Annotated in this window: 107 protein-coding genes, 4 tRNA genes and 2 pseudogenes (2 of these 113 only partly in view); 50 read left to right on the top strand and 63 right to left on the bottom strand. The window is 63.6% G+C overall.

What is annotated here, in order from left to right:
• The 6 genes from purB to ACW9UL_RS10360 all read right to left on the bottom strand — a co-directional run.
• Positions 1-157: the start of an adenylosuccinate lyase gene (gene purB / locus ACW9UL_RS10335; protein WP_457790592.1), read on the bottom strand. Its footprint begins 1,214 nt before the window's first position; only the first 157 of its 1,371 coding nucleotides appear in the window; the start codon lies at positions 155-157; its stop codon lies beyond the left edge, outside the window.
• A 147-nt stretch (positions 158-304) separates the two neighbouring features.
• Entirely contained in the window at positions 305-1,168 is an 864-nt protein-coding gene (locus tag ACW9UL_RS10340; protein WP_021445851.1) for a DMT family transporter, read from the bottom strand.
• Positions 1,169-1,173: 5 nt separating this feature from the next.
• Entirely contained in the window at positions 1,174-1,794 is a 621-nt protein-coding gene (hflD, locus tag ACW9UL_RS10345) for a high frequency lysogenization protein HflD (RefSeq protein WP_021445852.1), read from the bottom strand.
• Complete coding sequence (mnmA, locus tag ACW9UL_RS10350) at positions 1,791-2,903, bottom strand: tRNA 2-thiouridine(34) synthase MnmA (RefSeq protein WP_457790595.1); 1,113 nt, start codon at positions 2,901-2,903, stop codon at positions 1,791-1,793. The genes hflD and mnmA overlap by 4 nt, the downstream gene beginning before the upstream one ends.
• Before the next feature lie 106 nt (positions 2,904-3,009).
• Positions 3,010-3,450, bottom strand: a complete 441-nt coding sequence (locus ACW9UL_RS10355) for an NUDIX hydrolase (protein WP_457790597.1) — start codon at positions 3,448-3,450, stop codon at positions 3,010-3,012.
• Between the two features lie 78 nt (positions 3,451-3,528).
• Positions 3,529-5,757: an NADP-dependent isocitrate dehydrogenase gene (locus ACW9UL_RS10360; protein WP_457790599.1), complete on the bottom strand. Its 2,229-nt coding sequence runs from the start codon at positions 5,755-5,757 to the stop codon at positions 3,529-3,531.
• Positions 5,758-6,123: 366 nt separating this feature from the next.
• Here ACW9UL_RS10360 and icd point away from each other — a divergent pair, with 366 nt between their 5' ends.
• Positions 6,124-7,380 (top strand): NADP-dependent isocitrate dehydrogenase, encoded by a 1,257-nt coding sequence (gene icd / locus ACW9UL_RS10365; RefSeq protein ID WP_021445856.1) that lies wholly within the window; start codon positions 6,124-6,126, stop codon positions 7,378-7,380.
• A 69-nt stretch (positions 7,381-7,449) separates the two neighbouring features.
• On the opposite strand, the gene cspD is transcribed toward icd, so the two are convergent.
• Positions 7,450-7,713, bottom strand: a complete 264-nt coding sequence (gene cspD, locus ACW9UL_RS10370; RefSeq protein ID WP_457790601.1) for a cold shock domain-containing protein CspD — start codon at positions 7,711-7,713, stop codon at positions 7,450-7,452.
• A 231-nt stretch (positions 7,714-7,944) separates the two neighbouring features.
• Here cspD and clpS point away from each other — a divergent pair, with 231 nt between their 5' ends.
• On the top strand, positions 7,945-8,307 hold the full coding sequence (gene clpS, locus ACW9UL_RS10375) for an ATP-dependent Clp protease adapter ClpS (protein ID WP_031303861.1): 363 nt from the start codon (positions 7,945-7,947) through the stop codon (positions 8,305-8,307).
• A 29-nt stretch (positions 8,308-8,336) separates the two neighbouring features.
• A complete protein-coding gene (gene clpA / locus ACW9UL_RS10380) occupies positions 8,337-10,607 on the top strand; it encodes an ATP-dependent Clp protease ATP-binding subunit ClpA (RefSeq protein ID WP_457790603.1) in 2,271 nt (756 codons plus the stop codon).
• Between the two features lie 62 nt (positions 10,608-10,669).
• Here the strand turns inward: clpA and infA are convergent, their stop codons facing one another.
• From infA to trxB, 4 genes are all read right to left on the bottom strand, one after another.
• Entirely contained in the window at positions 10,670-10,888 is a 219-nt protein-coding gene (infA, locus tag ACW9UL_RS10385) for a translation initiation factor IF-1 (RefSeq protein WP_002553999.1), read from the bottom strand.
• A 138-nt stretch (positions 10,889-11,026) separates the two neighbouring features.
• Entirely contained in the window at positions 11,027-11,734 is a 708-nt protein-coding gene (locus tag ACW9UL_RS10390; protein WP_457790651.1) for an arginyltransferase, read from the bottom strand.
• A gap of 197 nt (positions 11,735-11,931) precedes the next feature.
• A complete protein-coding gene (gene aat, locus ACW9UL_RS10395; RefSeq protein ID WP_457790653.1) occupies positions 11,932-12,612 on the bottom strand; it encodes a leucyl/phenylalanyl-tRNA--protein transferase in 681 nt (226 codons plus the stop codon).
• Between the two features lie 61 nt (positions 12,613-12,673).
• A complete protein-coding gene (gene trxB / locus ACW9UL_RS10400; RefSeq protein WP_122107819.1) occupies positions 12,674-13,624 on the bottom strand; it encodes a thioredoxin-disulfide reductase in 951 nt (316 codons plus the stop codon).
• A 204-nt stretch (positions 13,625-13,828) separates the two neighbouring features.
• Between trxB and ftsK the strand changes: the two genes are divergently transcribed.
• The 6 genes from ftsK to cysG all read left to right on the top strand — a co-directional run bounded on the left by ftsK (position 13,829) and on the right by cysG (position 21,645).
• Positions 13,829-16,240 carry a DNA translocase FtsK gene (ftsK, locus tag ACW9UL_RS10405; RefSeq protein ID WP_457790655.1) on the top strand — a complete coding sequence of 804 codons (2,412 nt, stop codon included), beginning with the start codon at positions 13,829-13,831 and terminating at the stop codon, positions 16,238-16,240.
• 193 nt (positions 16,241-16,433) lie between these two features.
• Positions 16,434-17,060 (top strand): outer membrane lipoprotein periplasmic chaperone LolA, encoded by a 627-nt coding sequence (gene lolA / locus ACW9UL_RS10410; protein ID WP_397484787.1) that lies wholly within the window; start codon positions 16,434-16,436, stop codon positions 17,058-17,060.
• Between the two features lie 3 nt (positions 17,061-17,063).
• Entirely contained in the window at positions 17,064-18,386 is a 1,323-nt protein-coding gene (locus ACW9UL_RS10415; RefSeq protein WP_457790657.1) for a replication-associated recombination protein A, read from the top strand.
• Entirely contained in the window at positions 18,386-18,766 is a 381-nt protein-coding gene (gene crcB / locus ACW9UL_RS10420; RefSeq protein ID WP_031302765.1) for a fluoride efflux transporter CrcB, read from the top strand. The genes ACW9UL_RS10415 and crcB overlap by 1 nt, the downstream gene beginning before the upstream one ends.
• Positions 18,767-18,844: 78 nt before the next feature.
• Complete coding sequence (gene serS, locus ACW9UL_RS10425; RefSeq protein ID WP_397497119.1) at positions 18,845-20,125, top strand: serine--tRNA ligase; 1,281 nt, start codon at positions 18,845-18,847, stop codon at positions 20,123-20,125.
• A 131-nt stretch (positions 20,126-20,256) separates the two neighbouring features.
• Positions 20,257-21,645: a siroheme synthase CysG gene (gene cysG / locus ACW9UL_RS10430; protein ID WP_021442558.1), complete on the top strand. Its 1,389-nt coding sequence runs from the start codon at positions 20,257-20,259 to the stop codon at positions 21,643-21,645.
• Between the two features lie 148 nt (positions 21,646-21,793).
• Here cysG and ACW9UL_RS10435 read toward each other — a convergent pair whose 3' ends face one another.
• The 7 genes from ACW9UL_RS10435 to ACW9UL_RS10465 form a co-directional block, all read right to left on the bottom strand.
• Complete coding sequence (locus tag ACW9UL_RS10435) at positions 21,794-22,792, bottom strand: glutathione S-transferase family protein (protein WP_397497117.1); 999 nt, start codon at positions 22,790-22,792, stop codon at positions 21,794-21,796.
• Between the two features lie 85 nt (positions 22,793-22,877).
• Complete coding sequence (locus ACW9UL_RS10440; RefSeq protein ID WP_457790660.1) at positions 22,878-23,861, bottom strand: glycosyl transferase family protein; 984 nt, start codon at positions 23,859-23,861, stop codon at positions 22,878-22,880.
• A complete protein-coding gene (locus ACW9UL_RS10445; RefSeq protein ID WP_021442555.1) occupies positions 23,858-24,193 on the bottom strand; it encodes a TusE/DsrC/DsvC family sulfur relay protein in 336 nt (111 codons plus the stop codon). The genes ACW9UL_RS10440 and ACW9UL_RS10445 overlap by 4 nt, the downstream gene beginning before the upstream one ends.
• Positions 24,190-24,489, bottom strand: a complete 300-nt coding sequence (tusB, locus tag ACW9UL_RS10450) for a sulfurtransferase complex subunit TusB (RefSeq protein WP_021442554.1) — start codon at positions 24,487-24,489, stop codon at positions 24,190-24,192. Before tusB ends, ACW9UL_RS10445 begins: the two co-directional genes overlap by 4 nt.
• Positions 24,489-24,848 carry a sulfurtransferase complex subunit TusC gene (gene tusC / locus ACW9UL_RS10455; protein ID WP_021442553.1) on the bottom strand — a complete coding sequence of 120 codons (360 nt, stop codon included), beginning with the start codon at positions 24,846-24,848 and terminating at the stop codon, positions 24,489-24,491. The genes tusB and tusC overlap by 1 nt, the downstream gene beginning before the upstream one ends.
• On the bottom strand, positions 24,848-25,240 hold the full coding sequence (gene tusD / locus ACW9UL_RS10460) for a sulfurtransferase complex subunit TusD (protein WP_021442552.1): 393 nt from the start codon (positions 25,238-25,240) through the stop codon (positions 24,848-24,850). Before tusD ends, tusC begins: the two co-directional genes overlap by 1 nt.
• Positions 25,241-25,395: 155 nt before the next feature.
• Positions 25,396-26,064, bottom strand: a complete 669-nt coding sequence (locus ACW9UL_RS10465) for a Bax inhibitor-1/YccA family protein (RefSeq protein ID WP_021442551.1) — start codon at positions 26,062-26,064, stop codon at positions 25,396-25,398.
• Between the two features lie 130 nt (positions 26,065-26,194).
• On the opposite strand from ACW9UL_RS10465, the gene ACW9UL_RS10470 reads away from it, so the two are divergent.
• The 7 genes from ACW9UL_RS10470 (at position 26,195) to ACW9UL_RS10500 (ending at position 29,970) form a co-directional block, all read left to right on the top strand.
• Positions 26,195-26,282, top strand: a tRNA-Ser gene (locus tag ACW9UL_RS10470).
• 159 nt (positions 26,283-26,441) lie between these two features.
• A complete protein-coding gene (gacA, locus tag ACW9UL_RS10475) occupies positions 26,442-27,086 on the top strand; it encodes a response regulator transcription factor GacA (protein ID WP_031302763.1) in 645 nt (214 codons plus the stop codon).
• A gap of 2 nt (positions 27,087-27,088) precedes the next feature.
• Positions 27,089-28,912 carry an excinuclease ABC subunit UvrC gene (gene uvrC, locus ACW9UL_RS10480; protein ID WP_457790663.1) on the top strand — a complete coding sequence of 608 codons (1,824 nt, stop codon included), beginning with the start codon at positions 27,089-27,091 and terminating at the stop codon, positions 28,910-28,912.
• A gap of 33 nt (positions 28,913-28,945) precedes the next feature.
• Positions 28,946-29,506: a CDP-diacylglycerol--glycerol-3-phosphate 3-phosphatidyltransferase gene (pgsA, locus tag ACW9UL_RS10485; RefSeq protein WP_021442548.1), complete on the top strand. Its 561-nt coding sequence runs from the start codon at positions 28,946-28,948 to the stop codon at positions 29,504-29,506.
• Between the two features lie 67 nt (positions 29,507-29,573).
• Positions 29,574-29,649: transfer RNA gene (locus tag ACW9UL_RS10490), tRNA-Gly, on the top strand.
• A gap of 38 nt (positions 29,650-29,687) precedes the next feature.
• A tRNA-Cys gene (locus ACW9UL_RS10495) sits at positions 29,688-29,761 on the top strand.
• Between the two features lie 122 nt (positions 29,762-29,883).
• Positions 29,884-29,970: transfer RNA gene (locus tag ACW9UL_RS10500), tRNA-Leu, on the top strand.
• Between the two features lie 2 nt (positions 29,971-29,972).
• Here ACW9UL_RS10500 and ACW9UL_RS10505 read toward each other — a convergent pair.
• From ACW9UL_RS10505 to ACW9UL_RS10595, 19 genes and pseudogenes are all read right to left on the bottom strand, one after another.
• Positions 29,973-30,209, bottom strand: a pseudogene (locus tag ACW9UL_RS10505) (MutS N-terminal domain-containing protein); the annotation flags it as partial.
• Between the two features lie 824 nt (positions 30,210-31,033).
• Entirely contained in the window at positions 31,034-32,275 is a 1,242-nt protein-coding gene (locus tag ACW9UL_RS10510) for a site-specific integrase (RefSeq protein ID WP_122109795.1), read from the bottom strand.
• A 181-nt stretch (positions 32,276-32,456) separates the two neighbouring features.
• Positions 32,457-32,660: an excisionase family protein gene (gene xisR, locus ACW9UL_RS10515; RefSeq protein ID WP_457790666.1), complete on the bottom strand. Its 204-nt coding sequence runs from the start codon at positions 32,658-32,660 to the stop codon at positions 32,457-32,459.
• A gap of 265 nt (positions 32,661-32,925) precedes the next feature.
• Positions 32,926-33,285: a histone-like nucleoid-structuring protein, MvaT/MvaU family gene (locus ACW9UL_RS10520; RefSeq protein ID WP_457790668.1), complete on the bottom strand. Its 360-nt coding sequence runs from the start codon at positions 33,283-33,285 to the stop codon at positions 32,926-32,928.
• 95 nt (positions 33,286-33,380) lie between these two features.
• Positions 33,381-34,682, bottom strand: coding sequence for a HipA domain-containing protein (locus ACW9UL_RS10525; protein WP_457790670.1), 1,302 nt, complete (start codon positions 34,680-34,682; stop codon positions 33,381-33,383).
• 9 nt (positions 34,683-34,691) lie between these two features.
• Positions 34,692-34,985 carry a helix-turn-helix domain-containing protein gene (locus ACW9UL_RS10530; protein ID WP_457790672.1) on the bottom strand — a complete coding sequence of 98 codons (294 nt, stop codon included), beginning with the start codon at positions 34,983-34,985 and terminating at the stop codon, positions 34,692-34,694.
• A gap of 172 nt (positions 34,986-35,157) precedes the next feature.
• Entirely contained in the window at positions 35,158-35,412 is a 255-nt protein-coding gene (locus ACW9UL_RS10535) for a DUF2274 domain-containing protein (protein ID WP_457790674.1), read from the bottom strand.
• Entirely contained in the window at positions 35,409-36,674 is a 1,266-nt protein-coding gene (locus ACW9UL_RS10540) for a TraB/TrbI/VirB10 family type IV secretion system protein (RefSeq protein WP_457790676.1), read from the bottom strand. Before ACW9UL_RS10540 ends, ACW9UL_RS10535 begins: the two co-directional genes overlap by 4 nt.
• 2 nt (positions 36,675-36,676) lie before the next feature.
• Positions 36,677-37,663: a P-type conjugative transfer protein TrbG gene (trbG, locus tag ACW9UL_RS10545; RefSeq protein ID WP_457790678.1), complete on the bottom strand. Its 987-nt coding sequence runs from the start codon at positions 37,661-37,663 to the stop codon at positions 36,677-36,679.
• Entirely contained in the window at positions 37,660-38,367 is a 708-nt protein-coding gene (trbF, locus tag ACW9UL_RS10550) for a conjugal transfer protein TrbF (RefSeq protein ID WP_457790680.1), read from the bottom strand. The genes trbG and trbF overlap by 4 nt, the downstream gene beginning before the upstream one ends.
• Before the next feature lie 12 nt (positions 38,368-38,379).
• Positions 38,380-39,540, bottom strand: coding sequence for a P-type conjugative transfer protein TrbL (trbL, locus tag ACW9UL_RS10555; RefSeq protein ID WP_457790682.1), 1,161 nt, complete (start codon positions 39,538-39,540; stop codon positions 38,380-38,382).
• Entirely contained in the window at positions 39,537-39,722 is a 186-nt protein-coding gene (locus ACW9UL_RS10560; protein ID WP_457790684.1) for a hypothetical protein, read from the bottom strand. Before ACW9UL_RS10560 ends, trbL begins: the two co-directional genes overlap by 4 nt.
• A 12-nt stretch (positions 39,723-39,734) precedes the next feature.
• Positions 39,735-40,469, bottom strand: coding sequence for a P-type conjugative transfer protein TrbJ (gene trbJ / locus ACW9UL_RS10565; RefSeq protein WP_457790686.1), 735 nt, complete (start codon positions 40,467-40,469; stop codon positions 39,735-39,737).
• On the bottom strand, positions 40,466-42,895 hold the full coding sequence (trbE, locus tag ACW9UL_RS10570) for a conjugal transfer protein TrbE (RefSeq protein WP_457790688.1): 2,430 nt from the start codon (positions 42,893-42,895) through the stop codon (positions 40,466-40,468). The genes trbJ and trbE overlap by 4 nt, the downstream gene beginning before the upstream one ends.
• A gap of 11 nt (positions 42,896-42,906) precedes the next feature.
• Positions 42,907-43,179 (bottom strand): VirB3 family type IV secretion system protein, encoded by a 273-nt coding sequence (locus tag ACW9UL_RS10575; protein ID WP_457790689.1) that lies wholly within the window; start codon positions 43,177-43,179, stop codon positions 42,907-42,909.
• Positions 43,176-43,517 carry a TrbC/VirB2 family type IV secretion system protein gene (locus ACW9UL_RS10580; RefSeq protein WP_457790691.1) on the bottom strand — a complete coding sequence of 114 codons (342 nt, stop codon included), beginning with the start codon at positions 43,515-43,517 and terminating at the stop codon, positions 43,176-43,178. Before ACW9UL_RS10580 ends, ACW9UL_RS10575 begins: the two co-directional genes overlap by 4 nt.
• Entirely contained in the window at positions 43,514-44,521 is a 1,008-nt protein-coding gene (trbB, locus tag ACW9UL_RS10585) for a P-type conjugative transfer ATPase TrbB (protein ID WP_457790693.1), read from the bottom strand. Before trbB ends, ACW9UL_RS10580 begins: the two co-directional genes overlap by 4 nt.
• Positions 44,518-44,952: a CopG family transcriptional regulator gene (locus ACW9UL_RS10590; RefSeq protein ID WP_457790695.1), complete on the bottom strand. Its 435-nt coding sequence runs from the start codon at positions 44,950-44,952 to the stop codon at positions 44,518-44,520. Before ACW9UL_RS10590 ends, trbB begins: the two co-directional genes overlap by 4 nt.
• Complete coding sequence (locus ACW9UL_RS10595; protein ID WP_457790697.1) at positions 44,949-46,940, bottom strand: conjugal transfer protein TraG; 1,992 nt, start codon at positions 46,938-46,940, stop codon at positions 44,949-44,951. Before ACW9UL_RS10595 ends, ACW9UL_RS10590 begins: the two co-directional genes overlap by 4 nt.
• A 679-nt stretch (positions 46,941-47,619) precedes the next feature.
• Here ACW9UL_RS10595 and ACW9UL_RS10600 point away from each other — a divergent pair.
• From ACW9UL_RS10600 to ACW9UL_RS10610, 3 genes are read left to right on the top strand one after another with little or no spacing between them, the layout of a single operon-like run.
• Positions 47,620-48,192 (top strand): ABC-three component system protein, encoded by a 573-nt coding sequence (locus ACW9UL_RS10600; RefSeq protein WP_457790699.1) that lies wholly within the window; start codon positions 47,620-47,622, stop codon positions 48,190-48,192.
• Positions 48,189-48,710, top strand: a complete 522-nt coding sequence (locus tag ACW9UL_RS10605) for an ABC-three component system middle component 5 (RefSeq protein WP_457790700.1) — start codon at positions 48,189-48,191, stop codon at positions 48,708-48,710. Before ACW9UL_RS10600 ends, ACW9UL_RS10605 begins: the two co-directional genes overlap by 4 nt.
• Complete coding sequence (locus ACW9UL_RS10610) at positions 48,697-50,616, top strand: AAA family ATPase (protein ID WP_457790702.1); 1,920 nt, start codon at positions 48,697-48,699, stop codon at positions 50,614-50,616. The genes ACW9UL_RS10605 and ACW9UL_RS10610 overlap by 14 nt, the downstream gene beginning before the upstream one ends.
• 129 nt (positions 50,617-50,745) lie before the next feature.
• Here the strand turns inward: ACW9UL_RS10610 and ACW9UL_RS10615 are convergent, their stop codons facing one another.
• From ACW9UL_RS10615 to ACW9UL_RS10640, 6 genes are all read right to left on the bottom strand, one after another.
• A complete protein-coding gene (locus ACW9UL_RS10615; protein WP_457790703.1) occupies positions 50,746-51,858 on the bottom strand; it encodes a DUF3800 domain-containing protein in 1,113 nt (370 codons plus the stop codon).
• Between the two features lie 379 nt (positions 51,859-52,237).
• Positions 52,238-53,452, bottom strand: coding sequence for a DUF3422 domain-containing protein (locus ACW9UL_RS10620; RefSeq protein WP_457790705.1), 1,215 nt, complete (start codon positions 53,450-53,452; stop codon positions 52,238-52,240).
• 143 nt (positions 53,453-53,595) lie between these two features.
• The gene (gene hglS, locus ACW9UL_RS10625) at positions 53,596-54,999 is read right to left on the bottom strand and encodes a 2-oxoadipate dioxygenase/decarboxylase HglS (protein ID WP_457790707.1); all 1,404 of its coding nucleotides are present in this window, start codon (positions 54,997-54,999) and stop codon (positions 53,596-53,598) included.
• 260 nt (positions 55,000-55,259) lie between these two features.
• Positions 55,260-58,307 (bottom strand): D-2-hydroxyglutarate dehydrogenase YdiJ, encoded by a 3,048-nt coding sequence (ydiJ, locus tag ACW9UL_RS10630; protein WP_457790709.1) that lies wholly within the window; start codon positions 58,305-58,307, stop codon positions 55,260-55,262.
• 4 nt (positions 58,308-58,311) lie between these two features.
• Entirely contained in the window at positions 58,312-59,562 is a 1,251-nt protein-coding gene (locus ACW9UL_RS10635; RefSeq protein WP_457790711.1) for a 2-aminoadipate transaminase, read from the bottom strand.
• Positions 59,563-59,683: 121 nt separating this feature from the next.
• Entirely contained in the window at positions 59,684-60,610 is a 927-nt protein-coding gene (locus ACW9UL_RS10640; protein WP_457790712.1) for a LysR family transcriptional regulator, read from the bottom strand.
• Between the two features lie 145 nt (positions 60,611-60,755).
• On the opposite strand from ACW9UL_RS10640, the gene amaB reads away from it, so the two are divergent.
• The 3 genes from amaB to amaA all read left to right on the top strand — a co-directional run bounded on the left by amaB (position 60,756) and on the right by amaA (position 65,285).
• Positions 60,756-62,246 carry an L-piperidine-6-carboxylate dehydrogenase gene (gene amaB / locus ACW9UL_RS10645; protein WP_457790713.1) on the top strand — a complete coding sequence of 497 codons (1,491 nt, stop codon included), beginning with the start codon at positions 60,756-60,758 and terminating at the stop codon, positions 62,244-62,246.
• A 263-nt stretch (positions 62,247-62,509) separates the two neighbouring features.
• Complete coding sequence (nhaC, locus tag ACW9UL_RS10650) at positions 62,510-63,916, top strand: Na+/H+ antiporter NhaC (RefSeq protein WP_457790715.1); 1,407 nt, start codon at positions 62,510-62,512, stop codon at positions 63,914-63,916.
• A gap of 82 nt (positions 63,917-63,998) precedes the next feature.
• A complete protein-coding gene (gene amaA / locus ACW9UL_RS10655; protein WP_457790717.1) occupies positions 63,999-65,285 on the top strand; it encodes an L-pipecolate oxidase in 1,287 nt (428 codons plus the stop codon).
• A gap of 162 nt (positions 65,286-65,447) precedes the next feature.
• On the opposite strand, the gene ACW9UL_RS10660 is transcribed toward amaA, so the two are convergent.
• Positions 65,448-66,323 (bottom strand): LysR substrate-binding domain-containing protein, encoded by an 876-nt coding sequence (locus ACW9UL_RS10660; RefSeq protein ID WP_457790719.1) that lies wholly within the window; start codon positions 66,321-66,323, stop codon positions 65,448-65,450.
• A 106-nt stretch (positions 66,324-66,429) separates the two neighbouring features.
• Between ACW9UL_RS10660 and ACW9UL_RS10665 the strand changes: the two genes are divergently transcribed.
• The 3 genes from ACW9UL_RS10665 (at position 66,430) to ACW9UL_RS10675 (ending at position 69,371) form a co-directional block, all read left to right on the top strand.
• Positions 66,430-67,134: an SDR family oxidoreductase gene (locus tag ACW9UL_RS10665; protein ID WP_457790721.1), complete on the top strand. Its 705-nt coding sequence runs from the start codon at positions 66,430-66,432 to the stop codon at positions 67,132-67,134.
• 21 nt (positions 67,135-67,155) lie between these two features.
• Positions 67,156-68,406 (top strand): NAD(P)/FAD-dependent oxidoreductase, encoded by a 1,251-nt coding sequence (locus tag ACW9UL_RS10670; protein ID WP_457790723.1) that lies wholly within the window; start codon positions 67,156-67,158, stop codon positions 68,404-68,406.
• Between the two features lie 65 nt (positions 68,407-68,471).
• Positions 68,472-69,371, top strand: coding sequence for a DUF1330 domain-containing protein (locus tag ACW9UL_RS10675; protein WP_457790725.1), 900 nt, complete (start codon positions 68,472-68,474; stop codon positions 69,369-69,371).
• A gap of 60 nt (positions 69,372-69,431) precedes the next feature.
• Here ACW9UL_RS10675 and ACW9UL_RS10680 read toward each other — a convergent pair whose 3' ends face one another.
• Entirely contained in the window at positions 69,432-69,899 is a 468-nt protein-coding gene (locus ACW9UL_RS10680) for an Lrp/AsnC family transcriptional regulator (protein ID WP_457790727.1), read from the bottom strand.
• A gap of 148 nt (positions 69,900-70,047) precedes the next feature.
• On the opposite strand from ACW9UL_RS10680, the gene ACW9UL_RS10685 reads away from it, so the two are divergent.
• The 4 genes from ACW9UL_RS10685 to ACW9UL_RS10700 all read left to right on the top strand — a co-directional run bounded on the left by ACW9UL_RS10685 (position 70,048) and on the right by ACW9UL_RS10700 (position 75,397).
• Positions 70,048-71,301 (top strand): Zn-dependent hydrolase, encoded by a 1,254-nt coding sequence (locus ACW9UL_RS10685; protein WP_457790729.1) that lies wholly within the window; start codon positions 70,048-70,050, stop codon positions 71,299-71,301.
• Positions 71,302-71,379: 78 nt separating this feature from the next.
• Complete coding sequence (locus ACW9UL_RS10690) at positions 71,380-72,594, top strand: diaminopropionate ammonia-lyase (protein ID WP_457790731.1); 1,215 nt, start codon at positions 71,380-71,382, stop codon at positions 72,592-72,594.
• Between the two features lie 121 nt (positions 72,595-72,715).
• Positions 72,716-74,161, top strand: coding sequence for an alanine/glycine:cation symporter family protein (locus ACW9UL_RS10695; protein WP_457790733.1), 1,446 nt, complete (start codon positions 72,716-72,718; stop codon positions 74,159-74,161).
• Positions 74,162-74,230: 69 nt separating this feature from the next.
• Positions 74,231-75,397 carry a M20 aminoacylase family protein gene (locus ACW9UL_RS10700; protein WP_457790735.1) on the top strand — a complete coding sequence of 389 codons (1,167 nt, stop codon included), beginning with the start codon at positions 74,231-74,233 and terminating at the stop codon, positions 75,395-75,397.
• A 51-nt stretch (positions 75,398-75,448) separates the two neighbouring features.
• On the opposite strand, the gene ACW9UL_RS10705 is transcribed toward ACW9UL_RS10700, so the two are convergent.
• The 5 genes from ACW9UL_RS10705 to aptA all read right to left on the bottom strand — a co-directional run bounded on the left by ACW9UL_RS10705 (position 75,449) and on the right by aptA (position 81,800).
• A complete protein-coding gene (locus tag ACW9UL_RS10705; RefSeq protein ID WP_457790737.1) occupies positions 75,449-76,297 on the bottom strand; it encodes a pyrroline-5-carboxylate reductase in 849 nt (282 codons plus the stop codon).
• A 14-nt stretch (positions 76,298-76,311) separates the two neighbouring features.
• Positions 76,312-77,016 (bottom strand): SDR family oxidoreductase, encoded by a 705-nt coding sequence (locus ACW9UL_RS10710; protein WP_457790738.1) that lies wholly within the window; start codon positions 77,014-77,016, stop codon positions 76,312-76,314.
• Between the two features lie 65 nt (positions 77,017-77,081).
• A complete protein-coding gene (locus ACW9UL_RS10715) occupies positions 77,082-78,581 on the bottom strand; it encodes an alanine/glycine:cation symporter family protein (protein ID WP_457790740.1) in 1,500 nt (499 codons plus the stop codon).
• Positions 78,582-78,909: 328 nt separating this feature from the next.
• Complete coding sequence (locus tag ACW9UL_RS10720) at positions 78,910-80,406, bottom strand: CoA-acylating methylmalonate-semialdehyde dehydrogenase (protein WP_457790742.1); 1,497 nt, start codon at positions 80,404-80,406, stop codon at positions 78,910-78,912.
• Positions 80,407-80,453: 47 nt separating this feature from the next.
• Positions 80,454-81,800: an omega-aminotransferase AptA gene (gene aptA, locus ACW9UL_RS10725; RefSeq protein WP_457790744.1), complete on the bottom strand. Its 1,347-nt coding sequence runs from the start codon at positions 81,798-81,800 to the stop codon at positions 80,454-80,456.
• Between the two features lie 100 nt (positions 81,801-81,900).
• Here aptA and ACW9UL_RS10730 point away from each other — a divergent pair, with 100 nt between their 5' ends.
• The 18 genes and pseudogenes from ACW9UL_RS10730 (at position 81,901) to ACW9UL_RS10815 (ending at position 98,923) form a co-directional block, all read left to right on the top strand.
• Positions 81,901-82,812 carry a LysR family transcriptional regulator gene (locus ACW9UL_RS10730; RefSeq protein WP_457790745.1) on the top strand — a complete coding sequence of 304 codons (912 nt, stop codon included), beginning with the start codon at positions 81,901-81,903 and terminating at the stop codon, positions 82,810-82,812.
• 233 nt (positions 82,813-83,045) lie between these two features.
• On the top strand, positions 83,046-83,891 hold the full coding sequence (locus ACW9UL_RS10735; protein WP_457790747.1) for a transporter substrate-binding domain-containing protein: 846 nt from the start codon (positions 83,046-83,048) through the stop codon (positions 83,889-83,891).
• 55 nt (positions 83,892-83,946) lie between these two features.
• Positions 83,947-84,768 (top strand): amino acid ABC transporter ATP-binding protein, encoded by an 822-nt coding sequence (locus ACW9UL_RS10740; RefSeq protein ID WP_457790748.1) that lies wholly within the window; start codon positions 83,947-83,949, stop codon positions 84,766-84,768.
• Positions 84,769-84,779: 11 nt separating this feature from the next.
• Positions 84,780-85,451 (top strand): amino acid ABC transporter permease, encoded by a 672-nt coding sequence (locus ACW9UL_RS10745; RefSeq protein ID WP_457790750.1) that lies wholly within the window; start codon positions 84,780-84,782, stop codon positions 85,449-85,451.
• A gap of 10 nt (positions 85,452-85,461) precedes the next feature.
• Entirely contained in the window at positions 85,462-86,127 is a 666-nt protein-coding gene (locus ACW9UL_RS10750; protein ID WP_457790752.1) for an amino acid ABC transporter permease, read from the top strand.
• A gap of 42 nt (positions 86,128-86,169) precedes the next feature.
• Positions 86,170-87,048: a 4-hydroxy-tetrahydrodipicolinate synthase gene (gene dapA / locus ACW9UL_RS10755; RefSeq protein WP_457790753.1), complete on the top strand. Its 879-nt coding sequence runs from the start codon at positions 86,170-86,172 to the stop codon at positions 87,046-87,048.
• Between the two features lie 56 nt (positions 87,049-87,104).
• Positions 87,105-88,136 (top strand): 4-hydroxyproline epimerase, encoded by a 1,032-nt coding sequence (locus ACW9UL_RS10760; protein ID WP_457790755.1) that lies wholly within the window; start codon positions 87,105-87,107, stop codon positions 88,134-88,136.
• Entirely contained in the window at positions 88,133-89,416 is a 1,284-nt protein-coding gene (locus ACW9UL_RS10765; protein ID WP_457790757.1) for an NAD(P)/FAD-dependent oxidoreductase, read from the top strand. Before ACW9UL_RS10760 ends, ACW9UL_RS10765 begins: the two co-directional genes overlap by 4 nt.
• Entirely contained in the window at positions 89,413-90,894 is a 1,482-nt protein-coding gene (locus tag ACW9UL_RS10770) for an aldehyde dehydrogenase family protein (protein WP_457790759.1), read from the top strand. Before ACW9UL_RS10765 ends, ACW9UL_RS10770 begins: the two co-directional genes overlap by 4 nt.
• A 10-nt stretch (positions 90,895-90,904) precedes the next feature.
• The gene (locus ACW9UL_RS10775) at positions 90,905-91,933 is read left to right on the top strand and encodes a proline racemase family protein (protein ID WP_457790761.1); all 1,029 of its coding nucleotides are present in this window, start codon (positions 90,905-90,907) and stop codon (positions 91,931-91,933) included.
• A gap of 55 nt (positions 91,934-91,988) precedes the next feature.
• Positions 91,989-92,696 carry a GntR family transcriptional regulator gene (locus ACW9UL_RS10780; RefSeq protein ID WP_457790763.1) on the top strand — a complete coding sequence of 236 codons (708 nt, stop codon included), beginning with the start codon at positions 91,989-91,991 and terminating at the stop codon, positions 92,694-92,696.
• 873 nt (positions 92,697-93,569) lie between these two features.
• A pseudogene (locus ACW9UL_RS10785) lies at positions 93,570-93,863 on the top strand (HAMP domain-containing protein); the annotation flags it as partial.
• 144 nt (positions 93,864-94,007) lie between these two features.
• A complete protein-coding gene (locus ACW9UL_RS10790) occupies positions 94,008-94,721 on the top strand; it encodes a methyl-accepting chemotaxis protein (protein WP_457790941.1) in 714 nt (237 codons plus the stop codon).
• A gap of 117 nt (positions 94,722-94,838) precedes the next feature.
• The gene (locus tag ACW9UL_RS10795; protein WP_457790764.1) at positions 94,839-95,546 is read left to right on the top strand and encodes a GntR family transcriptional regulator; all 708 of its coding nucleotides are present in this window, start codon (positions 94,839-94,841) and stop codon (positions 95,544-95,546) included.
• A gap of 220 nt (positions 95,547-95,766) precedes the next feature.
• The gene (locus ACW9UL_RS10800; protein ID WP_457790766.1) at positions 95,767-96,711 is read left to right on the top strand and encodes a chromate resistance protein ChrB domain-containing protein; all 945 of its coding nucleotides are present in this window, start codon (positions 95,767-95,769) and stop codon (positions 96,709-96,711) included.
• Entirely contained in the window at positions 96,704-98,065 is a 1,362-nt protein-coding gene (gene chrA, locus ACW9UL_RS10805) for a chromate efflux transporter (RefSeq protein ID WP_457790768.1), read from the top strand. The genes ACW9UL_RS10800 and chrA overlap by 8 nt, the downstream gene beginning before the upstream one ends.
• An 11-nt stretch (positions 98,066-98,076) precedes the next feature.
• A complete protein-coding gene (locus tag ACW9UL_RS10810) occupies positions 98,077-98,400 on the top strand; it encodes a rhodanese-like domain-containing protein (protein WP_457790771.1) in 324 nt (107 codons plus the stop codon).
• 13 nt (positions 98,401-98,413) lie between these two features.
• Positions 98,414-98,923: a chromate resistance protein ChrB domain-containing protein gene (locus tag ACW9UL_RS10815; protein ID WP_457790773.1), complete on the top strand. Its 510-nt coding sequence runs from the start codon at positions 98,414-98,416 to the stop codon at positions 98,921-98,923.
• Here ACW9UL_RS10815 and ACW9UL_RS10820 read toward each other — a convergent pair.
• From ACW9UL_RS10820 to ACW9UL_RS10835, 4 genes are read right to left on the bottom strand one after another with little or no spacing between them, the layout of a single operon-like run.
• A complete protein-coding gene (locus tag ACW9UL_RS10820; protein ID WP_457790775.1) occupies positions 98,872-99,579 on the bottom strand; it encodes a TraX family protein in 708 nt (235 codons plus the stop codon). The two genes, ACW9UL_RS10815 and ACW9UL_RS10820, sit on opposite strands and share 52 nt — an antisense overlap.
• The gene (locus ACW9UL_RS10825; RefSeq protein ID WP_457790777.1) at positions 99,576-100,016 is read right to left on the bottom strand and encodes a YqaA family protein; all 441 of its coding nucleotides are present in this window, start codon (positions 100,014-100,016) and stop codon (positions 99,576-99,578) included. The genes ACW9UL_RS10820 and ACW9UL_RS10825 overlap by 4 nt, the downstream gene beginning before the upstream one ends.
• A gap of 1 nt (position 100,017) precedes the next feature.
• Positions 100,018-101,121, bottom strand: a complete 1,104-nt coding sequence (locus ACW9UL_RS10830) for a nickel/cobalt efflux transporter (protein ID WP_457790779.1) — start codon at positions 101,119-101,121, stop codon at positions 100,018-100,020.
• Between the two features lie 9 nt (positions 101,122-101,130).
• Positions 101,131-101,418, bottom strand: a complete 288-nt coding sequence (locus ACW9UL_RS10835) for a metal-sensing transcriptional repressor (RefSeq protein ID WP_457790781.1) — start codon at positions 101,416-101,418, stop codon at positions 101,131-101,133.
• Between the two features lie 114 nt (positions 101,419-101,532).
• On the opposite strand from ACW9UL_RS10835, the gene ACW9UL_RS10840 reads away from it, so the two are divergent.
• From ACW9UL_RS10840 to ACW9UL_RS10850, 3 genes are read left to right on the top strand one after another with little or no spacing between them, the layout of a single operon-like run.
• Positions 101,533-101,892 (top strand): hypothetical protein, encoded by a 360-nt coding sequence (locus ACW9UL_RS10840; protein ID WP_457790783.1) that lies wholly within the window; start codon positions 101,533-101,535, stop codon positions 101,890-101,892.
• Positions 101,893-101,938: 46 nt separating this feature from the next.
• Positions 101,939-102,676, top strand: a complete 738-nt coding sequence (locus ACW9UL_RS10845; RefSeq protein ID WP_457790785.1) for a HupE/UreJ family protein — start codon at positions 101,939-101,941, stop codon at positions 102,674-102,676.
• An 11-nt stretch (positions 102,677-102,687) separates the two neighbouring features.
• The gene (locus ACW9UL_RS10850; RefSeq protein WP_457790787.1) at positions 102,688-103,362 is read left to right on the top strand and encodes a transmembrane anchor protein; all 675 of its coding nucleotides are present in this window, start codon (positions 102,688-102,690) and stop codon (positions 103,360-103,362) included.
• A gap of 456 nt (positions 103,363-103,818) precedes the next feature.
• Here the strand turns inward: ACW9UL_RS10850 and ACW9UL_RS10855 are convergent, their stop codons facing one another.
• The 9 genes from ACW9UL_RS10855 to hemA all read right to left on the bottom strand — a co-directional run.
• The gene (locus ACW9UL_RS10855) at positions 103,819-104,514 is read right to left on the bottom strand and encodes an RES family NAD+ phosphorylase (RefSeq protein WP_457790943.1); all 696 of its coding nucleotides are present in this window, start codon (positions 104,512-104,514) and stop codon (positions 103,819-103,821) included.
• Positions 104,514-104,921 carry an antitoxin Xre-like helix-turn-helix domain-containing protein gene (locus ACW9UL_RS10860; RefSeq protein ID WP_457790789.1) on the bottom strand — a complete coding sequence of 136 codons (408 nt, stop codon included), beginning with the start codon at positions 104,919-104,921 and terminating at the stop codon, positions 104,514-104,516. Before ACW9UL_RS10860 ends, ACW9UL_RS10855 begins: the two co-directional genes overlap by 1 nt.
• Before the next feature lie 84 nt (positions 104,922-105,005).
• Positions 105,006-105,272 (bottom strand): EexN family lipoprotein, encoded by a 267-nt coding sequence (locus ACW9UL_RS10865; protein WP_457790791.1) that lies wholly within the window; start codon positions 105,270-105,272, stop codon positions 105,006-105,008.
• Positions 105,272-106,198, bottom strand: a complete 927-nt coding sequence (locus tag ACW9UL_RS10870; RefSeq protein ID WP_457790793.1) for a LysR family transcriptional regulator — start codon at positions 106,196-106,198, stop codon at positions 105,272-105,274. The genes ACW9UL_RS10865 and ACW9UL_RS10870 overlap by 1 nt, the downstream gene beginning before the upstream one ends.
• Before the next feature lie 13 nt (positions 106,199-106,211).
• A complete protein-coding gene (locus tag ACW9UL_RS10875) occupies positions 106,212-107,411 on the bottom strand; it encodes an MFS transporter (RefSeq protein WP_457790795.1) in 1,200 nt (399 codons plus the stop codon).
• An 85-nt stretch (positions 107,412-107,496) separates the two neighbouring features.
• The gene (asnB, locus tag ACW9UL_RS10880; RefSeq protein WP_457790796.1) at positions 107,497-109,350 is read right to left on the bottom strand and encodes an asparagine synthase (glutamine-hydrolyzing); all 1,854 of its coding nucleotides are present in this window, start codon (positions 109,348-109,350) and stop codon (positions 107,497-107,499) included.
• Between the two features lie 22 nt (positions 109,351-109,372).
• The gene (locus ACW9UL_RS10885; RefSeq protein ID WP_457790798.1) at positions 109,373-110,443 is read right to left on the bottom strand and encodes a Gfo/Idh/MocA family oxidoreductase; all 1,071 of its coding nucleotides are present in this window, start codon (positions 110,441-110,443) and stop codon (positions 109,373-109,375) included.
• Positions 110,440-110,943: a GNAT family N-acetyltransferase gene (locus ACW9UL_RS10890; protein WP_457790800.1), complete on the bottom strand. Its 504-nt coding sequence runs from the start codon at positions 110,941-110,943 to the stop codon at positions 110,440-110,442. The genes ACW9UL_RS10885 and ACW9UL_RS10890 overlap by 4 nt, the downstream gene beginning before the upstream one ends.
• Position 110,944: 1 nt before the next feature.
• Positions 110,945-111,197 carry the 3' end of a 5-aminolevulinate synthase gene (gene hemA, locus ACW9UL_RS10895; RefSeq protein WP_457790802.1) on the bottom strand. It continues 980 nt past the right edge of the window, so 253 of the gene's 1,233 nt are visible here — the last part of the coding sequence; the start codon falls outside the window, past its right edge; its stop codon occupies positions 110,945-110,947.

Here is a 111,197-nt window from a genome sequence, read left to right on the forward strand (position 1 = left end):
TGCCTTCGTGGGCGGCCAGGCGCTGCAGCCAGCGCACTTCGACCAGCACGCGGCTACGGATCAGGCCGTATTCGCTGAAGATGGGGCGCAGGGCGCTGGTTTTGCCGGCGTAGCGGCCGTCGACGGGGGAAACCGCGGTGAGCGAGGAAAGCTGCATATGGGCGTTCTCGAGCTGTCGGGCTGAAAAGCCATCCGGTTTGCTGCGCATCGTGCCTGCTCCGATGAAGCGGGCTCTAGCTCAGCTGCCTGGACGGCCTCTGACGAAAAGGGCGCATATCATACATGAAAACGTCCGACTGACCGCCTATGCGTTGCGCCGGGCGACCGACAGCAGGCTGGCGGCGAAGATCAGTGCGGCGCCGAGCAGCGACAGGCGATCGGGCATCTCGCCCCACAGCAGCCAGGCGATCAGCCCGGCGAAGACGATGGCCAGGTAGGCGATCGGGCCGATCAGCCCCGGCGGCGCCAGGCCGTAGGCGCGCGACATGATGATCTGGCTGGCGGTGGCCAGCAGGCCGATGCCCAGCAGCCAGCCGAGCTGGTTGGCGGCGAGCGGCTGCCAGCTCCAGCTCAGCGGAATGGCGGAGAACAGCGCACTGAACAGCGAGAAGTAGAAAACGATGCGCGTCGCCGGCTCGCTGTCGCTCATCTCGCGGATGGAGACGAAGGCGAAGGCGGCCAGCAGGCTGGCGGCCAGGCCGATCAGCGCCGGGCCCTCGAACAGCGCGGCGCTGGGCTTGGCCACCAGCAGCACGCCGAACAGGCCGATCAGGCTGGTGAGCAGCATGCGCCGGGTCAGCGGCTCCTTGAGCCAGAAGTGGGCGATCAGCGGGGTGAACACCGGCGCCGAGTAGGTGAACAGCATGGCGTCGGCCAGCGGCAGGTGGGCGATGGCGTAGAAGAAGCAGTACATCGCCGCCAGGCCGTAGGTGGTGCGCCACAGGTGCGATTTCAGCCGTGTCGTGCGCAGCGGGCGTACCCCGCGCACCAGCAGCAGCGGCAGGAAGAACAGCACCCCGACCAGGTTGCGGAAGAACACCACCGACTCGTTGTTGACGCTGGCCGAGATTTCCCGGATGCCGACGCCGGTAAGGGCGAACAGCAGGGCGGACAGGGCCAGCAGCAGGGCGCCCTGCAGCGGCTTGACGCTGCGGCTCGGCGCGCCCATGGCGGTCAGCTGCGCATCAGTTGGTAGAGTTCCTTGAGCAGCTTGCCGCGGCTGAACACCAGCTGCCAGCGGTGACCGCCGAGCTGGCGCCACAGCCGCGCCGAACGGATGCCGGCGAGCAGCAGGGCGCGGATCTTCGCCGCGTTGCTCGGCTGCTGCAGAAAACGCATGTCGCCGTGCACCTGGATGCGCTGGCGGAAGGTGCTGATGGTGTCCTGGTACAGCCCGCCGCAGGCGGCGATGACGTTGTCGTGGACCAGGCCGAAGTGCTCGACCTGCTGCTGGATCTGATCCAGGCGGCTGCCCATCACCTGCAGCATGTCGCCGCGCTTGTCCAGCTGGCGCTCCAGGCCGAGCAGGGCCAGGGCGTAGCGCAGCGGCTCGCGCTGCAGTGCCGCGGGGTTGCGCTCCAGCGAGCTGACCAGCGCGCGATAACCGTCGCGCAGGTTGAGGTCGTCGCCGCCGTAGACGTCGAGCGTACTCTTCGGGTCGCGCACCAGCAGGCTGCCGAGCATGCAGCTCATCGACGCCTCGCTGACCTGGCCGGTGCGGGCGATCTTGTCGGCCAGCACCGCGGCCTCGAACACGGCGCCGAGGGCGACCAGTTGTTCCTGCGTCGGGTTCATCGGGCGTCCTCGTACCAGGGCTCGGCGGTCTCGATCACGCCGCCGCCGAGGCACACCTCGCCGTCGTAGAACACCACGGACTGGCCGGGCGTCACGGCGCGCTGCGGCTCGTCGAACACGGCGCGGTAGCCGCTTGCGGTCTGCTCCAGGGTGCAGGCCTGGTCGCCCTGGCGGTAGCGCACCTTGGCGCTCAGGCGGCGCGGGCTGCTCAGGTCCACCGGGTTGACCCAGTAGATATCCGAGGCGAGCAGGGCGCGGGAGAACAGCCAGGGGTGTTCGTTGCCCTGGCCGACGACCAGCACGTTGCGCGTCAGGTCCTTGCGCAGCACGTACCAGGGATCGTCGCCGGCGTCCTTGAGGCCGCCGATACCGAGGCCCTGGCGCTGACCGATGGTGTGGTACATCAGGCCGTGATGGCGGCCGATGACCTGGCCCTCGGTGGTCTCGATATCACCCGGCTGGGCCGGCAGGTACTGCTTGAGGAAATCGCTGAAGCGGCGCTCGCCGATAAAGCAGATGCCGGTGGAATCCTTCTTCTTCGCCGTGGCCAACTCGTATTTCTCGGCGATGGAGCGCACCTGCGGCTTTTCCAGCTCGCCGACCGGGAACAGGGTCTTGGCGATCTGCTCGCCGCCGACGGCATGCAGGAAGTAGCTCTGGTCCTTGTTCGGATCCAGGCCCTTGAGCAGCTCGGTGCGGCCGTCGACGTCGCGGCGGCGCACATAGTGGCCGGTGGCGATCAGGTCGGCGCCGAGCGACAGGGCGTAGTCGAGGAAGGCTTTGAACTTGATCTCGCGGTTGCACAGGATGTCCGGGTTCGGCGTGCGCCCAGCCTGGTATTCGGCCAGGAAGTGCTCGAACACGTTGTCCCAGTATTCCGCGGCGAAGTTGGCGGTGTGCAGCTTGATGCCGATGCGCTCGCACACGGCCTGGGCGTCGGCCAGGTCGTCCATGGCGGTGCAGTATTCGGTGCCGTCGTCTTCGTCCCAGTTCTTCATGAACAGGCCTTCGACCTGATAACCCTGTTCCAGCAGCAGCAGGGCGGAAACGGACGAGTCGACGCCGCCGGACATGCCGACGATCACGCGTTGGGTGCTAGGTGCTTGCATGGGAGTCTGCGAGTGAAGCCTGAAAAACTGGCGAGTCTACCAGAAAGCCTGCACCCGACGTGTAGGGCGTACTCGCGAAGCAGTACGCCAAGCGCGGGCTACTGCTTCAATCGCGCACCAGCTTCAGCGACCCGCGGATGCCCGCCAGGTAATCGTCCACGCAGCGCAGCACCAGTTCGCTGCGCCAGCGCTCGGGTTGCGCGGCCAGTTCGTCGCGGCTCAACCAGGCGATGCCGTGGATGTCGCTGTCCAGTGCGCGGGCCGGATCGTGGCGCAGCGGGTGGGCGATAAAGCACACCCGTTGGTAGGTCACGCCATTGCTCGGCGCGGTATAGAGATAAATGCCGAGCAGGCCGCTCAGCGCCACCTCCCAGCCGGTTTCTTCGAGGGTTTCGCGCAGCGCGGCCTGGCGCAGCGATTCATTGGCCTCCAGGTGCCCGGCGGGCTGGTTGAGCACCAGGCGGCCAGCCTTGAACTCCTCGACGAACAGGAAGCGGCCCTGGTCCTCGATGACCGTGGCCACGGTGATATGGGGCTGCCACTCCATTTCTGCTTCTCCAGTGATCTCTATGCAAAAAAGAACCCCGGCACTATGGCCGGGGTTCTCCGTGTTGCCGAGCCCTTATCAGGCGTTCAGCGCGGCCAAAGCGGCGTTGAAGGTGGCGCTGGGGCGCATCACCTGGCTGGTCAGCTCGGGGTTGGAGCGGTAGTAGCCACCGATGTCCACAGGTTTGCCCTGCACAGCGGCCAGTTCGGCGACGATGGTCGCTTCCTGCTCGGTCAGGGTCCTGGCCAGCGGGGTGAAGCGTGCCTTCAGCTCGGCGTCTTCGTTCTGCGCGGCCAGGGCCTGGGCCCAGTACAGCGCCAGATAGAAGTGGCTGCCACGGTTGTCCAGCTCGCCGACCTTGCGCGCCGGGGACTTGTTGTTGTCCAGCAGTTTGCCGGTGGCTTCGTCCAGGGTCTTGCCGAGGATCTTGGCCTTGAGGTTATCGGTCTTGATCCCGGTTTCTTCCAGGGAGACGGCCAGGGCCAGGAACTCGCCGAGGGAATCCCAGCGCAGGTAGTTCTCTTCGACCAGCTGCTGCACGTGCTTGGGCGCCGAACCGCCGGCGCCGGTTTCGTACATGCCGCCGCCGGCCATCAGCGGCACGATGGACAGCATCTTGGCCGAGGTGCCCAGCTCCATGATCGGGAACAGGTCGGTCAGGTAGTCGCGCAGCACGTTGCCGGTCACCGAGATGGTGTCCAGGCCGCGGGTCATTCGCTCCATGGACACGCGGATGGCTTCGTTGTAGCCCATCATGCGGATGTCCAGGCCAGTCAGGTCGTGGTCCTTCAGGTACAGCTCGACCTTCTTCTGCAGCTCGCGGTCGTGCGCGCGCTCCGGGTCCAGCCAGAAGATCGCCGGGGTGTCGGACTGACGGGCGCGGGTGACGGCCAGCTTGACCCAGTCGCGAATCGGCGCGTCCTTGGTCTGGCAGGCGCGCCAGATGTCGCCGGCCTCGACCTGGTGCTGCATCAGCACGGTGCCGTCGGCAGCGACGACGCGCATGGTGCCGTCGGCGGTCATTTCGAAGGTCTTGTCGTGGGAGCCGTATTCCTCGGCCTTCTGCGCCATCAGGCCGACGTTCGGCACGCTACCCATGGTGGTCGGGTCGAACGCACCGTTGGTTTTGCAGAAGTTGATCATTTCCTGATAGATGCGCGCGTAGGTGCTCTCAGGCATGACGGCCTTGGTGTCTTTCTGCTTGCCGTCCTTGCCCCACATCTGGCCGGAGTTGCGGATCATCGCCGGCATCGAGGCGTCGACGATGACGTCGCTCGGGATGTGCAGGTTGGTGATGCCCTTGACCGAGTCGACCATGGCCATTTCCGGGCGATGGGCGTAGACCTCGTGGATATCGTGCAGGATCTCTTCCTGCTGCGAGGCGGGCAGGGCCTTGATCTTGTCGTAGACGCTGCTGATGCCGTTGTTCGGGTTGACGCCCAGCTCCTTGAACAGCTCGCCGTACTTGTCGAACACGTCCTTGTAGTAAACGCTGACGGCGTGGCCGAAGACGATCGGGTGGGAGACCTTCATCATGGTCGCCTTGACGTGCAGGGACCACATCACGCCGGTTTCCTTGCAGTCCTGCAGGGTCTTCTCGAAGAAGTCGCGCAGCTTGCGGCAGCTCATGAACATGCTGTCGAACACTTCGCCTTCCTGCAGGGCGAGCTGCTTCTTGACCTCGACCTTGCCATCCTTGCCGACGAACTCGATGCGCACGTCACCGGCCTTGGCCATGGTGATCGACTGCTCGCTGGAGAAGAAGTCGCCGCCGCGCATGTAGTCGGCGTGGGACTGCGAGGCCATGCTCCACTTGCCCATGCTGTGCGGGTGCTTGCGCGCATAGGCCTTGACCGCGGCCGGGGCACGGCGGTCGGAGTTGCCTTCGCGCAGCACCGGGTTCACCGCACTGCCGAGTACCTTGGCGTAACGGGCACGGACTTCCTTCTCGGCTTCGCTCTGCGGGTCTTCCGGGTAGTCGGGCAGGGCGTAGCCCTGGGCCTGCAGCTCGGCGATGGCGCCCTTGAGTTGCGGCACCGAGGCGCTGATGTTGGGCAGTTTGATGATATTGGCTTCGGGCTGGGTGGCCAGTTCGGCCAGCTTGGCGAGGTCGTCCTCGATGCGCTTGTCGGCGCCCAGTTGGTCGGCAAAGCTTGCCAGGATCCGTCCAGCAAGAGAGATGTCGCGAGTTTCGACGGAGATGTCAGCCGATGCGGCGAAAGCTTCTACAATGGGCAGAAGCGAATAGGTGGCGAGGGCTGGAGCTTCGTCGGTGAAGGTGTAGATGATCTTCGAAGGGGTGGACATTTAGAGTTAACTCTCTTCTTTGCTGAGCGTGCACAGAAACTCGACGTGCGCGGGTAGGCGCCTGAACCCGGTCATTGATCGGGCTGGAGTCGAGGACTCGCCGCGGTGATGTTGGATGCACCAGTAGAGTGTCGAGCATTTCGAGCCAGCCAGCGGTGATAGCCACTGGCCGGTTTCAAGAGGTTGCCGTCCGGTTCGGGATGGGCGCCCCTTATGACTCGTTAGTCACCTAAGCAGTATATCACTGCGACGCCGCGTCGCAGAATGCCCAGTTGTATAAGACCAACGAACATGTGGTTCCACCCGATTCAACTGCGCTACTCTCGGGGGATTGCGCACAGTTCTAACCACAAGATGGAGTCCAGCATGGGATACCAAAAGATCCAGGTGCCAGCCAGCGGTGACAAAATCACCGTCAATGCCGACATGTCGCTCAATGTGCCGAACAACCCGATCATCCCCTTCATCGAGGGTGATGGTATCGGCGTGGATATTTCCCCGGTGATGATCAAGGTGGTCGACGCCGCCGTCGCGAAAGCCTATGGCGGTGCGCGCAAGATCTCCTGGATGGAGGTCTACGCCGGCGAGAAAGCTACCCAGGTCTACGATCAGGACACCTGGCTGCCCAAGGAAACCCTCGAAGCGGTGCGCGACTACGTGGTGTCGATCAAGGGCCCGCTGACCACGCCGGTGGGTGGCGGTATCCGCTCGCTCAACGTGGCCCTGCGCCAGGAACTCGATCTGTACGTCTGCCAGCGTCCGGTGCGCTGGTTCGAAGGCGTGCCCAGCCCGGTGAAGAAGCCCGGTGACGTGGACATGGTGATCTTCCGCGAGAACTCCGAGGACATCTATGCCGGCGTCGAATGGAAGGCCGGCAGCCCCGAAGCCGAGAAGGTCATCAAGTTCCTCACCGAGGAAATGGGCGTCAAGAAGATCCGCTTCACCGACATGTGCGGCATCGGCATCAAGCCGGTTTCCGAGGCGGGCACCAAGCGTCTGGTGCGCAAGGCGCTGCAGTACGCCGTCGACAACGACCGCAGCTCGGTAACCCTGGTGCACAAGGGCAATATCATGAAATTCACCGAGGGCGCGTTCAAAGAGTGGGGCTATGAGATCGCCCGCGACGAATTTGGCGCCGAGCTGCTCGATGGTGGCCCGTGGATGCAGTTCAAGAACCCGCGCACCGGCAAGAACATCGTGGTCAAGGACGTGATCGCCGACGCCATGCTGCAGCAGATCCTGCTGCGTCCGGCCGAGTACGACGTGATCGCCACGCTCAACCTCAATGGCGACTACCTGTCCGACGCCCTGGCGGCGGAGGTCGGCGGTATCGGCATCGCGCCGGGCGCCAACCTGTCCGACTCGGTGGCCATGTTCGAGGCGACTCACGGCACCGCGCCGAAGTACGCCGGCCAGGACAAGGTCAATCCGGGCTCGGTGATCCTCTCCGCCGAGATGATGCTGCGGCATATGGGCTGGGTCGAGGCGGCCGACCTGATCATCAAGGGCACCAACGGCGCCATCGCCGCCAAGACCGTGACCTACGATTTCGAGCGCCTGATGGAAGGGGCGACCCTGCTGTCCTGCTCGGAGTTCGGTGACGCGATGATCGCGCACATGTAACGGCGGGTTGTCGCATAAAGAAAGGCCGGTCAATTGACCGGCCTTTTTCGCGGCGATTTGCCAGGGTACTCAGACTTCGACAGTGCTAGCGGTACTCTGCGCCTGGGGTACTGCCGCAGGGGTGTCCTGGGCGGCGGCACTGATATTGACGGCGTGTAGTCCTTTCGGGCCCTGCACGATCTCGAAGCGGACCGGCTGGCCGGCCTTGAGTGTTTTATAACCTTCCATCTGGATGGCCGAGTAGTGGGCGAACAGGTCCTCATCTCGGCCGTCGGCCAGGATGAATCCATAGCCTTTGGCGTTGTTGAACCACTTGACCTTACCGCTGAGCATGCTGATATCCCTCTGCAAAGGACTCCATCTCTGGAGTATCATCCACTTCGATTCCGCGCGAAAACCAACCAGGCTGGGCGAGGGCGCGGAACCCCTGATACCCACTAATGGGTATTTATTGTTTGTAACACCCTTTTGCCGATAGTCAAGGCTATGCGGCGGACGGCTGAGAAGTCAGTCAAACTCCCTCTAGCATCCCTGTTCGTCCGGCCCTGAACCTCTGATTTCAGCATGCATGCAAGTAGCCAGATTCGACTAACATTCAATCAGGATCACCCGGCAGAGCATGAGGACGATTCCTCCGGCGTTGCTGTTCAGGAATCCAAGCCAGCATTACAGGCACCACCGATGTACAAGGTGGTCTTATTCAATGACGACTACACCCCGATGGATTTTGTCGTCGAAGTGCTCGAAGTGTTTTTCGGCATGAACCGGGAGCTGGCGACCAAGATCATGCTGACCGTCCATACAGAGGGGCGGGCGGTATGCGGCGTGTTCACCCGTGATATCGCGGAGACCAAGGCCATGCAGGTCAATCAGTACGCTAGGGAAAGCCAGCATCCGCTACTCTGTGAGATCGAGAAGGACGGTTAATGCCGGCCACTTGGGTATGAGGTGAAGCTATGTTGAATCGAGAGCTCGAAGTAACCCTCAATCTGGCTTTCAAGGAGGCGCGCGCCAAGCGTCATGAGTTCATGACGGTCGAGCACCTGCTGCTGGCCTTGCTGGATAACGAGGCGGCGGCCAGCGTGTTGCGCGCCTGTGGAGCCAATCTCGACAAGCTGCGCCATGATTTGCAGGAGTTCATCGACTCCACCACGCCGTTGATTCCCCAGCACGACGAAGAGCGCGAAACCCAGCCAACCCTGGGCTTCCAGCGCGTGCTGCAGCGCGCGGTGTTCCATGTGCAGAGTTCGGGCAAGCGCGAAGTCACCGGCGCCAACGTGCTGGTGGCGATCTTCAGCGAACAGGAAAGCCAGGCCGTGTTCCTGCTCAAGCAGCAGAGCGTGGCGCGTATCGACGTGGTCAATTACATCGCTCACGGCATCTCCAAGGTGCCGGGGCACGGCGATCATCACGAGAACGACCAGGAGATGCAGGACGAAGAGGGAGGCGAGGCCTCGGCCTCCAGCAATCCGCTGGACGCCTACGCCAGCAACCTCAACGAACTGGCGCGTCAGGGGCGCATCGACCCGTTGGTCGGTCGCGAGCACGAGGTCGAGCGCGTGGCGCAGATCCTCGCCCGGCGGCGCAAGAACAACCCGCTGCTGGTCGGTGAGGCTGGCGTCGGCAAGACCGCCATCGCCGAGGGCCTGGCCAAGCGCATCGTCGACGAGCAGGTACCCGATCTGCTGGCCGATAGCGTGGTCTATTCCCTGGATCTCGGCGCGCTGCTGGCCGGTACCAAGTACCGTGGCGATTTCGAGAAGCGCTTCAAAGCGCTGCTCAACGAGCTGCGCAAGCGGCCGCACGCCATCCTGTTCATCGACGAGATCCATACCATCATCGGTGCCGGTGCGGCGTCCGGCGGGGTGATGGACGCGTCCAATCTGCTCAAGCCGATGCTGTCCTCCGGCGAGATCCGCTGCATCGGCTCCACCACCTTCCAGGAGTTCCGCGGTATTTTCGAGAAAGATCGCGCCCTGGCGCGACGCTTCCAGAAGGTCGACGTGGTCGAGCCGTCGGTCGACGATACCTACGGCATTCTCAAGGGGCTCAAGGCGCGTTTCGAGCAGCACCACCATATCGAGTACAGCGACGAGGCCCTGCGTGCGGCGGCCGAGTTGGCCGCGCGCTATATCAATGACCGCCATATGCCGGACAAGGCCATCGACGTGATCGACGAAGCCGGTGCCTACCAGCGCCTGCAGCCGGAAGACAAGCGCGTGCCGCGCATCGAGGTGGCGCAGGTCGAGGACATCGTCGCCAAGATCGCGCGGATTCCGCCCAAGCACGTGTCCAGCTCGGACAAGGAACTGCTGCGCAACCTCGAGCGCGACCTCAAGCTCACCGTATTCGGCCAGGATGCCGCCATCGACTCGCTGGCCACGGCGATCAAGCTGTCGCGCGCCGGGCTCAAGGCGCCGGACAAGCCGGTCGGCTCCTTCCTCTTCGCCGGCCCCACCGGCGTGGGCAAGACCGAGGCCGCCCGGCAGTTGGCCAAGGCCATGGGCATCGAGCTGGTGCGCTTCGACATGTCCGAGTACATGGAGCGGCATACCGTGTCACGGCTAATCGGCGCGCCGCCCGGCTACGTCGGTTTCGACCAGGGCGGTCTGTTGACCGAGGCGATCACCAAGCAGCCGCATTGCGTGCTGCTGCTCGACGAGATCGAGAAGGCCCATCCGGAAGTCTTCAATCTGCTGCTGCAGGTGATGGATCACGGCACCCTGACCGACAACAACGGGCGCAAGGCGGATTTCCGCAACGTGATCCTGATCATGACCACCAACGCCGGGGCGGAAACTGCGGCGCGGGCGTCGATCGGCTTCACCCAGCAGGATCACTCCACCGATGCCATGGAAGTGATCAAGAAGAGCTTCACTCCGGAGTTCCGCAACCGCCTGGACACCATCATCCAGTTCGGCCGCCTGAGCCACGAGACGATCAAGAGCATCGTCGACAAGTTCCTCACCGAACTGCAGGCGCAGCTGGAGGACAAGCGCGTCACCCTGGAGGTCAGCGATGCGGCGCGCGGCTGGCTGGCCGAGCGCGGTTACGACGTCATGATGGGCGCCAGGCCGATGGCGCGCCTGATCCAGGACAAGATCAAGCGTCCGTTGGCGGAGGAAATCCTCTTCGGCGAGCTGGCCGAGCATGGCGGTGTGGTGCACATCGACATCAAGGATGGCGAGCCGAGCTTCGAGTACGAGACGGCGGCAGAAGTCGCCTGATCGGCTGGAAAGACGAACGAAAACGCCCGGCATATGCCGGGCGTTTTCGTTTGGTGCTTGGCTTAACGGGCGCGGTAGGTGATGCGGCCCTTGCTCAAGTCATAAGGTGTCAGCTCGACGCGCACCTTGTCACCAGTGAGAATGCGGATGTAATTCTTGCGCATCTTGCCGGAGATGTGCGCGGTAACGACGTGCCCGTTTTCCAACTCCACGCGGAACATGGTGTTGGGCAGGGTGTCGACGACAGTGCCTTCCATTTCGAAGCTGTCTTCTTTCGACATGCAGTAAAGCCCTCGGTATCCAGGAAATGGCCCGGTGCAACTGGCGCCAGGCAAAAGCGGCGTGCATTGTGCCCGAAAACAGGAGGCTGCGCCAAGGGGCTTGGCGGGGAGAGCTTGCTCGGTGGTGCGCGCGAGGCTCTAGGTCAGGAGAGTCCAGCGCTGATTGACGAACAGCTCGATGGGGCGGTACTGGGTCTTGTAGTTCATCTTGCGGCAGTTCTTGATCCAGTAGCCGAGATAGACGGCCTGCAGTCCCAGGCGCGCGGTTTCGCCGATCTGCCAGAGTATGGCGAAGCGCCCCAGGCTGCGACGCTCCTCGGCCGGGTCGTAGAAGGTGTAGACCGCTGACAGCCCGTTGGGCAGCAGGTCGGTCACGGCTATGGCTACCAGGCGACCGCGCAGACGGAATTCGTAGAAACGCGAAAACGGCAGGTCGCGCACCAGGAAGGTGGAGAACTGGTCGCGACTCGGCGGATACATGTCGCCATCGGCGTGGCGCTGCTCGATGTAGCGCACGTAGAGCGCGTAGTACTCCTCGGTGAAGGCCGGGCGCACGGGGCGCACGCTGATGTCTTGGTTGCGCTTGAGGATACGCCGCTGCTGGCGATTAGGGGTGAACACCGAGGCCGGGATGCGCGCCGGAACGCAGGCGGTGCACTGCTGGCAATGCGGGCGATAGAGGTGGTCGCCGCTGCGGCGAAAGCCCATTTCCGAGAGTTCGGCGTAGACCAGCACGTCCATGGGCTGACTGGGGTCGAGAAACAGGGTGGTGGCCTGTTCTTCGGGCAGATAGCTGCACGGATGAGGCTGGGTGGCGTAGAACTTCAGGCGGGCCAGCTCGGTCATGGCGGTGTCTCGGTAAAGCCTTGCCTAAGAGTGTAAGCCAAGTTCGGCTGCAAGCTACAGGCCCTCAGGCTGCCAGTGGTGCGAGTGGATTCGGGGGTGTAGGGCGGCTCGGAACGCCGAGCGCTTGCAGCGCCGGCGGACAGTCCGTCGGGCCATGGGGCGTGCAGCTTCGCGCACGGATAGGTGCCCGCGACGCCCTAGGCGAGCCAGTTTGCCGTGTTGGGCAGGTCCAGATGGCGCTGCAGGTAGTCGGCGAAAGCCGTGCGGGGGATGGCGCGGGCGCCGAAGCTGTGCAGGTGCTGGGTGGGCATCTGGCAGTCGATCAGGACGAAGCCCCACTGGCGCAGCTTGTCGACCAGGGTGGCGAACCCCACCTTGGAGGCGTTGTCGGCGCGGCTGAACATGGATTCGCCGAAGAACAGCTGGCCGATGGCCAGGCCATAGAGGCCGCCGACCAGTTCCTCGCCCTGCCAGACCTCCACCGAATGGGCGATGCCGCGGCGGTGCAGCTCCAGGTAGGCGTCCTGCATGCTCGGGGTGATCCAGGTGCCGTCGGCGTAATCGCGCGGTGCGGCGCAGGCGCGGATCACCGCGGCGAAATCCCGGTCGAAGGTGACCCGATAACGCTGCTGGCGCAGTAGCTTGGCCAGGCTGCGGGAGAGATGCAGTTCGTCGGGAAACAACACGGTGCGTGGATCGGGCGACCACCAGAGAATCGGCTGGCCGTCCTGGAACCAGGGGAAGCAGCCGTGGCGGTAGGCGCCGATCAGGCGATCGGCGCTGAGGTCGCCGCCAGCCGCGAGCAAGCCGTTGGGCTCGCGCATGGCCTTGGCCAGTGGCGGGAATGCCAGGGAGTCGCGTTGCAGCCAGGTCAGCATGCGGGGTGTCCGGCGGAGCAGGGCAGGGGAGAGGGCGAGCGAAGCGGCTCGCCCGGGTGGATCAATGGCTGTCGAGGAACTTCTCGACGTCCAGTGCCGCCATGCAGCCTGCACCGGCGGAGGTGATGGCCTGACGGTAGACGTGGTCGGCCACGTCGCCGGCGGCGAATACGCCGTCGATACTGGTGGCGGTGGCGTTGCCTTCGCTGCCGCCCTTGATCAGCAGGTAGCCGTCGCGCATCTCCAGCTGGCCGGTGAACAGCTCGGTGTTGGGCTTGTGGCCGATGGCGATGAACACGCCGGCCAGCGGCAGTTCCTTGGTGGCGCCGTTCTCGGTGCTCTTCAGGCGCACGCCGGTGACGCCGGTCTGGTCGCCCAGCACCTCGTCGAGGGTGTGGTTCCAGTGCAGCTTGATATTGCCGTTGGCAGCCTTGTCGAACAGTTTGTCCTGCAGGATCTTCTCCGAGCGCAGCTTGTCGCGGCGATGAACCAGGTGCACTTCCTTGGCGATGTTGGATAGGTACAGCGCCTCTTCCACGGCGGTGTTGCCGCCGCCGATCACCGCCACCACCTGGTTGCGGTAGAAGAAGCCGTCGCAGGTGGCGCAGGCCGATACGCCCTTGCCGGAGAAGGCTTCTTCCGAGGGCAGGCCGAGGTACTGGGCGCTGGCGCCGGTGGCGATGATCAGTGCGTCGCAGCTGTAGGTGCCGCTATCGCCCTTGAGCACGAAGGGACGGCTCTGCAACTCGGCGGTATGGATGTGGTCGTAGATGATCTCGGTGTCGAAGCGTTCGGCATGCTTCTGCATGCGCTCCATCAGCGCCGGGCCGGTCAGGCCTTCGACGTCGCCCGGCCAGTTGTCCACCTCGGTGGTGGTGGTGAGTTGGCCGCCGGGTTGGATGCCGGTGATGACCACAGGCTTGAGATTGGCGCGAGCGGCGTAGACGGCTGCGCTATAACCGGCAGGGCCGGAGCCCAGGATAATCAGGCGTGAATGCTTGACTTCGCTCATAAAAAAACCCCATAAGCCTTTGTCACAAAAGAGAATGCGTGCTCCAATTGAGCCGCATGGAAGCTGCTGCCGGCTATGCTACACCGAAGCGGGGCGGGTGCGGGAGCTTGGCGATTGGCCGGTGGGCGACGGGCCTGGGGTAAATCCGTACAATGTCCGCGTTCTGCGGTTAACCATCAGATGGACGCGCCAGGGGCGCAGGAAATGGCTGTTTTGAAGAATTCCACCACGCAGATTCCGGACTGGCGGCAGAAACTTCAGTATCGACTGAAGGAGGGCGCATTGATTGCCCTGGCGGCGCTGTGCCTGTACCTGCTGATGACGCTGCTGACCTATAACGTCGCCGATCCGGCCTGGGACAACAGCGTGCAGGTCGAGCGCATTCTCAACGCCGGCGGCAGCATCGGCGCCTGGCTGTCCAGCGCGCTGTTCGGCGCCCTGGGCTATTTCGCCTACATCTTCCCGCTGCTGCTGGGCATCAAGACCTGGCAGGTGTTTCGCACGCGCAACCAGCCCTGGCACTGGAACGGCTGGCTGTTCTCCTGGCACAGCATCGGCCTGGTATTCCTGATCCTGTCCGGCGCGGCGCTCGGCGACATTCATTTCACGGCCGCGGCCGGCATGCAGGGCTCCGGCGGCGGCATGCTCGGCGCCAGCCTCGGCGACCTGGCCGTGCACGCGCTGAACGTGCAGGGCAGCACCTTGCTGTTCCTGGCGCTGTTCCTGTTCGGCCTGACCGTATTCACCGACCTGTCCTGGTTCCGCGTGATGGACCTGACCGGCAAGATCACCCTGGACCTGATCGAGTTGATCAACGGCGCCATCACCGGCTGGTGGAACGCGCGCAACGAACGCAAGCAGATGAAAGTGCAGCTGCGCGAGCTGGACGAGCGGGTCAGCGAGGTGGCCGCGCCGGTGGTCAGCGATCGCCGCGAGCAGGCCAAGGTCAAGGAGCGCCTGCTCGAGCGCGAAGAATCTCTGAGCAAGCACATGAGCGAGCGCGAGAAGCGCCCGGCGCCGGTGATCACCCCGCCCGCGCCGCCCAAGGCGGCCGAGCCGAGCAAGCGCGTGCTCAAGGAAAAACAGGCGCCGCTGTTCGTCGACACGGCTATCGAAGGCAGCCTGCCGCCGATTTCCATTCTCGACGTCGCCGAGAAGAAGCAGAAGCAGTTCTCGCCTGAGTCGCTGGAGGCCATGTCGCGCCTGCTGGAGATCAAGCTCAAGGAGTTCGGCGTCGAGGTGGTGGTCGAATCCGTGCATCCCGGCCCGGTGATCACCCGTTTCGAGATCCAGCCGGCGGCGGGGGTGAAGGTCAGCCGCATCTCCAACCTGGCCAAGGACCTGGCGCGTTCGATGGCCATGGTCAGCGTGCGCGTGGTCGAGGTGATCCCCGGCAAGACCACAGTCGGCATCGAGATTCCCAACGAAGACCGGCAGATCGTGCGTTTCTCCGAGGTGCTGTCGTCGCCCGAGTACGACGACGCCAAGTCGCCGGTGACCCTGGCCCTGGGCCATGACATCGGCGGTCGCCCGGTGATCACCGACCTGGCCAAGATGCCGCACCTGCTGGTAGCCGGTACCACCGGCTCGGGTAAATCGGTGGGGGTCAACGCGATGATCCTGTCGATCCTGTTCAAGTCCACGCCGGAAGAGGCGCGGATGATCATGATCGACCCGAAGATGCTGGAACTGTCGATCTACGAGGGCATTCCGCACCTGCTCTGCCCGGTGGTCACCGACATGAAGGAAGCCGCCAACGCCCTGCGCTGGTCGGTCGCCGAAATGGAACGCCGCTACAAGCTGATGGCGGCCATGGGCGTGCGCAACCTGGCTGGCTTCAACCGCAAGATCAAGGACGCCATCGAGGCCGGCACGCCGCTGACCGACCCGCTGTATCGCCGCGAGAGCATGGAAGACGAGGCGCCGCAGCTCAAGCCGCTGCCGACCATAGTCGTGGTGGTCGATGAATTCGCCGACATGATGATGATCGTCGGCAAGAAGGTCGAAGAACTGATCGCCCGTATCGCGCAGAAGGCGCGCGCCGCCGGCATCCACCTGATCCTCGCCACCCAGCGCCCCTCGGTGGACGTGATCACCGGCCTGATCAAGGCCAACATCCCCACCCGCATGGCCTTCCAGGTGTCGAGCAAGATCGACTCGCGCACCATCCTCGACCAGGGCGGCGCCGAACAATTGCTCGGCCATGGCGACATGCTCTATCTGCCGCCCGGCACCGGCCTGCCGATCCGCGTGCACGGCGCCTTCGTCTCCGACGACGAGGTGCACCGCGTCGTCGAGGCCTGGAAGCAGCGCGGCGCGCCGGACTATATCGAAGACATTCTCGCCGGCGTCGAAGAGGCCGGCAGCGGCTTCGAGGGCGGCAGCGGTGGTGGCGAAGGCGGCGAGGGCAGCGAGGAAGATCCGCTGTACGACGAAGCGGTCAACTTCGTCCTGGAAAGCCGCCGCGCCTCCATTTCCGCGGTGCAGCGCAAGCTGAAGATCGGCTACAACCGCGCCGCGCGGATGATCGAGGCGATGGAGATGGCCGGCGTGGTCAGCTCGATGAACACCAACGGCTCGCGCGAGGTGATCGCGCCCGGGCCGTCGCGCGACTGAGAGGTTGTGAATAAATCTACTGCGCTCCGGCGAAACGCGACCTGCCTTCGCTCGCTACGATTTCTTCACAACCTCTGAGCGCGGCGGCGGCGGACAAACCGGCGGATTCGCGGTCTACAAGATTCCACGGCGGCCCCAGCGGCGGCCGAGCAATGCGGGGCGTGGACGCCTCGCCATCCTTCAAGGGGTTTATATGCGTGTTATCCGCCTGCTGATGCTGGCCGCTCTGAGTTTCACCCTGCTGACCGCCCAGGCCGACGACGAGGCGGCCACCCAGCGCCTGACCGAACTGCTCAACCAGGCGCAGACCATCAGTGCCCGTTTCTCCCAGCTCACCCTCGACGCCAGCGGCACCCAGCTGCAGGAAACCGCCGGGCAGCTGGTTCTCAAGCGTCCAGGGCTGTTCCGCTGGCACACCGACGAGCCGATGGAGCAGTTGCTGGTGTCCAACGGCCAGAAGGTCTGGCTGTACGACCCGGACCTGGAGCAGGTGACCATCCAGACTCTCGACCAGCGCCTGACCCATACCCCGGCGCTGCTGCTGTCCGGCGACGTGTCGCAGATCCGCGAGAACTTCGAGATCAGCTACAAGGAAGGCGGCAGCGTGGTCGACTTCATCCTCAAGCCCAAGGCCAAGGACAGCCTGTTCGACAGCCTGCGCCTGTCGTTCCGCAACCGCGTGCTCAACGACATGCAGCTGATCGACAGCATCGGCCAGCGCACCAATATCCTGTTCCTCAACGTGAAGATGAACGAGCCGGTCGAAGATCACCTGTTCAGCTTCGACATTCCGCAAGGGGCGGACGTCATTCAGGAGTAAGGCGTGGACCTGTTCGGTCGGCAACCCGTCGCACAACCCCTGGCCGCGCGCCTGCGCGCGACCAGCCTGGACGAGTACGTCGGCCAGGAACACGTGCTCGGCCCGGGCAAGCCGCTGCGCGAGGCGCTGGAGCAGGGCGCCCTGCACTCGATGATCTTCTGGGGCCCGCCGGGCGTGGGCAAGACCACCCTGGCACGGTTGCTGGCCAAGGTCACCGATGCGCACTTCGAGACCATTTCTGCGGTGCTCTCCGGGGTCAAGGAGATCCGCCAGGCGGTGGAGGTGGCCCAGCAGCACGCCGCCCAGTACGGCCGGCGCACCATCCTCTTCGTCGACGAGGTGCACCGCTTCAACAAGAGCCAGCAGGACGCCTTCCTGCCCTATGTGGAAGACGGCACGCTGATCTTTATCGGCGCCACCACGGAAAACCCCTCCTTCGAGCTGAACAACGCGCTGCTGTCGCGCGCCCGCGTCTACGTGCTCAAGAGTCTCGATGAGGCGGCGATGCGCAAGCTGGTGGGCCGTGCGCTGAGCGAGCCGAAGGGCCTGGCCGGGCGTAACCTGAGCCTGCCGGAGGAGAGCTTCCAGATCCTCCTGGCCGCTGCCGACGGCGACGGCCGGCGCCTGCTCAACTTCCTCGAGAACGCCGCCGACCTGGCCGAGGATGGCGGCGAGATCGGCGTGGAGCTGCTGCAGAACCTGCTGGGCGACAGCCGCAGGCGCTTCGACAAGGGCGGCGAGGCCTTCTACGACCAGATTTCCGCGCTGCACAAGTCGGTGCGCGGCTCTAGTCCCGACGGCGCGCTGTACTGGTACGCGCGCATGCTCGATGGCGGCTGCGACCCGCTGTATATCGCCCGGCGGGTGGTGCGCATGGCCAGCGAGGACATCGGCAATGCCGACCCGCGGGCCCTGACCCTGTGCCTCAACGCCTGGGACGTGCAGGAGCGCCTGGGTAGTCCCGAGGGCGAGTTGGCGGTGGCCCAGGCCATCGTCTATCTGGCCTGCGCGCCGAAGAGCAACGCGGTGTACATGGCATTCAAGGCGGCCATGCGCGACGCCGCCGAACAGGGCTCGCAGGAAGTGCCGCTGCACCTGCGCAACGCGCCGACTAAGCTGATGAAGCAGCTCGGCTATGGCGACGAGTACCGCTACACCCATGACGAGCCGGATGCCTATGCCGCCGGCGAGGATTATTTCCCCGAGGCGCTGCAACCGCGCCAGTACTACGACCCGGTACCGCGTGGCCTGGAGCTGAAGATTCGCGACAAGCTCAAGCACCTGCGCAACCTGGACGCCAGCAGTCCGAGGCGGCGGCGAAAATGATGGTTCGCGTGGCGCTTGCCGTGGCCCTGGGGGGCGCGGCCGGTTCGGTTATGCGCTTTCTGGTCGCGAGCTGGGTCGCCGGTCACTGGCCGCGGCATTTCTACCTGGCTACCTTCGCGGTAAACCTCCTCGGTTGTCTGCTGATCGGCCTGTTGTCCGGCCTGTTTCTCACCCGCAGCGATCTGCCGCTGGAGCTGCGCACCGGGCTGATTACCGGAGTGCTGGGCGGCTTCACCACCTTTTCCTCCTTCAGCCTGGAGATGTTGAAGCTGATGGAGGGCGGTCGCGCCGTCGAAGCCTTCGGCTACCTGGCGTTCAGCATCATCGGCGGCCTGCTGGCGGCCTGGGCCGGGTTGAGCCTGGCCCGATTGGCATCCTGACCCGCTAAGGCTTTACACTCCACAACCCGCGCCACACTGCTGGCCACCACCATTTCGCCGTTGTCTTGAGACCCGAACATGCTCGATTCCAAACTTGTCCGCACGCAACTCACCGAAATCGCCGAGCGCCTCGCCACGCGAGGCTTCGTCCTCGACGTCGCCCGCTTCGAGGCCCTGGAGAGTCAGCGCAAGTCGGTGCAGGTGCGCACCGAGCAACTGCAGGCCGAGCGTAACAGCCGTTCCAAGGCCATCGGCCAGGCCAAGGCGCGCGGCGAGGACATCGCGCCGCTGCTGGCCGAAGTAGACCAGCTGGGCAGCGATCTGGAAGCGGGCAAGCGTGAACTCGATGCCATCCAGAACGAGCTGGACAACCTGCTGCTGAACATTCCCAACCTGCCGCACGAGTCGGTGCCGGTCGGCGAAGACGAGGACGGCAACGTCGAAGTATCGCGCTGGGGCACCCCGCGCAGCTTCGATTTCGCGGTCAAGGATCACGTCGCCCTCGGCGAGCAGCACGGCTGGCTGGATTTCGAGACCGCCGCCAAGCTCTCCGGCGCCCGTTTCGCCCTGCTGCGCGGCCCCATCGCCCGTCTGCATCGCGCCCTGGCGCAGTTCATGATCAACCTGCATACCGGCGAGCACGGCTATGAGGAGGCCTACACCCCGTACCTGGTGCAGGCCCCGGCCCTGCAGGGCACCGGCCAGCTGCCGAAGTTCGAGGAAGACCTGTTCAAGATCGCCCGCGAAGGCGAGGCGGACTTCTACCTGATCCCCACCGCCGAGGTGTCGCTGACCAATATCGTCGCCGGCGAGATCCTCGACGCCAAGCAGCTGCCGCTGAAGTTCGTCGCCCACACCCCCTGCTTCCGCAGCGAGGCGGGCGCCTCCGGTCGCGATACCCGCGGCATGATCCGCCAGCACCAGTTCGACAAGGTGGAGATGGTGCAGATCGTCGAGCCGAGCAAGTCCTTCGAGGCGCTGGAAGGCATGACCGCCAACGCCGAACGCGTGCTGCAACTGCTCGAGCTGCCATACCGCAAGCTGGCCCTGTGCACCGGCGACATGGGGTTCTCCGCGGTGAAGACCTACGACCTGGAAGTCTGGGTGCCGAGCCAGGACAAATACCGCGAGATTTCCTCCTGCTCCAACTGCGGCGACTTCCAGGCCCGCCGCATGCAGGCGCGCTACCGCAACCCGGAAACCGGCAAGCCGGAGCTGGTGCACACCCTCAACGGCTCCGGGCTGGCGGTGGGGCGTACCCTGGTGGCCGTGCTGGAGAACTACCAGCAGGCCGACGGCAGCATCCGCGTGCCCGAGGTGCTCAAGCCTTATATGGGCGGCATCGAAGTGATCGGCTGAGCCGGTGCAGAATAGGGGTGGCGCGGCCACCCCGTTTTTTAGGCGGAATGCCGGACGATGATCGTCGCGCGTAGGGTGCGCATGGCGCCCCCTACTAAGCTCGCCTTACTACCTCTTACGAGGCTGATCTGATGCAATTCCTTCCGCTGTTCCACAAGTTGCAGGATCGCCCGGTGCTGGTGATCGGCGGTGGCGAAGTCGCCCTGCGCAAGGCGCGCCTGCTGAGCGACGCCGGCGCCCGTCTGCGCGTCGTTGCGCCGGAGATCCGCAGCGAGCTGCAGGAATTGGCAGGACCGGCCGGTATCTTCCTGCGTGGCTACCAGGCCAGCGACCTGCAGGGCGTGGCCCTGGTGATCGCCGCCACCGACGACGAGCCGCTCAACGCGCAGATTTCCGTGCAGGCCCAGGCACTGGGGATTCCGGTCAACGTGGTGGACGCGCCGGCACTGTGCAGCGTGATCTTCCCGGCCATCGTCGACCGCTCGCCGCTGATCGTCGCGGTCAGCAGCGGCGGCGACGCGCCGGTGCTGGCGCGGCTGATCCGCGCCAAGATCGAGACCTGGATTCCGGCCACCTATGGCCAGCTGGCCAACCTGGGCAAGCGCTTTCGCGAGCGGGTCAAGCAGCTGTTCCCCGATGTGCAGCAGCGCCGGGTGTTCTGGGAGGACGTCTTCCAGGGCCAGGTGGCCGAAAGCGTGTTCGCCGGCAAGCCGGAGGAGGGCGAGCGTCTGCTTGAAGCGCGTCTGGCTGGCGCCGCACCGCGGGCGCTGGGCGAGGTGTACCTGGTCGGCGCCGGTCCGGGCGATCCCGACCTGTTGACCTTCCGCGCCCTGCGCCTGATGCAGCAGGCCGATGTGGTGCTCTACGACCGCCTGGTGGCGCCGGCCATCATCGAGCTGTGCCGCCGCGACGCCGAGCGCATCTACGTCGGCAAGCGCCGCGCCGACCACGCCGTGCCGCAGGAGCAGATCAACCAGCTGCTGATCGACCTGGCCCGCCAGGGCAAGCGGGTGCTGCGCCTGAAGGGCGGCGATCCCTTCATCTTCGGCCGCGGCGGCGAGGAGATCGAGCAGCTGGCCGCCGAGGGCATTCCCTTCCAGGTGGTGCCGGGTATCACCGCCGCCTCCGGCTGCGCGGCCTACGCCGGCATCCCGCTGACTCATCGCGACCATGCGCAGTCGGTGCGCTTCGTCACCGGCCACCTCAAGGACGGCAGCAGCGACCTGGCCTGGCAGGATCTGGTGGCGCCCAACCAGACCCTGGTGTTCTACATGGGGCTGGTGGGGCTGGCCGGCATCTGCGAGCAACTGATCGCCCATGGCCGTGCGCCCACCACCCCGGCGGCGCTGATCCAGCAGGGCACCACGCAGAACCAGCGGGTGTTCACCGGTACCCTGGCGAGCCTGCCGCAATTGGTGGCCGAGCATGAGGTGCATGCGCCGACCCTGGTGATAGTCGGCGAGGTAGTGCAGTTGCGCGACAAGCTGGCCTGGTTCGAAGGGGCGCAGAGCGACGTCTGAGCGGGGTGCGTTTGTGCTCAGCACCCAGGGTGGATGAGGTCTTCTGCATCCACCGTTACTGCTGTCAGAGTGGATCGATAAAGCGCGATCCACCCTGCCGGATGGTGGCTTCTCCCGGGGGCGGCTTCAGCCGCGAATCAGCCTATTCCTAGCGCTGGAACACGCCCTTGCCCGGCAAGCGTTGGCGATTATGGGGGTGATTGAAGTCCAGCTTCGGCCCCTTCGGAATCACCCCGGTCGGGTTGATGCTGGCGTGGCTGGCGTAGTAGTGCGACTTGATATGGGTGAAGTCCACCGTCTCGGCGATCCCTGGCCACTGGTAGAGTTCGCGCAGCCAGTTGGACAGGTTCGGATAGTCCTCGAGGCGCCGCAGGTTGCACTTGAAATGCCCGTGGTAGACGGCATCGAAGCGGATCAGCGTGGTGAACAGGCGGATATCGGCTTCGGTCAGGTACACACCGGCCAGGTAGCGTTGCTCGGCCAGTAGCGCCTCCAACTCGTCGAGGGCGGCGAACAGCTCGTCGAAAGCCTCCTCGTAGGCCTCCTGAGTGGTGGCGAAGCCGGCACGGTAGACACCGTTGTTCACCGCCGGGTAGATGCGCTCGTTGAGCTGGTCGATGCGCTCGCGCAGCGCTTCGGGATAGAAATCCAGGCGATTGCCGGTCAGCTCATCGAAGGCGGAGTTGAACATGCGGATGATCTCCGCCGATTCGTTGCTGACGATGCCGCCGGTGTGCCTGTCCCACAGCGCCGGCACCGTGACCCGGCCGCTGTAGTGCGGGTCGTCGGCGGTGTAGCGCTGGTGCAGGTAGCGCAGGTCATCGAGGCGGTCGCCGCTGGAGCCGAAGGCGCGGTCGAAGGTCCAGCCATGCTCGCGCATCAGCCAGCCGACCACCGAAACCTCGATCAGTGGCTCCAGCCCCTTGAGCTTGCGCAGGATCAGCGTGCGGTGGGCCCAGGGGCAGGCCAGCGACACGTAGAGGTGGTAGCGTCCGGCCTCGGCCTTGAAGCCGCCGTCGCCGCTCGGCCCGGCACTGCCGTCGGCGGTGATCCAGTGGCGGCGCTGGGCGTTCTCGCGCTGGAAGCGACCGCTGTCCCCGGTGTCGTACCACTGGTCGTGCCAGCGTCCATCGATCAACAAGCCCATCGCGCCTTCCTCCGTTTCGAATGAATCTGGAGTCTAGCGCCAGAGGCTCGATGGAAAGGTGAAAAAAGCCGGTTGAACCCTTCGATCAGTTCGATTGGAGGCGGCAGCTCCAGCGCCGCTCGGCTTCGGCGAACGCCTGCTCGCGCGGCAGCCCCAGGCCGCGCAGGGCCAGGGCCATGGTGGCGATCACCGCCAGACGGGCGTAAGCGTCTTCGCGCTCGCCGCGCCAGAAGGCGAGCAGCTGTTCGGGCTGCAGGCTTTCCGGTTTGACGTGGCGCTGTGCCGACAGCGCCGGCCATTCCTCGTCCCAGGCCTGGCCGTCCTGCGTGCCGTAGAGGTGGCAGACGGCATCGGGATTGACCTCGATCTCGCCGCCTTCGCCCTTGATCACTATGGCGTGATCGCCGAGCAGCTGGCTGGCCTCGCGGTGCACCGCCTGGTAGCCGGGATGGAAGATGCTCTGCAGGCCGCAGCGTGCGCCGAGCGGATTGAGCACACGCGCCAGGGAATGAATCGGCGAGCGCAGGCCGAGGGTGTTGCGCAGGTCGATCATGCGCTGCAGCGCTGGCATCCAGTCGCCCAGGTGGCTGTAGGCGAGGCGGTGCTGTTGCAGGGCGGCGTCCACCGCCGACCAGTTGCGGCACAGGGGAATCCCCAGTGGCTGCAGCAACTGCTCGCAGTACAGGCGGCCGGCGGTATGCGCGCCACCGCCATGCAGGAAGATGCGCACGCCGCTGGCGGCCAGCGCCTTGGCCGCCAGCAGGTACCAGGGCAGATGCCGCTTCTTGCCGGCGTAGCTCGGCCAGTCCAGATCGACATCGATGGCAGGCGTTGCCAGGCGCGCACGCACCGCCTCGGTGAAGCTGGCCAGTTCCTCGGCGCTTTCCTCCTTGTGCCGCAGCAGCATGAGGAAGGCGCCCAACTGAGTGTCCTCGGCCTTGCCGTCGAGCAGCAGACCCATGGCCTCGCGGGCTTCCTCGCGGGTCAGGCTGCGCGCGCCGCGCTTGCCCTTGCCGAGGATGCGCACGAACTGGGCGAAGGGGTGTTCGGCGGGAGTGATCAGGTTCATAGGCAATTGGTCGGTTTCGGCAGGCCGGCGAGCTTGGCCGCCAGTTTGGCTGGGGTGCCCTTGAACAGGCGGTTGAGGTGCAGGCTGTTGCCCTTGTCCGGACCCAGCTTGAGGGCCACGTACTTGATCAGCGGGCGGTTGGCCGGCGACAGCTGGAATTCGGCGTAGAAGGCGCGCAGCAGCTGGAGAATCTCCCAGTGCTCGGCGCTCAGTGGCAGGTCTTCGGCCGCGGCCAGGGCCTCGGCGACCGGCTCGGACCAGTCCTGCAGGTCGACCAGGTAGCCGTCCTTGTCCAGGGCGATTTCACGGCCGTCGAGGTTCAGGACGTTCATAACCAGCTGTTGACCTTGGCGTAACGGCTGCACAGTTCGACGAAACCGGGGTAATCCACCGCCTGCACCCGTTCGGGCGCCGTCAGGCCGCGGGCAGCGAGGTCTTCGTCCAGCGCATAGAGGGCGATGCCGGTCGGCAGCAGTTGCAGCGCCTGCAGGTTGGCGGTGTTTGGCTGCAGCGCGTAGAGCGCATCGCCGGTGAGCAGCAGGGCATCGTTCGCGCCGAGCAGGCGCAGGCAGCTGACCAGGCGGCTGTCGGCGAAGGGCGAGTGAGAGAGGATATGCAGGGTGGCCATCAGAGGGTGATCACCTGGTCGTAGCGGTCGAGTAGGCTGGTCAGTGCGCCGTCGTCCAGGCGCTGCACCGCGAGCTGCAACTCGGCATCGTCGAGGCCGCGCTCGCTCAGGCTGCGGGCGCTGGCATATAGCGCCTCCACGCCGAACAGCGGCAGGGCCTGCAGGTTGGCACCGAGATCCTTCTGTTGCACGGTGCCCGGTTGTTGGCCGGCGGCCAGTTGGAACACGCCATCGTCGAGAAACAGCAGGCCGATGGGCAGGTCGAAGGCGCCGCCGGCCAGGGCGATGTCCAGTGCCTCGCGGGCCCCGGGGCCGCTCCAGGGCGCCTGGCGACTGATGATCAGCAGCGACTTGCTCATTACTGGCCTCCGAAGCAGATCAGGCGGTCGGCCTGCTGCGCCGCCTCATGCAACTGGCCGAGGCCGGACAGCTCCCAGGGCGCCTGCAGGTTGGCCGCCGGCCGTGCGTAACGCTGCGCCTCATCGGCATCGAGCACGCCGCGGCGCAGGGCGGCGGCGATGCACACCACGGCGTCCAGCCCGTGCTCGCTGACGAACTCGCGCCATTCCCGCGGCAGGTCGAGCTCGTCCTGCGGGCTGACGACGTTGCTGGCCGCGCTGTGCACGCCGTCCTGGTAGAAGAACAGGCGCACGATCTCGTGGCCGCCGGCCAGCGCGGCCTGGGCGAAACGCAGGGCACGGCGGGAGGCGGGCAGATGGGGCGCAGCGAACAGGGCGATGGCGAATTTCATGGAGCGTCCGGCGAGGCAAACTGACGGCAATGATAAGGCCAGGGGCGTATGGCAGACAAAGAGTCCTTGACGGTGCCTTGGTGGGCGCGGGCTTTGCGCCAACAAGCGCGCAAAGAAAAGCCCGCCGAGGCGGGCTTGAAGGGGGACGAAAAGGATCAGTCGTCGCCGCCCATAATGCCGAAGATCTGCAGCAGGCTGACGAACAGGTTGTAGATCGACACGTACAGGCTGATGGTGGCCATGATGTAGTTGCGCTCGCCGCCATGGATGATGGCGCTGGTCTGATAGAGGATGCAGACCGAGGAGAACAGCACGAAGCCGGCGCTGATGGCCAGTTGCAGGCCGCTGATCTGGAAGAAGAAGCTGGCCAGCACGGCGGCGAGCAGGACGAAGAAGCCGGCGGTGATGAAGCCGCTGAGGAAGCTCATGTCCTTGCGGGTGGTCAGCACATAGGCGGACAGGCCGCAGAATACCAGCGCGGTCATGGAGAAGGCCGAGCTGATCACCTCGGCGCCGTTGGCCATGCCCAGGTAGCGGTTGAGGATCGGCCCGAGGGTGTAGCCCATGAAGCCGGTCAGCGCCAGGGTGGAAACCAGGCCCCAGACCGAGTCGCGCAGCTTGTAGGTGAGGAAGAACAGGCCGTAGAAGCCGATCAGCACCACGAAGAAGTTCGGGTAGGGCAGGTTGGCGCGCTGGCTGAGGAACGCGACCAGGCCGCTGAAGGCCAGGGTGATGGCCAGCAAGCCGTAGGTATTGCGCAGGACGCGGCTGACTTCCAGCTGCTCGGCCTGCGAGTGATTGAGTACGTAGTCTTGCTCTTGCATGGCGACGCTCCTGTGGCACAAGGGTTCCGATATTCGAATGTTCCCGATCATAGCAGAGCCCGGCGCAGTGCCAAGGCGCAGAGTTTGACAGTGTGTTGCGTTCCGGTAAGATTGCCGCCCGCACTGCAGCGGAGGTGTGGCCGAGTGGTTTAAGGCAACGGTCTTGAAAACCGTCGATGGGCAACTATCCGTGAGTTCGAATCTCACCGCCTCCGCCAATTCCCTTTGCCTTGACGCAATTTCTGATCTTTATCTGGCGCTTGCTTTTTGACTGCCGTGCGCCAAGCTAGGTCAGGCCCTGGCTTTTTGCTAAGGTGACCGACAAGTTCAACCTCACTGCGTACGCGGTGGCTGACAAGGTGCAACGAGGTGGCCGATTGATTAGGGTGCTGGTGGTCGACGACCACGATCTGGTTCGCACAGGCATTACGCGCATGCTCGCCGACATCGACGGCCTGCAGGTGGTGGGCGAGGCCTGCACCGGGGAAGAATCCCTGCTCAAGGTGCGTGAGCTCAAGCCGGACGTGGTGCTGATGGACGTCAAGATGCCCGGCATCGGCGGCCTGGAAGCCACGCGCAAGCTGATGCGCAGCCATCCCGACATCAAGGTCGTCGCCGTCACCGTGTGCGAGGAAGATCCCTTCCCCACGCGCCTGTTGCAGGCCGGCGCCGCCGGTTACCTGACCAAGGGCGCGGCGCTGGAGGAGATGGTCCAGGCCATCCGCCTGGTGTTCGCCGGCCAGCGTTACATCGACCCGCAGATCGCCCAACAACTGGCACTGAAGTCCTTCCAGCCGCAGAGCAATGGCTCGCCGTTCGACCTGCTGTCCGAGCGCGAGATCCAGATCGCGCTGATGATTGCCAACTGCCATAAGGTGCAGAACATTTCGGACAAGCTGTGCCTGTCGCCGAAGACGGTCAATACCTACCGCTACCGCATCTTCGAGAAGCTCTCCATCACCAGCGACGTCGAGTTGGCGCTGCTCGCGGTGCGCCACGGCATGGTCGACGCCGTCAGCTGAAGATGTCAGCCCCCTTCGATTCGAGTGCCTTCCTGGCGACCTGCAGCGGTCGCCCCGGCGTCTATCGCATGTTCGACGGCGAGGCCAAGCTGCTCTATGTCGGCAAGGCGAAGAACCTGAAGAAACGCCTGGCCAGCTATTTCCGCAAGACCGGCCAGGCGCCCAAGACCGCCGCCCTGGTGGCGCGCATCGCGCAAATCGAAACTACCATCACCGCCAACGAGACCGAGGCGCTGCTGCTCGAGCAGACCCTGATCAAGGAATGGCGGCCGCCGTACAACATCCTGCTGCGCGACGATAAGTCCTATCCCTACGTGTTTCTCTCCGACGGCGACTTCCCGCGCCTGGGCATCCATCGCGGCGCCAAGAAGGCCAAGGGGCGCTACTTCGGCCCCTATCCCAGCGCGCTGGCGATCCGCGAGAGCCTCAGCCTGCTGCAGAAGACCTTCCTCGTCCGCCAGTGCGAGGACAGTTACTACAAGAACCGCACGCGGCCGTGCCTGCAGTATCAGATCAAGCGCTGCAAGGGGCCTTGCGTCGGCCTGGTCACGCCTGAGGAATACGCCGAGGACGTGCGCCATTCGGTGATGTTTCTCGAGGGTCGCAGCAACGCGCTGAGCGACGAACTTTCCGCCGGCATGGAAAAGGCCGCCATGGCCCTGGAGTTCGAGCGCGCCGCCGAGCTGCGCGACCAGATCGCCCTGCTGCGCCGGGTGCAGGATCAGCAGAGCATGGAAGGCGGCAGCGGCGACGTCGACGTGATCGCGGTGATGCTCAATCCCGGTGGCGCCTGCGTGCACCTGATCAGCGTGCGCGGTGGCCGGGTGCTGGGCAGCAAGAACTTCTTCCCTCAGGTGGCGATCGAGGAGGAGGGCGGCGACGTGCTGATGGCCTTCCTCGCCCAGTACTACCTGGGCAATGTCGAGCGCGACCTGCCGAGCGAGCTGATCGTCAACGTGCAGCACGAGGATTTCGCCACCCTGATTGAGGCGGTCGAATCCTTGCGCGGGCGCAGCCTGAGCATCAGCCATCGCGTGCGCGGCACCCGCGCGCGCTGGCAGCAACTGGCGGTGACCAATGCCGAGCAGGCGCTGGCCGCGCGTCTGGCCAATCGTCAGCACCTGGCCGAGCGCTTCGAGGCGCTGGCCACGGTGCTGCAGATGGACGAGCCGCCGCAGCGCATGGAGTGCTTCGACATCAGTCATTCCAGCGGCGAGGCGACGGTGGCGTCCTGCGTGGTGTTCGGCCCGGAAGGCCCGCTCAAATCCGATTACCGCCGCTTCAATATCGAGGGCGTCACCGCCGGCGACGACTACGCGGCGATGCATCAGGCGCTGACCCGACGCTTCAGCAAGATCAAGGACGGCGAAGGCAAACTGCCGGACGTGCTGCTGGTGGATGGCGGCAAGGGCCAGCTGGCCATGGCTCGCGAGGTGCTGCAGGAGCTGGCGGTGCCCGACCTGGTGCTGCTCGGCGTGGCCAAGGGCACCACGCGCAAGCCGGGGCTGGAGGTGCTCTATCTGAACGATGCCGAGCACGAATTCACCCTGCCGGGCAACTCGCCGGCGCTGCATCTGATTCAGCAGATTCGTGACGAGTCGCACCGTTTCGCCATCACCGGCCACCGCGCCCGGCGTGGCAAGGCGCGGCGCACCTCGAGCCTGGAGGAGGTGGCAGGCGTCGGCCCGAAGCGCCGGCGCGAGCTGCTCAACCACTTCGGCGGCCTGCAGGAACTGTCCCGCGCCAGCGCCGAGGAAATCGCCAAGGCGCCGGGAATCAGCAAAAAGCTCGCCGAGTTGATTTATGCCACCTTGCACAGCGAGTAGAATGCCCGCTCACCTCGCAGCCCAGTTGTGCCGATGAATATCCCCAACTTGCTTACCGTGCTCCGGGTTCTGCTGATCCCGGTCTTCATCCTGCTGTTCTACTTGCCGTTTTCCTGGAGCTACTGGGCCGCCAGCGCAGTCTTCGCCATCGCCGCCGTGACCGATTGGCTGGACGGCTATCTGGCGCGGCGCTGGGAGCAGGGCACGCCGTTCGGCGCCTTCCTCGACCCGGTGGCGGACAAGCTGATGGTGGCGGTGGCCCTGGTGCTGCTGGCCGCCGAGCACTCCAACCTGTGGCTGACCCTGGCCGCGGCGACCATCATCGGACGCGAGATCGTGGTCTCCGCGCTGCGCGAATGGATGGCCGAACTGGGTGCGCGCGCGCATGTGGCGGTGTCCAATCTGGGTAAATGGAAAACTGCGGCGCAGATGGTGGCGCTGGTGATCCTGCTGGCCAATCCGCCGCAATTCACCTTCTGGGTATTGCTCGGTTATGCCCTGCTGATCATCGCCGCAGTGCTGACCCTGTGGTCGATGTTGCACTACCTGCTGGCCGCCTGGCCGCACCTGCGCACCACCTCGGAAAAGAAATAAGTATTTTTGAATCAAAGGGTTGACGCGGCGATTCGATTCTATAGAATGGCGCCCGTCACCAAGACAAGCGGGAATAGCTCAGTTGGTAGAGCACGACCTTGCCAAGGTCGGGGTCGCGAGTTCGAGTCTCGTTTCCCGCTCCAGTTTTACACGAGTCGCCACGGCGGCTCGTTTGATTTAAGGCTGAGTTGCAGAGTGGTTATGCACCGGATTGCAAATCCGTGAACGCCGGTTCGATTCCGACCTCAGCCTCCAATTCAAAAAAAGCCTCGTAGATCCATGATTTACGAGGCTTTTTTATTATCCCAAGGCAATCCCCATGCCTTGCGGCTGCTGTAGGCGCTGTATATAGTCCAGCCCTTCAGCGCAGCGCTACCGCCCGAATGGCGAAATCGGTAGACGCAGGGGACTTAAAATCCCTCGCCAGCAATGGCATGCCGGTTCGAGTCCGGCTTCGGGCACCATTGACATGATTTCNCAGCGAATGGAAGGGGATGCCGCACATGGGGATCGACTGGCCGGCGGACTGGCCACGGGCGGTGAGGGTGATATCCAGCAGCTTCGCGGCTTTCTTCGCGTCTTCGTAGAAGATCTCGTAGAAATCCCCCATGCGGTAGAACATCAGCTGGTCCGGGTGCTGGTTCTTCAGTTTCCAGTACTGCTGCATCATCGGGGTGTGCGAAGAAAGATCTATTTTGTTCATTAAAATCAATCGCTTATGATTCGTTCGTCTGGCCGTTTGGGCAGATTTGGGGTAATTTTATCGCGGCATGCTTGCCCCATCTGATGCGCTTCAGCTTCCTCGGGGATGCTGAACTCCTCCCGCGGGCATTCGCCTTTTCGTGCCTCGAATGGCTCTCTGAGTTCAACGGGGAGAGGTCGAAGGTCAGGTTGCCGCGCACTGCCAGATGCCTGCAGTAGCCAGCGCGTAGGTTTTGATCGCGCTGGTACGCAAAGGGGAGCTGTTGGCCCTGTTGGTAACTCCGAGTGCTTGCTTTGGTGCCGAGGCTGATGTTGGTTAGCCTGGTGATGATGGCCACAAGCTTGTCCTTTAAGGTCACTTTGTCGCGTCGTGGTCATCGAGAGACCATTGTCCGGTCTTCAGCATGAATAGCTCGAAAAGACCTGGTGGCATCGTCCGGTCGCCCGCCTCCCATTGTTGCCAGGCGCGTAGTGAGGCCTGAACTGCATGAGCCGCTTTTGTCTGGGTTAACCCTGCTACTACGCGCGCCTCTCGGATTGCTGTCGGCGTGGGGCTTTGTGGCTTCATTGGGGAATTCATAGGGCGCCGATGAGTCAGCACTGCAACAGTGCAAGCAAAAAGATTGCGGCCGAATTATATGTTCAACGCGCGTACTGGGTAGGTAAATCAGGCAACCTGACCACGCGATGTTTGTGGTGCAAGAAACACTCTGGCTCTATGAGGGAGTGCAGCGCCCTCGTTACAGCGCCTCAAAAATAGTCGATGCGCTCGCCGATGCAAGACAGGTTGACAGCCTGATCATGGGGGCAGTGGCGCACGGGTGCTCAGGCTGCCTGTTTCTCCGGGGCATTTCTGGCCATGCTCTGTATGCCTTCCCATATACGTTCCAACTCCCTCGGTGACTCCGAGTCAATCCAGCGCGCATAGACCTTCACGAGCATGGAATAGTCGCTGTGGCCCATCTGGTTGGCAATGAACGCCAAGTTTCCACGTGCAGTCAGGTTCCAGCAAGCGTAGGTGTGGCGGGTCTGGTAGGGAGGGCGCGGCCGAATGCCCGATCGCCGGATCAGGTTGGCCCATTTGCTATTCCAAGCAGTCGGTACGAAGTAGTCGTTGACATCCTTCTTGCGTGCCTGGGTTTTCGGTGACAGCAGCACGCGCACCCGGTCGGTGCGGGATTCGTGACGGTTGAGCCAGACCTGCAGATCTACTGCTTTGCGTTGTTCAGCATCGGCGACAAGGATCTTCAAGGCTTCCCGCGCCGGCGGGTACAGCAGAATAGTGCGTTCCTTTTGGGTCTTGGGTACCTTGAATGTGATCGATTGCGTGATCGAGCGCCGCACCTTTATCTTGCTGAAATCCGGGTGCACATCTTCAACGGCCAAGGCAAGCAGTTCGCCAGGCCTCAGGCCGGTGTAGACCGCTAGAGTGACGGCCGCCCTGTCGATCGGATGTAGGCAACCTTTCTCGATGAGTGCGTCGAACTCTTCAAAGGTGAGTGGATCGGGCTCCTTGTTGCTCTTGGTAAAGCGGGTGCAGTGCTTGCCGAGTTCCCCGCAATAGCCGTTGCTCTCGCACCAGTGGAGGAAGCCGGCGAAAGTGGCGAGGTAGTGGTTCACCGTTGAAACCGCACGTGTGGCGATCAGGTCCACCCTCAGCTTTTGAATGTCCTCGGGTAGTAGCGTGTCGATCTGGCGGTTGCGTCCGATGAGTTCCAGGCAGGCATTCAGCGCAATTTCGTAGCGAGACTCCGTCTCCGGAGTAAGATCCACTGCCTTGAGTGGTTTGTAGCGATCACACAGATCGTTCAGGCGTTTGCCGGCAGTTGCAAGTGCTTCTGCCGGACGAGAATGCGGGAAAAATTCTGATTCGTGATAGTTGCCGGATCTCAGTGCGAACAGAGCGGCGCTGCGTAAGCCGGCCGCGTGCTTGATGTTGGCCTTCGTGGGCTCGATGCCTAAGGTATGTCGATGTCTGACACCCTTGTACATGAAATATACCCGGATCGAATTTCCGTGAATCTCAATCCCCGTATAGCCCGTTTTCCTGTTCTCTTTGTCCGCCATAAGACAACCCTCGGTATTCCTCCTGCTTTTGATGCCTGCAACGTGCGATGACCTGACATAGCCTCCAGAAGTAGTGAAGAGGTCTGCGTCTGCAAGGCAGCGCAACAGTAATACGCTCAATGCGCGTATTTCAAGGTATGGCTTTTTGCTTGTATGAGGGCCAGTGTCCTGCCACCGGGGGTCAATGCGAACTGGGATGCCGCTCGCTTTCTACCCATCGCTCGAACTCAACGAGATTTACGAAAATGCGGCCGTCCGGGGCCTTGCGCCAGATGCGCCCCTGCACCCATATACCGTTCTTGACCTTGTGGCGCACGGCATTCTCGGTGTAGCCGGTGACTTCGGCGAAGCGTTTGACCAGGACCCATCGGCAAGAGGTACTCATGAAGTTCTCCATGTGCGGCCAGCACGATGACATTGGCTAATAGATGGAGAAATTCTCTAGGCGGATTCGCGGCCAGAAAACCTGGGTAGGCGTGGATGGGCGTAGGTGGGCGATGGATGTTGGGGTGTTTGCCCCGTTGCTGTCATTGCTGCGTGGGCCTCAGTCGAAATCGTACGCAGCTTCCACATCTCGTGCCGTGGAAGATCGGGAGTTTTTCGAGGGTATCGGCGCCGTATGGATACGGCGCCTCTGGTTCGGTAGGCCGCTACTGCAGCCAGCTTTCGACGACGTCAGCGCCGAACTCTTCTTTCCAAGCTTTCAAGACTTTGTGGTTGCCGCCTTTGGTTTCGACAACTTCGCCGGTCTTGGGATTCTTGTAGCGCTTTACCTGGCGAGGACGACGCACTCCGGAGTCCTGTTTGCTGGGCTTGCCGACTTTGGTTTGAGGGTCAAGGATAGCGATGATGTCGCGCAGGCCTTTGTCGTACTTCGACATCAGGGCGCGGAGCTTTTCCTCGAATTCCATCTCCTTCTTCAGGCCGTCGTCTTTCTTGAGAGCTTCAAGCTCTGCCAGTTGAGCGGCCAGTTGCTGTTCAAGGGCGCGAAATTCGGCAAGTTTCGACATGCTGTCAGTTTTCCTTTGTGAGTATTAGGTTGTATGGCCGACTATAGCTGTAATCCCTATGCAAGGGAATGCTGCTCGACAGTTGCGTCCGGATATTAGGAAAGCTGTTTGCACATTTCGCCAATTACGATGCTGACGATAGTTCTCAGGCAACGCGTTTCACCTGCAAGAGTTGCTTGGAGATTTGGCTTTTTCTGCGCCAGTTCCTGATTGTCGCGGACGACTTGTTCAAGCAGCTGATTCGCAGTGGCCTGGATACCCGATGTCATTTTGTCTATTGATGCCAGTGCTGCGCTGGCTTTTATACCCATGGCCTCGGCAGCGGCAACGAGATTTGTGCGATTGAGGCGCGTAATCCGGTCCTCTTCTCCAACTGGCCAGGCCATTCTGACCTGTTCTGGCCAGCCATCCTGGTCAAACGCTCGAGTGGTGTACACCGCGGTGCTCAGCAGGTCGTAAAAGGGGGAAAGGTTTACTCCCTTGGCTGTGACCAAGAAACTGAGGTTTTTCAGGTGGGCGTCGCCGTTGCCCACCAGGATGTTGAACACTAGCCAGCGGAATAGCTCGAGTCGAGCTTTTGCCGGGATGTTGCACATCTTGCTGATATCCAGCAGGCGTTGCACGCTGCCTTGATCGTACTTGTAGGCTCGGTCGAGTCCAAGCAATTGGCAGGCATCAATGCAATGCAGCCGCTCCCAGCCTTTTGGTGTTTGCCGCCTATCGAAACGGGAGATGAGGTAGACCGGTTGTGGAACATACCTGCGAGTGACTTCTGGAACTTGAAGGCCCATTCTTTTTGCCAGAGTCATGACAAACCACTCGTTAATTACCGAATGTGCGTAGGTCAAGTCTGGGTGGTCAGGTTTGAGGATATGGGTCGAGGGCATGTTGCCGGTGGGTTCTAGCAGTTGCTCTCCGTCTAAGATGATGGCCATCTTGTGCTGAGCGCCTGCCAGCGACATACGCTTGGCAGCTTGCTCGGCTAGAGGTACGCGGGGCATATCACGAATGCGCTGCGATAGTACTTCATCAGGTAATGCCCGAAGTTCACCAGGTGTAGGATGCTGATCTGGTGGAAGGAGGGTGATAGAGCCGGCCGATTCAGCTCCGAATTGGGTAAGCAAGCCAAAGGCATCGGCTACTGAGGTATGCGCGGCTCGAGCGATCAACTGTCGCTGGCCTTCCTCGGGCAGCAAGTTGTCGAAGTACCACTGTACTGGACGCACCGAGGCGCCATCCATGTGCGGTTCATTCTGCAGGGGCAGGTTAGGGCAAAGAGGGTAGGCACCCGGTTGGCGTAGCCATTGCTGGGTGTAAGCGAAGCTCCAAAGCCCGTTCTGTTCGGATAAGGTGCCGATCAGTGTGTGGTTGATCCAGACGTTTAATTGGCGATCCATTGCAGTTTTCTATCTCTGGGCAGGTTGCTGTTGTTCAGATTTTTTGAGAAGCCTTTCCAGATTCTGTCGAGTTTGTTCTGCGACTTCATCCGGGACATCAACGTAGACTTGAAGTCCCAGCTCCCGCATGACCTGGAAAAGCTTTCCCCAATGAACAGACTCGCCGCCACGCTCCACTTTGCCGAGGAAGTTCTCGGACACGCCGATGCTGCCCGCGGCATCGTCCTGGCGCATGTCCATGGCCTTGCGGCTTGAGCGAATCACCATGCCAATTTTTTCCGGTGTGTCGATCTGAAACTGCATGCCTAAATCCTCATGATCAAGCGGATTATGCTGTCGTAAGTCTATTCTAGCCATAAATCCGCATGATCGTGAGGATTAATGGGGGTGGACCATGGATAGCATTAGAAACCTCACGTTCTTGAGGATTTTTATCAATTCAGTTGGGCGCATGAGAAAATCCACTTTCCGCTGTTTAGCGTGGATCGATGGTTTGTGGCGCAGCAGATAGTGCAGGCTTGTTAGTTCTTTTGAATACCCGATCCCTCGCCATGAAGGCCTCCAGCATGTGCGGGATGAGCGTCAGAGCGTCGACCTCTTCGCCATAGGTTTGCGAGTGAAGCGCCGCGTAGCGCTCGAGGTCAGCTTTCAGGCGGGCCGGGCAAGTGAAGGTCAGCTTCAGGTTTTCGGTTTTCGGCAAAGGGCCGAGACGCAACTTGGTCGTGCTCATTGCAGGTTCCTCTGTTGAGTGGAGGAGGGCTGATAGGGACGCAGCACCAGATCGCGGTTGACGATCACGCGCACTGGCAGGCCTGGACGCTGCGTCAGCGTGGGTTGGATATCGAGGTTGCGGCGGGTGACTTCCTGGCCGACCTGATTCACCGTGTCCTGCAGGCTGTCGCGACCGGCGATGATGATGCGGTCGCCGTCGGTGCGATTGGTCGGTGCCGCCAGTTCGGCACCGATGCCAAGCAGGCTGGTCATGGCCGCGCCGGCGACGATCCGATCCCAATGCCAGTCGACGCCATCCTCGAGACCGGCATAGCCGGCGGCGTCGGTGCCGACCAGGTTGTCGAGCTGGAAAGACGAGGTGTCTGGCAGGATCACCCGCTGCCACACCACCTGCACGCGGCTTTGCCCGTAGCTCACTTGGCTGTTGTAGCGGCCCAGCAGGCGGGCTCCTTGAGGGATCAGCACGTGCTGGCCAGTGGCGCTGTCGTAGACCGGTTCGGTCACCGTGGCGATCACGTCGCCGGGTAGATCCGACTTGATACCGGTGACCAGCGCCGCCGCGATCACGGTGCCGGCCATTACTTGGTAAGGCGAATCAGGCATCTGCAGCAATCCGGAATTACGGATTTGTGCATTTACGGATTTACTGAGAAACGCCTCGTTCCGTTCCTGCTGGGGCGGCGTTCCTGACGTTGCGCCTACTGTGCCTGGCGAGGTCGCACCCAGAATCATGGGATCTTGTTGGGCGTCCCCAGTGGGTACGACATTCGATCTCCTCGCGCTGCTGGTCTGGAAAAACACCGAGGACTGCGCCGCCTCCTCGGCTTCCTTGAGCCGGGCAAGACGCTCGGCTTCGGCGGCGTCTGGACCATGACCATAGCCCTGCGCCTGCTGCTCGGCCCTGAGCATTGGCCCGCCCAGATCGCCAGGTAGCGGTGGGCCCAGTTGCGGTATCTCAGGCGCAGGTGGAGGCGGCAATTGCGAGTAGTCTGCTGGCAATTGTTCCAGCCCCTCGGAGCGTGCCACGCGGTCGACGTTGTACAGCTCGTTTGGCTCGGCACCCTGGCGGCGCTGCTGCGGCTGAAGTGACCACAGCATGGCACCGAGCACCGCGGCCGATAGGCCGCCGACCACTGCTGCCAGCATGCGCGGGTTGAGACGAGTGACCGGGCGCGGCTTGGCGCGCAGCTCCAGCGACTCCGGCGTCTCCTTGGACGGTAGCGGGGTTGCCGCGGCTTGATTGTTGTCCTTGGCCGTCATGCTCAGAGCCTCCGTGCCACGCCATCGGTGCGCTCGATCCGCACCACGTCACCCTTGTCGGCGCCCAGGCGCAACTCGGCCGCGCCGAACAGGCGGTCGACGATGTAGTAGGGCGAGCGGAAGCGGTAGTTGACCAACTGTCCGTCGCCTTCCGAGCCGATCACGAAAAGCGGCGGCAGCTCACCCTGGGCGATGCCGGCCGGGAACTGGATATACACCTTGCGCCCATCGTCGAAGACGCGCAGCGGTTTCCAGGGCGGGTTGCTGCCGCTGATTGCATAGCGAAAGCGCAGCTGCTCCAGCGCCAGGCCGGCGTCCACCGGAGCCGCGGCTTGGGCGGCACTAGCGTGGCGGCGCAGGGCGAGCATGCGATCCTTCGGATAGTCCCAGGACACCGACGCCATCCAGGCGTGTTCGGTGGAAGTCAGTTCGATCAAGTAGGTGCGGCGCGTGGTGGCGATCACCAGGTTGGTCTTGAGGTCGACCCGCGTCGGCTTGATCAGCACGCTGGTGCGCAACTCGTCTCCGCTACCACTGGTGGTGTCGCCGACGATCCAGCGCACCGTGTCGCCGGCAGCCACGGTGACCAGCTCCTCACCGGGCTGCAGGTTGACCGCCGTCAGCCGGCCCGGGCTGGCGTACACCTGATATAGCGCGCCATCGGAGTAGGGCCACACCTGAATGGCGTTGATATAGCCCTCGCGGCTCGGCGCGACCCGAGCCTCGCGATTGGCGCGCGAGACCCGCACGCGCTCATCGGCCGGCTCCTTGGCTGGTTTGCTGGGTTGAGTTTCTGGCAGCGGTTTGAGCTGCGCCGGCAGGGCCAGGGGCTTGGGCACTTCCACCACTTCGATCGGCTTGGGCGGCTCCGGCAGATGCTGTGCCTCGACCGGTTCATCCAGCGCGATCACCGGCGGTTCCTGGCTGGCGCAGCCGGCCAGCATGCTCAGCAGCAGAGGGCAGATGCGGAGGTTCAGGGCGGTTTTCATGGTTTCTTGGCTCCTTGCGTAGTGTCCAGCTCACGGCTCCAGGACAGGCCGTTGACGTAGATGCCGAGCGGGTTGCGGCGCAGTTTTTCCTCAGTGCGCGGAGGCTGCAGTACCAGTGAGAGCACGGCGGTCCAGCGCTCCAGGCCGGCGGCCGAACCATTCACGAAACGGCGTTCGATCCAGCGCACCTGGAACGAGCTGTCGCTGGCACGCACCACGCTGGTGACCTCGACCGATACCGACTCCTTGCCGACCCGGGTGAAGGGATCGTTGGCACGGGCATAGTCGTTGAGGGTGGCTGCGCCTCGGTCGGTGGTGGAGTGATAGGCCTCCAGCCAGTTCTGCCGCACCACCACCGGATCGATCGACAGCGAGCGCACCTGCTCGATAAAGCGCGCCAGGTGATGGGCGATTTGCGCATCCTGGGGCTGGTAGGGACTGGCGGCTTCGCCGACGGCGCGCACCTGGCCGAGGCTGTCGACCTCCACCACGTAGGGCGTCACCGTCGACTGCGCCGAACGCCAGACCAGCCCGCCAGCCATCAGCAGCGCCAGGCCCAGACAACCGAAGGCCATCAGCCGCCAGTTACGCGCCTGCGCCAGGCTGCTGCCCATGCGTAGATCCCAGGCCTGTGCCGCGGCCTGGTAGGGCGTGATGGGTTGTGGGGTGTCGCTGTAGCGCACCCGTGGACGTCTGAATCGCATCCTCGTCCTCCTTTACGAATTCGATGGGTCGCGGATCTGCGGCCCAGGTGATGAGCCACCGCCATCGCCACCGCGCAGGGTGTGGGCGACTGTGCTGGTGGCCTGTGAGAGTTGCTGCCTGCGCTGCAGGCGCTTAGCCCAGTCGGGCTGTTTGGCAGGGCCAGTTGAAGGTTCAGCAGTGGCGGATGCTCCACCAGTTGCAGCGCCGGAAGAAGCTCCGGCCAGAGAACGAGCGCCGCCCATTGCCAAGCGTGCTGCACCGGGCGCCATACGGGCACCGGCCAATACCGCGCCCCCGACACCTGCGGCGACTGCAGCAGCACCAGCAGCCATGCCCGCCGCGCCGAGTGCAGTACCGGCTGCTGCACCAGCACCCAGTTGCGGTGCGCCGGAGACCAACCCTGTGGCAATGCCCGGCCCGAAGATGCCCAGGCCCAGCAGGGCCAGCGAGGCGAGCATGACCACCAGCGCATGGTCGATGGAGGGCTCGTCCGGCACGGCCTGGAACTCGGCGAACAGCCCGCTGCCAATGCCGACGATCACCGCCAGCACCAGCACCTTGATGCCGGACGCCACCACGTTACCCAGCACCTTCTCGGCGAGAAAGGCGGTCTTGTTCCACAACGCAAAGGGCACCAGCACGAAGCCAGCGAGGGTGGTCAGCTTGAACTCGACCAAGGTGACGAACAGCTGGATGGCCAGGAAGAAGAAGCTGACGATCACCACCAGCCAGGCGAGAAACAGCACCAGAATGCTGTGCAGGTTGCCGAAGACTTCGGGAAATCCGCTGAGGCTGCTGATCTGCTCAAGCAGCGGCCCTCCGGCATCAACACCAATCGCGGCCAACCGCCCTGGCTGCAGAAACTCCGCATGACTCAACCCGGAACCTGAGGCCAGCAGACCCAATCCGGCGAAGGAGTTGAAGACGATCTTCGCCAGGGCATTGAAGTTGCCGATGATGAAGGCGAAGGCACCGACATAGAGGGTCTTGCGGATCAGTTTGGCGCTGACATCCTCACCGCCCATGGCCCAGAACAGCCCGGCCAGGGTCATGTCGATCACCACCAGGGTCATGGTGAGAAAGGCCACCTCACCGCCGAGCAGGCCGAAGCCGGTGTCGATATAGAGCCCGAACACCTCAAGGAAACGGTCGATCACGCTGACGTCGTTCATAGCACGTCCTCGTCGAAGCTTGGCGGGATCGCGGGCAAGTCGGTAGGCCGGAGAAACTCGCCAGGCCGGGCGCAACCGGAGTAGAAGCGCTCAGTCGAATCGTCTTGCCGTGCCATGACGCCGTTGTCGCCCTGTCCGCAGGCGGCCAGCACCAGCGGCAGCAGCAATGTCAGGTATCTCATGAAGTCGCCTCCCTACCGATAGAACTGCACGGGGTAGGGGGTATAGGGCGTGCCGTTACCCATAAAGCGACGCCGCCGTTCGCGTGCCTCCTCGGCCGCTGCAGATTGACGGGCAAGCTCCAGGGCGACGGCACGGTTCTGGGTGATCTGCAACTGCTGCGCCTGGATCGACTGCTTGGCCTGCAGGGCCAGCAACTGGTTGGTGGCCTGGGCAGCCTGCAAGGCGCCACCCGCCGACTGGCTCTGTTGCACCAGAGCGGCCAAGGCGCTCTCATCCTCGGCCAGGTTCTGCGTCACCTGAGCCTGTACACGCAGCGCCGTATGCAGCCCGTCGAGGCCCTGTTGCCAGCGTTCGCGTGCTTCTTTTGCCAGGCGCTGGCTGCTGACGTCGCCGGTGTACTCGTTCGGGTAGAGGCGGCTGAACTCCTGATCCAGGCGCTGCACCTCGTAGGCCAGCCCTCGCGCCTCGGCGAGCAGTCGCTCGGTATTAGCCAAGCTCGCGCGCAACTGGCTGACCACGTTGTAGTCCAGGCGCTGCAGGTGACGGGCCTGGTTCAGCAACATCTGGGTTTCGTTCTGCAACTGGCGAACCTGGTTGTTTGCCATCTCCAGGGTGCGCACCGCAGTCAGGGTGTTCTGCACCAAGTTGGTCGGATCGATTACGGTGAAGGCGTTTACCGGCTGCACGGCCAGCAGACCAAGCACCAGCAGCGTGGCGCAGGGGAAACGGTGGGCAGGGGATCTCATGGCAGGCACTCCTTGCATGACGAGGGATAGGCGGTGAGCAGGTCGGCAGCCCAGTCCAGGCCGCGGTGACGCAACCAGACAGGGGCGAAACCGGCTGCGCCGGAGGACTGCAGGATTCGGTCGATCTCGCGCTGCTCGGCCGGGCTGGCCGAGGCGGCGAAGGCCAGCGCCACCGGCCCCAGGCCGAGATCGAACAGGCGGTTGCCCAGGCGCGACTGGTAGTAGTAATCACGCTTGGGCGTGGCCTGGGCGACGATCTCGATCTGTCGGTCGTTGAGGCCGAAGCCTTGGTAGATGCCGTGGATCTGCGGCTCGCCGGCTTGCGGGTTGGGTAGGAAGATGCGGCTGGCGCAGCTCTCGATGATTGCCGCGGCGATGCTGGAGTCCTTGATGTCGGCCAGCGACTGGGTGGCGAAGACGACGCTGACGTTCTTCTTGCGCAGGGTCTTGAGCCACTGGCGGATGCGCGCGGCGAACAGCGGATCGTCGAGAAACAGCCAGGCCTCGTCGAGGATCAGCAGGGTCGGCGCGCCGTCGAAGCGTTCCTCGAAGCGGGCGAACAGGTAGCTCAGCACGGCAGCCACCGCCGCCTTACTGTGCATCAGTTCCTCCATCTCAAAGCACTGCACGTCGGCACTGCCCAGCCGATCCTGATCGGCATCCAGCAAGGCGCCATGGGCACCGCCCAGTACGTAGGGCTGCAGCGCCTGGCGCAGGGCGTTGTCCTGCAGTAGCACGGACAAACCGGTCAGTGTGCGCTGCGCCTCCGGCGCGCCGGCCAGGCTGTCCAGCGCCGTCCACAGTGCGGCCTTCTGCTCGGGGCCGACGGCCACGCCCTCCTGCAGCAGGCGCGCCTCCAGCCACTCGGCGGCCCAGGCGCGATAGCCGGGCTGGTCGATGCGCGCCAGGGGCTGGAAGGCCAGGTCGCCGTCGCCGCCCAGGTCGTAGTGCTCGCCACCCAGGCCCAGCACCGTCGCGCGCAGCGAACGGCCCATGTCGAAGAGAAACAGGCGTGAGCCCGGGTAGCGGCGAAACTGCAGGGCCAGGGTCGCCAGCAACACCGACTTGCCCATGCCGGTGGGACCTGCCACCAGGGTATGGCCGACATCGCCGACGTGGGTGACCAGGCGAAACGGCGTCGCCCCGTCGGTGCGGGTGATCACCAATGGCGGGCCATCCAGATGTTCGTTGCGCGCCGGGCCAGCCCAGACTGCCGAGACCGGCATCAGGTGTGCCAGGTTGAGCGTGGAGATCAGCGGCTGGCGGACATTGGCGTAGGCGTTGCCGGGGATCGACGACAGCCAGGCCTCCACCGCGTTGAGACTCTCGGCGATGGTGACGAAGCCGCGGCCCTGGATTACCTGCTCGACCCGGCGCAGCTTTTCGTCGGCGACCTGGGCGTCGGCATCGCTCACCGTCACCGTGGCCGTCACATAGCCGAAGGCTACCTGGTCGGCACCGAGTTCCTGCAGCGCCGCATCGGCGTCGCTGGTCTTGTTCGCGGCGTCGCTGTCGAGCAGTGGGCTTTCCTGCTGGAAGATTGCTTCGCGCAGCAGCGCCAGGACACCCTTGCGCTTGGCAAACCACTGCCGGCGTAGGCGCACCAGTTCCTTCTCGGCCTCGTCCTTGTCCAGGCAGATAAAGCGGGTCGACCAGCGATAGGCGAAGCCCAGGCGGTTGAGATCGTCCAGCACGCCTGGCCACGTCGAGGTGGGGAAGCCACGTACCGACAGCGTGCGCAGGTGCTGCTCGCCCAGGCCTGGCGCCAGGCCGGTGGTCAGCGGGCTGTCGGCCAGCAAGTTATCGAGGTGGAAGGGCACCTCGGGCACCGCCAGCCGCTGGCGGTGGGTCGACACCGTGGCGTGCAGGTAGGTCAGCGTCTGGCTGTCGTCGAGCCAGGCGAGCTCCGGCATCACCCCGTCCAGCAGGTCGAAGAAGCGATCCGTCTCGGCGACGAAGGCGGCCAGCCGTTCGCGCCAGTCGATGCCACGCTGCGTCCGGTTCTCGTAGAGCAGGCCGGTGGCGCGCGAGCGCGACTCCTCCGGCGGCAGGTAGAGCAGCGTCAGGTGGTAGGCACTCTCGAAGTGGCTGCTCTGGGCCTCGAAGGCCGCGCGGCGCTCCTCATCCACCAGCCAGGACAATGGCTCGGGAAAGTCACTATCGGGGTAATCCGCCGCCGCCAGACGCTCGGCCTCGATAAACAGCGCCCAGCCCGAGCCGAGGCGACGCAGGGCGTTGTTCAGGCGCGCCGAGGTGGCTACCAGCTCGCCCTGGGTGGCGCTGTCCAAATCCGGCCCGCGAAAGCGCAAGCTGCGCTGGAGCGAACCGTCCTTGTTCAACACGACGCCGGGGGCGACGAGGCCGGCCCAGGGTAGCCAGTCGGCGAGCTGGGCGGGGCGGCGCTTGTATTCGGTGAGGTTCAGCATGGCGGCGCTCCTCACACATCCAGCAGCGGGGGCTGCTTGATATGCCGGGCGAACACCTGCAGGAACTGCGGGTCCAGCCGGGCGCCCCACACCGCCAGCGAGTGGCCGACCAGCCAGAGCGCAAGGCCCGGCAGCCACAGCTGCAGGCCCAGGCCGACGACGGCCGCCAGGGTGCCGTTGAGGATCGCCACGTTGCGCGGCGCGCCGCCGAGCAGGATCGGCTCGGCCAGCGATCGGTGCAGTGGCACCTCGAAGCCGGGGATGATTTCGCGTTGATCGTTCATGCGATCACCGCGCCGCCGGCAAAGCTGAAGAAGCTGAGAAAGAACGACGACGCGGCGAAGGCGATCGACAGGCCGAAGACGATCTGGATCAGCTTGCGGAAGCCGCCGCTGGTGTCGCCGAAGGCCAGCGTCAGGCCGGTTGAAATGATGATGATCACCGCGATGATGCGCGCCACCGGGCCTTGTACGGATTCGAGGATCGCTTGCAGCGGCCCCTCCCAGGGCATCCCGGAGCCGGCGGCGAGCACGGGCAGGGAGGCGCCTAGACAGAGGGCGCCGAGCAGCAAGGCGCAGGCGCCGCGGCGACGATAAACAGCGGAAAGCTGAAGGACAGTCATGGCTGAGTTCCTGAGGCAGAGGTGGCGCGAAGGAGGGTGTCGATGGAGCTGAGCTGGTAGCCGCGCTCGTCATGGCCGATGACGCGGGCGATCTGCTGGACATGGCGGGCGCGACCGCGCCCGGCGAGGAACACCACCAGGTTCACCGCCTCGGCGATCAGCGCCCGCGGCGCGGCCAGGGCGACCTCCAGGATCAGCTGCTCCAGACGCAGCAGCGCGCCCTGGGCGGAACCAGCGTGGATGGTGGCAATGCCACCGGGATGGCCAGTGCCCCAGGCCTTGACCAGATCCAGCGCCTCGCCGCCGCGCACCTCGCCGACCACCACGCGGTCTGGGCGCAGGCGCAGCGTGCTGCGCACCAGGTCGGCCATGGACACCACGCCAGGCTTGGTGCGCAGAGCGACGTGATCGTAGGCCGGACATTGCAGCTCGACCGTGTCCTCCAGCACCAGCACGCGGTCGCCGCTGCCGGCCACCTCGGCCAGTAGCGCGTTGGCCAGGGTGGTCTTGCCGCTGCTGGTGCCGCCGGCCACCAGGATGTTCTGCCGCTCGCGCACGGCCACGCGCAGGTACTCGGCCTGGGTGGCGCTGAGGATGCCGTCGGCGACGTACTGCTGCAGCGGGATGACGCCGGTGGCACGCTTGCGCAGGGCGAAGGTCGGCCCGGCTACCACCGGCGGCAGCACACCTTCGAAGCGCTCGCCAGTTTCTGGCAACTCGGCACTCAGCAGAGGCTTGTTGCGATGTACCTCTTGGCCGACATGCGCGGCCACCAGGCGGATGATCCGCTCGCCGTCGGCAGGCGGCAGCGTGCCCAAGCGGGAGCGGCCAGCGGACAGGCGATCCAGCCAGAGCACGCCGTCGGGGTTGAGCATCACCTCGACCACGTCCGGGTCATCCAGGGCGGCGGCGATCAGCGGGCCCATCGCCGTGCGCAACATGCGCGTGCGGCGATCCAGGGAAGCTGCCGCTGCACTCAGCACTGGGGAATAGGCGACAGTCATGGACGTTCTCCCGAGACCTGAGCCTCTGCCTGAACCTCCTCGTGTACGTCCCTGACCAGGCTGCGCCCGCGCTGCAGGTGACGCCCCAGTTGCTCGACGAACTGACTGAAACGCAGCTTGCCTTGCGCCCGCGCCGCCTCCTGATGCGCCTCGGGCACCGGCGTGCTGACCGTGAGGTAGTAGCGCACGTACAGCGCCAGGGTCTCGATCAGAATGTGCTGGTCGCGCTCCAGGCGTTCGAACTGACGTGACAGACGGTCCAGGCGCTTGGCCATGGCCACCTCGCGCTGCTCGCCGGATTCGGGCGATAGCCAGGAGGCCAGGGCTGCGGCGATGATCGAGGACTTCGACACGCCCTTGGTGATCGCCAATTCGTTCAGGCGCTTGGCATGCTCGGGTTGGATAAACAGGTTGAGGCGGGCTCGGCTCATAGGGCTATTCCATCGTCAGGGTCGAGGGCGGCCAGCCGCGCCACGCGCTGCAGGCGTGGATCCGGCTGGGTGGGGAAGGGAGTGGGAAGGTCGTCCTCGTCGAGCAGCAGCAGGTCGCTGGTCAGCTCGTCGTGATCCGGCAACTGGGCGAGCTCCTCCAGCTCCGGCTGACGGCGCAGGCTGCCGTCCTCGACGGTCTCGCCATCGCTCAGGTCGGCCGGCGACGCGCCAACGGCTGCCGGCACGACCAGGCTGCTCCAGTCCTCTGCGCGTGGCGCCGGTGCGTCGGCGTAGTGGCCCGGCTGCAAGCGTGGCGCCGGCTGTACCCGGCTCTGGAAGTTGGCATCGGTGAAGTAGCGCAGCTTCTTCGCGCGGATCGGTGCGAGGCCCGAAAGCATCACCACGGCCTCGTCGCTGGGCAGTTGCATTACCTCGCCCGGAGTCAGCAGCGGGCGAGCGGTCTCCTGGCGCGACACCATCAGATGACCCAGCCAGGGCGCCAGGCGGTGGCCGGCGTAGTTGCGCTGCGCGCGCAGCTCGGTGGCAGTGCCGAGGGTCTCGGAGATGCGCTTGGCAGTACGTTCGTCGTTGGTGGCGAAGGTCACCCGCACATGGCAGTTGTCGAGGATCGAGTGGTTCTGGCCGTAAGCCTTGTCGATCTGGTTCAACGACTGCGAGATCAGGAACGCGCGCAGCCCATAGCCGGCCATGAAGGCCAGTGCTGTCTCGAAGAAATCCAGCCGTCCCAGCGCCGGAAACTCATCGAGCATCAGCAGCAGCTTGTGCCTCCGCTCGATGCCGTCGGAGCCGTCGAGGGACTCGGTCAGGCGCCGGCCGACCTGATTGAGGATCAGGCGGATCAGCGGCTTGGTGCGGCTGATATCCGAGGGCGGCACCACCAGATACAACGACACCGGATGCTCGGCCGAGATCAGGTCGGCGATGCGCCAGTCGCAGCGCGAGGTGACCTCGGCCACCGTCGGGTCGCGATACAGGCCGAGGAAGGACATCGCCGTGGACAGCACGCCCGAGCGCTCGTTGTCGCTCTTGTTCAGCACTTCCCGCCCGGCCGAGGCCACCACCGGATGCGGTGCATCGCCCAGGTGCGGCGTGGTCATCATCCGGTGCAGGGTCAGCTCGAAGGTGCAGGCCGGATCGGAGAGGAAGTTGGCGACACCGCGCAGGGTCTTGTCCTGGCCGGCGTAGAGCACGTGAAGGATGGCGCCGACCAGCAGCGCATGGCTGGTCTTCTCCCAGTGGTTGCGCCGCTCCAGCGCGCCTTCTGGGTCGACCAGGATGTCGGCGATGTTCTGCACGTCGCGCACCTCATGGGCGCCGCGACGCACTTCCAGTAGCGGGTTGTAGGCTGCCGAGGCCAGGTCGGTGGGGTTGAACAGCAGGCAGTGGGAAAAGCGCGATCGCCAGCCCGCAGTCAGGCTCCAGTTCTCGCCTTTGATGTCGTGGATGACCGCCGAGGCCGGCCAGGAGAGCAGGGTGGGCACCACCAGGCCGACGCCCTTGCCGGAGCGCGTCGGCGCGAAGGTCAGCACATGCTCGGGGCCTTCGTGGCGCAGATACTGATCGTCGAATTGGCCGAGGAACACACCCGCGGGCTGGGTCAGGCCGGCCTTGCGCACCTCATCGGCATCGGCCCAGCGCGCTGAGCCGTAGGTGGTGACGCGGCGTGCCTGGCGCGCCCGCCAGATCGCCATGCCGATGGCCACCACCAATGCCAGCAGGCTGCTGCTGGCGGCGATGCTGCCGCCGACGTTGAAGACGTCCGGCGCATAGGCATCGAAGACGAACCACCACTCGAACAGACGCCAGGGGTGATACACCGGCGTGCCCAGCAGTTCGAACCAAGGAGCCCCCAGGCGAGCCTGGTAGCCGAGCGCGGCAGCCGTCCACTGCGTGGCACTCCACACCCCGGACAGGGTAATGGCCAATACCACCAGCACCTGGCCGTACAGCACCGTTGTCGCTTGCATCCCTGAACCCAACCTCCCAGGCAAAACGCACGGCACGAAGATGTGCCGCGGGCGAGAGGTTCGGTGCAGGGAGAGGAGGGGTCAAAGACCGATTCGGCGGGGACTAAGGCGTTTGGGGCAACACAGCAGACTGTGGCGGTTGGCGGATAAGCTCAGCAGGGTATGGTGTACGCGAACGGCAGATGTTGATCCTCATCGCTGGCAGGATCAGGCCGAAACCGGCCAAAAGCTGACTGTTGGCTAGTAAATGAATCTGTCCCCTTTTCCGTAGACCGAGATTGTATTGAACAGGCCTGGGCTGATCGTGACTGTGGCGGCCATAGAGCTTGGCTGCCCGAGCCAATACGTGGGGAAGGAAAGTCTTGGACTCGGGGGCGGTTTGCATGACTTGCTCTGAACGGGCACCGTCAGGCCTGCTGTACCACCGAGAGGCTTCCGTATAGGATGTCATTTTGATGTCTAAATGGAGCTTTGCTCATGGATGTAGTAATGCAGTACCTGTCAGAAATTCTAAGTTTTGTAGCCGGAGCGGCGGGAGGCGCAGCCATAACCTTCAGGTTCACAAGGAATAGCGTAAAAAATGGAGGGATTATTACCGATCAAAGTAAGGCCCGGGCAGGGGGAGATGTCGTCGGAAGGGATAAAATAACCAGAAATAACTAATTCTGGATAAGTTGCAATGGTTAATTTTCCAGCGGTTGTTAATCAAACAGGCGCATCTGCGGGGGTTGATCTTGTAGGGCGTGACAAGATAACTAACTATACCGTGTTGCCAGCCAAAACGCCTACCAAGATCGAAGTGCTGCTCGAAAAGCTGACTAAAGAGATCGACTCAAACGAACGAGTTAGAGACACTTTGGATAGCCTAAGTAGGTTTCATAAAAAACGCACTATAGATGGGATTGATGGCTTAGAGGCCAAGCTTAAAGCAGGTGGCCGGGAATATGAAATTTTTGATGCCCTAGAGAAAAAAGAGCTTTTCTCGAAATTACTTGAGCGGTATTCGCATTACGCATCGGCGCAAGAAATACTGGCTTGTTTATTGGCAAGAGTTGAATATAACTTTCAAAGTTTTGTCTATCCGCAGGTCGACGGGCTATCGATAGTCGAAATTAATGAGTTAGTCGACGCCAGGATTATTGAGCCAACTATCACTGACTGTGGTGCGGGGGTTTTATCCATGGATCACAGTGTAGCAATGGGTATGGTGTATTGGCTGGCGGAGCAGTGCTACGTGCGGTGGCATAAATGATTCAGATTACCTTTCAGGCAGCTTTCGACCCTTTTCACGCGGCGTTTAGATTTTTCCGAATTATTGAAATCAACAAAGATCTGGATGCGCTAACTATAGATCAAGTTCGTATTTTGGACTTCTATCTGCTTTACCCTTTCCGTTCTGGAGAGATAAAGCTATTTTCCAAGCATCGAAAATATAAGCGTGTGGCGTGTGATTTCAGCCATCTTAAGCCATACGGCGAACTGCCTGATTCATTTGTGCTGTTCAGTCGAATGCAAAGCATTCAAGTTGCGGCACTTGATACATTAGTTGCCAATGGTTATCTGGATGCCTCGGCGTATGGCCATAAGGAAATAAAGCCAACTGGAAAGATGGTGCCACCAGAAGTGCTTGCTCGTATTAATAAGCTAAATGACGAGCAGCAAAGCTTGGTGGAGTTGGTCAAGGTGCTTGCGTCTGATTACTCCATCTATGGACGCGATGGACTGAAGGCCAGAACAGGATTGCTGGAGTATCGATATGACACAATTTGAGCCGGTGCTAATAGTCAGGCGCCTCGTCGTCGTAAAAGGGGCTAAGCCTGTATACGACGAGCGACTTCACCCTGGGGTTAATGTAATTCGAGGGGAGAATGCATCTGGAAAGTCGACCATACTTAATTTTATATATTATGGGTTAGGTGGGGGCCTTACTGATTGGAGCACTGCTGCGCTTCTTTGTAGTCGTGTCTATCTAGAGGTCGAGCTTAATGGCATGGTTGTTACTTTGGCTAGAGATATATCCGAAGCAGCTGGCTCTCCGATGGATATATTTAGTGGCACATATGAACTATCTTTAGAGCAATCAGCTAATGCTTGGAGTAGATATCCTTACCGCCGCTCATTAACGACCGAAAGTTTTTCACAAGCGCTGTTCAGATTGCTCGGAATGCCTGATGTTTCTCTGGAGGCATCAGGTAGCATTACGATGCATCAGGTTCTACGTTTGCTTTACGCTGATCAATTAAGCCCTGTTGATGAAATATTTAGGTTTGAGAAATTTGAGCAGAAAGACACTAGGGATACCATTGGCAGGCTGCTCTGCGGGGCATATACAAATGAACTATATGAGAACAATCAAAGTCTAAAGTCTTTGAGAAAGGAGTTTGATAAAATAGATGCCCAGCTACGGAGTTTATTCGTTGTATTGGGAAGGGCGGAACAAGAAGTTGCTACCACTGATTGGCTTTCAGTCGAGCGCGAAGAACTGTTAAAACAGAAGCGCCAAGTAGAACTGGAAGCTGACGCCCTTGAAAGAAAGATGACTTCCATTTCTTCTGACCCTATTAGCATGAAGGAGCAGGCTGAGTGTTACGACCTTGTTAGGCAAAAACAAGTTGAGATAGCCAAAACCAAGCAGGCAATACACTCTCTGACTCTCGACATTGCCGACTCGGATGCATTTGTTAATGGCCTTAAAGAAAAAGTAAATAACCTCCGGGACTCTGCGATTGTAGCGAGGAATCTAGAGGAAATTAAGTTCCATTCATGTCCAGCATGTTTCAGTATCTTAGACTCTGAGGAAGAGTCTATAACTTATGCGTGCCATTTATGTAAGACTCCGTATAGTTCGGAGCAGACTGCAGCACGTATCGCGGGGCTTGTGAATGAGTCTGCAGTACAGATAAAACAATCAGAAGTGCTTCAGGGGCGCCGCAGAGAAAAATTGCTAAAACTGGAGGGAGACTTAGAGTCTCTTGGTAAAGAGTGGAAAGCATCAGCGCAAAAACTTTCCTCCATTATTGGACGGCCCTCTACAGAGAATCAGCAACTATTGAGAGAGTTGCAGCATAAATTAGGCTACATAGATCGAGTGATTGAAGACCTTGACCAGAAATCTAAGATGGCTGGAGTCATTTCAACTCTTTCGCAGAGAAAAACAGAATTACAGCTAATGATTACTTCACTTGATGAAGAAAATCTAGGCTTAAGGCGTGCGCAGCAGGATAGGCTGAATCGTGCATACTTACTGATTTCGGAGGAAGTGAAGCATTTGCTTCATAATGACCTTCGCAGGCAAGATTCCTTTGAAAATGCTAAGGGCCTTAGTTTCTCATTTGAGAAAAATCGCCTGACTGTCGATGGTGAAAGTTACTTCTCCGCAAGCTCTCGAGCGATATTAAAGAGCAGTTTTTTTGCTGGCCTCACTGCTGCTGCAAGTGAGGAGGAATTCTTTAAGCATCCAAGATTTTGCATGATTGACACGCTGGAGAATATGGGGGTAGAAGAGGTTAGAAGCCAGAACTTCCAGCGTTTGCTAGTTAATCGCTCAGCCAAGCTTAAGGCTAAGCATCAAATAATTTATGCAACTGCCATGATTGACCCAATACTAGATAACGCTTCCTACACAGTTGGTCGCTACTCCACGAGAGATGAACCCACCATTGAGTTATGGAAGTAGAAAAAGAGGACAGAATTATTTACTAGCCAACAGTCAGCTTTTGGCCGATTTGAGTCTGGCGCGATGGGCCCGAGTCGGCCAAGAGCGAACCATCAAAGTAGTCAACTGATCGGCCAAGTCAGATTCTCGCTATGAAAATCTTACGCACTCGCTCAGACCTTCTAGTGCCTCTGATTTAGTGTCCACGCCAAACGCCTCAAGGAAAGTTTTGGCAAAAATATCTTTAGGCCCTTCTTTACCTTCTTCCTTGTTTAAAAGCCTAGAGATAGAACCAACAAAAAGATCGGCGACCTGCATAAGCGGCGAAATACTTGAATCCTCTACCTCAACCACATCCACATACAAATTGTCGTTAAATATGCTCTTTGAGGCATTTTGAAGCTGCAACTCTATCTCCATGATTGATAGTTTATCCTTGGAGAGCTCTTCGGTATCTTTTCTAAATTGAAGGTTTCTTGGAAGAACTGCTCTGCCTGACTTATTTTCCTCAGCAACACCTTGGATTACCATGTGATAGAAAAGCTTATTTAAAGTATCGTCTACACTGTAGAGCCCGCTTCTGAGCACACCAAGACCTTTGAAAGAGATCGCGGAAGAATTTTGAATTATGGCCCCTAAGAGGGACAGATATGTTTCTATATTCCCCTTATTGATTTCCTTGAAGTGTATTTCCCCCTTAAAATCTAGCTCTTTCTTTCTCTGGTTAATCGCGCTGGTTATTTTCATCGTGTCGTAGCTGCGAAGTACCCAAAGACTACCTACTAGCAAGTATTTACCAGTCTTTCCACTTTCGTCTGCGTATATGCAATACACCGGGTAGGCAGGCCTGACCTCTAAAGCGCGCTGTTTTTCTTCCTCCTCCAGTTTTCCTCGAAACTTTCGAACTTCTGGCGAGGCAATAAATAGACCCAGTACGTTTTGCACCATCGCCCTTGCTCTGGCAATGGAATGTAGGCGCTGCAGTTTAGGGTAGTGCTCAAATGAGATATCTCCCCCGCTATACAAGTCAGTCTGGAAGGTCTTCCAATAGAGAATTTGACACTTTACGTCAGAGTCTCGCGCCTGAGGATAGTGATTTAAAATCCAAGCAACTCTATCTATGACTCGAGTAGGGCTATTACTCGCAATGGCGGATAGCACCCTAAGTTTTTCTGCTTCCTTGTCCTTGCCTTTCTTCTCCAGCGTTTGAAGCTGTGCCTCTTCATCCGGGTCTTCGGTAGCAATGATCGCTATCTCGTTCATATGAATCCCTTCCTCTACCAGGCATTGGCCAATCGCCATCATTGCCCTGCATTCGGGACGCGTCAATAGTCAGCCTCCGGCCGCCCACCTTTATTCAGAACAAGCGGGGACGAGCTACAACGTTGATGCTGAGTGACCGCAAATGGCCGGTTTTTGCCCATTGGATCAGGCAGAGCTTCCACCACCACTGCCTTGTTCGAACATGCCGGGCTGGATTCGAGCTGGCTGCTGATACCGGGGCCTGTGCTCGGGCTGCTGCTGTTTGCCTGGGCTGGGCGGCAGGCAGGTGATAACGGCTGTCGGCGGGCGTCGGGGGAGGCTGGCTAGAGTTTGGCCAGCCTCCGATTTGGAGGCGCAATGGGCGTGAGATTGACCTTGGCTACTCGCGCTGGGCCTTCCTGATGCGGCGGATGATGGTGCCCAGAACCAACAGCACCAGCGGTGCGGCGTAGAGACTCGCGTCTCTGGGCGAAAGGTCCAGGCCCATACCGCGCGCCCCTTCGTAAAGAAGCTTGAGCAGGCTCAGCAGGTAGTAGCTGATGGCGATGATCGACAGCCCCTCGACGGCCTTCTGGATCTTGATCTGGGTGCTGGCACGTTCGTTCAGGCTGTGCAGGATGGCGGCGTTCTGTTCCTCTACCTCGACCTGCACGCGGGTCTGCAGCAGTTCGCCGAGGTTGGCCACGCTCTCGTTGACCCGCTCCAGGCGCTGCTGGGTGGCCGAGCAGTAGCGCACGGTGGGGCGGAAACGCCGTTCGATAAATACCCCCAGGCGCTGGCGCCCCTGCACATGGCTTTCGCGCAGCTCGGCGATGCGCTCGCTGACCAATTGCGCGTAAGCCTCGGTGGCACTGAAGCGCTGACGGGTCCGAGCGGCCTGGCGGACTATGCGCGCCGAGAGGTCGGAGATGCTCTTGAGCATCTGCCGGGCGTCGCTACCGGCATGGGCGTTTTGGTCGGACAGCGCGGTGAGCTCGCGCTCGTAATCCTTCAGCACCCGTGCCAGCTCCTTGGCCACTGGCAGGGTGAGTGAGGCCATCATGCGGTAGGTCTCGATTTCCAGCAGGCGCCGGACCATGCGTCCCAGCCGGTAGGCATTGAGCTTGTGGTTGACCAGCAGGATGCGGTTGACCCCGTCCGGGGTCAGGCGAAAATCGCTCCAGATGACCGCATCGCCGGCGCCGACCTGCGAGCCGCAGGGGTCCTTGAAACCGTAACGGGCCGTGCTGCCTTCCCATTCCTGCGTGGACTCGACGAGGATCTGAGAGCACTCGATCAGCAGCTCCTCATGCCCGCGGATCAGGGCGGCGAGGCGCTCCGGCAGCGGCGGCCAGAACTCCGAATGGGCGCGCTTGGGCACGACCATGGTGAGGGAGAGGAACTCCGTGTGCCGCTCCCATTTGGTCGCGTATCCATCCAGCGTGACCAGCCCCTGCAGGGCGTCCGCCGCCTGGCTGTCGAGGGCCTTGACGAGGCGGTCCAGCGCATCGCCGCGTTCGAGCAGCGTCAGGTGATAGACATGAGCCGGTTCGTTGAAATAGATCGAGGGGCGCGCATGCAGCTCGTCGTGCAGCTCGCTGCGCAAAGGGTGCATCGTCTGGCTGGTTTTCACTGAACGGGGTCCAGGGCAGGTTGGAGGGATCGACGCAAGCCGCTGTCCCGGGCGCTGGCGCCCGGTCGTCAGCGGTGCGCGCGGCGCCCTGATGGGCAGCCGCTGCTACCTGGACGGACGATGGATCATGGCGCGACGGCACACTCGAGCATCGGCAGGCCGAGGGCCGCGCCACACTCGTCGAGCGAGCGTTGCTGGGTTGCAGCGTAGAGCTGCAGCTCGTCGAGCACCTCTGCGCCGAGTGCGGTATGGAAATCCGCCTGGTTGGAGCTGATCGCGTAGCTGGCCTGCGCGTTGTCGCCGAGGTTGGACTGGAAGATGCCCGCGGCGCTGACCGGCAGGAAGTCTTCGTACACCAGCGGATCGAAGCGGATATGGCCGGCGGCAATCAGCGCCTCTAGGGTCTGCGGGCGCTCGCTAGCTTCACGACCCTTTTCGGTGACGCTGTAGCGGAAGTAGGCCAGCCCCTCGGCGCGCATCTGTGCGTAGCTGTCGGGGAAGGCACGAAAGTGCTTCGCCAGCACCTCGCCGTACAGCGCGGCATTGTGTTCGCTAGGCGCGTCTCTGAGTTCGGCGCGGGCGGCATTGAGCAGTTGGTCGTACAGCGCGCGGCCTTTCGGGGTCAGGGCGGCGCCACGCTGTTCGATCTCGCCGAAACGGGCAGTGTGGCTGCCTTCGGCGCCCTGCAGGTCGGTGAAGGCGACCTTCTCCTGCAGCGCCTTGAAGCTGGTTTGGCGCAGCAGGATCGGGCACCGGCGACGGGGCGGCCCCTCGACCACGGCCTTCGGCGTGATGCCGCGGGTAGGCATGCCGGCCTGGATCTGGTCGATGTCCAGGGTGCGCGGGGTCAGGTGATTGATATGCGGGCCCTTGAATGCCACCACGTCGGCGATCAGGCGGTGCTGGGCGTGCAGTTGGTCATATTCGGCGGCACTGACGGTGGCCCGAGTGTGCCAGCGGAAGGTCTCCAGGGCCTGGGTCACGAACTCCCTGGCGTCCGCCTCATTCAGACCGCCGTCGGTCTCGCACTGCTCGATCAGCTGCAGCGCTCGCGGCGTGAAGATATTGCGCTTGGCCAGCAGGCTGGCGGCCAGTTCGCGAAGCTCGGGATTGTCGATCAGCTCCAGGCGCAGCAGCGAGGTGAAGACGCGGAACGGGCTGCGCTGCAGGGCAGCCTCGTGCACCGCACGGAAGGCGGTGGAGTGTACGGGCACGCCGGCCGGGCTGAGGTCGTAGTAACCCACTGGCTGCATGCCCATCACGGCGAACAGACGACCGATGGTGGCCAGCTCGCTAGCGGTGCCGACACGGATGGCGCCGTGGCGTTCCATGGCCAGGCGCTCCAGTTCGCCGCTATGTTGCAACTGTTCGGCGATTTCGGGGCTGTCTTGCAGCACCTGCTGGTTGACCTGCTCGACCAGTTGCAGGAGATCGCCGTAGAGCGGCACTTCCGCCTTGTACATATCGGACATGGCACGAGAGAACTGCGCGCGAATCTCGGATGGATCGATGAACGCCGGTTTGCTCATGATCAAGCAATCTCCTGGAAGGCAAGGGTGGGGTGAAGCCTGGGCATGGATCGGATTCTGGACAGCAGCGCGGTGCGGTACAAACGACATCTTCTCAGTACTTCATTCTTTAAGGGAATGAATGGCTTGCCTCGTAGGAGCGGCTTTAGCCGCGAATTTCGCGGATAAATCCGCTCCTACAGGATGCATAAGAATCAACGCGGACATGGCCATAAAAAACAACCCCCGGCAAGCAGGGCCGGGGGCTTAGGGCAAGTGGGTCAGGGCTGGCGCAAGTGCCGTTTCAGCGCCTGGATGGGGTGGGACAGGGATAGCGCACTGAGGCGATCGGCCTGGCTACGGCAGGAGTAGCCGTTGGCCAGCAGGCGAGCGGGGTCGATGCCGCCTTCGACCCGCTCGCGCCAGGACAGGTCGTAGATCTGCTCGGAGGTCTGCCGGTTCGCCGCCTCGTGGCCGTAGGTGCCGGACATGCCGCAGCAGCCCAGCGCCAGGCTCTTGAGGTTCAGCCCCAGGTGGCCGAACACCTGGGCCCACAGCGCCGTCGCCGCCGGGGCGTTGGTTTTCTCGGTGCAGTGGCCCAGCAGGTAGTAGTCCTCGCCGGGGTCGGTCACCTTGAAGTCCAGTGTGTCCAGCTTCTGCGCCAGCCATTCCTGCGGCAGCAGCACCGTGGGCGCCACATCGCCGAGCAACTTGCGGTACTCCTGGCGGTAGACCAGGGTCATGGCTGGGTCCAGGCCTACCAGTTGCACGCCATGGCCGCTCAACGCGTTGAGCATCGCCGCATTCCTGCGTGCGGCTTTGTCGAAAGCGTCGAGAAAACCCAGCACCTGCAGCGGCTTGCCGTTGGGCAGAAAGGGCGCGAGCAGCACCTGTACGCCCAGGCGCGAGAGCACCTCGATCAGGTCCGCCAGCACCTCGGTGTCGAAGTAGCGGGTGAAAGCATCCTGCACCAGGATCACGCTGCGTTCGCGTCGCGCCGCCGTCAGCCGGCGCAGGTTTTCCGGCGTGGCCTCAAGCACGTCCCAGCGCCGCAGCGTCGCCTTCAGCTCGAATCGGCTGAGTAGCGGGCTGTCGACCATGCCGGCGTAGCGGCGCAGCAGCGCCTGGCTCGCACCCAGGCGTATCAGGCCGTTGTACAGCCACGGCAGCTTGGCGAAATAGGGGATGCTGAATTCCAGCGAGCCGATCAGATAGTCCTTCAGCGGGCGCAGGTAGCGGCTGTGGTACAGCTCGAGAAAGCGTGAGCGGAACTCGGGGACGTTGACCTTTACCGGGCACTGCCCCGCGCAGGACTTGCACGCCAGACAGCCGCTCATGGCAGCGAACACTTCGTGGGAAAAATCCGCCTCGCCGCGACGCTTGGCCAGGCTGTTGCGGATACGCGCCGGCAGCGTGCGCAGGGTCGCCAGGCCGCGGCTGCGCTCGGCGGCCTGCAACACGTCGACACCGGCCTGGCCCTGTAGGCGCAGCCATTCGCGCAGCAGCGAGGCACGGCCCTTGGGCGACTGAATGCGCTCGCGGGTGGCCTTCCACGACGGGCACATGGCATCGGCCGGGTCGTAGTTGTAGCAGGCGCCGTTGCCGTTGCAGTGCACCGCCGTTCCAAAGCTGCGCCACACCCGCTCGTCGATCTGCCGATCCAGCTCGCCGCGTAGCGGCACGCCATCGACCTTGAGCAGCTCGTCCGCCGCGCCCGGCGGGGTGGCGATTTTGCCCGGATTAAGTTGATTGAAGGGATCGAAGGCGCCTTTGATCGCCTGCAGCGCCGGGTACAGCTCGCCGAAGAACTGCGCTGCGTATTCCGAGCGCAGGCCCTTGCCGTGTTCGCCCCAGAGCAGGCCGCCGTACTTGTGCGTGAGCTTGGCCACGGCGTCGCTGATCGGTCGCACCAGCGCCGCCTGGACGGGGTCCTTCATGTCCAGCGCCGGACGCACGTGCAGCACACCGGCGTCGACATGGCCGAACATGCCGTATTGCAGCTGGTGGCCGTCGAGCAGGGCGCGGAATTCGGCAATGAAGTCAGCGAGTTTTTCTGGCGGCACCGCGGTGTCTTCGACGAACGGCTGCGGGCGCACCTCGCCCTGCACGTTGCCGAGCAGGCCCACCGCGCGCTTGCGCATGGCGTACACCCGCTTCACCGCCGCCGCACCGCGCGCGAGGGTATGGCCGATACGGCGCACGCCGGGGTCGCGCTCCAGGTGCTCGATAAAGAGTGCGACCCGAGCGTCCAGCGCGTCGGCATCGTCGCCGCTGAACTCCACCAGGTTGATGCCCTGGGTGGCAACCGCGGGATCGGCCGGGAAGTACTCGGCCACCTCGTGCCAGACGATGTCCTGCATGGCCAGATCGAGCACCCGCGAGTCCACCGTCTCGATCGATAGCGGCGCCATCGCCATCAAGACTTGAGCGTCTCTGAGCGCGTCCATAAAGCTGGCGTAGGACACGTTGACCAGCACCGAATGCCTGGGAATGGGCAGCACATTGAGCGTCGCTTCGACGATAAAGCCGAGCGAGCCTTCCGAGCCGCAAAGGATGCTGTTGAGGTTGAAGCGGCCGTCGGCCTCGCGGACATGCGCCAGGTCGTAGCCAGTCAGGCAGCGGTTTAGCTTGGGAAAGCGCTGCTCGATCAACTCGGTGTGCTGCTCGTGCACCTGCAGTACGGCGCGGTGCACTGCGCCGCTGCGGCCGGTGACAGCCAGGCGCTGTTGCAGTTCGGCGTCGCCGAGCGGGCGGCTGCGCAGGCGTTCGCCGCCGAGCAGGATGGTCTCCAATGCCAGTACGTGGTCGCGGGTCTTGCCGTAGGTGCAACTGCCCTGGCCGCTGGCGTCGGTGTTGATCATGCCGCCGATGGTGGCGCGGTTGGAGGTCGACAGCTCCGGAGCGAAGAACAGGCCGTGGGCCTTGAGCGCCGAGTTGAGCTGGTCCTTGACCACGCCGGCCTGGACCCGAACCTGGCGCCGCTCCACGTCGAGCTCGAGGATGCGATTCATGTGCCGCGACAGGTCCACCACCAGGCCGTGGGTCAGCGACTGACCGTTGGTGCCGGTACCGCCGCCGCGCGGGGTGAGGACGATATCGCGGTACTGCGCTTGTGCGGCCAGACTGGCCAGCAGGCGCACGTCTTCCTCGTGCCGGGGGAACAGCGCCGCTTGTGGCAGGCGCTGGTAGATCGAGTTGTCGGTCGCCAGCACGGTGCGGCTGCCATGGTCGGAGGCGATTTCCCCCTGGAAGCCGGCCTGCCTGAGCGAGTCGAGAAAGGCGCGGTAGTGCCTCGTGAGCGCTGCCGGTGGAGCGATTTGGGCAATCATGGTGCTAGCGGATACCTGCCAGGCAGTCTTCGATAATGTCCAGGCCCTGCTCGAACAGCGCGGGCTCGATGGTCAGCGGCGCCAGCAGACGCACGATATGCCGACTCTTGCCGCTGGGCATCAGCAGCAAGCCCTTAGCGCGGGCTGCCTCCAGCAGGGCGGCGAGCTGCGCGGTGCCAGGTTTGCCGTCTACCGTCAGCAGTTCGATGCCGCGCATGGCGCCGGTGCCGGTCAGCCGGCCCAGGCAGGGTGAGATCGCCCGTTCGCGCCAGCTGGCGTAGCGGCGGACGATGGCCTGCTCTTGCGCCTCGCCCCAGGTCGCCAGGTTGGCGTCGCTCATCGCTTCCAGGCTAGCCAGGGCGGCGGCGCAAGCCAGCGGGTTGCCCGAGTAGGTGCCACCGAGGCCGCCCTTGGGCAGGGCGTCGAGCAGCGTTTGGCGGCCAACCACCGCACCCAACGGCAGGCCGCCGGCGATGCTCTTGCCGAGCAGCAGCAGGTCCGGCTCGATGCCCAGGCGTGGGAAGGCGAAGCGCTGCCCGGTACGGCCAAAGCCCGACTGGATCTCATCGGCGATCAGCGGGATGCCGTTGGCGTCGCACAGCGCGCGCAGGCGTTGGGCGAACTCGGCGTCCATGGCCAGGAAGCCGCCTTCACCCTGTACCGGCTCGAAGATGATGCAGGCGACTTCGTTGATATCGACCTCAACGTTGAACAGTCGCTCCAGCGCCTGCAAGCCCTGCTCGGCGCTTATGCCGGTATCCGGGCTGGGGTAGGGCACGTGGTAGACCGGGCCGGGCAGCACGCCGACGCGTTGTTTGTACGGGGCGACCTTGCCATTGAGGTTGAGCGTGGCCAGGGTGCGGCCGTGGAAGCCGCCGTCGAAGGCGATCACCACGCTGCGTCCGGTGGCGGCGCGGACGATCTTAAGCGCGTTCTCCGCCGCTTCCGCGCCGCTGTTGGTGAGCATGCCGGCCAGCGGGTAGCTGACCGGGATGAACGCGGCGAGTGCGTCCATCAACTGGCGGTAGCCGGCGTGCGGCACGGCGTTGAAGGCCGAGTGGGTCAAGCGCTGGGCCTGCGTGCCGATGGCCGCGACCACGCCGGGGTGGCAGTGGCCGAGGTTGAGCACGCCGATACCGCCGACGAAATCGATATAGCGCTTGCCCTCGCTGTCCCAGACCTCGGCGTTGCGGCCGTGACTGAGGGTGATCGGGTGCACGATGGACAGCGAGGCACTGATGGGCGACGTGCTCATGCGCGGCCCTCGGGCAGCACGGAGGCATGAAATGACATTGCGGCGTTCCTCGTCGAAGGGGGATTTCCTTCTATGAGAACGAGGAAGGCCGAGGCTTCACAAACGAAAAAAAATTACCGGGTCATTCCAAGGATTCAGGAACTGCCATGACCCCCTGCCGGCCATGCGCCTTGTTCAGTATCCAATCGACAAAGCTTCTGACCTTGGGGATGTCGATCGACTGCTCGGCATAGGCCATGTAGTGCGAGCCTTCGCTGGGTTTGTGATGCACCCAGGGAATCACCAGCTTGGCGTCGTCCAGTTCGTCCTCGACCAGAAAACGCGGCACCAGGGCGATGCCGCAGCCCGCGCGGGCGGCGCGGATGCACATGTAGAAGGTGTCGAAACGCGGGCCGTGGTAGCTGTGCTCGGTGTCGATGCCCTGTTCCTCGAACCATTCGTGCCAGGCCTCCGGGCGCGAAGTGCACTGCAGCAGGACGAACTCGGCCAGCTCTGCAGCGCCGCGAAGCGAACGTCCCTGCAACACATCCGGCGAGCACACCGGCACTACCTCCTCACCGAACAGCTCGATGCAGGTCGCCCCCGGCCAGGAACCCTGGCCGTAGAAGAAGGCCACGTCCGCCTTGGCCTGCACCAGGTCGAAGGGTTCCAGCTCGCTCCTGATATCGAGGTGGATATTGGGGTGGCGTTTGGAGAAGCCCTTGAGGTTGGAGATCAGCCAGCGCGCGCCGAAGGTCGGCTGGGTGGCCACCCGCAGCACCTCGGTTTCGCCGCCGTAGGAGAGGATATAGCGGCTGGAGATGTCCACCTGGGTAAGGATCTTGTTGACCTCGGCCAGGTACAGCTCGCCCGCCGGGGTCAGCTGCAGGCGCCGGCGCACGCGGTGGAACAGCAGGTGCTGGAGCATGTCCTCGAGTTGGGCGACCTGTTTGCTCACCGCGCTCTGGGTCAGGAACAGCTCTTCGGCGGCGCGGGTGAAGCTCATGTGGCGGGCTGCGGCCTCGAAGCACTGTAGAGCGGTCATGGTGGGCAGCAGGCGCTTGGGCATGGTGGTCTCGCAGGCAAGTGGATGGCGAATTCATTCTGCTGGGGAATGATGTGGTGCGTAAAGGTCGTTTGTTGGCCTGCGCAAATCGGTTCGATACTGACCCCCGTCAATGAACCCAAGCGCTCAGCGGATGTAGGAGAACAACATGGTTGGCGAGCTGCTCAACACCCTCGGCGTGCAAGCCCACGCGTACCAAGGCGGCGATCATGCCGTGCACAGTCCCATCGACGGCAGCCTGATCGCCTCGATCAGGCTGGAAAGCGCCGACGCCGTACCGGCCAAGGTCGCGGCGGCCCATCAGGCCTACCTCAGCTGGCGCGACGTGCCGGCCCCGCGCCGTGGCGAACTGGTGCGTCTGTTCGGCGAAGTGCTGCGCGAATACAAGACCCAGCTCGGCGAGCTGGTGTCGATCGAAGCCGGCAAGATCACCCAGGAAGGCCTGGGCGAAGTGCAGGAAATGATCGACATCTGCGACTTCGCCGTCGGCCTGTCGCGCCAGCTGTACGGTCTGACCATCGCCTCCGAGCGTCCGGGCCACCATATGCGCGAGTCCTGGCACCCGCTGGGCGTGGTCGGGGTGATCAGTGCCTTCAACTTCCCGGTCGCGGTCTGGGCCTGGAACACCTCGCTGGCGCTGGTTTGCGGCAACGCGGTGATCTGGAAACCGTCGGAGAAGACCCCGTTGACCGCGCTGGCCTGCCAGGCGCTGTTCGACAAGGCGCTGGCGCGCTTCGGAGATGCACCGGCGAACCTCAGCCAGCTGATCGTCGGCGATGCCAAGGCCGGCGAGGCGCTGGTGGACGATGCGCGCGTACCGCTGGTCAGTGCCACCGGCAGCACCCGCATGGGCCGCGCGGTCGGTCCAAGGGTGGCGGCGCGCTTCGCCCGTAGCATCCTCGAGCTGGGCGGCAACAACGCCATGATCCTCACCCCCAGCGCCGACCTCGATCTGGCCGTGCGAGGCATCCTGTTTTCCGCGGTGGGCACCGCCGGCCAACGTTGCACCACGCTGCGCCGCCTGATCGTGCACCGCTCGGTGAAAGATGAAGTGCTCGCCCGGATCAAGGCCGCCTACGCCAAGGTGCGCATCGGCGACCCGCGTGCCGGCAACCTGATCGGCCCGCTGATCGACAAGCAGGCCTTCGACGCCATGCAGGACGCCCTGGTGCGTGCGCGCGACGAGGGTGGCGCGGTGTTCGGTGGCGAGCGTCGCTTGCAGGAGCAATACCCCAACGCCTACTACGTCGCCCCGGCCATCGTCGAAATGCCGGCGCAGAGCGAAGTGGTGCGTCACGAGACCTTCGCGCCGATCCTCTACGTGCTGGCCTACGACGATTTCGAGCAGGCACTGCAACTGAACAACGAAGTCCCGCAGGGCCTGTCGTCGTGCATCTTCACTACCGATGTGCGCGAGGCCGAGCGTTTCCAGAGCGCCTCGGGCAGCGACTGCGGCATCGCCAACGTCAACATCGGCACCAGCGGTGCGGAGATCGGTGGGGCGTTCGGCGGCGAGAAGGAAACCGGCGGCGGTCGCGAGTCCGGCTCCGATTCCTGGAAGGCCTACATGCGCCGCCAGACCAACACCATCAACTATTCCCGCGAGCTGCCCCTGGCTCAGGGGATCGTCTTCGACTGACCCAGCGTTCGCCATGCCGGCCAGGGTCGGCATGGCGTTCCCTCATCGACACCGAGAGTCAGTAGCCGTCGACAGTTACACGGCGGCCTCTGCCCGCACGCACCAAGGGCGGCACAGGCCGTGAAAGCAGAGCAATAACAACAAGAGAGGCTCGCCATGAGTGCTACACCCCTTTTCGCGTACTGCCCCCATAAAAACAGAGGAGTTTGACCTTGGACGCTCATAAAGAAGTGACCAGGGAGGCGCCGTCCTTTGCTGTGGCAGTGGCTCCCCTCGTAATTACCGCCATCTTGCTGATGGTCCAGTTCTTCGTCTTCGAGGATTTCACCCCCCATGTGCCGCTCGCCCTCGGCGTGCTGGTGTGCGGACTGTTTGCGGTATGCCGGGGCACGCCCTGGTTCAGCATCGAGGCCTCGATGTTCAAGGTGGTGCGCATCGGTATCCCGGCCATCTTCATTCTGATGTGTATCGGCATGCTGATCGGCTCATGGATCGCCTCCGGCACCGTGCCCACGCTGCTCTACTACGGCTTCGGCTACCTGTCGGCCGGCAGCTTCCTGGTGGTGACCTGCCTGCTTTGCTCGCTGATCTCGCTGATGACCGGCACCTCCTGGGGGACTGTCGGAACCGTGGGGCTGGCGCTGATGGGCGTCGGCGAGGGGCTCGGCGTGCCGGCCTACCTGACCGGCGGCGCCATCGTCTCAGGGGCCTTCTTCGGCGACAAGATGTCGCCGCTGTCGGAAACCACCAACCTGACGCCCGCCGTCTGCGGCACCGACCTCTGGAGTCATATCAAGGGCATGCTGCCGACCACCGTGCCGGCCATGCTGATCGCCCTGGCGCTGTACGCCTGGATAGGTTCCAGCTACGCGGGCAATGTGGTGGATGCCAGCGGTATCGAACTGATGCGCGCCGGCGTCGAGCAGCATTACCGCATCGGCCTGCTCACGCTGCTGCCGCCGCTGGTGGTGATTGGCCTGGCCATGCGCAAGGCGCCGGCCCTGCCGGTGATGTTCGCCGGGGTAGTGCTGGCTGCTGGTGTGGCGGTGTTCTACCAGGGTATAGGCCTGAAGGAGCTGACCAACGTGTTGCAGAACGGCTTCGTCAGCCAGACCGGCGTCGCCTCGGTGGACAAGCTGCTGTCCAAGGGCGGCATCATGTCGATGACCTGGGTGATCACCCTGACCCTGATCGCACTGGCCTTCGTTGGTGCCCTGGAGGCCCACGGTACTCTCGACGCCATGCGCAAGAAGCTCGACCAGGTGATCAAGGGCCGCTTCGGCCTGGTGCTCAGCAGCCATACCAGCGTGCTGGGTGTCGGCACCCTGGTGGGCGATGTCTACACCTCGTTGGTACTGCCGGGGCAACTGCTCAAGGACAAGTACGCGGCCATGGGCTACAAGCCGACCGTGCTGTCGCGCAGCATCGAGGATTGCGGCACGCTGTGCTCGCCGCTGATTCCCTGGAACATGGGTGGGGCGTTCGTCTCCTCGTCGCTGGGCGTGCCGACCCTGCTGTATGCACCGGTGGCGTTCGCCTGCTGGTTGTCGCCTGTGATCGGTCTGATCTGGGCCGCCACCGGCAAGTTCATGCCACGGGTCGAGGCGCAGCTGCCGGTTGAAGCCAATGCCGCTGCCGAGCATTACCGGGCTGTCGCGCCGCAGCGTTAAACGAGCAAGCCAATCCCCCGGTGTGCCGGGGGATTATCTATTTACCGCGCTAACTGATGTGGATGTTGAAGAGGTAGATGACATGACGGTTTTTCATCAACAGTGCCTCTGGGAAAAGGCAACGCCCGAGCATATCGAGGCCGGTGCGCTGCGCGGCGCGGTCAAGGCCGATGTCTGCGTCATCGGTGGCGGCATCACCGGGCTCAATGCCGCGCTGCGCCTGCTGGAGCAGGGCAGGACGGTTTGCCTGCTGGAAGCGCACGAGGTCGGCCACGGCGGCTCCGGGCGCAACGTCGGCCTGGTCAATGCCGGCACCTGGATCAAGCCGGACGACGTCGAAGCGGTACTCGGCAAGCAACGTGGCGACCGCCTCAACACTGCGCTTGGCCAGGCGCCGGCCGAGGTCTTCGCACTGATCCAGCGGCACGCCATCGACTGCCAGGCGCGTCACCAGGGCACCTTGCACATGGCGCACAACGACGCCGGTCTGGACGACCTGCGCGCCCGCGAGTCGCAGTGGCAGCGCCGTGGGGCGGACGTCGAACTGCTCACCGGCGCGGTCTGCGCCGACTACTGCGGCACCGACAAGGTCACCGGCGCGCTGCTCGACCGCCGCGCTGGCACCATCAACCCGATGGCCTACACGGTCGGCCTGGCGCAGGCGGTGCAGCGCCTGGGCGGCGCGCTGTACCAGCGCTCGCCGGTCAGCCAAATGCAGCGCCAGGGCAGCGACTGGCTGGTGCGCACCGCGCACGGCGAGGTTTGCGCCGGCCAGGTGGTCATCTCCACCGGCGCCTACACCGAAGGCGAGTGGACCGAGCAGCGGCGCAGCTTCTTCCGCGGTTATTACTACCAGGTGGCTTCGGTGCCACTGAGCGGCGTGGCGGCCGACGAGATCCTCAAGCATGGCCAGGGCTCCTGGGACACCCGCACGGTGCTCAGCAGCATCCGCCGCGATGCCGAAGGCCGGCTGCTGCTGGGCAGCCTGGGCAAGGCGAGCAACAAGCCGGACTGGTTTATCCGTCGTTGGGCCGACCGCATCCAGCAGCACTACTTCCCCGCATTGGGGCGCGTGGAGTGGGAAATGCACTGGACCGGCTGCATCGACTTCACCCCGGATCACCTGATGCGCGTATTCCAGCCGGCTGCCGGCCTGGTTGCGGTGGCTGGCTACAACGGTCGCGGCAACACTACCGGTACGCTTATCGGCAGGGCGCTGGCGGATTTCCTGTTGAGCGACGACCCCGAGTCGATGCCGCTCCCCTTCGAGCCGATGGCGGCTGTATCTGCACCGGCACTGAGAAGCTGCCTCTATGAGACGGGCTTTTCCCTCTACCACGCCGGACAGTGTCTGAAAGTGGTGCTCTGAGCAGCGCCATCCAGCGTCATTCGTCGCAGGGCGCGGCTTCTACAAGAGCGGGGTCGATTGCTGTACCCGCAGGAGCCCCCGTCTCGCTGCAAAGCTTTGCCGCTGGCCGGCGCTCTTGCCCGGTATCATGCCTGCTGGCGTCGATGTGCCGCGCCCGAGCTTTCAGGGCATTGACAGGTGCGAGGCGCACCAATCCCATAGCGCATCGACGGCCTGGCGCGGCGAGGATGAGCGCTTGCGTACGAGGAAGTAGTCGGGCCCGGCTATCTCCCGGCTATCGGTCACCTCGACCAGCCGCCCGGCTTGCATATCGGCAGCGACAAAGGCTCGGCACGCCAGTGCGACGCCCTGGCCGGCCAGGGCCGCGTCGAGTGCCAGGGTCGTCTGGCTAAACACCGCGCCTGGAAGCTTCCCGGCGGCATCAAGGAACTTCGGCCAATGATTGTGCGCGTCATGCAACAGCGGCAGTTCTCGAAGCTGTTCGGCGGTCAACGGTAGCGGAAGGCTCTTGAGCAGATGGGGGCTGGCGACTGCCACCAGTTCCTGGCGGAACAGCAGCCTGGCCTCCAGCCCCGCGGGGAAAGGCGGTCGAGTCAGGCGCACGGCAATATCTACCTGATCCCGGTCGAAGTCGGCTATGGCTTCGGTCGCCACCGTGCGCAACTCTACCTCGGGAAGGCTGGCGTTCAGTTCGGCGAGGTGGGGAATCAGCAGCTTCGCCGCGAAGGTGGGGGTGACGCTGAGCGTCACGGTTTCCGGCCGTTCGAAAAGCCGCGCGGTCGCTTCTTCTAGAGTCACGAGGGCGCGGGTCACGTCCGCCAGGTAGGCCGCACCTTGCGGTGTCAGGCCAAGACCGCGTGGCAAGCGCTGGAATAACGCGATACCCAGATGTTCTTCCAGTGCGCGCACCTGCTGGGCAACCGCTCCCTGGGTGACGCTCAGTTCATCGGCGGCCGCGCGAAAGCTCAGCCAGCGACCGGAGGCCTCAAAGGCGCGCAAGGCGTTCAGCGGGGGGAGCTTTCTACGTCTGTTGCTCATGTGCATGGCCTGTAGTTTTTCTACAGTGTAGCGGTTTTTTTATGATGCGAAATCATCGGCGCCATTGAGCATAATCTAGCCACTGTCTATCTACTGGAGGTGGCAAATGTCTGTAGAAAAAGTAGCGATCGTAACCGCTGGTGGGTCTGGCATGGGAGCCGCTGCCGCGCGCAAGCTGGCACAGGAGGGCTATCGCGTCGCGATTCTCTCCTCATCGGGTAAGGGTGAAGCGCTGGCGCAGGAGTTGGGGGGTATCGGCGCGACCGGTTCCAACCAGTCCAATGAAGACATCGCTCGTCTGGTCGAGCTGGTTATGGCGCGGTGGGGGCGTATCGACTTGGTGGTCAACAGCGCCGGTCACGGTCCGCGCGCGCCGATTCTCGAAATCCCCGACGAAGACTGGCACAAGGGCATGGAGGTCTATTTCCTTCCGGTTGTGCGAACCGCCCGACTGGTGGCGCCGATCATGCAGAAACAGAAGTCTGGCGTGATCATCAACATTTCCACGGCCTGGGTGTTCGAGCCGAACGAAATGTTCCCGACCTCCGCTGTTTTTCGTGCCGGTCTGGCCTCGTATACCAAGGTCTTCGCGGACACCTATGCCAAGTACGACATTCGCATGAACAACGTCCTGCCGGGCTGGATCGACAGCCTGCCGGCCACGGACGAGCGGCGCGACAGCGTACCGATGGGCCGCTACGGCACTTCCGAGGAAATCGCCGCGACCGTCGCCTTCCTCGCCTCCGATGGGGCGGCCTACATCACCGGGCAGAACATCCGCGTCGATGGCGGCGTCACCCGTTCCGTCTGAAATCAGCCAAGGAGAATACGCATGAAACCGACTTCCAAGGATTCGTCCTGGCAGATCAATCTGCCTCCGTTCGAGGAAAGCCCGAAGCAGGATGCCTATGACGTCGTCATCGTCGGCGGGGCAACCATGGGCGCTTGCAGCGCGTGGTTCCTGGCGTCGAACCCCGACTTCAAGGGCCGTGTGCTGGTTATCGAGCCTGATCCGAGCTTCTCGCAGGCCCAGACCGGCGCCTCGAACAACTGCATGCGCCAGCAATTCGCCAACCCGATCAACGTCAAGATCGGCCAATACGCCGCCGAGTTCGTGAAGAACTTCCGCGAGGAGCTGGGCGACGATCCCGCCGTGCCCGAGCTAGGTATCCGCAACTTCGGCTACCTCTATCTTTCCGACAATACCGACCTGACCGCCGTGCTGGAGCGCGACCAGCAGGTGCAGGCGCAAAACGGCGCCGGCACCAAGATGGTCGGCCCGGAAGAGATCGCAGCGGCCTATCCCTTCTACAAGCTGGACGACATCGAGGCGGGCAGCCTCAATACCCGCGACGAGGGCTATTACAACGCGCCGCTGATGGTCGAATGGCTGATCAGGAAATCCATCGAGCGCGGTGTGGAATACGTGCGCAACAAGGTCGTCGCCATCGGCCGCGAAGGCGAGCGGGTCACCAGCGTCACGCTGGCCAGCGGTGAGGTCATCGCGGCAGGGCATATCGTCAACGCGGCGGGCACCCGTGCCGGGCAGATCGCGGCCATGGCGGGCGTCAAGCTCGATATTCAGCCCAAGCGTCGCTACACCTTCATCTTCCGCGCGAAGACTCCACTCGATCGCGACCTGCCGCTGACCATTGACCCGACGGGAGTGCATTTCCGCCAGTTCGGTGACGACTATCTGGTCGGCTGCCCGCCTATGGGGGAGGACGACACGGTCGACTTCGATGATTTCAGCGCCGAAGAAGGCATCTGGGAGAAGAAGGTCCACCCGATTCTGGCGAACCGCATCCCGCAGTTCCGGGATGTAGAAATCGTCGATTTCTGGATGGGGCACTACGACTTCAACACCTTCGATTACAACGTGGTCATCGGTCCCCACGACCAGGTGTCGAACTTCCACTTCACCAATGGCTCTTCGGGGCACGGCTCCCAGCAGGGGCCTGCCGTGGGACGCGGCGTGGCGGAGCAGATCGTCTACGGCGAGTTCCGCTCGCTGGATCTGACGCCGTTTCTCTATGCACGCTTTGCCAAGGGTGAGCGCGTGGTCGAACGGGCCGTGATCTGACGGCAAGCAAGCGGTGCTGGCCGTTGCGGCCAGCGCCTTCCCATGGCGACGAGGAAGACGCAAATATGCCGGGTTACTGGATAGTCAAAGGCGGCGATGTCAGGGACGCCGACGCCCTCAAAACCTACAACGACATCTTCGCCGCCATCGCGCTGCGCTATGGTGTTGAAATCATCGCCGGCAAGGGGCAGCTTGAAACCGTGGAAGGACGAGCGTTTGCGCGGCAGTTCATTCTGCGTTTCGACAGTTATGCAACGGCACTAGCCTGCTATCGCGACCCCGAGTATCAGGCGTCCCTGGAACTGGCAGCACGAGCCTACGACCGTGAAGTTTCGATTCTTGAAGGTCAGGACGGCTCTGCACCCGCTGCTCAGAGCGACCTGGAACGACTGGACCTTGAACGGACGGAGGCCGCGGCCTGGGCTGAGCTTAAAGCTGCAGTCGCTCGCCCGGAGTCGGGATTCCGTTATCTGAGCCTGTGTTCTGTGGATGCCGAGAATAAACCGCAGGCGCGGATGGTGGTCTTGCGACGCGTCGACAGCTCATCGCGGGTGCTGGAATTCCATACCGACATGCGTAGCCCGAAGTGGCATGAACTACGCGCCAATCCCAATGCGACAGTGCTGGGCTTCTGCGCGCAGACGCGCCTGCAGTTTCGCCTGCAAGGGCTGGTCGAACTCCATGATTGCGCCAGTGAGGGCGCCCAGACCGCCTGGCACAGCTTGCCCATTCGCACGCAGATGCTCTACGCAGGTGGCCCTCCCGGAGATGAGGTCGCCTGTGTAGCCATCGACGAGCCACTGCCATCCACGCCTGCCGGGGATGGCGAACGAAACTTCGGCCTACTGGTCTTCAAGGTCAAGGCGCTGGACTGGTTCCAGTTACGCCAACAGGACAGTCTCAGGGCGTCATTTGGCTACGACGAGGCGGGTGCTCTGGTCGCTAGCCGATGGATGAACCCTTGACTCCTCCGTCGCTCGCCTGATTCGTTCGGCCCGGTCATGCCCGCCGGACGGTGTGGAGCCCTAGCCCGAGGTTGTGGGCACCACCAAGCCACTCTTGACGTTGCTCATCGAGACCAGGGTCTTGAAGCGCTTGACGTTGTTGTTCTCGAAGAACAATTCCCGGGTCAGCTCGGTGTACTGCTCCATGTTCTTCACCAGCATGATCAGCACGAAGTCGCATTCCCCGGCGACGTAGTAGCACTGCTGCACCTGCGGGCACGCCAGGAAGCTGCGTTTCATGCTGTCGAGCAGATCCAGGCGCTCGCTTTCCACCTCCACCTGGGCGATCACCGTCAGCGTATAGCCCAAGCGCGCCGGGTCGACGATGGCCACGGTTCTCTGGATGACGCCATCGGCGTTCATTTTCTTCAGGCGGCGATTGACTGCAGCGGAGGACAGATTCACCTCGGCGCCCAGCTCCAGCTGCGAGGTGGTGGCGTCACGTTGCACCGCCTCTAACAGCGCCAGGTCGAACGGATCGAGACTCATACTGGGTGCCTCCGAATGTAATCGCGCGAATCGCCGCAAAGGCGTAATAAAAATTCATTTATAGCCCGTAAATCAAGAATTAAGTTCTCCGTGGGCGAATAGTATTAACTCATCGACCGAGCCCCATCCCTTGCCGTCGGAGAGTCCAATGAACACGAGTGCTGCACCGCGTCTGAATGGCGCACTGCTACTTGAGCAAATCCGCGCCCTTGGTGAGATCGGTGTCGACTCGGTCAACGGTGGCCGCACGCGTATCGCTCTGACCGACGCAGAGAAGGCCGGGCGCGACCAGCTGGTGGCCTGGATGCGTGAGCTCGATCTGGACGTGCGTATCGACCGCATCGGCAATATCTTCGGCACGCTGCGCTCGGCCTCCGATCAGGGCGATCAGGCGCCCTTGATGATGGGCTCACATATCGACACGGTGACCAATGCCGGCGCCCTGGATGGTTGCTATGGCGTGCTCGCCGGGCTGGCCGTGCTGCGGGCATTTCGCGAGGCCGGCGTGTTGCCGTCGCGCTCCATCACCGTGGGCGCCTTCAGCAACGAAGAGGGCGTGCGCTACCAGCCGGACATGATGGGCTCGCTGGTATACGCCGGCGGCCTGGCGATCGATGAGGCGCTGGCCACTGTAGGCACCGATGGCACGCGTTTGGGCGATGAGCTGCAATGCATCGGCTATGCCGGCGACCTGGAGCCGGGCGCCGTCATCCCCCACGAATACCTGGAGCTGCATATCGAGCAAGGGCCGATCCTCGAGGCGGAAGACACCCTGATCGGCGTGGTCGAGAACCTGCAAGGCATTTCCTGGCAACAGGTGGTGGTGCAGGGTAACGCCAACCATGCCGGCACCACCCCGACCCGTTTGCGTCATGACGCCGGTTACGTCGCTGGCGCGGTGGTCGCCGAGTTGCGCGCCATCGCCCGCGAATCCGGTGGTACCACTTTGGCCACCGTCGGCTGTATGAGTTTCGAGCCCAATGTGATCAACGTGATCGCGCGCCGGGCCACTTTCACCGTGGACCTGCGCGACCCCGACGAGGCGCGGCTGGTGGCGGCGGAACAGCGCCTGAGCCAGTTCCTCGCGGCTATCGCCGAGGAGGAGGGGGTGCAGATCGGCACCGAGCAGTTGGTGAGGTTCCAGCCGGTGACCTTCGATGCCGGGTTGGCCGACGAGATCGAGGCCTCGGCCAAACGCTTCGGTTTCAGTCACCGACGTATGACCTCCGGTGCCGGGCACGACGCGCAGATGATCGCGCGCATCGCTCCGGCGGCCATGATCTTCGTACCCAGCCGCGGCGGTATCAGCCACAACCCTCGTGAACATACGGACGAGGAGCAACTGCTCAAGGGCGCCGAGGTGCTGCTGGACGTAGTCCTGCAACGCCTGAATCGCACCTGAGCCCCTATGCCAATACCCGAAACCGCCAGCCATCGCTGGCGGTACGGGATAAGTCTTGCCTGTCGATGGAGTCCCCCCATGCTGATCGCCAACCCCAATGCAACCCGTGAAAGCTACCCTGAAGCGCTGCAGAACATCATGAGTATCCGCAAGGCCAATGAAAGCCGCGCCTGGCTGGCCGACTGGTCGCGGCTCAACAGCGGCGGTACGCCGCTCTACTCGCTACCCGATATGGCCGCCGAGCTGGGCGTGGCCGACATCCTGGTCAAGGACGAGTCGGAACGCTCGGTGTTGGGCAGCTTCAAGGCTCTAGGTGCGCCGATTGCCCTGGTGCGTCTGATTCTGCGCCAGTTCCCCGAACAGTGCTTCGAGGCCCGCGACCTGCTCGCCGGCGAGTACCGCGACGCGCTGGCCGACTTCACCGTGATCAGCGCCACCGATGGCAACCACGGTCGCGCCCTGGCCGCCGCCGCGCAGAGCGTGGGCTGCCGCTGCGTGATCGTGCTGCATGCCAACGTCAGCATCGAGCGCGAGGAGGCGATTGCCGCCTACGGCGCCGAGATCGTGCGCATCAGCGGCAACTACGACGAGTCGGTGGAGGAGGCGGCCGCGCTGGCCGTGAAGAACGACTGGCTGGTGGTTTCCGACACCTCCTACGACGGCTACGAGGACATTCCCCGCGACGTGATGCAGGGCTACGGCACCATCTCGGCCGAGATCGTCGAGGCGCTGCCCCGGCGCGTCACCCACGTGTTCCTGCAGGGCGGCGTCGGCGGCATGGCTGCGGGTATCGCCAGCTACCTTTGGGAGCTGTATGGCGCCGAGCGGCCGACCTTCGTCGTGGTCGAGCCGGTGCAGGCCGACTGCTTGTACCAGAGCGCCATCGCGGGCCAGGCGGCCAAGGCGACCGGTTCGGTGGATTCGGTGATGGCGGGCCTGGCCTGTGGTGAAACCTCGCCACTGGCATGGAAGTTCCTGCAGCCCAGCGTCGACTTTTTCATGACCATCGAAGACGACCAGGCGGTCGCTGCCATGCGCCGACTGGCGGCCGGTAGCTCCCGCGATATTCCGCTGGTCGCCGGCGAGTCCGGGGTGGCCGGTCTCGCCGGGCTGATGGCCCTGGCCAACGAGCCGCGCCTGGCCGAACAGGTTGGGCTCACTGGCGAATCGCGCATCCTCTTGATCAACACCGAAGGCGCTACTGCGCCAGGTGTCTACCAGGAGCTGGTGTCCGAGTCGGCCCAGTCGGTGCTGGCTCGCCAGGCGACCTGGCAGCGGGAGCAGGCGCGCTAAACGCCCGTCCACCCATCCAATCATTCGCCTCTCGTGCGCAGGCTGCGTATCCACGCAGCCTGCGCCGCGGGAGAGCGTTCGCTCGTTCCTCAACAATAACAACCAGGGAGAACGTCCCCTTATGCTGGCATTCATCAACGATCTACTGTGGAGCAAAGTGCTCATCCTGATGCTGATCGGGCTGGGCCTGTACTTCACCCTTGCTTCTCGCTGTGTACAGCTGCGCTACTTCACCCGCATGTTTGCCATATTGGGCGAGTCCTTCCAGCGTCAGCCCGGCCAACTCAGTTCCTTCCAGGCGCTGATGCTCAGCATCGCCGGCCGCGTCGGCGCCGGCAATATCGCCGGGGTGTCGGTGGCCATCATGCTGGGCGGGCCGGGGGCGGTGTTCTGGATGTGGGTGGTGGCGCTGGTGGGTATGGCCACCAGCTACTTCGAGTGCTCCCTGGCGCAGCTGTACAAGCGCCGTCAGGCCGATGGCAGCTACCGCGGCGGCCCGGCCTTCTACATTCAGTACGGCCTGGGCAAGCGCTGGCTGGCGGCGCTGTATTCGGTGCTGCTGCTGATCACTTTCGGCTTCTGCTTCACCGCGTTGCAATCGTTCACGGTGGCCAGCTCGCTGCAGGATACCTTCGGCTTGCCCACCTATCTCTGCGGCCTGGCGCTGGTGGCGATGATGGCGCTGGTGATCTTCGGCGGCATCCGCCGTATCGCGACTGTGGCTGACCTGCTGGTGCCGGTGATGGCGGTGTCCTATATCGCCATCGGCCTGTTCGTCGTCGGCAGCAATATCGAGCAAGTGCCGGCCACCCTGGTGCTGATCGTCAAGAGCGCCTTCGGCCTGGAGCCGGCCTTTGCCGGCGGTATCGGCGCGGCGATCATGATGGGCGTCAAGCGTGGTCTGTTCTCCAACGAGGCCGGGCTGGGCAGCGCGCCCAATGTCGCGGCCGTGGCGGAGGTCAAGCATCCGGCCGCGCAAGGCATCGTGCAGTCGCTCAGCGTGTTCATCGATACGCTGATCATCTGTACCTGCACCGCGATGATCGTGCTGCTGTCCGGGGTCTACCAGCCCGGCACCGAGATGGGCGGCGTGCTGCTGGCGCAGACCGCGCTGGCCGCCGAGGTCGGCGAGTGGGGGCGGGTCTTCGTCAGCCTGGCGCTGCTGCTGTTCGCCTTCACCACTCTGCTTTACGGCTACTACGTCGGCGAGAACGCCCTGAGTTTCTTCAGCGCAAAGCGCGGCGTTCTACAGGTGTTCCGCCTGCTGGTGATCGGCCACGTGCTCTGGGGCGCGCTGCAGGACCTGGGCACCGTATTCGGCTTCGCCGACATCACCATGGGTTTGCTGGCGCTGGTCAACCTGATCGCCCTGACGCTGCTGTTCAAGGTCGGCCTGCGCCTGATGCGCGACTACGACGAACAGATCAGTGCCGGTATCAAGCAACCGGTGTTCGACCCACAGGGCTTTGCCGACCTCAAGCTGGACGCCAGCGTCTGGCCGGCTCGCGGCGCCGCGGCGACAAGTCAGTCCTGCGTGCCACTAGCCGCCCGCGCAGAACAGCGCTGACCGCGCGAGGGCGCCACGCGCGCCCTCGCTGTCGCAGCGATAACCCCCACTTGCAATACGGAGAGAACCATGGACTTTGAACAAGATCTGCGCGCCCAGCTGGTTGCCTGGCGCCATCACCTGCATCGTCATCCGGAAGTCGGCTTCGAAGAGGTGCACACCTCTGACTTTGTCGCCGGCGTGCTCGAATCGCTCGGCCTCGAGGTAAACCGCGGCCTCGGCGGCACCGGGCTGGTGGCGAGTCTCATGGTTGGCGACGGCAGCGGCGTCATCGGGCTGCGCGCCGACATGGATGCGCTGCTGATCACCGAGCACGCCCATGGCCGCGCGCATGCCTCCTGCAATGCCGGCAAGATGCATGCCTGCGGTCATGACGGGCATATGGCGATGGTGCTGGGGGCGGCGAAGCTGCTGTGCCAGCGGCGCGACTTCAACGGCACCGTGCGCTTCATCTTCCAGCCGGCGGAGGAACATGGCCGCGGTGCCAAGGCGATGATGGCCGACGGGCTGTTCGAGCGCTTCCCGGTCGATGCCATCTACGGCGCGCACAACATGCCGGGCATGCCCGCCGGCCATATCGCTACCCGCGTGGGCGGGATCATGGCCAGCGAGGACAACTTCGTCATTCGCATCCGGGGCCGGGGCACGCACGCCGCGCGGCCGCACATGGGCATCGACCCGCTGGTGATCGGCGCGCAGATCGTCCTGGCGTTGCAGACCATCGTCTCGCGCAATCTGGACCCCAGCCTGCCCGCGGTGATCTCCTGCACCGAGTTCATCACCGACGGCATTCGCAATGCGATTCCCACCCATGTGGTGATCAAGGGCGATACCCGCAGTTACAGCCCCGAGGTCCAGCAGTTGCTGGAAACCCGTATGCGCGAGATCTGCCAGGGGATCTGCGCCCTGCATGGCGCGAGCTGCGAGTTCGAATACAGCCACGAGTTCGCGCCGACCGTGAACTGGGCCGACAACACCGCCACTGCGCTGGCGGCTGCACGTGAGGTAGTGGGGGAGCAGGCGGTGGATGGCGAAGTGACCCCGATGATGGTTTCCGAGGACTTCGGTGCCTTTCTCCAGCAGGTGCCGGGCAACTTCGTGTTTATCGGCAATGGCGCGGAGGGCGAGGCCGGCGAGGTGCCGCTGCACAACGCCGGCTACGACTTCAACGACGCCATCCTGGTTACCGGGGCGCGCTACTTCGCCGAGCTGGCGCGGATCAGCCTGCCGCGCTGAAGCACAGCCAGCGGCTGCTGAGCCCCCGCAGGGTGCTGGCCTGAGGGGCGCTCAGCCGGCACCCGCTCCCAGCAGCCGCGCCTGTACTGCATCCAGCGAGGCCTCCAGTTGCGTCAGCCAGCCGGCTTCCTGCAACTGCGACAGGGCCTGTTCGTTCAGGCCGCCGGGGGTTGCCGCTTCGTTGAGCAGTGTCTCGAATGAGGGTGCCTGGTCGGCCATGGCCAGCGTGGCCAGGGCGTGAAACATCGAGCTGACGTAGCCCCTGGCCTCCGTCGGGTCGAGGCCCTGGTTTTTCAGCCAGCGCTCGATGGTGGCCTGCAGGGCGTAGAAGGGCGCGATCTGCGCGGTCGCTACCGCCAGGCTGCGCAGGGCTGCCTCGTCCGGTGCGGCAACCGCAGTGCCCAGTGACGCGAACAAGTTGCGCAGTTGTGGATCTGGCGGGGTGAAGGCGATGGGGCCCAGGTGCAGGGCAACCGGCGTGAGCGGGATGGCCTTGAACAGCGCCACCGGCACCCCGATCAGGGCCTGAGCCCGTGCCAGCGACAGGGTCGATACGCAGTTCACCACCTTCTGTCCTGGGCTGAAGCGCAACTCGGCCAGCACCGCCTCGGCAATATCCGGCTTGACCGTGATAAACACCCAGTCGCAGTGGTCGACTACGGCCTGGTTGCTGTCGGCGACCTTCACCTGCGTAAAGGTGGCGGCGAGCTGTTGCGCGCGCTCCAGGTTTCGCGGCGAAACCCATATTTCATCTGGCGCTCGTGCGCAGGTACACATCCCTTGGATGATGGCCTGGGCGATGGCGCCAGTGCCGATGAAACCTATATTCATGCTTATTATCTGGTCAGGTGGGGAGGGGCGCTTCGCAAAGGCCGGGCACAGCGCTTGTGTTTCGGCCATTGGGGCGCCTGGGTCTAGACGGAGCGGGTCAGGCCACCATCCACGCGGATATTCTGTCCGGTGATATAGCCGGCCCCGGCGCTGGCCAGAAAACCGATGGTGGCGGCGATTTCCTCGCTGCGGCCGTAGCGCTTCATCGGCACGCTGTCACGGCGCTGTTCGGTGGCGGGCAGGCTGTCGATCCAGCCGGGCAGTACGTTGTTCATGCGCAGGTTGTCGGCGGCATAGGTGTCGGCAAAGACCTTGGTGAACGCGGCCAGGCCGGCGCGGAACACTGCCGAGGTGGGGAACATCTCGCTCGGCTCGAAGGCCCAGGCGGTGGAGATGTTGATGATCACGCCGCCTTTCTGCCGCTGCATGATCGGCGTGACCAGACGGGTGGGGCGGATCACGTTGAGCAGGTAGGTGTCCATGCCGCGCACCCAGTCCTCGTCGGATATCTCCAGGATCGGCCCGCGCGGGCCATGGCCGGCGCTGTTGACCAGCACATCGATGCGCCCCCACTGCTGCATTACTTGGTCAACCAGGCGCTGGAGGTCCTCGTTGCTCTGGTTCGAGCCGGTCACGCCGATGCCGCCCAGCTCCTGGGCGAGTGCCTCGCCCTTGCCCGAGGACGACAGGATCGCCACGCGAAAGCCATCCTCGGCGAGCTTGCGGGCGGCGGCGGCCCCCATGCCACTGCCACCAGCGGTGACGATGGCCACTTTATCTGCTGACATCTGTGGTTCTCCTTAATCTGAGTGGGGGGCGAGCGCGGGCATGCAATGGCAGCCGGCGTTATCTGTCAGTGTGCTGAAGGTGCGGGTTTTGCAGCCTTCGGCCCGCTACCGGTGCATTTGGCGATTGCGGCTGTTTCATTATTGGTGCCGTACTCGTGTTCCCAGAAGTCGGCGCCCTGCAGACCGATGCTGCTGGGTTTGAAGGTCGGTTTCTTCCCGGCTTTCTTCTGTTGCTCGTAGTCCTTCAGTGCTTTGAGTGCCGGACGGGTGAGGAACAGGATGACGATCAGGTTGACCCAGGCCATCAGGCCCATCCCCAAATCGCCGATGGCCCATACTGCCGCCGCTGTCTTGATGCTGCCGTGGTAGATGGTCAGCAGCAGAAGCAGCTTCAGTCCAACGCTGCCCAGCAGATAGGCCGTGCGCGATTTACCCAGCAAGTACGCCAGGCAGGTTTCGGCCTTGTAGTAGTAGGAGAGCAGGGTGGTGAAGCAGAAGAAGAACAGCGCGGCGGCCAGGAAGATTTCGCCCAGGCCGGGCAGGGCGGACTCGATTGCCAATTGCGTGTAGAGCGAAGGTTGCGTACCGATGTTTTCGATACCGGCCGGTTTCACGTCGTACATGCCGGTGACCAGGATCATCAGGGCGGTGGCGGTGCAGATCAGCAGGGTGTCGATATACACCGAGAATGCCTGCACCAGGCCCTGTTTCACGGGGTGGGAGACCTCGGCCGCGCCGGACTCGAAGGTCTCGCTGCCGATCCCCGCGCCGTTGGAGTAGACGCCGCGCTGTACACCGAGGGCGATAGCCGAGCCGATCAGTCCGCCGAAGGTGGCGTCCAGGCCGAAGGCGCTATTGAAGATCAGCGCGAAGGCGTCCGGCACCTGGCCAACATTGAGCGCGAGGATAAAGAGGCAAGCGAGGATATAGCCGATGGCCATGAATGGCACCATGATTTCGGCCGCCTTGGCGATGCGCTTGGTGCCGCCGAGGATGATCAGCGCGAGTAGGCAGGCGATGGCGATGCCGGTGACTGACGGTGCGATGCCGAAGGCCTTCTCCACCGACAGCGCCACCGTGTTGGCCTGTACGCCGGGCCACAGGCAGCTCATGACGATCAATGTCAGGGCGGCGGAGAGGATCGCCAGCCACTTCATCTTCAGGCCTTTTTCGATGTAGTAGGGCGTGCCGCCACGATACTGGCCGCCCACCTTGGTTTTGTAGGTCTGGGTCAGGGTGATCTCGATAAAGGAGGTGGCGCTGCCGAGGAAGGCGGCTACCCACATCCAGAACACCGCGCCAGGGCCGCCGAGGGCGATGGCGGTGGCGACGCCGGCGATGTTGCCGGTGCCGACACGGCTGCCCAGCGACAGGGAGAATGCGGCAAAGGAGCTGACTCCAGCGCGGGAGTCGCCGCCCTGGAAGGCAAGCTTCAGCATGTCCTTGAACAACCGGACCTGGACGAAGCGGGTTACCACGGAATAGAGCAAGCCCAGCCCGAGAAAGGTATAGACCAGTGCGGAGCTCCAGACATAGCCGTTGAGCTTGCCTACCAACTCTTCCATTACATTCGCCTCTTATATTTATTCGTGAGTTCTAGCCGATCTGACGCCAAGAGCTGCGGGGGGCTGTGGATTGGCCGCGCTGCGATGCAGGATAGGTTGGGCAAAGCCATACCCGTCACCACTGCCCCTTGAGTATCGCTGTGCTCAGCTTAGGTGACGTTTATACGTCGCCACTCTTTCCCCGCCTTCTACGTAATCGTTCGGTGGCATCCCCGATAAGCCACAGGGCCACCGAGGTGGCCCTGTGGGTGCGAGCGGTAACGAAACCAAAAAAGCCGACACAAAAGTTGTTCCGCTACCGCTCGTACTCGGTGACCACCAGCTGGGCTCAGCTGTTGCTGGGGAAAGCGAACTGCGCCGCCTCGTGCGAGGCGCGCTTGGGCCAGCGCTGGGTGATGGCTTTCTTGCGGGTGTAGAAGCGCACGCCGTCCGGGCCGTAAGCATGCAGGTCGCCGAACAGCGAGCGCTTCCAGCCGCCGAAGCTGTGGTAGCTGACCGGCACCGGCAGCGGCACATTGACACCGACCATGCCCACTTCGATCTCATCGCAGAACAGCCGCGCCGCTTCGCCGTCGCGGGTGAAGATGCAGGTGCCGTTGCCATACTCATGATCGTTGATCAGCTGCATGGCCTCTTCCAGGCTGCCGACGCGGACGATACACAGCACCGGGCCGAAGATCTCTTCCTGATAGATGCGCATGTCGGCAGTGACGCGGTCGAACAGGGTGCCGCCGACGAAATAGCCATTCTCATGGCCGGCGACTTGGTAGCCACGGCCATCGACCACCAGCTTGGCGCCGGCGGCGACTCCGTCATGGATATAGCCGACCACCTTGTCACGCGCGGCGGCAGTCACCAGTGGGCCCATGTCCAGACCACAGGAGGTGCCGGCGCCGATTTTCAGCGCCTGGATCTGCGGCACCAGCTTGCTGACCAGCGCGTCGGCGACCTGGTCGCCGACGCACACCGCCACCGAGATGGCCATGCAACGCTCGCCGCAGGAACCGTATGCCGCGCCCATCAGCGCGCTGACGGCGTTGTCCAGATCGGCGTCGGGCATCAGTACGGCATGGTTCTTGGCACCGCCGAGCGCCTGCACGCGCTTGCCGCGCTTGGTGCCCTCGCTGTAGATGTACTCGGCGATCGGCGTCGAGCCGACGAAACTCAGGGCCTTGACCTCGGGCGCTTCGATCAGCGCGTCGACCGCGTCCTTGTCGCCGTTGACCACGTTGAGCACGCCCTTGGGCAGGCCGGCCTGCTGCGCCAGTTCGGCGATGAACAGGGTGGAACTCGGATCACGTTCCGAAGGCTTGAGGATAAAGCAGTTGCCGCAGACGATGGCCAGCGCGTACATCCACAGCGGCACCATGGCCGGGAAGTTGAACGGGGTGATGCCGGCGACCACGCCGATGGGTTGCAGGTCGCTCCAGGCGTCGATATTCGGGCCGACGTTGCGGCTGTACTCGCCCTTGAGGATCTCCGGGGCGGCGCAGGCGAACTCGACGTTCTCGATGCCGCGCTTGAGCTCGCCGATGGCGTCCTCGATGGTCTTGCCGTGCTCGGCGCTGATCAGCTGGGCGATTTCGTTCTCGTTCTGTTCCAGCAACTGCTTGAAGCGGAACATGATCTGCGCGCGCTTGGCCGGCGGGGTGTTGCGCCAGGCCGGGAAGGCGGCCTTGGCAGCGTCGATGGCCAGCTGCATGGTGGCGCGGTCGGCCAGGCCGACGGCCGCAGTGGAATCGCCGGTGGACGGGTTGAATACCGCGGTGGTGCGGCCGCTGCAGGTAACGCGCTGGCCGTTGATCAGGTGGGGGATATGGCTCATGGGGAGGCTCCTCAATAGAAATCTGGCGTAGGGTGATCGGTGCTCGCTTAATCGAGCTTGTTCAGCACATCGCCGACGGCGTTGAACAGTCGATCCAGTTCCTGCGGCTGGGTGTTGAAGGTCGGCCCGAACTGCAGGGTGTCGCCGCCGAAGCGCACGTAGAAACCGGCCTTCCACAGCGCCATACCCGCCTCGAACGGACGCACCACCGCATCGCCGTCGCGCGGGGCGATCTGCAGGGCGCCGACAAGACCGCAGTTGCGGATGTCAACGATGTGATTGGCACCTTTCAGGCCATGCAGGGCGTTCTCGAAGTAGGGCGCCAGCTCGGCCGACTGCTGGATCAGGTTGTCCCGCTGCAGCAGCTCCAGGGTGGCCAGACCGGCGGCGCAGGCCACCGGGTGGCCGGAGTAGGTGTAGCCGTGAGTGAACTCGATCATGTGCTCCGGCGACGGCTGCTGCATAAAGGTGTCGTAGATCTCCTTGGAGGCGACCACCGCGCCGAGCGGGATGGCACCGTTGGTGATCTGCTTGGCGGCGTTGATGATGTCCGGGGTCACGCCGAAGTACTCCGCGCCGCTCCACTTGCCCATGCGGCCAAAGCCGGTAATCACTTCGTCGAAGATCAGCAGGATGTTGTGCTGCGTGCAGATCTCGCGCAGGCGCTGCAGGTAGCCCACCGGCGGTACGATGGCACCGGCCGAGCCGGACATCGGCTCGACGATTACCGCGGCGATGTTGGAGGCGTCGTGCAGCTCGATCAACTTGAGCAGCTCGTTGGCCAGCTCCACGCCGCCGGTCTCGGCCATGCCGCGGGTAAAGGCCATGCCCGGCTGTAGGGTGTGCGGCAGATGGTCGACGTCCATGAACTGGCCGTACATCTTGCGATTACCGCCGATGCCGCCGAGCGAGGTGCCGGCGATGTTGACGCCATGGTAGCCACGGGCGCGGCCGATGAATTTGGTCTTGGCCGGCTGACCCTTGAGGCGCCAGTAGGCCTTGGCCATCTTCACCGAGGTGTCGGCGCACTCGGAGCCGGAGCCAGTGAAGAACACGTGGTTGAGGTCGCCCGGCATCAGGTCGGCGATCTTCTCGGCCAGCTGGAAGGACAGCGCGTGGCCGTATTGGAAGGCCGGCGAGTAGTCGAGGGTGCCGAGCTGCTTGGCCACGGCCTCCTGGATTTCCTTACGCGAGTGGCCGGCGCCGCAGGTCCATAGGCCGGAGAGGCTGTCGAATACGCGGCGACCCTGGTCGTCAATGAGGATATTGCCTTCGGCCGCCACGATCAGGCGCGGGTCGCGCTTGAAGTTGCGGTTGGCGGAGAACGGCATCCAGTGCGCGTCGAGCTTGAGCTGGCTGGCTAGTGGGGAAGGGGTCTGCAGGGCCTGGTTCATGATGCACGTCCCGAAGGTGGTAGGTGACATCAGCTTGTAACGAACCGATTGGTGAGTTAAATCTATATTTGTTTACATTTAGATATTGGAAAACTCACCTATGCCCAAGAAAGCCCCGCTGAGCCAGGTCAGTGATTTCGAGCTGCGCCTGCTCAGGTTGTTCAAGACGGTGGCCGAGTGCGGCAGCTTCGCCGCAGCAGAGGGCGCGCTGGGCATCAGCCGCTCGGCCATCAGCCTGCATATGAGCGATCTGGAAAAACGCCTGGGCATGCGCCTGTGCCAACGCGGGCGCGCCGGGTTCGCGCTGACCGACGAAGGGCGCGAGGTGTTGCGCGCCGGCGAGACGGTGCTGGTGGCCATCGAAGGCTTTCGCAGCGAGGTCAACCAGATGCACCAGCAACTGCGCGGCGACCTCAACGTCGGCATCGTCAACAACCTCGTGACCCAGCCGAAGATGCGCATCACCCGCGCGCTGCAGGCGGTACGCGCGCAGGGCGCCGGGGTACGGATCAACCTCAGCATGAGCACCCCAGGCGAGATCGAGCGTGGGCTTCTCGACGGCCGCCTGCATGTTGGCGCCATGCCGCTGATCACGCCGCTCTCCGGGCTCGAGTACAGCCTGTTGTACGAGGAGCGCTCGAATCTCTACTGCAGTCGCGAGCATCCCTTATTCCCGCGGGCCGCCGAGGTCAGCAACGAGGAACTGCGCAGTGCGGACGCCGTGGTGCCGAGCTACCGGATGAGCGCGGAGGCCATCGGTCTGCACCAGCTGCTCAACTTCGCCGCTTCGGCAACGGACCGTGAGGGCATCGCCTTCTTGATCCTCACCGGCAGCTACATCGGCTTTCTGCCGGACCACTACGCGGCGTCCTGGGTGGAGAAGGGGTTGATGGCGCCGCTGAGCCCGGACCGCCTGTTCTTCGATGCCAAGCTGGCCGTAGCCGTCCGCAAAGGACGCCGGCAGAACCTGATCCTAGAGCGATTTTTCGACGCGCTGCAGCTCCCCCAGTAACCCCCGCCTATCTCCCTGATTCCCTTTCATTTTCCTGATCGAGCCGGCATTCGCTGGCTCGACCGGCCGGTCATTAATTTGAAAAAAATCTATGCGCCGTGTTGACAGGGGGTTTTTCTCAGTCCTAATCTGCATGCAGCGCTGCACACAGCAAGGCACACGCCATTACACACAGCGCAAAATCGTTTGCTGTTACTTCTGCCTACAAAAACAACTTATCGGTGAGGTGCAACATGGCTCGGTTCTTCCCACGCTCCATCCGTAATGTGATCGCCAGCGCAGCTGCAGTCGGTGCATTGCTCGCTCAGGTCCCGGCTCAGGCGGCCGAAACGCAAATCTGGAAAGACATTCAGAAGGCTGGCGTGCTGCGCTGCGGCGCGGCGGTGGCCGCTCCCTACGTCATGCGGGACGCGGCTTCCGGTCAGTACAGTGGCTACTTCGTGGATCTGTGCCGCGACTTCGGCGAGAAAGTGCTGAAGGTCAAGGTCGAATTCGTCGATACCAACTGGGACAACTTGGTGGCCGGCCTGCAGAGCACCAAATGGGATCTGGCCATGGCCCTCAATCAGACGCCGGAGCGCGCGCTTGCAGTGACCTTCTCGGTGCCGGCTACCGACTATCAGGTCTCCCTGCTGGTAAACAAGGACAACCCCAAGTTTGCTGGTGCCGGTAACGACATCGCCGATTACGACAAGGAAGGCGTCTCCTTCGCGGTGATGTCCGGTACCGCGCAGGACAAGGCGATCACCGCCGCGTTGAAGAACGCCAAGATCATGCGCCTGCCCGGGATGGACGAGACCCGTCTGGCGGTCATGTCGCGTCGTGCCGATGTGTTGGTCGACGCCAGCGATACCAACCACCTATTCGCCCTGGCCAACCCGGACTGGGCCAAGCAGGTTCTGCCGGAACCGGCCCTGGCCAAGCAGGGCGTTTCCTTCGGTCTGCGCCGCGACGTCTCGGCGGCCGATCTGCAGGTGCTGGACATCTACCTGACCCAGCGTCGCGAGACTGGCGAGATTGCCGCGCTCGTCGACAAGGCGTCCGCCGAAGTCAACGCCGCAGCCAAGCCCGCCCAGTAATCCCTGCTTAGAGCCGAGGGTTACCCGTCTGGGTAGCCCTCCCGGAGACGCTTCCATGAATACTCCCCGTTTGGTGGCTGCCCAGCCACAGTCCGCTCACACCTCCAGTACGGTGCCGGGTGGTGATTTCATCCAGTTGCGCGGTGTTTGCAAATCCTACGGCGAGCAACTGGTGGTGATGGACAACCTCACCCTGGACATGCGCGCCGACGACCGGCTGGTGATCATCGGCCCAAGCGGCAGCGGCAAGAGCTCCCTGCTGCGGGTGCTGATGGGGCTGGAGGGTATTCAAGGCGGCACCATCAGCTTTCAGGGCAAGCCCTACATCGCCGGAGGTAAGGGGTGTGGCAAGCCGCTGGACGAAGCCCTGCGCACCCAGATCGGCATGGTGTTCCAGCACTACACCCTGTTCCCGCACCTTTCGGTGCTGGGCAACCTGATCCTGGCACCGACCAAGGTGCATGGCCTGTCGAAGGCTGAGGCCACCGAGAAAGCGCGCGCCTATCTCGCGCGCCTTGGCCTGGAAAGCAAGCTGCACGCCTATCCCAGCCAGCTGTCCGGCGGCCAGAAGCAGCGTGTGGCAATTGCCCGTGCGCTGATGCTGGAGCCCAAGCTGATGCTGTTTGACGAGGTGACCTCGGCCCTTGACCCGGAAATGGTCATCGAGGTGCAGAACGTGATGATGCAACTGGCCGAGCAGAAGATGGCCATGATCATCGTCACCCACGACATGCACTTCGCCCGGCATATCGCTACCCGCGTGGTGTTCTGCGCCAACGGCAAGGTGGTCGAACAGGGCCCGCCGGAGCAGATCTTCACTCAGCCGAAAGAAGCCCGTACCCGCGAGTTCCTTGAAAAAGTCCTGCACCTGGACTGAGGGCTGCCGCCATGAACTACCAATTCGACTTCCACTTCCTGACCGGCAGCTTCGGCGCGCTCTGGGATGGCTTGAAAGTAACCCTCGAGCTGGCGCTGGTCTCCAACCTGATTGGCCTGGTGCTCGGCTTTGGCCTGTGCCTGATGACGCTGAGCCGCTGGTTCTTCATCCGCTGGCCGGCGCAGCTGTTCATTGAGTTCTTTCGCTGCACCCCGGCGCTGCTGCAGATCGTCTGGTTCTTTTACTGCGTGCCGATGCTGTTCAACGTCTTTATCGATCCGGTGGCGATGGGCTTCTTGGCGTTGGGCCTGAACCTCGCGGCCTTCAACTCCGAGGCTTATCGCGCCGGGGTGCAGGCGGTTCCTCGGGAGCACCTTGACGCCTCCATCGCCCTCGGACTGCGTTCCTGGCAGCGCACCTTCTACGTGGTGCTGCCGCAGGCCCTGCGCAGTGCTCTGCCGGTGCTGATGACCAATGGCATCGGCAGCCTGCAGCAGAGCGCGCTGGTAGCCATCGTTGCGGTCTCCGACCTGATGTACGTGGGCAAGAGCCTGGCCACCGAGGCCTACCGCCCCCTGGAAACCTACACCCTGATCGCCCTGATCTACTTCGCCCTGTCGCTGCCGATCGCGCAGCTGGTGCAGTACATCGAAAGGCGTCAGGAAGCCGCGGCTACGCGCTGAGGAGAACGTCATGACTATCGATTTTTCCGTCGTTTTCCCCTTCTGGCACATTCTGCTCAAAGGGCTTGGCCTGACCATCGCCATCACCCTGACCTGTGCAGTACTGGGCAGCCTGGCAGGCTTCGTGATCAGCCTGCTGCGCAATGTGCGCAACCCGCTGGTCAGGCTGCCGATCAGCCTCTATGTGGAGTTCTTCCGCGGCACGCCGCTGCTGATCCAGCTGTTCTGGGTGTTCTTCTGCTTCCCGGTGGTGTTCGGCCTGACGCTGTCGCCCTACGTCTCGGTGATGCTGGCGCTGATTCTCTACATGGCGGCGATTACCAGCGAGACCTTCCGCGGTGCGCTCAAATCCATCGCCAGCGAGCAGCATGACGCCTGCACGGCACTCGGGCTGACGCCGCGTGTCAAGGTGCTGTTCGTGATCTTCCCGCAGGCCCTGCTGCGGGCTACGCCGCCGCTGCTGTCGAACGTGGTCAGCCTGTTCAAGGAGAGTGCGCTGATCTCCTCGGTGGGCATCGCCGACCTGATGTTCATCGGCCAGAACATTTCCAACAGCACGGCCCGGCCGGTGGAGTTCCTCACTGCCGTCGCCGTCATCTACTTCCTTGTTGCCTTCCCCCTAACCCGTCTGGTGGGTGTGGTCGAGTCGCGAATGCTGCGTCGCTACGCCTACTAACCCCCAAGCAAGCCCCAACCGGCACCAACCTGGAGAAACACCATGCAACTGAAAGGCATCCTGCCCGCCCTCGTCACTCCCTTCGACAAGACCGGTGCGGTCGATCACGAGACCCTGGCCAACATCATCGAGTATCAACTCAAGGCTGGCGTCAGCGGTTTCGTTCCGCTCGGCTCCACCGGCGAGTACTACGCGCTGACCAACGACGAGCGGCGCCAGGTGATGGCCACCGTCAAGGAAGTGGTCGGCAACCGCGGAGTGCTGATCGCCGGCGCCAACGGCTCCTGCACCCGCGAGGTCATCGAGCAGGTCAAGCAGACCCGCGACGCCGGCTACGGCAACGTGCTGATCGCTCCGCCGTACTACGCGCTGCCGTCGCAGTCGGAGCTGATCGGCCACTACCAGGCGATCCTCGATGCGGTACCGGACGTTAACGTAGTCCTCTATAACTACCCGGTACGCACCAACGTGGAAGTCAGCTTCGAAGTGCTGGAAGCCTTTAAGGACAACGCCCGCGTCATCGCCATCAAGGAAAGTAGCGGCAACCTGCTGCGCGCCATCGAAATCGGCAACACCTACAAGGACAACTATCAGTTGTCCTGCGGTTCCGACGACCAGGCCCTGGACTTCTTCCTGTGGGGCGCCAGCAGCTGGATTTGCGGCCCGGCCAACTGCTTCCCGGATCAGGTGGTGGACTTCTACCGTAAGTATTCCTCCGGCGACCTGGCCGGTGCACAGGACGTCATGCGCTCGCTGTTCCCGGTCATGGCCAGCATGGAAGCCGGCAAGTTCATCCAGAAGGTGAAGTACGGTTGCGAGCTGGCTGGCTTCAATGCCGGCAATGCACGCATGCCGCTGCAGCCGCTGACCGACGAGGAAAAGGCCGAGTTCCGCAAGGTGTTCGAGGCTTCCCAGCGTTGATCCCACTCCGGCATCGGCTCCAATTGGAGTCGATGCCGATCATCGAGAGAGCAGCAATGACCCGTCATGTTTTCACCAGTATCGAAGGTCACACCGAAGGCATGCCGGTGCGCATGGTCGTGGGCGGAGCACCTGAGCTCAGTGGCGCCACCATGAGTGAGCGGCGCTTGCATTTTATCGAGCAGTACGACTGGATTCGCCGCGCGCTGATGCTTGAGCCGCGTGGCCATTCGCACATGTCCGGTACGCTTTTCTATCCTCCGGTCAGCGAGGAAGCCGATTTCAGTCTGCTGTTCATCGAAACCTCAGGCTGCCTACCGATGTGTGGCCATGCCACCCTCGGTTCCATCACCTTCGCCCTGGAGGCCGGGCTGGTGGCGCCCAAGCGCGAGGGTGTGGTAGCGGTCGATGTGCCGGCCGGGCAGATCAGCGCCCGCTACGAGCGCAACGGCGACAAGATCAACTCGGTGCGTTTCACCAACGTGCCGGGTTTTCTGCTGATGCGCGATGCGCAGATCGACCTGCCGGCCCTGGGCCGCCTGACGTTCGATATCGCCTACGGTGGCAATTTCTACCCGATCATCGAAGTGCAGGAAAACTACCCGGGCTGCGAGCATTTCACCCCTCAGCAACTGCTGGAGTGGGGCCGCGAGGTGCAGCGCCTGATCAACGAGAAGTACGACGTGGTGCACCCGGACAATCCTTCGATCCGTGGTGTCAAGCACTGCATGTGGACTGGCAAGCCACTGGCTGCCGACTCCCATGGTCGCGCCGTGGTCATTGCCGGCGATGACCTGGTCGACCGCTCGCCCTGTGGCACCGGCAGTTCCGCGCGTGTTGCCCAGCGCTTTGCCCGTAGCCTACTGGCCCAGGGCGAGGCCTATCGGCATGAAAGCATCATAGGCAGCCGTTTCATCGGTCGCGCCGAAATTCCGACCACGCTGGCCAGCGGCGCCAGCGCGGTCAACCCGAGCATCGAAGGCCGCGCCTTCATCACCGGTCGTTGCGAGTTCTACGTCGACGATCAGCAGCCGTACTGGGACGGTTTTTCCCTGGGCGATTTCGTGGGCAGCAAGGGGGCCGCATGAACGTTCAACAAGGTCAGGTCAAGGAAGCGGCAGTCGTCATCGGTGGCGGCATCGTCGGTGTCTGTTGCGCGCTGTACCTGCAGCGTGAAGGCTATCGGGTGACACTGGTCGACCCGGCCGCGCCCGGCGACAGCACGGCCAAGTGGAGCTGCGGGCAGATGGCCGTCAGCGAGGTCATCCCGCTGTCAAAGCCCGGCATCCTGAAGAAGATCCCGTCTTGGCTGCTGGACCAGAAGGGCCCGCTGGCCCTGCGTCCGAGCGCGCTGCCAGGCATTCTTCCGTGGTTCCTGCGCTTCGTCGCCAACGCCCGTCACTCTAAGATCGTCGAGATTGCCGAGGCCATGACCACCTTGACCGAGAAGGTCTACGAGGACTATGCGCCTTTGCTCGCCGCCTGTGCGGACAAGACCCTGCTGGGCGAGCGACCGATCATCGAAGTGTTCGACTCGCCGGCCGGCGTGATTCACGAGCGGCCCCACCTGGAGCTACGCAAGTCGTTGGGCTTCGCCTCCGAAGAGCTGGACGCCGGCGCCATCGCTGAGCTGGAGCCGAGTCTGGCCGGCAAGTTCAAGCATGGCCTGCTGTTCCCCGAGTGGCGCGCGGTTAGCGACACTGAAGGCTTTATCGCCGCGCTGACGCAGAGTTTCATCGATCAGGGCGGCGTGCGCGTGCGCGAGCAGGCCAGGCAAATCGACAGCGTCGCCGACCGCGCCACTGGCGTGACCCTGGCCAGCGGCACGCGCCTGCCGGCCGATCATGTGGTGGTCGCCGCGGGCACCGGCTCGCGCGAGTTCTTCGCGCAACTGGGGGTAGATATCCCGCTGGCCGGTATCGCCGGCTATCAGGTGGTGCTGCCCGACCCTGGCGTTGAGATCCGTCACTCGGTGATCTATGCCGATGGTGGCTTCTGTTTCAGCCCCATGACCCGCGGCCTGCAGATTGGCGGCACCATTGAGTTCGCCGGTGAGGGCGCCGAACCGAACTTCAAGCGCGCCGACATCATCTTGGAGAAAGCCCAGCGCATCCTGCCGCAGCTCAAGACGGCGGGGCTCGAATACGGCGTGGGCTATCGCCCGTTCCTGCCGGATACCAAGCCGGTCATCGACCGTTCGGCGCGCCTGCCCAACGTACTCATGGCCTTCGGCCACGGCCAACTGGGCCTGACCCTAGGTGCCACCACCGGGCGGCTGATCGCCGACCTAGCAGCGGGGCGACCCACTGCCCAGAACCTGACCCCATTCAGCGCCAAGCGCTTCGCCCTTATTGGAGGACTCGCATGAACACGTACGACCAGCTCTATATCAACGGCCAGTGGGTGGCGCCAGTAAAAGGCGGCATCTTCGAGACGCGCGACCCGAGCAGCGAGGAAATGCTGGCCGCGGTCGCCGCCGCCACCGCGGAGGATGTCGACCTGGCCGTCAGGGCCGCGCGCCGGGCCTTCGACGAAGGTCCCTGGCCGAGCATGAGCGGTGCAGCGCGCGCCGCCGTGCTGCGGCGCATTGCCCAGGGCATCCGCGACCGCCAGCAGGAGCTAGCCGAGCTGGAAGTGCGCGACAACGGCAAGCCGCTGCCCGAGGCACTCTGGGATATCGGCGACACCGCTGGCTGCTTCGATTTCTATGCCGACCTCGCCGAAGACCTCGACGGCCATGCCGAGCAGCCTGTGGCGCTGGCCGATGAGCGCTTCAGCTCGGTGGCGCGCAAGGAGCCGGTTGGCGTCGCCGGCGCCATCATCCCCTGGAATTTCCCGATGTTGATGGCCGCCTGGAAGGTCGCCCCGGCACTGGCGGCCGGTTGCAGCATGGTGCTCAAGCCTTCTGAGCTGACCCCGCTGACAGCCTTGGAGCTGGCGCGTATCGCCCACAAGGCCGGGCTGCCGGCCGGCGTGCTGAACGTGGTCACCGGTCTAGGGCCGGATGCCGGTGCGCCGCTGGCCGAGCACCCTGGCATCGACAAGCTGGCCTTTACCGGCAGCGTACCGACCGGCAGCCGGATCATGCAGGCCGCCGCCAAGGACATCAAAAACATCAGCCTGGAGCTGGGCGGCAAGTCGCCGTTCATCGTCTTCGCCGACAGCGACATCGAGGCCGCCGTCGAGTGGATCATGTTCGGCATCTTCTGGAACCAGGGCCAGGTCTGCTCCGCGACCTCCCGCGTGCTGGTGCAGCGCGAGCTTTACGCGCCGCTGATCGAGCGCCTGAAGCAGGAAGCCGAGAAAGTGCGCATCGGCAACGGGATGGAGGAGGGCGTGCTGCTCGGTCCGCTGGTCAATAAGAGCCAGTACGACAAGGTGCGCGAAGCCATCGTGCGGGGGCGCGAGGAGGGCGCCAAGCTGGTCTACGGCGGCGAACGGCCGGCCGGTTTCGCCAAGGGCTTCTATCTGCAACCGACCATCTTCGCCGACGTGCCGGAGGACAGCTGGATCTGGAACGAGGAAATCTTCGGCCCAGTGGTGTGCATCCGTCCGTTCGATGACGAAGCCGAGGCACTGCGCAGCGCCAACAACTCGCGCTTCGGCCTGGCAGCCGCGGTGATGTCCAAGGACCTGCCGCGCGCCGAGCGCGTCGCCCGTAAGCTGCGCGCCGGCATCGTCTGGATCAACTGCTCGCAGCCGACCTTTACCGAGGCGCCCTGGGGCGGTTACAAGCAGAGCGGTATCGGTCGCGAGCTGGGCGAGTGGGGCCTGAATAACTATCTGGAAACCAAGCAGATCACTCGCTACGACAGCGAGCAACCCTGGGCCTGGTACATCAAGTGAGGTAACCGCCATGCGCTGGAAGAAAACGCTGCAACTGGTGGACGTGCACTGCGAAGGTGAGATCGGCAAGGTAATCACTGGGGGCGTCGTCGGCATCCCCGGCGAGACCATGTTGGACAAGATGAACTACATCAACGAGGTCGACGACAGCTTGCGCCGCCTGGTGATGTTGGAGCCGCGCGGCTGCCTGCAGATGTCGGTCAACCTGTTGCTGCCGCCGATCCGGCCGGAAGCGCAGGCCGGTTTCATCGTGCTGCAGGCCGACAAGGCTCACCCGATGTCCGGCAGCAACTGTATCTGCGTGGTCACCGCCCTGCTGGAGTTGGGGATGGTGCCGATGCAGGAGCCGGAAACCACAGTCGTGCTGGACACTCCGGCCGGCCAGGTGACCGCCCGTGCGCGCTGCGCTGACGGGCGCTGCCTGAGCGTGTCGCTGGACATGGTGCCGTCGTTCGTCGAGTACCTTGACGTGGCCATCGACACCGAGGCGTTCGGCACGATCAAGGCCGACATCGCTTTCGGTGGCGTGTACTACGCCCTGGTCGACGTGGATCAGGTGGGTATGAGCATCGCGCCGGAGAATGCCCGCGAGCTGGCCGCTGCCGGTGTGGCGCTGAAGGAGTTGATCAACCGCCAGGTGAGCGTCCAGCACCCGTTGTTCGCGGCGCTCAACGACGTTGCCTATGTGATGTTCCGCAATCGCCTGGATGGCCGCACCTACCAGACCTGCACCACCCTGCCACCGGGCCGCGTCGATCGCTCGCCCTGCGGTACCGGCAGCTCGGCCAACCTGGCGACGCTGGCGGCACGTGGTCTGGTCGAGGAGGGCGATCAACTGGTCTCGCGCTCCACCATCGGTGGCGAGTTCCAGGTGCAGTTGCTCGGCCGCAGCGAGGTTGGTGGTCGGCCTGCAGTGTTGCCGCGGATCACCGGACGCGCCTGGATCTACGGCATCCAGCAACTTGGGGTAGACCCGGACGATCCCCTGGCTGCGGGCTTCATGCTCAGCGATACCTGGGGGCCGGCGTTTCCCCAGTGAGTGCGTAACACCGGGGCGGGCCAGTCGGCCCGTCCGAACCTGCGGGAGCAGTTCCATGGGCGTAGTTGAGATCAAAGCACAAAGCAGTGCCAAGAGACACGGTGGTCGCTATATCTATGAGGCGCTGCGCAGGCAGATCCTTACGCTCCAACTCAAGCCCGGTGCACAGTTAGACGAGGTGTCGCTGGCGGCGCAGTTCGGCGTGTCCCGTTCACCGGTACGCGATGCTCTGGCGAGGCTGATCAGCGAAGGGCTGGTGACCATCCTGCCCAATCGCACCATGCTGGTGACGCCCTTCGAGATTGAGGAGTTTCCCAACTACATCGCCGCGCTGGACCTGACCCAGCGCGCGGTGACCCGGCTCGCCGCGATCAACCGCACCGAGCAGGATCTGCAGCGCATTCGCCAGGCCAATGTCGCCTATGTCGAGGCGTTGGGGCAGGGTAGCTTCGAGGCCATGTCCGAGCTGAACAAGGCCTTCCATATGGAGATCGCCAGGGCAGGGCACAATCCCTATTTCACCACCTACTACGAGAAACTGCTGGGCGAGGGGCAGCGCCTGCTGCACCTGCATTTCGACTTCATCGTCAGCTCGCAGGGGCTCAGCGGCGCCGATCAGGACCACGACAGCATCATCGAGGCCATCGCCAACCGTCAGGCGGACCTGGCCGAGCAGGCCTCCCACGAGCACACCGTTCTGTTCCGTGATCGCTTCCTGGAGTTCATGAAGCAGAACCTCACCAAGAGCGTCTCGATCCGCTAGCCGCCACGTCTAGTTGCCGAAAGCCGAGGAACCGCCATGTTCAAACCCGTGCTGGCGCTGATGAATCGCGCCCGCTATGTGCAGAAATTCGCCATCATCCTGGCGGTATTCATGTTGCCGTTCTGCTGGCTGGCGCTGGACAAGCTTGGCGGCCTTTACCGCGAGCTGCAGGACGCCCGCGAAGAGCTGCAGGGGGTGGCGGTGATCGAGCAGTACTTGCCGCTGTATCGTGCATCGTTGGGACTGGTCGGCTTGCAACTGGTTGGCCACGCACGGCAAGGCAATGAGCTGGCCGCGGCCCTAGACGAGCAGCGGCAAGACCTGGCGCAAGCTGCGCAGGCGCTGAATGCCAGGCTGGATGGACCGTCCCTGGCCGCCTACTGGGTCGATGAGGATGTCCAGGCTAGCCCGGCAAAGCTGCACAACGACCTGCCGGTCGCTGCCCTGTACGCCGGGCTGCTGCATGGCCGTTCGGAGCATGCTGCGCGGCTAAGGAGTATCGCCCGCGACGCGCATCTAAGTCAGGACCGCGACGCCGAGGTCGGCCGTGCGGTCGACCTGCTGCTCGGCACCGCGCTGCCGCTGTACCAAGCGCTATACCAGACCCGCGCCTTTGCCAGTTATGTCACCGCCTACGGCTACCTGGAGTCCGCCTCAAGAACCAGCATCCTCAGTCAGACCAGCAGCCTCGAGCCTTTCGCTCAAGAGTCCCTCGATGCCGGTGCCACGCAGGCTAACGCCCTTATCGCCGAAGCCGCCGCGCAGGCGCGCGACCTCTATCAGGAGACCATCATCGCTGGCTATGCCGCCAGTGCCTTCTACGACGAGGACTCGACCGCGCTCTGGGCCGAGCGCTGGCAGGCTTATGCACCGATGTTCGAACGCCTGGACAGCGCAACGCAGCTGCTGCTGGACGACACGGCGGCGATTCTTACCGCGCGCATCGCCGCCCGCGAGCGCACGCTGTTGGGCTGGATCGCCTCGCTACTGCTGGTGGTCGCCAGCCTGATCTACCTGTTCGTAGGCTTCTATCTGTCGGTGCGCGGTTCGATCCGCCTGATCACCGACGCCACCTGCCGCCTGGCCGACGGCGACCTGCGCCACGGCATCCGCGCCAGCGCGCGCGACGAGCTGGGCGACCTGGCCGGCGACTTCAACACCATGCGCGAGCGCATGCGGGCACTGATCGCCGAGGTGGTGCAGTTCTCCGACGCTACCCACGGCAAGGCCACCCAGGTCAGCGACACGGCGGGCCACTCACAGCTCGCCGCGACCCGCCAGGCCAGCGAGCTGGAGTTGATCTCCACGGCCATGGCCGAGCTGGTGGGCAGCGTGCAGGAAATCAGCCGCAGCTCGCACTCCACCTCCGACCGCGCCAGCCACGCCAGCGCCAACTGCAAGAACGGCGGGGCGAAGATCGAGCGGGTTATGGGCAGCATCGATGCGCTGTTCGCCGAGCTCGACGAGTCGATCACGGCGATCGCCGCCGTCGAACGCGAGAGCCAGGAGATTGCCCGGGTGGTGGAGATGATTCGCAGCGTCTCGCAGCAGACCAACCTGCTGGCGCTCAACGCCGCCATCGAGGCGGCGCGGGCCGGCGAGCAGGGCCGTGGCTTCGCCGTGGTCGCCGACGAGGTGCGCAGCCTGGCCACGCATTCCCAGGGGCTGACGGGGGAGATCGACGGCACCATCGAGCGCCTGCAGCGCGAGGTGGGCAACGCGGTGCGGCGCATCCGCTGCACCCACGACAGTGCTGGCGAGGTGGTGCATCAGGCGCGGCTGGCCGCGGAGGCCTTCGCCGATATCACCGAGGGCATGTCGGAGATCGTCCAGCACAATCTGCAGATTGCCGCGGCGGCCGAGCAACAGGCCGCCGTGGTCGAGAGCGTGGAGCGCAACACCCGCGAGATCCGCGCCCTGAGCAGTGCGACTCGCGTATCTGCCGACGACATGGTGCGCGCCAGCGACGAGGTGGCTGAACTGACCGGCAGCCTGCATCGCCTGGTCGGCCAGTTCAAAATGTAACGCCTGCGGGGCCTTGTTCTGCGCCACGCCATAGTCTGGCGTCGAGGCCTTGCGTTACTCTTGACGGCATTAGCCCGTTTTTGCAGTCGGGCACCAGGCAATGGTAGGAAATCACCGATGAGCAACGATGCAGTAGAACCGGAAGGCAATGGGCGACGGCATGGCGGACGCTATATCTACGAGGAGCTGCGCAAGCAGATCCTCACGCTGAAGCTCAAGCCTGGCTCTCCGCTGGATGAAGTGTCGCTGGCCGCCCAGTTCGGCCTGTCCCGTTCACCGGTTCGCGATGCCCTGGCGCGGCTTATCACCGAGGGGCTGGTGACAATCCTGCCGAACCGTACCACCTTGGTTACGCCGTTCGAGATCGAGGAGTTTCCCAACTACGTCGCCGCCCTCGACCTGATCCAGCGCGCAGTCACCCGGCTCGCCGCGCTGCAGCGCACTGACGAAGACATGCGGCGCATCCGTGCCGCCGAGGACGCCTATATGGTGTCGATTTCCAAGGGCGACTTCCAGGCCATGACCGAGCTGAACAAGAAGCTGCATCTGGAAATTGCACAAGCCGGCAAGAATCCTTACCTGACCAGTTACTACGAACGGCTGTTGGGGGAGGGGCAGCGTCTGCTGCATCTGCATTTTGACTTCATCATCAGCACTGCCAGTTCGTCAGGCCTGGGGCGCGATCATGAAGAGATCGTCGAGGCAATCGCCGCCCGCGATGCCGATGCGGCAGAGAACGCCGCGCATGAGCACACGATGCTGTTCCAGCGCAGGTTCTTGGACTTTATGCAGCAGAATCTGACGGCGACGATGACCATTTCATGATTTCTCCGCCATAGGCTGCAGTGCGAATGAAATCTGAATCGCCCCGGCTTTTCTAGACACTCTCTAAGCTGCGGCTGTCGCGTGCGTAGCAAGACATCTTTTACCAGCTCTGTTTCTGCCTGGCCGTTGAGTCTCTGGCTTAGCCGTTGATCGGGCGGCTTCTCGCTCGCCTAAAATCAAGATAATGTAGAGATCGAACGATTTATGTGAGATTACTACATTGCAAGATTGGCTCTGCTTGGTAATGGCTTTGCCTACGGCCAATGCTGCCGAGCGCATGCGCGCCTGGCGAGCGTTGAAGGGGGCGGGGGCCGCGGTGCTGCGCGATGGGGTGTACCTGCTGCCGGACCGGCCGGTCTGTCGAGAAACCCTGTCGGCGGTCGAACGCGACATCCTCGACAGCGAGGGTTACGTCTGCCTGTTGCCGGTATGCGATCCGCATGGGGAGCGATTCATTTCCCTGTTCGCGCGTGCGGAGGACTACGCCAAGCTGCGTGCAGAGGTAGATGCACAGCTCGCGCAGCTGGCTCCCGACACCGCGCTTGCGGTCATGCGCCAGGCGCGAAAACTGCGCAAGGCCTTTGCCCAGATCCAGGACATCGACTTCTTCCCCGGGGCGGACCAGCAGCAAACCGACGCCCAGTTGCGCGAGCTGGAGGTTGCGATCAGTCGCACGCTGTCCAGAGACGAGCCCTGCAGTCACGAGCAGGAGATCGAGCGACTGTCTCTGGCGGAGTTCAAGGGGCGGGTCTGGGCCACGCGTAACCGGCCCTGGGTCGACCGCTTGGCCAGTGCCTGGCTGATCCGGCGCTTCATCGACCCCTCGGCACGCATCATCTGGCTGCCGTCTGCGGACGACTGTCCTGACGAGGCCTTGGGCTTCGACTTCGATGGTGCGAGTTTCAGCCATGTCGGCAACCGCGTCACCTTCGAAACCCTGCAGGCCAGCTTCGCCCTGGAGGCACCCGGTCTGCGGCGCATGGCCGCACTGGTGCATTACCTCGACATTGGCGGTGCCCAGCCTGCCGAGGCCGCCGGCGTGGAACGGGTGCTCGCCGGCCTGCGGGCCAGCCTGGAAAACGATGATCAACTGCTGGATGCCGCCTGCGCCATCTTCGATGGCTTGTTGGTGGCCTTTGGCAAAGAAGGACAGAACGATGAATGAGACGATTATGCAACCCGATGAGCAGGCACTGCCGCGCCGCGAATCCGTCAGTTTCTGGCAGGCCCTGCTGTTCTGGCTCAAGCTCGGTTTCATCAGCTTCGGTGGGCCGGCCGGGCAGATCGCGATCATGCACCAGGAGCTGGTGGAGCGGCGGCGCTGGATTTCCGAGCGGCGTTTCCTCCACGCGCTGAACTACTGCATGTTGCTGCCGGGGCCGGAGGCCCAGCAGTTGGCCACCTACATCGGCTGGCTGTTGCACCGCACCTGGGGCGGAGTGATCGCCGGGGTTCTGTTCGTGCTGCCGTCGCTGCTGATCCTGATCGTCCTGTCCTGGGTCTATATCGCCTTCGGCGACGTGCCGCTGGTGGCAGGGATCTTCTACGGCATCAAGCCGGCGGTGACTGCCATCGTGTTGCAGGCGGCCCATCGCATCGGCTCGCGTGCACTGAAGAACAACTGGCTGTGGGCCATCGCCGGCGCCTCGTTCGTGGCCATCTTCGCCCTCAATCTACCGTTCCCGCTGATCGTGCTGGGAGCGGCGCTGATCGGTTACCTGGGTGGGCGTTACGCGCCGGCCAAGTTCAGTGTCGGCGGCGGCCATGCGGCGGCCGACAAGTCTTACGGCCCGGCGCTGATCGACGACGACACCCCGCCACCGGCGCATGCGCGCTTTCGCTGGTCGCGCCTGGCGCTGATCCTGCTGGTGGGCGCCGCGCTGTGGCTGCTGCCGATGGGCCTGCTCACCGCGCTGTTCGGCTGGGACGGCAGCCTGACGCAGATGGGCTGGTTCTTCACCAAGGCCGCACTGCTCACCTTCGGCGGCGCCTACGCGGTGCTGCCCTACGTCTACCAGGGCGCGGTCGGCCATTATGGTTGGCTGACGCCGACACAAATGATCGACGGCCTGGCCCTGGGCGAAACCACGCCGGGGCCGCTGATCATGGTGGTGGCCTTCGTCGGCTTCGTCGGCGCCTACGTGCAGCCGGTGTTCGGTGGTGACTCGGCTTTCGTCAGCGGCGCGCTGGCGGCCTGCCTGGTCACCTGGTTCACCTTCCTGCCGTCGTTTCTGTTCATCCTCGCCGGCGGGCCGCTGGTGGAATCGACCCACGGCGAGCTGAAGTTCACCGCGCCGCTGACCGGTATCACCGCGGCGGTGGTCGGGGTGATCCTCAATCTGGCGCTGTTCTTCGGTTACCACGTGCTCTGGCCGCAGGGCTTTTCCGGCAGTTTCGACTGGCCCTCGGCGCTGATCGCCCTGGGCGCGGCCGTGGCCCTGCTGCGCTTCAAGCGCGGGGTGATCCAGGTTTTGCTGGGTTGTGCCCTGGTCGGGCTGGCGGTGCATCTGCTGCGTTGATGGAGGCAATCATGGCGCGTATCTCGATCTGCGAACTGGCCGAGTGGCAGGCTGCCGGCCGTACCTTCACCCTGCTGGATGTGCGGCGCGCCAGTGCGCGTCAGGCCGATGCGGCGCAGATCGCGGGCGCCCGCTGGCGCGATCCAGAGGCCTTGCTCACCTGGAAGGATCAGGTGCCGCGCGACAGACCGGCGATTCTCTACTGCGCCCATGGCCATGAGCTCAGCCAGGGCTGCGCCGCCACCTTGCGCGCCATGGGCCTGGATGCGCGCTACCTGATCGACGGTTTCGCCGGCTGGCGTGCGGCCGGTCAACCCCTGCAAACGCTGGAATGAGTGGGAGGTGCGTATGAAGTGGATTACCCGTGAGCGGCCGAAAATCGACCGCATCGCCTGTCCCTGGCTGATCAGCCGGTTCATCGATGCCGACGCCGAGTTTCTCTACGTTGCCAGTGCGGACGTGCTGCGTCTGTCCCAGGAACTGGGGGCGGTGCCCTATGACATTCCGGGGGCCGAGCTGTCGCACGTTGGCGAGCAGTGCAGTTTCGACGCCTTCCTCGCCAAGTACCGGCTGCAAGAGCCGGCCTTGCAGCAACTGGCGGCCATCGTCAGGGGCGCCGACACGTCGCGGCTCGACCTCACCGCGCAGTCGGCCGGTCTCTATGCGATTTCTCTGGGGTTGTCGCACTGTTTTGCCGACGACCACGAGATGTTGCGTCATGGCCTGGTGCAAGCACTGCCAGGGCGAGTCGCACAACTGGCCGCCCGCGCTGTGAGGCGGCCGGTCTTGGCGGGCTTCGCTGGCGGTCAGGGCATGGCACTGCGCAGCACATGCAGCGCCAGCAGGTGCCCCGGATAGAACAGGTAGCCCCAGCGGTCGACGGGCCAGATCTTCAACGGCAGGGCTCGGTGCAACAGGTGGAGCCCCAGCAGCGCAGCCGCACAGGCCATCGCGAACGACGCCAGGGTATCCGGCACCAGGCCCAGCTCGGCAAACCAGCGGTTGCGGCCGTTGGCCAGCACCGCCAGGGCGGCAGGCAACCACCACCAGCGCAGCCCCTTCAGCCCTTGGACAAAGGCGGCCGGCAACAGTACGCCGAGTACGCCGTACATCAGCTGCCGATGCAGCAGGATGGCGATCAGCACCGTCGCCGCTGCCAGCAGCAGGCTGGTGCGCTCACCATGGTGGACGCCCCAGGCGACCATCAGCCCCAGCAGTAGGGTTGGCATCACGTTGTGCGTCGAGCTTTCTGGCGACAGCAGGCGATAGGGCAGCTCCGACAGCAGGGCGAAAGCCATCAGCCAGCCGAGGTAGCGCGCGTTGCCCTCGCTGAACAGCTCGCCGGGACGGGTCCTGGCCACGTTGGCGGCGATGCCCAGGCAAAACAGCGGGAAAGCCAGGCGGCCGACGACGAACAGGCCATAGGCGTCCGGCCACAGGTAGCGCAGGTGGTCGAGCAGCATGCTGAGCATGGCCAGCCACTTGACCAGGTCGAGCCCCGCATCCCGTCTCATCCCATGACTCCGAGCGTCAGCGCCGCCAGCACCAGGTAGCGCCCGGCCTTGGCCACCAGCACGATCAGCAGGAAACTCCAGAACGGCTCGCGCAGGACGCCGGCGATCACGCACAGCGGATCGCCGATGATCGGCACCCAGCTCAGCAGCAGGGACCAGCGTCCGTAACGGTGGTAGGCCTGCCGGGCGCGCTGCAGTTTGTCTTCCGGCACCTGAAACCAGCGTCTGTGGCGAAGGTGCTCGATATAGCGGCCCAGCAGCCAGTTGGCGGCCGAACCCAGTACGTTGCCGGTCGTGGCGACCAGGAGCAACAGCGCAGTCGGCTGTTCAGCGGCCAGCAGCAGGCCGACCAGCACCGTCTCCGATTGCATCGGCAGCAGGGTGGCGGCACCGAAGGCCGCGACGAACAGCCCCAGATAGGCGGAGAAGGCCCACACCTCAGGCGTTCAGCCCGGCCCAGCCATGCAGGCCGACATAGATGCCCACGGCGATGATCAGCAGGCTGGACAGGTAGGGCGCGCGGCGCACCACCACGCCCAGCCAGGGCCAGCGGTTGGACGCGTGTCGCGTGCCGACGGCCGCGGCGACGCCAACCGCGACCAGGGTCAGCGCCAGGCCGACGCTGAAGCCGAGTACCAGAACCGCACCCAGCGTCACCTCCTTGACCTGCAGACAGAGCAGCAGCACGGTGATGGCCGCCGGGCAGGGAATCAGCCCGCCGGTCAGGCCGAACAGGATCACCTGGCCGGTGCTGACGTTGCGGCTGGTGAAACGACGGCGAATGTCGTTGGCGTGGGCCCGCTCGTGCGCATCCTGGTAGCCCTCCAACGACAGCTCCAGGCTCTCCGGCTGCGAATGGACGTGGCCGTGTTCTTGGAACTCCAGGTCGTACTCGTGGGCGTGCCCGGCGTGGCCCAAGCGCAGGCGCGCGGTGAACTCATGCGGCTCGGGAATCGCATCCAGCGACTGCAGGTAGCCGTCCTGGGTGGCGAAGCGGAACTCCTGAATCTGTCCGTCGCTGCGGGTGGTGAGCAGACTGACGTCCCCAGCGGGCCAGACATGCCCGCTCAGCACGCGCAGACGCCAGCGTGGCGGCGCGTCCTGCTCGTGGATCGACAGTTCGACGCGGCCGTGTCCGGTATCGATGTGCTGGCGTTCGTCGTGATGGTGCTGCTCATCCTCGAAGCGCCACATTTGCTCGCCACGCCAGGTGCGCCAGAGCATCCACAGCGCGATGGCGACGATGAGCACGGCCGAGGCGAGTTGGAAGTAGGGTTCGGTGGTCTGGGCGTCGAGGTGCTGTCCTAGGTACATGCCACCGATGGCCACCAGCCAGACCACGGCGGTGTGCGAGGCAGTGGCCGCCAGTCCAAGCAGGACGGCCTGACGCACCGTGCCGCGAATGGCCACGATGAAGGCCGCCATCATGGTCTTCGAGTGCCCGGGCTCCAGGCCATGCAGGGCCCCAAGCAAGATGGCGGTAGGGACATACAGCCAGGCCTGTGCGGCCCCTTGCTGCAACAACTCGGCGAAGGTCGACATGGGAAGGACTCAGAGGTATTTGGTGATCTGCTTGAACTCTTCCAGTGGCGCCCGCTCAGCATTGGTAAGGGCGCCGACCGTGTGTTCCAGGCAGTGGTCGATGTGGTCCTGGATCAGCGTGCGCTTGGCCTGGCAGACCGCTTTCTCGACCGCGTGCAGTTGCTGGGCGATGTCCACACAGGCGCGACCGTCCTCGATCATGGCGACGATGCTGCGCAGATGGCCCTCGGCACGTTTCAGCCTTTTGATGATTTCCTTATGACTTTGGTGCTGATGCCCGTGTTCGTGCTTGCTCATCGCCAGACCTCGTGCAAGGATAATCGCCGCGGCATCCTATCCCCCTGGGGGGGATATGGTCAAACGGCTGCCCCCCCCTCAATCACACGGCCCAGCTATCGAAGCGGCGACTCCATGCTCAGCAAAGCCATCAGCGCCAAGGTGATCTTCGCCCTCGCTCTCGCCATCCTGATGGCCTGGGCCGGGCATGCGTCTGCGCTGTTCGTGGGGGAGAGCCCGCCGACCTGGGGCGACAACCAGCATATGCATGCGCACAGCCATGGCGACGGTGCGTTTGCCTGTGCGGTCTGTGCGGATCATTACCACTCGCCGCTGACGGCTGACCACGTGCATGAAACACCGCACCTGAGCACTGGGCTGAGCATCGCCTCGCAGCCGGAGCGTAGGCTGCTGCTGGAAAGCCCCGGCTACTCGATTCCCGCCAGCCCGATCTACCTGATCGAGCGGCCACCACGCCCTGGTTTGGTGTTCTGAACAGGCCGCTGTGCGGCCCAAGACCACTGCAACCTAGGATTTCACCATGCATTCGCTATCCATGCGCGGCATGGCCGCAGGCCACCTGCGTCCATACCGCTCGCTACCGCTATTGCTACTGCTTACCGCCCTGTTCTTTCTCGGTATGCCCGACGCACTGGCCCACGGCGTTGCCGAGGGCGACAAGGGCTTCATCCAGGAAAGCACCGGGGTGATGTTTATGCCGTTCGTGTACATGGGCGCCAAGCACATGATTACGGGCTACGACCACCTGCTGTTCCTGTTCGGCGTGATCTTCTTTCTCTACCGTCTGAAGGACGTGGGGCTCTACGTCACCCTGTTTGCCGTCGGCCACTCGGTCACCCTGCTCCTCGGGGTGCTGGCGGACATCGGCATCAGTGCCTACGTGATCGACGCCATCATCGGCTTTTCGGTGGTGTACAAGGCGCTCGACAACCTGGGGGCCTTCCAGCGCTGGTTCGGCTACCAGCCAGACACCCGCGCCGCTACGCTGATCTTCGGCCTGCTGCACGGCTTCGGTCTGGCCACCAAGATCCAGGAGTACGAGATTTCCTCCGATGGCCTGATCGCCAATTTGATCGCCTTCAACGTTGGCGTGGAGATCGGCCAGCTACTGGCGCTCGGCAGCATTCTCATTTTCATGGGCTACTGGCGGCGCACCGCCAGCTTCTGGCGCCACGCCTACACCGCCAACGTCGCCATGATGAGCGCCGGTTTCCTGTTGATGGGTTACCAGCTCACCGGCTTGATCGTCTCCCAGTAAGGAATTTCGCCATGTTCAACAGCAAGATCCCAACCCTCGACGAACTGCCGAGCAGCCAGCAACTGCTGCGCTCCACCCTGACTGCACTGATCGCCGCCATTGTCATACTCGTCATCGTGGTCATGCCCTCGGAATACGCCATCGATCCCACTGGAGCCGGTCGCATGCTGGGGCTGACCCAGATGGGCGAGGTCAAACAGCAACTGGCCGAAGAAGCTGCAGCCGAAGCTGCTGCGCCCGCAGCTACAGCTCCGACGGCGCTGCAGCCGGTACCTCAAGCGGCCCCGCAACCTGCCGTCCCCGCAGCCGCAGAGGCGACGGCCCCGGCCGCAGTAGAGCCTGCGCTAGTTGAGGCCGAGGGGCAGAAGCATGAAATGAGTATTTCCCTGGCTCCCGGCCAAGGCGCCGAGATCAAGCTGGAAATGCTCAAGGGCTCCCAGGTCAACTACTTCTGGACGGCCAACGGCGGTGTGGTCAATTACGACACCCACGGCGACCCCTACAACGCGCCGCGCGAGTTCTACCACGGTTACGGCAAGGGGCGCGCCACGCCGGAGGATCAGGGTGTCCTGGAGGCCGCCTTCGACGGCAAGCACGGCTGGTTCTGGCGCAACCGCACCAGCAAACCGGTCACCGTCACGCTGCGTACCGAGGGTGATTACATTGCCATCAAGCGGGTGATCTGATGGTTCAGCGGGAGCAGTGAGCCTCTGCTCCCGCTGCTTTCTACCCGCGTGCTCCATTGATTTAGATCAGGAAGATGATGAGCTCCGGATGCTTGCTTGACGAGTCGGAACCGCAGCCCGATCAACGGGCTGCGGGAGGTCTTACTTTCGGATGCTCAGAGTTCCCTGACTGGTTTTTGATGGCTCAGGCAAAGCTCCTCGCGAAATCTGCAGGTTGCGTGGTGCTGCGTTTTGCGCACTTGCCGCGTGTTCTACTGGCTGGTATTCAGTCTGGCATGTACGCAGCGTACGCCTCCCTTTGCGCTCTGCGGAGAGGTCGTCGAAGCCTTCGGTCAACTCAGAGAAAATATCCCTTTGGGTCATGGCGTCGGGATCACCTTTTGTTCAAGACGCTTCGTAGATAGTCAGATCTACAAGGAACACCCTGGATAGGGTTTCAAGTAGTGGTACCAGTAGTTACTCGACAACTATGGTTGTAATGCGGTTGACGCTGATGATTTGCCCACACCAAATCATCTCGAAATGAGCAGCCTGGATGATCGAGGTAACAGGTCGCGGCGTCATCAGCGCCCAGCAGATGTTGCTCGGAGCGCGAACCGAGTTGTAGCGCAGGCCCGGGTATCCCGCTCGTTTCACTTCGCTTCCCAATCGATTCGAGTGTGCGTAGTCGTCCGGCGCATAGATGGGGTCTGAAAGCGGAAGTGCGGTGACGTCCCTCATCCCGCTGTCGCTGAAGCTGGCGGTCAGCCCCCTGAAGACGAAACGCTCATAGTTGAGCCCTGGCACATTCGACCAGTAGTGCTCCTGGTGATGGCGCACCTCGGCAATCGCGGTGTCCATCCTGTCGGCCAGGTAGAGCACGCCGAAGCTGCCGTTGCTGAAGCGCGAGCCGGCCGGGTTGACGTGGGTGAAGGGCGCTGTCGCATACGAGCACCCGGGGATACCAAATGGGATCTGGTCGCGCGGAATGAGCTCCAGGCGGCCTATCTCGTTCTGCAGCCGTGGATTGGTCAGCGCCTGGATTTGATAGAGAGCTTCGAAGTCCTCTGCGTCGGCGACGTCGTCGAACAGGGCAATGGGCGGAAACTTGGAGTTGACCAAGCGGTAGGCCTGCAGGCTCTCACCTTCCAGTGGCGGAAGGTCGCCGAGCATCACCACTGGGCGCCTCGCAGCGCGTCGATCCGCCGGAATGTCTCGTACAGCGAGATCATGTCGCCCTGCGCCATGATGTCGAGCGGCGCGCGGCCGTTGAAGAACTCGTTGCGGTTCTCCATCGAGGGGAAGCCGTAGACGTTCTCGGGGTTGTCGAACACAACGCGTAGTGCCGCGTGGATGTTCAGCACAAGACTGATGCGCTGCATCTGGTCGGAGTCCAGGCTCACCGCCCACGCCGAATCCTTCTGGCTGGCGCGGGTGTAGGTGCTGCGGGAAATCCGCAGCACCCGGCAGGCCTGCTCGCAGGAGGCCTTCCACTTGTCCAGGATGTTCAGAGCCGCACGCAGGCCGGCTGCGCACTGGCTTTTCGAGAAGTCCTGAGCTTGGATGGCGGCAGCTGTCATGGGGAGCCCTCGATTTAATCTGTAGAGCAAAATGTAGCACATTTGAATCTGTAGATTAAAGTGGCCATTTCACCGGCGTCCCCTCTAGCGTCCATCTTCAGTGTCTGAGTGGAAGAATTGGACGGGGTGCGGAGTATAGGGTGTGCCTTTGCCCATAAAGCGTATGCGCTGGGCGTCGCCAACCGCGTTGCATTGGGCCTCACCCAGCTTTGCTCGATTGTCCCGGCACTGCAGTCGCAGCTCCTTGAGCCGCTCGGGATTCTCTGCAAGCGCTTCGGCCGACTCAAATGGCATCGGTTTTTCGCAAGCGCTCAACAGCACGGCAGTCAGCAACAGCGATATCTTCTTCATCAAGCGATCTCCTTCTGTGATGTGTGATTAGGCAGCAACGCCCGGCTTTCCGCCGGACTCACCCGCCCGATAAACCTCGCCAATTGTTCGGTCGGTTCGCCTTCGCGCCGTATCAGGTAGGTGGTCAGCATCGCGGGGCAGCCGGCCAGCGGCCTGGTCACAACGTCCCGATTGTTGAGTTCGGTGATTCGCGCGAGGCTGGAGAAACCCAGGCCGTAGCCCGCCGCCACCAGCGCCATCATCAGGTCCAGGGTGGGGACGCGGTCAGCGATGGTCAGCCGTGTTTCCACCGCGCCTAGCACCCGCTGTAGTTGCTGCCAGAAGCCTTGGCAGACCTGCGGATCGCAGAGCACCAGCGGGTAGCGCACCACCTCGTCGAGCGGTACGCGTCGATAGGTGAGCAGCGGGTGGCGGGCAGGCACCGCCACCACCAGCGGATCGAACCAGACCGGCTCGGCCACCAGCCCTTCGCCAACCTCGTCGGATTGTGCAAGCCCGATGTCGAACAGGTCGTCGCTCAGGCCTCTGACCTGTTCGCTGAAGGTGACTTCCGACAGGCAGATCTCGACCTCAGGCTCTTCCTCGCGGCACTGGGCGAGCAGGGCGGCCAGGCGCGCCTGGGGGATGCCGTCGGACAGCGCGACGCGAATGCGCCCGCGGTAGCCGGCCGCCGCGCTCTTGACGCTGGCCTTGGCCTGGTCGACCACGGCGAGCACCCGACGCGCTTCTTCCAAGAGCACCTTGCCGGCCCAGGTCAGGCGCGTGCGCCGCGTGGTGCGCTCGAACAGCTGCACGCCCAGGCGGTACTCCAGCTCCTTGATGATCCGCGACAGGGGCGACTGTTCGATATGCAGGCGCGCGGCGGCACGGGCGAAGTGCAGTTCTTCTGCGACGGCGATGAAACAGCGAAGGTGGCGCAGTTCCACGGCCTTTCCTCCGTCAGTTGTAGGATTCGGCTTGCACGTCGCCGTTCCAGGTTGGCTGGCGACGCAGGTTGACGATCTGCAGCAGGGCACCGAGGGCTGCGACACCACCGGCGCTGGCGGCCAGGGTCCAGGTGGGCATCTGCAACAGCAGCACGAAGCCGCCGGCCGCGGCGCCGATGGCGCTGCCCAGGTAGAGCGCCGACTCGTTCAGGGCGATGGCCAGGTTGCCGTCGCCTTGAGCCTGGCGGGCCAGGATCAGCTCGTTATTCTGCGGCACCTGCAGCGCCCAGCCGACGGCGCCCCACAGGGCGATGGGCAGCATCACCAGCCAGGTGCTGAGGGCAGCGGCCAGTGGCAGTACGAACAGTGAAACGGCGAGGATCAGCATGATGGTGAAGGTCAGCACCGGTCCCTTGATTCGATCCACCAGCGGGCCGATCAGGAAGCTGCCCAGCACGCCGCCAATGCCCCAGACCCACAGGTAGGGGGTGACCGAGCGCACCGCGCCATAGGCTGGGTCAGCCAGCAGCGGGGCGATGAAGGTGTACATGCCCAGGCTGGCGATGGCGGCCAGCAGCGACACCAGCAGGATGATCAGCACATGGCCGTCGCCGAGGATCGCCAGCTTCTGGCCCAGCGTGGTGGCGGTGGCCGCCGGCAGGGAAGGGAGCTTCAGCAGCAGGCCGAAGAAGGCCACCAGGCCGAGCAGGGTCACCAGCCACAAGGCGGCCTGCCAGCCCAGCTGCTCAGCGATCAGCAAGCTGAGCGGCACGCCCAGCACCACGCCGCTGGCCATACCGCCCATGATGATGGCGATGGCCTTGCCGCGGCGCTCCGGGGTCGACACGGCGGCCGAGGCACCGATGCCCATGGCCAGGTAGACGCCGGCGCCGATACCGGCGATGGCGCGCCAGACCATCAGCGCGGTGAAACTCTCGGCCAGCGCGCTGGCGGCGTTGGCGATGACGAACAGGCCCAGGGCCAGCAACAAGCCGGCGCGCTGACGATGCGCCGGGGTCAGGGCGACGAAGATCGGCGAACCCAGGCCGTAGGCCAGGGTGAAGGCGGTGACCAGCTGTGCGGCCACCGCGACGGAGACCGCGAACGAAGCCTCGATCATCGGGATCAGCCCGGCGGTGACGTAGGAGGCCATGCCAAGGGCGAAGGCCCCCAGCGCTATGAGGTAGATGGGGGATTGGTTGGGTGTGTGCATGCTCGGACTCGCTTGCGTTGCAGGAACGCGTGGGTGGTACAGCGAATGGATGCAGCCCCGCACCGGGGCCGCATCCGGTTGGGGACTAGAGTTCGAGGCTGACGTCGTACTCGTTCAGCCAGGTGTTGAGGCCGACCGCCAGCTCCATGCCCATGCGCTCGTACATGGGCGAGACGCTGCCGAGCGGCTTGGCCAGGGTCTGCTGGATACGGCCGCTGTCGAGCATTGGCGTCACCGGCGCGTTGCGATCCGCCTGGATGGCGGCCAGGGCATCACGCAGCGCCTGCTCGTAGGCCGGGTCCTGGGTCGAGGGGTAGGGGCTCTTGACCCGCTCGCTGATCGATTCGGGCAGCAGGTCGCGGGTCGCCGCGCGCAGGATGCTTTTCTCCCGCCCGTCGAAGGCCTTCATCGCCCAGGGGATGTTGAAGGCGTACTCGACCAGGCGGTGATCGCAGAAGGGCACCCGTACCTCGAGGCCGACGGCCATGCTCATGCGATCCTTGCGGTCGAGCAGGGTCTGCACGAAGCGGGTCAGGTTGACGTAGCTCATCTGCCGCATGCGCTGGTCGACCGCACTCTCGCCAGGCAGTACCGGCGCTTCGGCGATGGCCTGGGTGTAGCTGTCGCGCAGGAAGCTGTGCATGTCGAGCTGGGTCAGCAGGCCCGGGTCGAACAGGGTCTTGCCGTCGAAGTACTTGCCGGTCACCGAGGTCAGCCAGGGGAAGGTGTCGGCCTGGATCGCTTCCGGATCGTGGAACCAGCGATAGCCGCCGAACACCTCGTCCGCGCTCTCGCCGGACAGTGCCACCGTCGAGTGCTTGCGCACCTCCTGGAACAGCCGGTAGAGCGACGGCCACATGTCGCCCCAGAACGCCGGTGGCAGGTCGAGGGCACGGACGATTTGCGCACGCAACGCCGGATCGGCCAGCTCGCGGCTGTCGAGGACGATCTCCTGGTGGCTGGAGCGGATCTTCTCCACCAGGTCGCGCACGAAGGGTGCATCCGGGGTGCCGCGCACGGCGTCGCCGGTGAAGCCGCTGCCGTGATCGACGAAGTCGACGGAGAAGGAGCGGATGTTCTCCTTGCCGGCGGCCAGCAGCTTCTTCGATGCCAGCGCGGTGATGATCGAGGAGTCGAGGCCGCCGGAGAGCAGGCTGCACAGCGGGACGTCGGCGACGATCTGGCGATCGACGATGTCCTCCAGCAGGTCGCGGGTATGGCGAATGGTCTCGTCCAGCGAGTGGGCGTGCTCGCGCGCCTCCAGCTTCCAGTAGTGGCGGCGACCCAGGCCCTGGCGGTTGATGCGCACGATCTCGCCTGGCATCACCTCGCGCATGCCGTCGAACACGGCATGGCCCGGCGTCTTCACCATCTCCAGGATCTCGCGCAGGCCGTCTGCACGCACCTTGCGCGGTACCAGCGGGTTGGCCAGCAGCGCCTTGGGCTCTGAACCGAACACCACACCGTCCGCGGTGGGGAAGTAGTACAGCGGCTTGACGCCCATGCGGTCGCGGATCAGCAGCAGCTCTTGCGAACGCAGGTCCCAGATGGCGAAGGCATACATGCCGTTGAGCCGCTCGACGAAGGCCTCGCCCCATTCGACATAGGCGCGCAGCACCACCTCGGTGTCGCTGCGGGTCTCGAAGCGGTGGCCGAGACGTTGCAGCTCGGTGCGCAGCTCGCGGAAGTTGTAGACCTCGCCGCTGTAGGTGATGGCGGCGGCTTCGCGCGGACCACCGTGCATGGCGGTCATCGGTTGGCGACCACCCTCCAGGTCGATGATCGACAGGCGCCGATGGCCCAGGCCCACCGGGCCCTCGATCCACAGACCGCCAGCATCCGGGCCGCGCAGGGCCATGGTGTCGGTCATACGCTGCAGGGTGTCGCGTTGCGTTTCCAGGTTCTGGCTGTAGGACAGCCATCCAGCGATTCCACACATAGTCGTTCTCCTTGTGATTGGGTTACCCGAGGCTTTCCAGGTCGCTGTCCTCGGCCAGCAGTACGCGCGCCTCGCCATGGACGTAGCGCGCCGGTGCTGGGGTTTGGGCATGGGTGTCGAGCTCGTTGAGCAGGCGCTGCAGCGCCAAGGCGGTGTCGAGGCCGGCGAAGGGCTGGCGGGGCGGCTCCTTGAGCGCCACGGCGCGCACCACCTGTCGGCACAGCCGCGAGAGCTTGTGCAGGGTGGCCAGCCCAGGCTCGTCGGGGGCGGTGGCGAACGCGTGCAACAGCTCCTCGCTGCCGTTGGCGCCGCGCGTCCAGATGCGCAGCTGGTCGTGATCCCAGCGCGGCGTGTCGAACACCAGGCGCGCATGGATCAGCCGAGCATCGCGATCGACGAAGCTGAAATCCACGGTGCGCTGGCGCACGATGTTGACGAAGCTGGCGTAGCCGGTGACCCGCGCCTCGCCCAGGCTGGCGGTGAGCTGCACGGTATCGAGCACCTCTGGGCCGGAGATGGAGAAATCCGAGCGCACGCCGAGCACGCCATCGAGCTCGAGCAGGCCGGCGCGCGGGCAGATCCAGCCGAGCAGGTCCAGGGCGTGGATCACCTCGCTGGTCACGCCGCAGGTGGGGCGGTAGTCGTTGATGCGGTCCTTGCCCCAGTGGAAGCTGGCGCGCACCAGTTGCCAGTCATGGCGCTCGACCCAGTCGCGCAACTGCTGGGTTGCGTCCGAGTAACGCTCCACCAGATCCAGGGCAAAGCCGCCGACCTGCTCCAGTGCGGCGAGCAACTCGTCCAAGTCGTCACTGGGCGTGACCAGCGGCTTCTCGCAGAGCACGAAGCCCCGGTAGCCGGCCAGCTGCTTGAGCACGGGCGCATGGCTGTGGTCGTTGACGCTGACCACCACGATGTCTGGCTCGAACACCTGCAGCGCCCGGCCGACGCTGTCGAAGTAGGGCAGCTCGGTCGTCTTCTGCCGGCGCCCGACATAGGCCAGCGACAGCGGCAGGCCGGTGCTCGTGGCGATATGCTCGAAGGCGCGGCGGTAGCGGTTGCCGGCGTAGCCCAGGCCGATGATCAGGATCTTCATGCCGAGGCCTCCTGACGGATCAGCAGGCGCTCGTCGCTGGCGACGAAGCCCAGGGCCTGGTAGAGCGTGCCCGCGGCCTCGGTGCTCTGCAGTACCACGCAGCCGACGCCGCGGTTGGCGAACCAGCGCAGCAGGTGTTGCATCAGCTGCCGGGCGATGCCGCGGCCCCGCCACTGTGGCTCCACCACCACTGATTGCACCCATCCGGACAGGCCGTTGAGGCAGCCCGGTGCCGGCGCGCGCTGGTCGATGATGGCCGTCGCGCAGCCCAGCACCTGGCCGGATTCCTTGTACTCGGCGGCGAGGATCTGCACGCAATCGCTCTCGCTCAGGCGGTTGCTCAGCCAGGTGCGGTAGGCCGCCCGCCAGCGCGCCGCGTCCTCCGGCGTCTTGCTCGAATAGCTGGCGGTGGTGCCGTCCAGCAGATGCGCGCGCAGCTCCACCAGGCTGGCCAGGTCGGCCTGGGTCGCGGGGCGCACGGTGAGGAAGGACTGCTCCATCTCAGGCCACCTCCGCAGCGAACGCCCGGGAGGCCAGCGGAATGCTGAAATGCTCGAAGGTCTCGCGCAGCGACCGCGCCAGGTGCTCGATCTGCGTATCGCTGTGGTTCGGCGTGGCGTTGACGCGGAAACGCTCGGTGCCCACCGGTACCGAGGGATAGTTGATCGGCTGCAGGTACACGCCATGGGTATGCAGCAGGCGTTCTGCCGCCGCCTTGCAGCGCTTGGCCTCGCCCACCAGCACCGGCAGCACG

This window comes from Pseudomonas sp. PL-6 (assembly GCF_054110165.1).

What these genes read in the sequence shown, in the direction of transcription:
- ACW9UL_RS10340 (WP_021445851.1), bottom strand. Translation starts at nt 1,168, where the DNA reads ATGGGCGCGCCGAGCCGCAGCGTCAAGCCGCTGCAGGGCGCCCTGCTG.
- hflD (WP_021445852.1), bottom strand. Translation starts at nt 1,794, where the DNA reads ATGAACCCGACGCAGGAACAACTGGTCGCCCTCGGCGCCGTGTTCGAG.
- mnmA (WP_457790595.1), bottom strand. Translation starts at nt 2,903, where the DNA reads ATGCAAGCACCTAGCACCCAACGCGTGATCGTCGGCATGTCCGGCGGC.
- ACW9UL_RS10355 (WP_457790597.1), bottom strand. Translation starts at nt 3,450, where the DNA reads ATGGAGTGGCAGCCCCATATCACCGTGGCCACGGTCATCGAGGACCAG.
- ACW9UL_RS10360 (WP_457790599.1), bottom strand. Translation starts at nt 5,757, where the DNA reads ATGTCCACCCCTTCGAAGATCATCTACACCTTCACCGACGAAGCTCCA.
- icd (WP_021445856.1), top strand. Translation starts at nt 6,124, where the DNA reads ATGGGATACCAAAAGATCCAGGTGCCAGCCAGCGGTGACAAAATCACC.
- cspD (WP_457790601.1), bottom strand. Translation starts at nt 7,713, where the DNA reads ATGCTCAGCGGTAAGGTCAAGTGGTTCAACAACGCCAAAGGCTATGGA.
- clpS (WP_031303861.1), top strand. Translation starts at nt 7,945, where the DNA reads ATGCATGCAAGTAGCCAGATTCGACTAACATTCAATCAGGATCACCCG.
- clpA (WP_457790603.1), top strand. Translation starts at nt 8,337, where the DNA reads ATGTTGAATCGAGAGCTCGAAGTAACCCTCAATCTGGCTTTCAAGGAG.
- infA (WP_002553999.1), bottom strand. Translation starts at nt 10,888, where the DNA reads ATGTCGAAAGAAGACAGCTTCGAAATGGAAGGCACTGTCGTCGACACC.
- ACW9UL_RS10390 (WP_457790651.1), bottom strand. Translation starts at nt 11,734, where the DNA reads ATGACCGAGCTGGCCCGCCTGAAGTTCTACGCCACCCAGCCTCATCCG.
- aat (WP_457790653.1), bottom strand. Translation starts at nt 12,612, where the DNA reads ATGCTGACCTGGCTGCAACGCGACTCCCTGGCATTCCCGCCACTGGCC.
- trxB (WP_122107819.1), bottom strand. Translation starts at nt 13,624, where the DNA reads ATGAGCGAAGTCAAGCATTCACGCCTGATTATCCTGGGCTCCGGCCCT.
- ftsK (WP_457790655.1), top strand. Translation starts at nt 13,829, where the DNA reads ATGGCTGTTTTGAAGAATTCCACCACGCAGATTCCGGACTGGCGGCAG.
- lolA (WP_397484787.1), top strand. Translation starts at nt 16,434, where the DNA reads ATGCGTGTTATCCGCCTGCTGATGCTGGCCGCTCTGAGTTTCACCCTG.
- crcB (WP_031302765.1), top strand. Translation starts at nt 18,386, where the DNA reads ATGGTTCGCGTGGCGCTTGCCGTGGCCCTGGGGGGCGCGGCCGGTTCG.
- serS (WP_397497119.1), top strand. Translation starts at nt 18,845, where the DNA reads ATGCTCGATTCCAAACTTGTCCGCACGCAACTCACCGAAATCGCCGAG.
- cysG (WP_021442558.1), top strand. Translation starts at nt 20,257, where the DNA reads ATGCAATTCCTTCCGCTGTTCCACAAGTTGCAGGATCGCCCGGTGCTG.
- ACW9UL_RS10435 (WP_397497117.1), bottom strand. Translation starts at nt 22,792, where the DNA reads ATGGGCTTGTTGATCGATGGACGCTGGCACGACCAGTGGTACGACACC.
- ACW9UL_RS10440 (WP_457790660.1), bottom strand. Translation starts at nt 23,861, where the DNA reads ATGAACCTGATCACTCCCGCCGAACACCCCTTCGCCCAGTTCGTGCGC.
- ACW9UL_RS10445 (WP_021442555.1), bottom strand. Translation starts at nt 24,193, where the DNA reads ATGAACGTCCTGAACCTCGACGGCCGTGAAATCGCCCTGGACAAGGAC.
- tusB (WP_021442554.1), bottom strand. Translation starts at nt 24,489, where the DNA reads ATGGCCACCCTGCATATCCTCTCTCACTCGCCCTTCGCCGACAGCCGC.
- tusC (WP_021442553.1), bottom strand. Translation starts at nt 24,848, where the DNA reads ATGAGCAAGTCGCTGCTGATCATCAGTCGCCAGGCGCCCTGGAGCGGC.
- tusD (WP_021442552.1), bottom strand. Translation starts at nt 25,240, where the DNA reads ATGAAATTCGCCATCGCCCTGTTCGCTGCGCCCCATCTGCCCGCCTCC.
- ACW9UL_RS10465 (WP_021442551.1), bottom strand. Translation starts at nt 26,064, where the DNA reads ATGCAAGAGCAAGACTACGTACTCAATCACTCGCAGGCCGAGCAGCTG.
- uvrC (WP_457790663.1), top strand. Translation starts at nt 27,089, where the DNA reads ATGTCAGCCCCCTTCGATTCGAGTGCCTTCCTGGCGACCTGCAGCGGT.
- pgsA (WP_021442548.1), top strand. Translation starts at nt 28,946, where the DNA reads ATGAATATCCCCAACTTGCTTACCGTGCTCCGGGTTCTGCTGATCCCG.
- ACW9UL_RS10510 (WP_122109795.1), bottom strand. Translation starts at nt 32,275, where the DNA reads ATGGCGGACAAAGAGAACAGGAAAACGGGCTATACGGGGATTGAGATT.
- xisR (WP_457790666.1), bottom strand. Translation starts at nt 32,660, where the DNA reads ATGAGTACCTCTTGCCGATGGGTCCTGGTCAAACGCTTCGCCGAAGTC.
- ACW9UL_RS10520 (WP_457790668.1), bottom strand. Translation starts at nt 33,285, where the DNA reads ATGTCGAAACTTGCCGAATTTCGCGCCCTTGAACAGCAACTGGCCGCT.
- ACW9UL_RS10525 (WP_457790670.1), bottom strand. Translation starts at nt 34,682, where the DNA reads ATGGATCGCCAATTAAACGTCTGGATCAACCACACACTGATCGGCACC.
- ACW9UL_RS10530 (WP_457790672.1), bottom strand. Translation starts at nt 34,985, where the DNA reads ATGCAGTTTCAGATCGACACACCGGAAAAAATTGGCATGGTGATTCGC.
- ACW9UL_RS10535 (WP_457790674.1), bottom strand. Translation starts at nt 35,412, where the DNA reads ATGAGCACGACCAAGTTGCGTCTCGGCCCTTTGCCGAAAACCGAAAAC.
- ACW9UL_RS10540 (WP_457790676.1), bottom strand. Translation starts at nt 36,674, where the DNA reads ATGACGGCCAAGGACAACAATCAAGCCGCGGCAACCCCGCTACCGTCC.
- trbG (WP_457790678.1), bottom strand. Translation starts at nt 37,663, where the DNA reads ATGAAAACCGCCCTGAACCTCCGCATCTGCCCTCTGCTGCTGAGCATG.
- trbF (WP_457790680.1), bottom strand. Translation starts at nt 38,367, where the DNA reads ATGCGATTCAGACGTCCACGGGTGCGCTACAGCGACACCCCACAACCC.
- trbL (WP_457790682.1), bottom strand. Translation starts at nt 39,540, where the DNA reads ATGAACGACGTCAGCGTGATCGACCGTTTCCTTGAGGTGTTCGGGCTC.
- ACW9UL_RS10560 (WP_457790684.1), bottom strand. Translation starts at nt 39,722, where the DNA reads ATGAGATACCTGACATTGCTGCTGCCGCTGGTGCTGGCCGCCTGCGGA.
- trbJ (WP_457790686.1), bottom strand. Translation starts at nt 40,469, where the DNA reads ATGAGATCCCCTGCCCACCGTTTCCCCTGCGCCACGCTGCTGGTGCTT.
- trbE (WP_457790688.1), bottom strand. Translation starts at nt 42,895, where the DNA reads ATGCTGAACCTCACCGAATACAAGCGCCGCCCCGCCCAGCTCGCCGAC.
- ACW9UL_RS10575 (WP_457790689.1), bottom strand. Translation starts at nt 43,179, where the DNA reads ATGAACGATCAACGCGAAATCATCCCCGGCTTCGAGGTGCCACTGCAC.
- ACW9UL_RS10580 (WP_457790691.1), bottom strand. Translation starts at nt 43,517, where the DNA reads ATGACTGTCCTTCAGCTTTCCGCTGTTTATCGTCGCCGCGGCGCCTGC.
- trbB (WP_457790693.1), bottom strand. Translation starts at nt 44,521, where the DNA reads ATGACTGTCGCCTATTCCCCAGTGCTGAGTGCAGCGGCAGCTTCCCTG.
- ACW9UL_RS10590 (WP_457790695.1), bottom strand. Translation starts at nt 44,952, where the DNA reads ATGAGCCGAGCCCGCCTCAACCTGTTTATCCAACCCGAGCATGCCAAG.
- ACW9UL_RS10595 (WP_457790697.1), bottom strand. Translation starts at nt 46,940, where the DNA reads ATGCAAGCGACAACGGTGCTGTACGGCCAGGTGCTGGTGGTATTGGCC.
- ACW9UL_RS10600 (WP_457790699.1), top strand. Translation starts at nt 47,620, where the DNA reads ATGGTTAATTTTCCAGCGGTTGTTAATCAAACAGGCGCATCTGCGGGG.
- ACW9UL_RS10605 (WP_457790700.1), top strand. Translation starts at nt 48,189, where the DNA reads ATGATTCAGATTACCTTTCAGGCAGCTTTCGACCCTTTTCACGCGGCG.
- ACW9UL_RS10610 (WP_457790702.1), top strand. Translation starts at nt 48,697, where the DNA reads ATGACACAATTTGAGCCGGTGCTAATAGTCAGGCGCCTCGTCGTCGTA.
- ACW9UL_RS10615 (WP_457790703.1), bottom strand. Translation starts at nt 51,858, where the DNA reads ATGAACGAGATAGCGATCATTGCTACCGAAGACCCGGATGAAGAGGCA.
- ACW9UL_RS10620 (WP_457790705.1), bottom strand. Translation starts at nt 53,452, where the DNA reads ATGCACCCTTTGCGCAGCGAGCTGCACGACGAGCTGCATGCGCGCCCC.
- hglS (WP_457790707.1), bottom strand. Translation starts at nt 54,999, where the DNA reads ATGAGCAAACCGGCGTTCATCGATCCATCCGAGATTCGCGCGCAGTTC.
- ydiJ (WP_457790709.1), bottom strand. Translation starts at nt 58,307, where the DNA reads ATGATTGCCCAAATCGCTCCACCGGCAGCGCTCACGAGGCACTACCGC.
- ACW9UL_RS10635 (WP_457790711.1), bottom strand. Translation starts at nt 59,562, where the DNA reads ATGAGCACGTCGCCCATCAGTGCCTCGCTGTCCATCGTGCACCCGATC.
- ACW9UL_RS10640 (WP_457790712.1), bottom strand. Translation starts at nt 60,610, where the DNA reads ATGCCCAAGCGCCTGCTGCCCACCATGACCGCTCTACAGTGCTTCGAG.
- amaB (WP_457790713.1), top strand. Translation starts at nt 60,756, where the DNA reads ATGGTTGGCGAGCTGCTCAACACCCTCGGCGTGCAAGCCCACGCGTAC.
- amaA (WP_457790717.1), top strand. Translation starts at nt 63,999, where the DNA reads ATGACGGTTTTTCATCAACAGTGCCTCTGGGAAAAGGCAACGCCCGAG.
- ACW9UL_RS10660 (WP_457790719.1), bottom strand. Translation starts at nt 66,323, where the DNA reads ATGAGCAACAGACGTAGAAAGCTCCCCCCGCTGAACGCCTTGCGCGCC.
- ACW9UL_RS10665 (WP_457790721.1), top strand. Translation starts at nt 66,430, where the DNA reads ATGTCTGTAGAAAAAGTAGCGATCGTAACCGCTGGTGGGTCTGGCATG.
- ACW9UL_RS10670 (WP_457790723.1), top strand. Translation starts at nt 67,156, where the DNA reads ATGAAACCGACTTCCAAGGATTCGTCCTGGCAGATCAATCTGCCTCCG.
- ACW9UL_RS10675 (WP_457790725.1), top strand. Translation starts at nt 68,472, where the DNA reads ATGCCGGGTTACTGGATAGTCAAAGGCGGCGATGTCAGGGACGCCGAC.
- ACW9UL_RS10680 (WP_457790727.1), bottom strand. Translation starts at nt 69,899, where the DNA reads ATGAGTCTCGATCCGTTCGACCTGGCGCTGTTAGAGGCGGTGCAACGT.
- ACW9UL_RS10685 (WP_457790729.1), top strand. Translation starts at nt 70,048, where the DNA reads ATGAACACGAGTGCTGCACCGCGTCTGAATGGCGCACTGCTACTTGAG.
- ACW9UL_RS10690 (WP_457790731.1), top strand. Translation starts at nt 71,380, where the DNA reads ATGCTGATCGCCAACCCCAATGCAACCCGTGAAAGCTACCCTGAAGCG.
- ACW9UL_RS10695 (WP_457790733.1), top strand. Translation starts at nt 72,716, where the DNA reads ATGCTGGCATTCATCAACGATCTACTGTGGAGCAAAGTGCTCATCCTG.
- ACW9UL_RS10700 (WP_457790735.1), top strand. Translation starts at nt 74,231, where the DNA reads ATGGACTTTGAACAAGATCTGCGCGCCCAGCTGGTTGCCTGGCGCCAT.
- ACW9UL_RS10705 (WP_457790737.1), bottom strand. Translation starts at nt 76,297, where the DNA reads ATGGCCGAAACACAAGCGCTGTGCCCGGCCTTTGCGAAGCGCCCCTCC.
- ACW9UL_RS10710 (WP_457790738.1), bottom strand. Translation starts at nt 77,016, where the DNA reads ATGTCAGCAGATAAAGTGGCCATCGTCACCGCTGGTGGCAGTGGCATG.
- ACW9UL_RS10715 (WP_457790740.1), bottom strand. Translation starts at nt 78,581, where the DNA reads ATGGAAGAGTTGGTAGGCAAGCTCAACGGCTATGTCTGGAGCTCCGCA.
- ACW9UL_RS10720 (WP_457790742.1), bottom strand. Translation starts at nt 80,406, where the DNA reads ATGAGCCATATCCCCCACCTGATCAACGGCCAGCGCGTTACCTGCAGC.
- aptA (WP_457790744.1), bottom strand. Translation starts at nt 81,800, where the DNA reads ATGAACCAGGCCCTGCAGACCCCTTCCCCACTAGCCAGCCAGCTCAAG.
- ACW9UL_RS10730 (WP_457790745.1), top strand. Translation starts at nt 81,901, where the DNA reads ATGCCCAAGAAAGCCCCGCTGAGCCAGGTCAGTGATTTCGAGCTGCGC.
- ACW9UL_RS10735 (WP_457790747.1), top strand. Translation starts at nt 83,046, where the DNA reads ATGGCTCGGTTCTTCCCACGCTCCATCCGTAATGTGATCGCCAGCGCA.
- ACW9UL_RS10740 (WP_457790748.1), top strand. Translation starts at nt 83,947, where the DNA reads ATGAATACTCCCCGTTTGGTGGCTGCCCAGCCACAGTCCGCTCACACC.
- ACW9UL_RS10745 (WP_457790750.1), top strand. Translation starts at nt 84,780, where the DNA reads ATGAACTACCAATTCGACTTCCACTTCCTGACCGGCAGCTTCGGCGCG.
- ACW9UL_RS10750 (WP_457790752.1), top strand. Translation starts at nt 85,462, where the DNA reads ATGACTATCGATTTTTCCGTCGTTTTCCCCTTCTGGCACATTCTGCTC.
- dapA (WP_457790753.1), top strand. Translation starts at nt 86,170, where the DNA reads ATGCAACTGAAAGGCATCCTGCCCGCCCTCGTCACTCCCTTCGACAAG.
- ACW9UL_RS10760 (WP_457790755.1), top strand. Translation starts at nt 87,105, where the DNA reads ATGACCCGTCATGTTTTCACCAGTATCGAAGGTCACACCGAAGGCATG.
- ACW9UL_RS10765 (WP_457790757.1), top strand. Translation starts at nt 88,133, where the DNA reads ATGAACGTTCAACAAGGTCAGGTCAAGGAAGCGGCAGTCGTCATCGGT.
- ACW9UL_RS10770 (WP_457790759.1), top strand. Translation starts at nt 89,413, where the DNA reads ATGAACACGTACGACCAGCTCTATATCAACGGCCAGTGGGTGGCGCCA.
- ACW9UL_RS10775 (WP_457790761.1), top strand. Translation starts at nt 90,905, where the DNA reads ATGCGCTGGAAGAAAACGCTGCAACTGGTGGACGTGCACTGCGAAGGT.
- ACW9UL_RS10780 (WP_457790763.1), top strand. Translation starts at nt 91,989, where the DNA reads ATGGGCGTAGTTGAGATCAAAGCACAAAGCAGTGCCAAGAGACACGGT.
- ACW9UL_RS10790 (WP_457790941.1), top strand. Translation starts at nt 94,008, where the DNA reads ATGGCCGAGCTGGTGGGCAGCGTGCAGGAAATCAGCCGCAGCTCGCAC.
- ACW9UL_RS10795 (WP_457790764.1), top strand. Translation starts at nt 94,839, where the DNA reads ATGAGCAACGATGCAGTAGAACCGGAAGGCAATGGGCGACGGCATGGC.
- chrA (WP_457790768.1), top strand. Translation starts at nt 96,704, where the DNA reads ATGAATGAGACGATTATGCAACCCGATGAGCAGGCACTGCCGCGCCGC.
- ACW9UL_RS10810 (WP_457790771.1), top strand. Translation starts at nt 98,077, where the DNA reads ATGGCGCGTATCTCGATCTGCGAACTGGCCGAGTGGCAGGCTGCCGGC.
- ACW9UL_RS10815 (WP_457790773.1), top strand. Translation starts at nt 98,414, where the DNA reads ATGAAGTGGATTACCCGTGAGCGGCCGAAAATCGACCGCATCGCCTGT.
- ACW9UL_RS10820 (WP_457790775.1), bottom strand. Translation starts at nt 99,579, where the DNA reads ATGAGACGGGATGCGGGGCTCGACCTGGTCAAGTGGCTGGCCATGCTC.
- ACW9UL_RS10830 (WP_457790779.1), bottom strand. Translation starts at nt 101,121, where the DNA reads ATGTCGACCTTCGCCGAGTTGTTGCAGCAAGGGGCCGCACAGGCCTGG.
- ACW9UL_RS10835 (WP_457790781.1), bottom strand. Translation starts at nt 101,418, where the DNA reads ATGAGCAAGCACGAACACGGGCATCAGCACCAAAGTCATAAGGAAATC.
- ACW9UL_RS10840 (WP_457790783.1), top strand. Translation starts at nt 101,533, where the DNA reads ATGCTCAGCAAAGCCATCAGCGCCAAGGTGATCTTCGCCCTCGCTCTC.
- ACW9UL_RS10845 (WP_457790785.1), top strand. Translation starts at nt 101,939, where the DNA reads ATGCATTCGCTATCCATGCGCGGCATGGCCGCAGGCCACCTGCGTCCA.
- ACW9UL_RS10850 (WP_457790787.1), top strand. Translation starts at nt 102,688, where the DNA reads ATGTTCAACAGCAAGATCCCAACCCTCGACGAACTGCCGAGCAGCCAG.
- ACW9UL_RS10855 (WP_457790943.1), bottom strand. Translation starts at nt 104,514, where the DNA reads ATGCTCGGCGACCTTCCGCCACTGGAAGGTGAGAGCCTGCAGGCCTAC.
- ACW9UL_RS10860 (WP_457790789.1), bottom strand. Translation starts at nt 104,921, where the DNA reads ATGACAGCTGCCGCCATCCAAGCTCAGGACTTCTCGAAAAGCCAGTGC.
- ACW9UL_RS10865 (WP_457790791.1), bottom strand. Translation starts at nt 105,272, where the DNA reads ATGAAGAAGATATCGCTGTTGCTGACTGCCGTGCTGTTGAGCGCTTGC.
- ACW9UL_RS10875 (WP_457790795.1), bottom strand. Translation starts at nt 107,411, where the DNA reads ATGCACACACCCAACCAATCCCCCATCTACCTCATAGCGCTGGGGGCC.
- asnB (WP_457790796.1), bottom strand. Translation starts at nt 109,350, where the DNA reads ATGTGTGGAATCGCTGGATGGCTGTCCTACAGCCAGAACCTGGAAACG.
- ACW9UL_RS10885 (WP_457790798.1), bottom strand. Translation starts at nt 110,443, where the DNA reads ATGAAGATCCTGATCATCGGCCTGGGCTACGCCGGCAACCGCTACCGC.
- ACW9UL_RS10890 (WP_457790800.1), bottom strand. Translation starts at nt 110,943, where the DNA reads ATGGAGCAGTCCTTCCTCACCGTGCGCCCCGCGACCCAGGCCGACCTG.